75 protein-coding genes are annotated in these 83,923 nt (G+C 30.6%); 26 read left to right on the plus strand and 49 right to left on the minus strand.

From position 1 onward, the window contains the following. Positions 1-77: 77 nt before the first annotated feature. From UEQ13_RS01815 to UEQ13_RS01890, 16 genes are all read right to left on the minus strand, one after another. Positions 78-1,082: an IS30 family transposase gene (locus UEQ13_RS01815; RefSeq protein ID WP_329804339.1), complete on the minus strand. Its 1,005-nt coding sequence runs from the start codon at positions 1,080-1,082 to the stop codon at positions 78-80. Positions 1,083-1,293: 211 nt separating this feature from the next. Then, entirely contained in the window at positions 1,294-2,058 is a 765-nt protein-coding gene (locus tag UEQ13_RS01820; protein ID WP_329804646.1) for a hypothetical protein, read from the minus strand. Positions 2,059-2,232: 174 nt separating this feature from the next. Next, the gene (locus UEQ13_RS01825; protein WP_329804647.1) at positions 2,233-2,835 is read right to left on the minus strand and encodes a DUF6705 family protein; all 603 of its coding nucleotides are present in this window, start codon (positions 2,833-2,835) and stop codon (positions 2,233-2,235) included. A 12-nt stretch (positions 2,836-2,847) separates the two neighbouring features. Then, positions 2,848-4,254 carry a hypothetical protein gene (locus tag UEQ13_RS01830; protein WP_329804648.1) on the minus strand — a complete coding sequence of 469 codons (1,407 nt, stop codon included), beginning with the start codon at positions 4,252-4,254 and terminating at the stop codon, positions 2,848-2,850. Positions 4,255-4,550: 296 nt separating this feature from the next. After that, complete coding sequence (locus UEQ13_RS01835) at positions 4,551-5,177, minus strand: hypothetical protein (protein ID WP_329804649.1); 627 nt, start codon at positions 5,175-5,177, stop codon at positions 4,551-4,553. Between the two features lie 62 nt (positions 5,178-5,239). Beyond that, positions 5,240-5,671, minus strand: coding sequence for a hypothetical protein (locus UEQ13_RS01840; protein ID WP_329804650.1), 432 nt, complete (start codon positions 5,669-5,671; stop codon positions 5,240-5,242). A 432-nt stretch (positions 5,672-6,103) separates the two neighbouring features. Beyond that, positions 6,104-7,876, minus strand: coding sequence for a T9SS type A sorting domain-containing protein (locus tag UEQ13_RS01845; protein ID WP_329804651.1), 1,773 nt, complete (start codon positions 7,874-7,876; stop codon positions 6,104-6,106). 53 nt (positions 7,877-7,929) lie between these two features. Beyond that, positions 7,930-8,457, minus strand: a complete 528-nt coding sequence (locus tag UEQ13_RS01850) for a hypothetical protein (protein ID WP_329804652.1) — start codon at positions 8,455-8,457, stop codon at positions 7,930-7,932. Between the two features lie 5 nt (positions 8,458-8,462). Beyond that, positions 8,463-8,831, minus strand: a complete 369-nt coding sequence (locus UEQ13_RS01855; protein ID WP_329804653.1) for a hypothetical protein — start codon at positions 8,829-8,831, stop codon at positions 8,463-8,465. A gap of 222 nt (positions 8,832-9,053) precedes the next feature. Further along, positions 9,054-9,326 carry a hypothetical protein gene (locus UEQ13_RS01860; RefSeq protein ID WP_329804654.1) on the minus strand — a complete coding sequence of 91 codons (273 nt, stop codon included), beginning with the start codon at positions 9,324-9,326 and terminating at the stop codon, positions 9,054-9,056. A 44-nt stretch (positions 9,327-9,370) separates the two neighbouring features. Next, positions 9,371-9,793, minus strand: a complete 423-nt coding sequence (locus UEQ13_RS01865) for a hypothetical protein (RefSeq protein WP_329804655.1) — start codon at positions 9,791-9,793, stop codon at positions 9,371-9,373. 382 nt (positions 9,794-10,175) lie between these two features. Then, positions 10,176-10,682, minus strand: coding sequence for a GNAT family N-acetyltransferase (locus tag UEQ13_RS01870; RefSeq protein ID WP_329804656.1), 507 nt, complete (start codon positions 10,680-10,682; stop codon positions 10,176-10,178). After that, complete coding sequence (locus UEQ13_RS01875) at positions 10,679-11,098, minus strand: SET domain-containing protein (RefSeq protein WP_329804657.1); 420 nt, start codon at positions 11,096-11,098, stop codon at positions 10,679-10,681. The genes UEQ13_RS01870 and UEQ13_RS01875 overlap by 4 nt, the downstream gene beginning before the upstream one ends. Before the next feature lie 206 nt (positions 11,099-11,304). Continuing rightward, the gene (locus UEQ13_RS01880) at positions 11,305-11,622 is read right to left on the minus strand and encodes a YbaB/EbfC family nucleoid-associated protein (RefSeq protein ID WP_329804658.1); all 318 of its coding nucleotides are present in this window, start codon (positions 11,620-11,622) and stop codon (positions 11,305-11,307) included. Between the two features lie 81 nt (positions 11,623-11,703). After that, a complete protein-coding gene (locus UEQ13_RS01885; RefSeq protein WP_329804659.1) occupies positions 11,704-12,825 on the minus strand; it encodes a GTP cyclohydrolase in 1,122 nt (373 codons plus the stop codon). Continuing rightward, a complete protein-coding gene (locus tag UEQ13_RS01890) occupies positions 12,825-13,790 on the minus strand; it encodes a transporter (protein ID WP_329804660.1) in 966 nt (321 codons plus the stop codon). Before UEQ13_RS01890 ends, UEQ13_RS01885 begins: the two co-directional genes overlap by 1 nt. 93 nt (positions 13,791-13,883) lie before the next feature. On the opposite strand from UEQ13_RS01890, the gene UEQ13_RS01895 reads away from it, so the two are divergent. The 5 genes from UEQ13_RS01895 to UEQ13_RS01915 are packed head-to-tail and all read left to right on the plus strand — an operon-like array spanning position 13,884 to position 20,173. Further along, a complete protein-coding gene (locus UEQ13_RS01895) occupies positions 13,884-14,141 on the plus strand; it encodes a DUF4834 domain-containing protein (RefSeq protein WP_329804661.1) in 258 nt (85 codons plus the stop codon). 58 nt (positions 14,142-14,199) lie between these two features. Then, positions 14,200-16,638, plus strand: a complete 2,439-nt coding sequence (locus UEQ13_RS01900) for a YfhO family protein (RefSeq protein WP_329804662.1) — start codon at positions 14,200-14,202, stop codon at positions 16,636-16,638. Between the two features lie 60 nt (positions 16,639-16,698). Further along, complete coding sequence (locus UEQ13_RS01905) at positions 16,699-17,991, plus strand: glycosyltransferase family 4 protein (protein ID WP_329804663.1); 1,293 nt, start codon at positions 16,699-16,701, stop codon at positions 17,989-17,991. Between the two features lie 13 nt (positions 17,992-18,004). After that, positions 18,005-19,474: an oligosaccharide flippase family protein gene (locus UEQ13_RS01910; protein WP_329804664.1), complete on the plus strand. Its 1,470-nt coding sequence runs from the start codon at positions 18,005-18,007 to the stop codon at positions 19,472-19,474. A gap of 6 nt (positions 19,475-19,480) precedes the next feature. After that, positions 19,481-20,173: a hypothetical protein gene (locus UEQ13_RS01915; RefSeq protein WP_329804665.1), complete on the plus strand. Its 693-nt coding sequence runs from the start codon at positions 19,481-19,483 to the stop codon at positions 20,171-20,173. Positions 20,174-20,319: 146 nt separating this feature from the next. Here the strand turns inward: UEQ13_RS01915 and UEQ13_RS01920 are convergent, their stop codons facing one another. Further along, positions 20,320-21,015, minus strand: a complete 696-nt coding sequence (locus UEQ13_RS01920) for a hypothetical protein (protein WP_329804666.1) — start codon at positions 21,013-21,015, stop codon at positions 20,320-20,322. Between the two features lie 307 nt (positions 21,016-21,322). Between UEQ13_RS01920 and UEQ13_RS01925 the strand changes: the two genes are divergently transcribed. The 3 genes from UEQ13_RS01925 (at position 21,323) to UEQ13_RS01935 (ending at position 26,292) form a co-directional block, all read left to right on the plus strand. Beyond that, positions 21,323-22,999: a M23 family metallopeptidase gene (locus tag UEQ13_RS01925; RefSeq protein ID WP_329804667.1), complete on the plus strand. Its 1,677-nt coding sequence runs from the start codon at positions 21,323-21,325 to the stop codon at positions 22,997-22,999. Positions 23,000-23,002: 3 nt separating this feature from the next. Further along, positions 23,003-25,471 carry a TonB-dependent receptor gene (locus tag UEQ13_RS01930; protein WP_407934644.1) on the plus strand — a complete coding sequence of 823 codons (2,469 nt, stop codon included), beginning with the start codon at positions 23,003-23,005 and terminating at the stop codon, positions 25,469-25,471. Positions 25,472-25,599: 128 nt separating this feature from the next. Beyond that, positions 25,600-26,292, plus strand: a complete 693-nt coding sequence (locus UEQ13_RS01935; protein WP_329804669.1) for a hypothetical protein — start codon at positions 25,600-25,602, stop codon at positions 26,290-26,292. A 101-nt stretch (positions 26,293-26,393) separates the two neighbouring features. Here the strand turns inward: UEQ13_RS01935 and UEQ13_RS01940 are convergent, their stop codons facing one another. From UEQ13_RS01940 to UEQ13_RS01970, 7 genes are all read right to left on the minus strand, one after another. Continuing rightward, positions 26,394-27,095 (minus strand): hypothetical protein, encoded by a 702-nt coding sequence (locus UEQ13_RS01940; protein WP_329804670.1) that lies wholly within the window; start codon positions 27,093-27,095, stop codon positions 26,394-26,396. 102 nt (positions 27,096-27,197) lie between these two features. Further along, positions 27,198-29,027 carry an ABC transporter ATP-binding protein gene (locus UEQ13_RS01945; RefSeq protein WP_329804671.1) on the minus strand — a complete coding sequence of 610 codons (1,830 nt, stop codon included), beginning with the start codon at positions 29,025-29,027 and terminating at the stop codon, positions 27,198-27,200. Beyond that, positions 29,027-30,754 (minus strand): phospho-sugar mutase, encoded by a 1,728-nt coding sequence (locus UEQ13_RS01950; RefSeq protein WP_329804672.1) that lies wholly within the window; start codon positions 30,752-30,754, stop codon positions 29,027-29,029. The genes UEQ13_RS01945 and UEQ13_RS01950 overlap by 1 nt, the downstream gene beginning before the upstream one ends. Before the next feature lie 4 nt (positions 30,755-30,758). Continuing rightward, complete coding sequence (locus tag UEQ13_RS01955; RefSeq protein WP_329804673.1) at positions 30,759-31,262, minus strand: ORF6N domain-containing protein; 504 nt, start codon at positions 31,260-31,262, stop codon at positions 30,759-30,761. 103 nt (positions 31,263-31,365) lie between these two features. Next, the gene (locus tag UEQ13_RS01960) at positions 31,366-32,307 is read right to left on the minus strand and encodes a glycosyltransferase family 2 protein (protein WP_329804674.1); all 942 of its coding nucleotides are present in this window, start codon (positions 32,305-32,307) and stop codon (positions 31,366-31,368) included. 4 nt (positions 32,308-32,311) lie between these two features. Continuing rightward, the gene (locus UEQ13_RS01965) at positions 32,312-32,857 is read right to left on the minus strand and encodes a DUF4199 domain-containing protein (protein ID WP_329804675.1); all 546 of its coding nucleotides are present in this window, start codon (positions 32,855-32,857) and stop codon (positions 32,312-32,314) included. 53 nt (positions 32,858-32,910) lie between these two features. Continuing rightward, a complete protein-coding gene (locus UEQ13_RS01970; RefSeq protein ID WP_329804676.1) occupies positions 32,911-33,594 on the minus strand; it encodes a cell division ATP-binding protein FtsE in 684 nt (227 codons plus the stop codon). 301 nt (positions 33,595-33,895) lie between these two features. On the opposite strand from UEQ13_RS01970, the gene UEQ13_RS01975 reads away from it, so the two are divergent. From UEQ13_RS01975 to UEQ13_RS02005, 7 genes are all read left to right on the plus strand, one after another. Then, entirely contained in the window at positions 33,896-36,907 is a 3,012-nt protein-coding gene (locus UEQ13_RS01975; protein ID WP_329804678.1) for a tetratricopeptide repeat protein, read from the plus strand. A gap of 134 nt (positions 36,908-37,041) precedes the next feature. Further along, positions 37,042-38,787: a TonB-dependent receptor gene (locus UEQ13_RS01980; protein WP_329804680.1), complete on the plus strand. Its 1,746-nt coding sequence runs from the start codon at positions 37,042-37,044 to the stop codon at positions 38,785-38,787. 25 nt (positions 38,788-38,812) lie between these two features. Further along, complete coding sequence (locus UEQ13_RS01985; protein ID WP_329804681.1) at positions 38,813-39,865, plus strand: carboxypeptidase-like regulatory domain-containing protein; 1,053 nt, start codon at positions 38,813-38,815, stop codon at positions 39,863-39,865. A 26-nt stretch (positions 39,866-39,891) separates the two neighbouring features. After that, the gene (locus UEQ13_RS01990) at positions 39,892-40,344 is read left to right on the plus strand and encodes a hypothetical protein (RefSeq protein WP_329804682.1); all 453 of its coding nucleotides are present in this window, start codon (positions 39,892-39,894) and stop codon (positions 40,342-40,344) included. A 155-nt stretch (positions 40,345-40,499) separates the two neighbouring features. Then, entirely contained in the window at positions 40,500-42,116 is a 1,617-nt protein-coding gene (asnB, locus tag UEQ13_RS01995) for an asparagine synthase B (protein WP_329804684.1), read from the plus strand. A gap of 371 nt (positions 42,117-42,487) precedes the next feature. Beyond that, entirely contained in the window at positions 42,488-44,428 is a 1,941-nt protein-coding gene (gyrB, locus tag UEQ13_RS02000; RefSeq protein WP_329804686.1) for a DNA topoisomerase (ATP-hydrolyzing) subunit B, read from the plus strand. A 3-nt stretch (positions 44,429-44,431) separates the two neighbouring features. Further along, positions 44,432-45,439 carry a DUF6588 family protein gene (locus tag UEQ13_RS02005; RefSeq protein WP_329804687.1) on the plus strand — a complete coding sequence of 336 codons (1,008 nt, stop codon included), beginning with the start codon at positions 44,432-44,434 and terminating at the stop codon, positions 45,437-45,439. A gap of 51 nt (positions 45,440-45,490) precedes the next feature. Here the strand turns inward: UEQ13_RS02005 and UEQ13_RS02010 are convergent, their stop codons facing one another. The 10 genes from UEQ13_RS02010 to UEQ13_RS02055 all read right to left on the minus strand — a co-directional run bounded on the left by UEQ13_RS02010 (position 45,491) and on the right by UEQ13_RS02055 (position 54,878). Further along, entirely contained in the window at positions 45,491-46,216 is a 726-nt protein-coding gene (locus UEQ13_RS02010) for an LOG family protein (protein ID WP_329804689.1), read from the minus strand. A 75-nt stretch (positions 46,217-46,291) separates the two neighbouring features. After that, on the minus strand, positions 46,292-47,143 hold the full coding sequence (locus UEQ13_RS02015; RefSeq protein WP_329804691.1) for an alpha/beta hydrolase: 852 nt from the start codon (positions 47,141-47,143) through the stop codon (positions 46,292-46,294). Positions 47,144-47,162: 19 nt separating this feature from the next. Further along, a complete protein-coding gene (uvrA, locus tag UEQ13_RS02020) occupies positions 47,163-49,994 on the minus strand; it encodes an excinuclease ABC subunit UvrA (protein WP_329804692.1) in 2,832 nt (943 codons plus the stop codon). A gap of 84 nt (positions 49,995-50,078) precedes the next feature. After that, positions 50,079-50,393, minus strand: coding sequence for a DUF6787 family protein (locus tag UEQ13_RS02025; protein ID WP_329804693.1), 315 nt, complete (start codon positions 50,391-50,393; stop codon positions 50,079-50,081). 3 nt (positions 50,394-50,396) lie between these two features. Further along, positions 50,397-50,822 (minus strand): DUF6146 family protein, encoded by a 426-nt coding sequence (locus tag UEQ13_RS02030; RefSeq protein WP_329804694.1) that lies wholly within the window; start codon positions 50,820-50,822, stop codon positions 50,397-50,399. Positions 50,823-50,911: 89 nt separating this feature from the next. Continuing rightward, positions 50,912-51,469: a hypothetical protein gene (locus UEQ13_RS02035; RefSeq protein ID WP_329804696.1), complete on the minus strand. Its 558-nt coding sequence runs from the start codon at positions 51,467-51,469 to the stop codon at positions 50,912-50,914. A gap of 38 nt (positions 51,470-51,507) precedes the next feature. Further along, on the minus strand, positions 51,508-52,464 hold the full coding sequence (locus tag UEQ13_RS02040) for a D-2-hydroxyacid dehydrogenase (RefSeq protein ID WP_329804698.1): 957 nt from the start codon (positions 52,462-52,464) through the stop codon (positions 51,508-51,510). A 29-nt stretch (positions 52,465-52,493) separates the two neighbouring features. Then, positions 52,494-53,579, minus strand: coding sequence for a 3-phosphoserine/phosphohydroxythreonine transaminase (serC, locus tag UEQ13_RS02045; RefSeq protein WP_329804700.1), 1,086 nt, complete (start codon positions 53,577-53,579; stop codon positions 52,494-52,496). A 110-nt stretch (positions 53,580-53,689) separates the two neighbouring features. Further along, positions 53,690-53,818, minus strand: coding sequence for a hypothetical protein (locus tag UEQ13_RS02050; protein ID WP_329804702.1), 129 nt, complete (start codon positions 53,816-53,818; stop codon positions 53,690-53,692). Position 53,819: 1 nt separating this feature from the next. Further along, positions 53,820-54,878 carry an acyl-CoA reductase gene (locus tag UEQ13_RS02055; RefSeq protein ID WP_329804704.1) on the minus strand — a complete coding sequence of 353 codons (1,059 nt, stop codon included), beginning with the start codon at positions 54,876-54,878 and terminating at the stop codon, positions 53,820-53,822. A gap of 123 nt (positions 54,879-55,001) precedes the next feature. Here UEQ13_RS02055 and UEQ13_RS02060 point away from each other — a divergent pair, with 123 nt between their 5' ends. Continuing rightward, positions 55,002-55,352, plus strand: coding sequence for a 4Fe-4S binding protein (locus tag UEQ13_RS02060; protein ID WP_329804706.1), 351 nt, complete (start codon positions 55,002-55,004; stop codon positions 55,350-55,352). Between the two features lie 70 nt (positions 55,353-55,422). On the opposite strand, the gene UEQ13_RS02065 is transcribed toward UEQ13_RS02060, so the two are convergent. Next, positions 55,423-58,101 carry a fibronectin type III domain-containing protein gene (locus UEQ13_RS02065; protein ID WP_329804707.1) on the minus strand — a complete coding sequence of 893 codons (2,679 nt, stop codon included), beginning with the start codon at positions 58,099-58,101 and terminating at the stop codon, positions 55,423-55,425. A gap of 308 nt (positions 58,102-58,409) precedes the next feature. Between UEQ13_RS02065 and ychF the strand changes: the two genes are divergently transcribed. From ychF to UEQ13_RS02100, 7 genes are all read left to right on the plus strand, one after another. Further along, complete coding sequence (gene ychF, locus UEQ13_RS02070; protein ID WP_329804708.1) at positions 58,410-59,504, plus strand: redox-regulated ATPase YchF; 1,095 nt, start codon at positions 58,410-58,412, stop codon at positions 59,502-59,504. A gap of 14 nt (positions 59,505-59,518) precedes the next feature. Continuing rightward, positions 59,519-60,169, plus strand: coding sequence for a porin family protein (locus tag UEQ13_RS02075; protein WP_329804710.1), 651 nt, complete (start codon positions 59,519-59,521; stop codon positions 60,167-60,169). 92 nt (positions 60,170-60,261) lie between these two features. Next, entirely contained in the window at positions 60,262-60,939 is a 678-nt protein-coding gene (locus UEQ13_RS02080; RefSeq protein WP_329804712.1) for a TIGR02117 family protein, read from the plus strand. A gap of 157 nt (positions 60,940-61,096) precedes the next feature. Beyond that, positions 61,097-62,959, plus strand: coding sequence for a DNA topoisomerase IV subunit B (locus UEQ13_RS02085; protein ID WP_329804744.1), 1,863 nt, complete (start codon positions 61,097-61,099; stop codon positions 62,957-62,959). A 118-nt stretch (positions 62,960-63,077) separates the two neighbouring features. Continuing rightward, positions 63,078-64,415 (plus strand): AAA family ATPase, encoded by a 1,338-nt coding sequence (locus UEQ13_RS02090; protein ID WP_329804714.1) that lies wholly within the window; start codon positions 63,078-63,080, stop codon positions 64,413-64,415. Beyond that, positions 64,412-65,320 (plus strand): DUF4435 domain-containing protein, encoded by a 909-nt coding sequence (locus UEQ13_RS02095; RefSeq protein WP_329804716.1) that lies wholly within the window; start codon positions 64,412-64,414, stop codon positions 65,318-65,320. Before UEQ13_RS02090 ends, UEQ13_RS02095 begins: the two co-directional genes overlap by 4 nt. A gap of 48 nt (positions 65,321-65,368) precedes the next feature. Next, complete coding sequence (locus UEQ13_RS02100; RefSeq protein ID WP_329804718.1) at positions 65,369-68,107, plus strand: DNA gyrase/topoisomerase IV subunit A; 2,739 nt, start codon at positions 65,369-65,371, stop codon at positions 68,105-68,107. Positions 68,108-68,154: 47 nt separating this feature from the next. On the opposite strand, the gene UEQ13_RS02105 is transcribed toward UEQ13_RS02100, so the two are convergent. From UEQ13_RS02105 to murQ, 6 genes are all read right to left on the minus strand, one after another. After that, positions 68,155-69,027 carry a T9SS type A sorting domain-containing protein gene (locus UEQ13_RS02105; RefSeq protein WP_329804720.1) on the minus strand — a complete coding sequence of 291 codons (873 nt, stop codon included), beginning with the start codon at positions 69,025-69,027 and terminating at the stop codon, positions 68,155-68,157. A gap of 323 nt (positions 69,028-69,350) precedes the next feature. Further along, complete coding sequence (locus tag UEQ13_RS02110; RefSeq protein WP_329804721.1) at positions 69,351-70,208, minus strand: TerC family protein; 858 nt, start codon at positions 70,206-70,208, stop codon at positions 69,351-69,353. A 48-nt stretch (positions 70,209-70,256) separates the two neighbouring features. Continuing rightward, positions 70,257-70,622, minus strand: a complete 366-nt coding sequence (locus tag UEQ13_RS02115) for a DNA topoisomerase IV (protein ID WP_329804722.1) — start codon at positions 70,620-70,622, stop codon at positions 70,257-70,259. Positions 70,623-70,655: 33 nt separating this feature from the next. Then, positions 70,656-70,877 (minus strand): DUF6095 family protein, encoded by a 222-nt coding sequence (locus tag UEQ13_RS02120; protein ID WP_329804723.1) that lies wholly within the window; start codon positions 70,875-70,877, stop codon positions 70,656-70,658. A 1-nt stretch (position 70,878) separates the two neighbouring features. Continuing rightward, positions 70,879-71,436: a hypothetical protein gene (locus UEQ13_RS02125; protein WP_329804724.1), complete on the minus strand. Its 558-nt coding sequence runs from the start codon at positions 71,434-71,436 to the stop codon at positions 70,879-70,881. A 95-nt stretch (positions 71,437-71,531) separates the two neighbouring features. Then, a complete protein-coding gene (murQ, locus tag UEQ13_RS02130; protein ID WP_329804725.1) occupies positions 71,532-72,353 on the minus strand; it encodes an N-acetylmuramic acid 6-phosphate etherase in 822 nt (273 codons plus the stop codon). A 105-nt stretch (positions 72,354-72,458) separates the two neighbouring features. Between murQ and UEQ13_RS02135 the strand changes: the two genes are divergently transcribed. Both UEQ13_RS02135 and UEQ13_RS02140 read left to right on the plus strand, forming a co-directional pair. After that, positions 72,459-73,562 carry a glycosyltransferase gene (locus tag UEQ13_RS02135; protein ID WP_329804727.1) on the plus strand — a complete coding sequence of 368 codons (1,104 nt, stop codon included), beginning with the start codon at positions 72,459-72,461 and terminating at the stop codon, positions 73,560-73,562. 1 nt (position 73,563) lies between these two features. Continuing rightward, positions 73,564-73,956 (plus strand): sugar 3,4-ketoisomerase, encoded by a 393-nt coding sequence (locus UEQ13_RS02140; protein ID WP_329804729.1) that lies wholly within the window; start codon positions 73,564-73,566, stop codon positions 73,954-73,956. 72 nt (positions 73,957-74,028) lie between these two features. Here UEQ13_RS02140 and UEQ13_RS02145 read toward each other — a convergent pair whose 3' ends face one another. The 5 genes from UEQ13_RS02145 to UEQ13_RS02165 all read right to left on the minus strand — a co-directional run bounded on the left by UEQ13_RS02145 (position 74,029) and on the right by UEQ13_RS02165 (position 78,371). Beyond that, positions 74,029-74,961 (minus strand): glycosyltransferase family 2 protein, encoded by a 933-nt coding sequence (locus UEQ13_RS02145; protein ID WP_329804730.1) that lies wholly within the window; start codon positions 74,959-74,961, stop codon positions 74,029-74,031. 1 nt (position 74,962) lies between these two features. Further along, positions 74,963-76,063, minus strand: coding sequence for a glycosyltransferase (locus UEQ13_RS02150; RefSeq protein WP_329804732.1), 1,101 nt, complete (start codon positions 76,061-76,063; stop codon positions 74,963-74,965). Positions 76,064-76,429: 366 nt separating this feature from the next. Next, on the minus strand, positions 76,430-76,798 hold the full coding sequence (locus UEQ13_RS02155; RefSeq protein ID WP_329804733.1) for a sulfite exporter TauE/SafE family protein: 369 nt from the start codon (positions 76,796-76,798) through the stop codon (positions 76,430-76,432). A 13-nt stretch (positions 76,799-76,811) separates the two neighbouring features. Next, positions 76,812-77,699 carry a lytic transglycosylase domain-containing protein gene (locus tag UEQ13_RS02160; RefSeq protein WP_329804735.1) on the minus strand — a complete coding sequence of 296 codons (888 nt, stop codon included), beginning with the start codon at positions 77,697-77,699 and terminating at the stop codon, positions 76,812-76,814. A gap of 12 nt (positions 77,700-77,711) precedes the next feature. Beyond that, complete coding sequence (locus tag UEQ13_RS02165) at positions 77,712-78,371, minus strand: alpha/beta hydrolase family protein (protein WP_329804737.1); 660 nt, start codon at positions 78,369-78,371, stop codon at positions 77,712-77,714. 203 nt (positions 78,372-78,574) lie between these two features. On the opposite strand from UEQ13_RS02165, the gene UEQ13_RS02170 reads away from it, so the two are divergent. Beyond that, complete coding sequence (locus UEQ13_RS02170) at positions 78,575-78,865, plus strand: N-acetyltransferase (RefSeq protein ID WP_329804738.1); 291 nt, start codon at positions 78,575-78,577, stop codon at positions 78,863-78,865. A 79-nt stretch (positions 78,866-78,944) separates the two neighbouring features. On the opposite strand, the gene UEQ13_RS02175 is transcribed toward UEQ13_RS02170, so the two are convergent. The 3 genes from UEQ13_RS02175 to UEQ13_RS02185 all read right to left on the minus strand — a co-directional run. Then, positions 78,945-80,855 (minus strand): OmpA family protein, encoded by a 1,911-nt coding sequence (locus UEQ13_RS02175; protein WP_329804740.1) that lies wholly within the window; start codon positions 80,853-80,855, stop codon positions 78,945-78,947. A gap of 11 nt (positions 80,856-80,866) precedes the next feature. Further along, positions 80,867-81,772 (minus strand): PorP/SprF family type IX secretion system membrane protein, encoded by a 906-nt coding sequence (locus UEQ13_RS02180; RefSeq protein WP_329804741.1) that lies wholly within the window; start codon positions 81,770-81,772, stop codon positions 80,867-80,869. A gap of 3 nt (positions 81,773-81,775) precedes the next feature. After that, a partial coding sequence (locus UEQ13_RS02185; protein WP_329804743.1) for a gliding motility-associated C-terminal domain-containing protein occupies positions 81,776-83,923 on the minus strand: 2,148 nt, incomplete at its 5' end.

Consider the following 83,923-nt stretch of genomic DNA (forward strand, 5'->3'; position numbering starts at 1 on the left):
TTTCATTTTGTCTAATTTCAGAATAACTTTTTTGGTCTTTTTAATTGACCAAAAGTTATTTCCGAAATAGGCTTGATTTATGCTATATAGTTAGTGATTTCTTGATTCATTTTTTCTTGAGGTGTTTTGTACCCTAAAACCTTTCTAGGTCTATTGTTTAGAGTTAATTCAGCATGTTTTAGTTGTTTGTTTGTTATGGTGTTAAAATCAGTTCCTTTAGGGAAAAAACGCCTAATTAAACCGTTCGTGTTTTCGTTAGTTCCACGTTCCCAGGAAGAATAAGGATTAGCAAAATATATATCCATTCCAGTGTTATTTGATAGCCATTTGTGATTTGCCATTTCCATTCCGTTGTCGTAAGTCATTGATTTTACAGTGTATTTGGGTAGTGTTTTCAAGTGTTTTGCAAATTGTTGTGTCACGGTTTCGGATTTTCTATTTTCTAATTTAATAATGAAAACATATCTTGTTTTTCTTTCTACAATTGTTCCGATGGCACTTTTTTGTCCTACACCAATCATTAGATCTCCTTCCCAATGTCCAACTTCGTTTCGTAACTCAACACTGTTGGGTCTTTGGCTAATATTTACTTGGTCTTTGATTCGTATTTTGTTTTTTCCACCTTTTCTATTGTATCTTCTTTTGGAATGATGATAGGGTAGAAGTTGTATGAGTTTTTTGCCTAATCTTGACTGTCTATGTTTATAAATATGCTGATAAATTGCTTCATGAGAGATTGTCATAATACTATTGTTAGGATAATCAATTTTAATTCTTCCAGCAATTTGTTCTGGCGAAAAACCACATAATAAGCCTCTGTAAACAAATAGTTTAAGTTTTTTATGAGTATTTATTTTATCAAGATTTCTTTTGTTTAAATACTCTTCTTTTGCAAAGAAATCTGCTAAAGTTGCATTGTATTTATCGGTTGGTTTGTGCATCCAACTATTTATTTCTCGAGTAATAGTAGAACGATTTCTATTTAGATGCTTTGCAATATAACTTTTAGACTTATTTTCATAGAGTAAAGTCTCAATAATAATGCGTTCATTTAGTGTAAGTCGTTTGTGCTTTTTTTCCATAATTCAACAAAGATAAAAATTATCATTTGTTGCATTAAGTTATTGAATTCTCCTTTTTTTCATAAAATGGCAGTTAACGTTCCGGCGCTTGGCGAGGTTGCGAGCTTCGGAACCGATTATTTTCTATCAAAGATAAAATTTCTTGCGAGAAATAAACGTGAATTTACTACAAAATTCGCAATCTTGCCAAACGCCTGTTATAGGCTGTGCTTTAGAAATCCTTATCGCATGGACAATCCTCAACATAGTTTGCTTCATAAAAATTCATAAATTTTGCAACAGCAGAAAAGGTCTCGTCGTATTTGAAATTTAAAATTTGTTTAAATAATTCAATTTGTAATTCTCCTGAATTGTCAGATTTTGTATGTACAATTTTATCTCTTAATTCTTTTAGTTTTGATATATGCTCATTTGTTGGAGTTGATTTTTGGAAGAAATTTTTACCATGTAATTGAGGTAATACTTTTTTTAATTTGTCCCAAAATTGAATTTGTTCTTGAATTTGAGTTTTATTGTATATCTCGGTTCTGTTGTTTTTTACTTCAACATAATTTTTATTTTCAGGTAATAAATGATTTATAAAACATTCAATTGAAGTAAATAAATTAATAATGCATGAACTTGAGTAACCATAAAATTTATAAAGAGTCTCACCATTTAATTCACTGAAGTTATTTATGTCTCTCAAATTTGTAAGCATTTCTTTTTTACTTTCTTTTCTGTCAATATTTAATTTATACGAAAAATCAAAATAAACCAATGTGAAGTCAGGTAATGGTATTGTAACATGTTTTCCATTATCATTGTAAATAAAAGCAAATAAAAGATCATTGTTTGTAGTCTCAATGATTACATTATGTGTTTTGCTCAATTTTTTTAATTCCAGACTATCAAAATCTTCCTTTGAACCTAATTTCTGTTTGTCATAAGTTTTAAGTCTTTCTTCAAACAAATATTTTTTTTTAATATGTTTCATTTCAAGGTTTTAAGATAAAGTTTGGTTGCATAGCCTATAACGTTCCGGCGCTTTAAGAAGTTGCGAGCTTCGTGACCACTATTTTTTCTATAAAAGTAAAACATAATTGCGAAAAATGTACGTGAATTTTGCACATTTCTCGCAATTTATTAAAACGCCTGTTGTAAGAGGTTTTTATTGTTTAATTAGTGTAAATTCTCCTTGCGGAAGAGAAAAAGCTAGAGGCGCAGGTTGCCCTTCAACTAAAGTTACACCCATTACTTGTGAAATTTTAATTTTCATTACTTCTTGTCCAGTTTCAATAGTTCTACGCATTGTAATACTAGCATATCTATTTGTTGATATATCCATAATACTACACTTTAGTCTTTTTTCATTTGGAGGACAAGTAGGGCATTTCCAAATCCTGAAATTATTATCAATAATCAAATTTCCATCAATAGTATGACTTCTTTGGTCATTATAAACTGTATTTATTTGGTTCAAAGTATTTACTTTTTCTATACCATTTTCAATATATTGGTATTCTCCAATAATTAAGTCTTCATAATATCTACCATTAAATTGTTGTACTTTTTTTATTAATATCATTTTAAATGAAGTTGTTCCATTGGAGTAAATATAAGTGCCTTCAAAAGGATTTAATAAATTATTTATATCTTTCATATAATATCCATCTGGCTGACCAAATCTAGATTGCGAAATATCAATTATTGGGGTTTGTGCTTTACATTGTATTGACAATAAGGCAATAATAATTATTTTTACTATTTTCATAATTTCTATATTTTAATTACAATTTGTTGAGTTTACTGTTGCTGTTGCGGAATTGTTACTTAATGAAAGTTTACTCCAGTTGGTTAACGTACTATTGGCTTTATACAAAGATACGTTTGAACTTGACATAAATTTTAAAAAAGCTCTTTCGTAATTACTATCTTTTACATATTCTTCATCTAATAAATCATTCATTTTGGTTTCAATTTCTTGACTTGAACATCCATTATTCTCAGGATTACCAATAAATTGATCAATTGTTTCATTAAAACTATTTGGGTCAAAAACAGCTGCATAAGTTTGAAATACACCATTGTCATCTTGGCATACCAGTAAAAAAGAGGCTAAATCAGCATTATGAGGTAATGAATAATTATTTAGAGCATTTAAAGTAACAATATCACTCCAAGAAAACATTGGCTGAGCTGTAAGTGGATGTGTATGAATTGCAGAGTATCTATTACCACCAGCAGTAATATATATTAAAGCATCGGTAGATTGATTTAGTGAAGAATTAGCATATCCACCATTTGAGTAATGAAATAATTCCTCTCCATTTTCACCGCTAGTTGCTGAAATTGTGGATTGAAGATTTTGTATAATAGGTTTTATGTTTGCTTTTGATGTGTTAAAAAGTTCTTTAAGTTTAGTACAAGGGGTGGGTGGAGTTAAGACGCTACCACTACCTCCACCATGCGGTCCAGTTGAAAAACCAATTGATGAAATTCCAGAACCACCACCTCCAGGGCAAGATACAGGCATCATTGTATATACATAGCCACCTGTTGTTGCCATATTAGTTGTACCCCAATAATCACAATTTGCACCATCAGCAAATGTATGTTGCCCTGATGCACATTTCTGTCCAGAAGAGTAAACATAGCCAGGTTCAAAACATTCTTCATTATATGAAAATTTACTATTTATTTCAGAAAGTGATTTTTTTCCTAAATATGTAAAAGTAATATTTTGATTTATAGAATTTTGTATTTCTCCTTGTATTGTTGAACTTAAATTGAGAGCATTTTGATTGTATTGTGCTAAAATTGCATCAAAACCACCTGTTTTGCTCGTTTTTAGTATAAGATTTTCAAATAAATAATTATTTGGAATCCTGTTGATTTTAAATGTATAAGTTTGATGATTCAAAGAATCTAAAGTAAACATTACATTGTCTAAATCAATATAAAAATTATTTATTGAATCATAATGTTGTTTTTGTAAAGTGTAAGTACTTTTTGAAGTGAATTTTTCAATAGACTTCATTAATTTTTTGTTCTTTTTTAAATCTTCAAAGTTTTTTCTTTGAACGAGTATTGAATGTTTATCAGAATTTATATATTCATCATATAAATCTTTTTCGCAGGAAAGGAATATAAAGATTACTCCTAAAGTTAAAGCCTTTTTGATGATTTTCATTTTTTGCCTCATATTTGAACGTTGTTTTTTAGTTAAAATTTAGTTTTCTGAAAAATACTTTGGAATATCTTTCAGCGTTATTTTCGTTAAAATCTCTTACAACTCATTAATATCCGCAACTACATTTTGCATTTAAAACTTAAGTCATTCACAATCCCACAAAAATATACCAAATACTTGATACCATTTTACGGTTTTTGGCGCTAATGTTTACGGTTTTGGTTTTTTTTGGTTTTTTTGGATTAAAGTTGATGAGTTTGTGGTGGTTGAGCTGTAGCGATTTATAACCTTAATTTTTATTTATTAAGTTTGAATTGTAATCTTTTAAATAATTCAATATTATTTGCATTTTGAGGACTATCTACTCTCATAATAAGTTTATGTTTGTCCCATTTTGTATTCTTTTTATTTTCTGAAATACTTACGAAAATATTAATAAAAGCAAGTTTGTCTGAACGGTTAGATATTTTTTGAAATTTATATACATTTGAAAAATCATATAATAAGCCTTCGTTAGTAGGTTTTCCATTTTGTTTTAAAACTATTAGACGTAAATAATCTCCTTCAAATGATGCGCTATATTTTCTATTGAATGTATCTTCTTCAAATCCATGTTCGTTTACAGATTTTACAATTAATTCTTGTAGTTCAGATTTATTTAGTTTTTTTGAAATTGTAGATTGCTTATAATTTTCTACTGTTCCATTCTCAAATTTTATGCTTGCCACATCACTTTTTTTGATAATATAAAAAGGACCATTTAGATTTTTATACACTTTATACTTAATTGTCTCTTGATCAATAATATCAATTTTTGCTTCAATAGATTCGCCGTCTATTTTATAGATTGTATCTTGACAAAGTGCTGAATGACTAGTCAATAATAAAAGGTATAAAAAAATGAATTTGTTAATTGTTTTCATATAAATGTTTTGTTTTCGATGGTCCTTGCTAATGGCTTTTTAGTGGCTGTAGTAATTCGTAATTAGTTTACAAGTATTGAACTTGTTATCGTTTGCCCTTTTGCGATATTAAATGTTGGATGCGAAATGCTTTTCCAAATATATCCACCAGAGCCATTTGAAATAAAAGCTTCAAAATAATATGTAGTTGGAGTGGTGCTTGTTATCATTGTATTTAAGTCAAAATAAGCTAAACCATTTGCATCAGTTGTAATTTGTTTTCTTATTGGTGGTAAAGTTGAGGAAGAAGTTACTGGTTGGTCAAACATCATAATGATGTAGTTTGGTTTTACATCTCCTGTTGTTGTTATTGCTGTTAATTTTACCCAAGTGTTTGTTGTTGAAGATGAACTATTACTTGTTTCTGTTGTACTTGAATTGTCGTCTTTTGAGCAAGAAATTGTAAAAAAGGTTACTACTGCTAAAATTGTTGCTTTGAAAAAAAATGTTTTCATTAAAATAGTTTTTGTTTTTTGCTTACTTTATTTTATGCTTTTTTGGTGTAAAAAGTCATTTTGGCGTTTGGTTGTTCAGCTTATTTCCCGCCTTTAAATTATGTTTTAGTTTTGTTTGTTGGTTTTTAGTTTTTGTTCGGATGCTATTTAAGCTAAGTCTTAAACACACGTTACTTCTTAGCATATATAACTTAAGCCATTAGTTGCCAACAAATCTAAAATATTTACTTACCCTAATTTTACGGTTTTCCGTAATTATGATTACTATTTTTGTTTTTATTGAAGAAGCGTGTGTTTTGCGGGTTTTATTTTATAGTATGCCCATAAAAAAAATCCAAATTTCAGGGATGAAGTTTGGATTTTTTGGGTTTGAAATTATGTGTGGTTTGTTACGTTTCTAAACGAAAGGATTCGAATAGGAGCGTGGGAGCTTTAATTTTTTATTATTTTTTTAATTAGTTTATCTCCGTTTTCTGTTTCAATTTGAAGGGCATATACTCCGTTGCTACAACTATCAATGTAAATGTTTTCGTTAAATTTTGAACTGCCATTTTTTACAATTCTACCTGTTACATCAATTATTCTGTAATTAAAATTTTCTGAAGTTGTTCCGTTATTTTTTATTGTAATGAAGTTGTTTGCTGGATTTGGATATATGATTATAGAATTATCCGAAAAACTTTCATTTGAAAGTGGATTAGGTTCAAAATGAGCAATAAAAATATTGTATGCATTTTGTTGATCATAATTTACTGTATCAAAGATTAGTTTTGTTTGTTGCAAACCATTTGTTGTTGCCATTTGTGTTAAACTTTGTGTTGAACCAACAATATAAAAATTGTTTCCATTGTTTTTATATGGATGAAAGTCAATGTCTTTTTCATCTAATTCTCCACCATAATAGGTGCCCCAAGATTTTGTGTTTTGGTCTGTGAATTTACAAATATAGGCATCATTACCGTAAGAACTATTTGTAGTTGTTAAATAACCATCATTTGTTGCAATGTTTGATTGCATACCTGTTGCACCATAATTGTAAAAACTATTTGAATCTCTATCTATTTTGATATATGACCTTGAAAAAGTATTTGATGAAGAAGTGGAATTACCATTATATGTACCCCAATTGCGTGTTCCATTTTGATTAAATTGAACTATAAAATTTGAAAAACCATTATTATTTGGTTGATAGGTGCCATTTGTTGCAATTTCTTCATTTGAGTAGTTTCGTGCACCTCCCGAAAAATAAATTTTATCATCTTTTACATCAATACTGTTTTTATCACTCATTGATTCACTTAAATTGCCACCATAGTATGTGCCCCACTCTCGCTGACCGTTAGTGTTAAATTTCGTTAAATGTATTTCTCTACAATTTTCGGGCAAAGGTTTATATGCACCTAATGTTCCAAAATAAGTATTGTAAGACCAATTTGGTGGACAATCAAGAGTATGACTGCCAACATAAACACCTGAAATGTTTGCTTTTAAATTCCAAAGCGGAATGTTTAAACCATAATAAGTAGTCCAAATTCTATTTCCGTTTAAATCAAATTTTGATATTTGAGATGCTGAATTATTAGGTGTTTCTTGGAACACACCTGTTGTAGCCATGTTTGGGCTTGAAGCGGCAGAAGAAATATATAAATTATTTTGACCATCAAATGATATTCTACTTATAGAATTAAATTCGTTGCCATTCCCACCAAAGTATGTACTCCAAACAACAGAACCAGTAGAAGTAAATTTTGAAATAAATATATCTCCACTACCATTCAAATTTTCTTGAAAAGCACCAGTTGTTGCAATATTTGAGTTGCTACTTGTAGAACCAATAATATAAATATTGTTATTATTATCAATATCAATATCTGAAATTTTATCAAAACCACTACCGCCCAAATAAGTACCCCAAATAATTTGACCCAAGTTATTAAACTTAATAAGAAAACCATCATAATCGCCACCACCATAATTTTGTTGATAGGAAGTAGAATTTGTAAAAGCTGTAAGGTTTGTTAAATCAGTACCATAAATAAAACCAACAATATATAAATTACCATTGCTGTCAATTTCACTATCTGTTAAAACAAAACGTTCGTCGCCAAAATAGGTTCCCCAACTGCGCTGGAAATTAAATTGAGCGTTTAAGTTTTTTGAATAAAAACAAATACCCAGTAGTAATATTAATTTTAATATTTTCATAACCTTATGTTTTAATAATTTAGGGACAATACCATGCATTGTCCCTAAAAAAGTTAATAAATTACTATTGTGTAATACCAAAGATTTGGTTGTGCTGGGTCTGGTTGATAACAATCATAATCCAATTGCCAACCACTTCCTGTAACAGCACTTGGAATAGTTTGAGTTCCAATCGGCACTGTTAAATTATTCCAACTTGTTCCAACTTCAAAGATAATACTTTTAAACACTTGTGCATTACTTGAACCTAAAGACCATGATACTGTACTTGCTAAAGGTGTTACAGATGAAGCTGAATTTAATCTTTCCCAGTTATTAATGTAAGGAATACTTGTAGGAGATTGAAAAGGGAACTTAAAAACATTTGCTGTATTTACCAAAGTATAACTTCCGCCAGGAGGAATTGTAACTGCACCATAAGGTTTACTATGAAACTCGGGATAAGTTGCAGAACTATTAGGTTTTGTAATAATGTCCCATAATTTTACGGTTTGTCCTGTGTAATTATATACTTCAAAAGTTTTTTGTGCAAAATTTTGCAAACTAAACAATAGTGTTGCAACGATAATTAGTTTTTTCATCTTGTTTAGTTGTTTTTTTGTTGGTTATACATTTCCGTTAACTTTTTAGAGTATTCTTTCATGGCAGTTCTAATAAGTAAATCAGGGTTTTGTTCTGTTTGTTTTGCTAAATCGGATTTCCCTAAAGAAGTCAATAGTTCATTTGCAACTTTCACAGTTTCTTCTGATGCTTGTGATTTTTGTTTGGTTTCAGCTGAAGATTCTTGCTTAGTTTGAAAATACGTTTTTAGAGAACTTTCAAAATTCAACATTTCGGTAGTTTTAGCAAATACCACGGATTCGGGTGCTTCTACAGCACTTTCATTGCTACTGCAAGAAGTTAGCGATAATGCAGTGATAATCATTCCTGCAAAAAGTAATTTAGTTTTTTTCATTTTTAGTTGGTTGTTCTCCTTTTAGTATTTCTACTATTATTGACGAATTAGAACATTTTTTAAGTTAATTTCTCCGCCATGTTAAAGTTTAGTATAAAAACATATACTTAATTTTCTTTTTTCTATGATTTTAATTTTTTTTTTGGCAGACTCATAAAAATCTGTACCTATTAGCGTGTAATAAATATAAATTACAAAAGACAACGTTTTTTATTGGGTTTTTTACAAATTTCCAAAGGTTTGTAATATTTGTTCTAAGCTAGAAGTTTGGTTAAAAGTGGCAATTAAGTCAGGAGTAGGGTATTGGGCTTTTACTTGTATTTCGTAGTTAGCTGGATTATAAATTAGGGCATACTTTTTATTGGCAATTTTGAAAACAATTGGTTTGTTTTTAAATACCTCGTTTATTTCCGCTAGGTTTCTTATAGGTTTGTATTCTTGCTTTTTTTTGGTCATGTTTACTAACGAGAGTATAATATTTATGTTTTTTTGCATTTGAAATATACTTCAGAGGTTAGTGAGTTGATAATTTCCAAAAATTACATAGCCATTCGAATGGATTTAATAGGCAACTGATTTTTCATGTACTCCGTTTTAGTACGAATTTTTTTCAAAATGCTAATTTTATAGTTTATTTTGTCTTTTAAGCTTTTTAAACTATCTAACGGTATGTTTCGTAAACCAAGTGATCCGAAAAAGAAAGCATCTGCATCATCATAACTTTTTTTGTATTCGTTATGTTCTATATTGAATGCATTTTTTAAATACTCGGAGTTGTTCTTGCTCCAAGTAAAATAATCTTCTTTATTGTTTTTTAAATCGGCTTGAGTGTAGACTTGTCTGTTATATAATTCTTCCCCTAATTTTATTCTTTCGTCTAAGACTTTGTTAAATTTTGTTTTAAAATATAATAATTCTGTTGGGATAGAATCTGAACTGTTATTGGATAGTTTTTTTGCCATATTTTAATATTTTAATTTGTAAACTAACAATTTGATTGTTAGTTTACAAAAGGTTAGTTTTCCTATTGCTAAAGAATATTTATCTTTTTGCAATACTAAATATCTGATTTTAATGTAACTGTTAAACTTTTAAAAATTTACTAGTAAGCAAAGCAATTTTAGAATTAGAAAAATCATTAGTTATAAATTTGGATTTTGGTTTAACAAATTTAAGCAACAACTTTGTTTCGATTTTACGGTTTTTGAAGCTAATGTTTACGGTCGGAAAAAAAACGCAAAATAAATTGAGTAGGGAAGTGGGAACCTTAATAAAACAAGGGTTTATTTAATGAAAAATCTGGATGTGATATCAAATTAAATAATTAGAAAGGGTAGAAATGGCTTATAAAGCTTTTTCTAAAATCATAAAAGTAAGAGGTTCAGCATGTAAAACAACATCGTCAAAATTGGAAGGAAAAGGTTCTCGATTTCCAGTGTCTTTGTAGCCATTGCGTTGGTACCAAGCAATAAGTTCTTCGCGAATGGTAATTACAGTCATTGTAATTTTGGGTAAGTTTAAAGCAAGAGCAAAATCTTCAGCAGCTTGTAAAAGTTTTTTTCCCAAACCAGTATTTTGTAATTCTGGTGAAATGGTTAGCATGCCTAAATATAATTCGGTGTTTTTATTGGTTAGTAAAACCGTTCCAATAATTTTATTGTTTTCTTGGTATACTAAAATGGTGTTTTTTGTATCTGAAAGAATTTCGATTAGTTCGGTTTCTGTGATTCTTGTACCTTCTAAAATATTGGCTTCGGTGGTCCATCCTTTTTTAGAAGTTTCTCCACGGTAGGCTGAATTTACTAGGTTAGTAATTTCGGTTACATTTTCTAAAGTTGCTATTGTAATCATTGTTTTCCGTGTTTTTTCCAGTACGATTTCCCGTAACTGCAGAATATTTCTTCTGAGGCTTTGATATTTTTTAGGGCAATTAAACATACATTTTCCTCGTCATCTAATGCTATTTTGGCATTGTTTTTAAATTGGGAAACGCTGAATCCAGAAGCATCATTGGCATATTTGGCAAAACATTCTACAGGATTGGAATCTAGAATGGTTCCGTCTAACAAATTAATAAAATATTGGTCGTTTCCTGATTTGGCGATAGTTTCTGCTTCTGTGTCGGATAGTATTTTTCCTTTGAATAACGTGATTACTTCGTCTTTGTAGATTTTTATAGCCGTGAACAAGCCTTTTCCTGAATTGGGAATTTGAGATTGTTGAATGTATAAATAATCTTTTTCTGAAGCGTTGATGTTGTTATCCATTTAAGGTACGAAGTTTTTTTGCCACGAAGACGCTAAGGCGCAAAGTTTTTATGTTGGGTTGAATAATTTAATAGTTTGCCACGAATTATCGAATTTTTTTAACTTGTTGAAATTGTAAAATTCGAATTTTCATCTTCGATGAACCAATTTTATAAGTTGTAAATTTTATAATTCGTGAATTCGTGGCAAATGAAATTAGTGTTTTTTTATTTAAACATATCCATTCCCGGAATACTTGGCATTCCTGATTGCGCTACGGCAGCCATTTCTGCTTCGTTTACGTTTGTAGCTTTTGTGATGGCTTTGTTTAAAACTGTTACTAAATAGTCTTCTAACATTTCTTTGTCTTGTAACAATTCATCTGCAATTTTGAAGTTTTTAATTTCTCGGTTGGCTGTTAAAGTTACTTGTAATAAGCCGTCGTTACTTTGTTCGTCTACTAAAACATTGTTTAATCTGTTTTTAGTTTCTTCCATTTTTTGTTGGGTTTCTTTTAATTTACCCATCATTCCCATTAAGTCCATTTTTTTTGTGTTTTAATTTGTTAGTTTACCATTAAGAAATTAAGTTTCATTAAGTCTTAATTGTTTAATGGAGTAAATGTTTTAGTTTAATTCTTTAATAAAAGTACAACGCTTCTTGTGATATTCTGGATCAAAGTGTTTCCATAAATTATGAATGGCGTGATTGTCTTCTAATTCTGGGGTTCGCATACAATTTTCTACACCTATTTTTTTAAAACTGATGTGATTTTCATTAAATATGATAGAAGTCACACCTTTACTTTGGTATTCAGGTAACACGCCAATTAAATAAAACACAGCGGTTTTGCATTTGTTTTTGGCTTTTAATAAATGTAAAAATCCTGTTGGAAATAATTTTCCTTTGGCTTTTTGTAAGGCTTCTGCAAAATCAGGCATTACGATACTAAAAGCAACCATTTTGCCTTCTTTATCCATCACAAATTTTATAAATTCAGGATTGATAAATGAAATGTATTTCTTTTTAAAATATTCTATTTGAATGTCGTTAATCGGCACAAACGATTGCAAAGAAGCATAACTTCCGTTGAATAAGGTAAACATTTTGTCTACATACGGCATGATGTCTTTGGTTTTCGTAAAGTTCAAATGGGTTAGTTCGTATCTTTTTTCAATCATATCAGCAATACGTTGAAAATTAGTCGCATCAATGTTTGAAAAAGGAAATTTACTTTCTAAATAAACTTTCTCTTTAGCGAAACCCAATTGTTCAAAATGCGTGGCATAATATGGAAAGTTGTACCAAGTAATCATTAATCCTCTTTGGTCGAAACCCTCAATTAAACAACCTACTTTGTCCAGATTTGAAAAGCCCATTGGACCTTCAATATTTTCTAAATTATGTTCTTTTCCGAAAGCGATTACTTTATCTAAAAGTGCTTTGGTGACTTCAATATCATCAATGACATCAAACCAACCAAAACGCACTTTCTTTTTGCCTAAAATATTGACTTCATCCCAATTGATAATCGCTACAACACGACCTACAATTTTATTGTTTTTATAAGCCAAATAAAAATGTGTATCGGCAGTTTGAAATACGGGATTTTTGGTTTTATCAAAAGTTTCTAATTCTTCTTGAATTAGTGGCGGTACCCAATTTTTATTGTCTTTATATAATTCGAAAGGAAATTTTACAAATTCCTTCATTTCTTTTTTCGTGAAAACTTCTTTTATTTCAATCATTATTCTACTCCGTCTTTTCTTTTCTGTTTATCAGCTTTTTTGTCCATTTTTTTGTCCATTTTACTTCTTGTGTTTGGCTTGTCCATTTTCACTTCTTTGTAGTTTTTAGTAAAACGCCACGTGAACCCAATTCCACCATAGAAAATCCCTGGAGTACTTTTTATATTCGTACCAACTGAGGCATCAAACTGCATGTTTTTTTCATAAAGAAAAGCAGCTCCTAAACGTACAATTCCGTCACTATAATATTTCCCATTATAGCCTTGATTTTCAACAAATACCGACCAGTTTTGATTAATTCCACGCGTTAAGGTTAAGATATAATCGATACTCGCAAAATCAGTTCCGATTTTATTATAAGCGATGTTTGTGACCAAAACCGTTCTACTTCCAAAATGATTTTGTGCAATTATCATTGCTTTCGGACTAAAACTTGGTTCTACAACACCGGCTGGACCGTAATTGAATAAATTATCTTTTACAAGATTAAAATTTGCACCAGCGTAACCTGCTAAAGCTGGTATGAATTGTCTCCATTTGAAACGGTGATTGGCTTTCCAACTGTACAAGTTTGGTTTTTCTTCGTAATTTTTAAATGGATCATAAAATAAATATTTTGCGCCTAAAATAGTTTGTTTTAGTGCGCTTCTATCCGAAGTTTTGCCTAATTGGTTATAGGTGTCTTTTTGGTATTGAAGTTCACCAATAATTTCTAATTCTTCTTTAAAAAATCCCCAACGAATAGCTAAATCTGCATTAAATCCTTTGGCATCATATTTTAAATTTTCGTGATCTTCTTTGATGTAGTTGACTCCCGTTTCTGCTTGAATTACATTTTTACCAACTGAAAACGCCATCATTGATTTTCCTGGGCGGTTGGAGTTTACCTCGTCTGTATATTGCGCGTTACAAATTGACGAAGCAATAAGTGTTGCAAACCAAAATATATTAGTAGTTGCCTTCATAAGTTTATTTTAAAACCCAAATGTAAATATTTTATCATAATTTTAAGTATTAGATTTGATATATTCCTTATTTTTGACAAAAAAAATACAATTATGGATACAGCAAGTGTGCCGGGATTTATTAGAACCATATTCTACATCATTTTGTTTTATTATTTATTTAAGTTCGCAATGAGATTGTTAGCACCCTATTTGATGCAAAAAGTCGCGAAAAAAGCAGAAGAACATATTAAAAAACAATTTGAACAACAGCAACAACAATATCAATCGCCAACAGAAAACCAACAAGAAGTTCCTAAAAAGGAGAAGAAAGTTGTAGGTGATTATATCGATTACGAAGAAGTTGAATAAAAATTTCCCCCTTTCGGGGAATTTTTTATTTTTGTAGGATATTAATTTAAGAAGTACAATGAAGAAATTAGAAAAATTTGCGCCACATTTATATGCCATTTTTGGTTTTATAGTAATTGCTGTTATTTATTTTTATCCAGTTTTATCTGGAAAGCAGATTTCACAATCTGATATTGCGCAATACACTGGTATGGCTAAAGAACAAAACGACTTTAGAAACGAATACCACGATGAACCTTATTGGACAAATAGCGCGTTTGGTGGAATGCCAACGTACCAATTAGGGGCAAAATATCCTCATAATTACATTAAAAGTTTAGATAGTGCGTTACGATTTTTACCTCGTCCGGCCGATTATTTATTTTTATATTTCTTAGGTTTTTACCTTTTATTAATGAGTTTAAGAATCAAACCGCTGCAAGCCTTTTTTGGTGCGTTAGCCTTTGGTTTTTCTACCTATTTGATTATTATTTTAGGAGTAGGTCATAACGCAAAAGCACACGCAATTGCTTATATTCCTATGATTTTAGCTGGAATTGTATTCATCTTTAACAAGCGTTATTTAGTTGGTGGAATTGTTACGATGCTTGCTGCAGGATTAGAAATTCAGGCGAATCACTTCCAAATGACGTATTATTTCTTGTTTTTATTCGCTTTCGTAATTGGATTTTATATTTACGAAATCGTCAAAGAAAAAGACTTCAAACATTTATACAAATCTTTTGCTATTTTAGGTTTAGGAGCGGTTTTAGCTGTTGGTGCGAATGCTACTAACTTATTAGCAACTGCCGAATATGCCAAATATTCAACTAGAAGTAATAGTGATTTAACTTTCGACGAAAACGGTAAAAAGAAAACCGATAATAATGCGATGAGTTATGAATACATTACGCAATATAGTTACGGAGTTTCTGAAAGTTTAAATTTGATTGCACCTAAATTATTCGGTGGATCAAGTTATGACGATTTAGGAGCTGACTCAGCTATGTATCAATTTATTATAGGACAAAATGTTCCTGAAAACGAAGCAAGAGAATTAGTCAAACAAATGCCAACCTATTGGGGTGATCAAACAAGTGTTGCTGCACCAGCTTATATTGGAATTGTGGTGTTTTTCTTAGCGGTTTTAGCTTTATTTTTAGAAAAAAGAAGAATCAAATACGCTTTAGTTGCTGGAGCGATTTTCTCTATTTTATTATCGTATGGTAAGAATTTCGAACCTTTAACAAGTTTCTTTATTGATTATGTACCGATGTATAATAAGTTTAGAGCGGTTTCATCCATTCAAGTTATTTTAGAATTATGTTTACCTGTTTTAGCCGCTTTAGGTTTAAATGCGTTTATCAATTCAGATGAAGAAGAAAGAAAAAAACCTTTGTTATATTCAGGCGCAATAGTTGGAGGACTTTTAATCATTATTTTAATGGCGAATGGAGTCTTCACATATTCTGGTGCAAACGATAAATTTTACGCACAACAATACGGTCCAGAAGTAATGAAAGTCTTAAAAGAAGATAGAGAAAGTATGTATTTTGCTACTATTTTCCGTTCTTTAGGATTTTTAGCTGTGGCTTTTGGAATTCTGTTTTTCTATACTAAAAAGACGTTCTCACAATTTACAACTGTCGTTTTAGTTGGTTTAGTAATGGTAATCGATTTATTTGTAGTAGCGAAAAACTATGTAAAAGCTGATGATTTCGTTTCTAAAAGTCAAATTGAAAGACCTTTTGGTGAACCAACAGAAGCAGATGCTCGTATTTTAGAAGATACAACACATTTCAGAGTTTTCGATGTGGATGGACATATGAATAGTGCTAGAGCTTCTTTTTATCACCAATCAATTGGAGGATATCACGCGGCAAAACCTAAGAAAATGCAAGAATTATTCGATTATCAAATTGCGAAAAACAATATTGAAATCTTGAATATGTTAAATGCGAAATACATTTTACAATCCAATAAAGAAGGCATTCAACAAGCTTTAGAAAACCCGAATGCTAATGGTAACGCTTGGTTTGTTTCGAAAGTAAAAGTTGTAAAATCTGGTGATGAAGAAATGAAAGCTTTAGATAATTTGAAAACTAAAGAAGAAGCAACTTATCAAGAAAATAAAATTGTAAAAGGAAAAAATGTTCCTTTTCAAACAGGTAAAGATTCAACTTCAACAATTGAGTTGATTTCATATAAACCAAATCATTTAAAATACGTTTCTAATAATTCTAAAAATGGTTTTGGAGTATTTTCTGAAATGTATTATGAAAAAGGTTGGATAGCTACAATTGATGGAAAAGATACTAAAATTCACAACGTAGATTACGTTTTACGTGGCTTACAAATTCCAGCAGGAAAACATACTATCGAATTCAAATTTGAACCACAAGTGGTAAAAACTGGAAGTACAATAGCTTTGATTTCTACACTATTAATGCTTTTAACTATTGGTTTAGGGATTTTTTACTGGAGAAAGCAGAATAAGAAACTGGCTGAGATAAAATAAATTTATATCAAACCTGACAGTCTTCAAAAATTTGTCAGGTTTTATTTTCAACATACTATTTTGAGTTCAAACAAAGTTTTAATTATCACTTATTATTGGCCGCCAGCTGGTGGACCAGGCGTGCAACGTTGGTTGAAGTTTGTAAAATATCTTCCCGATTTTGGTGTAGAACCTATTGTGTATATTCCAGAAAATCCGAGTTATCCTTTAATTGATGAAAAATTACTTTCTGAAGTTTCTGATAAAACAGTTATCCTGAAAAATAAAATCTTTGAACCGTATGCTTTAGCTTCTTTTTTATCGAAAAATAAAACAAAAAAGTTAGGTGCTGGAATCATAACTCAAAAGAAAAAACAATCGTTTATCGAAAAAACCATGCTTTGGATTCGTGGCAACGTGTTCATTCCTGATGCGAGAGTTTTTTGGGTGAATCCTTCAGTCAAATATCTTAAAAAATACATTCAAGAAAACAATATTGAAACCATTATAACGACTGGTCCGCCACATAGTTTACATTTAATTGGTTTAGATTTAAAAAAACAACTCAACGTAAATTGGATTGCCGATTTTCGTGATCCATGGACAACAATTGGTTATCATAAAGAACTAAAATTATCAAAGTGGGCGAGTGCCAAGCACAAAGCTTTGGAAAAAGAAGTCATGAACACTTGTGATACGATTTTAGTCACTTCACCAACCACAAAAACAGAATTTGAAAGTATAACGAATAAGCCAATTGAAGTCATTACCAATGGTTATGATGTAGAGAAAATCGAAAAGAAACCTTTAGACGAAAACTTTACGTTGGCACATATTGGTTCGTTTTTATCGGAAAGAAATCCGCAAATTTTATGGGAATCTTTGTCGGATTTAATTCAAGAAAATGAAGATTTTGCAAAGTTTTTTAAGTTGAAATTAATTGGAGCAGTCAGTAAAGAAGTGTTGCAATCGATTTCAGATTTCAAGTTAGATAATTTTGTACAGAATTTAGGTTATGTTTCACACGAAGAAGCCTTAATACACCAAAGAAGTTCTCAAGTTTTATTACTGATAGAAATTGATTCAGAAGATACGAAATGCATCATTCCAGGAAAACTATTTGAATACATGGTTTCCGAAAGACCCATTTTAGCCATCGGACCAAAAAACTCCGATTTTGAAAACATCATCAAACAGACAAATACAGGAGTTTTTTATCAATATAACGAGAAAAACGAGCTAAAAAATCAAATTTCGACCTATTTTAATCAATATTTAGACAAAAGTCTAAAAGTAAATGCAGTCGGTTTACAACAATTTAGCAGAAAAAGTTTAACTGAAAAGTTGGCGAAACTTTTAACTTCTAACTTCTAACTTCAGACTTAAAATGGGCATCGTAATCAAACAATCTATTAAAAACACCATTGTAACTTTTATTGGTTTTGCAATTGGTGCGATTAATGTTTTGTATATGTATCCAGTTTTTTTGGGTAAAGATTACTTGGGTTTAACCAATTATGTTTTATCTGCAGCTAATATTTTATATCCGATTTTATCTTTCGGAATTCAGAATACTTTAATTAAATTTTTTAACGAGAACAATAAAACGGAAGAAGATTTAAGTAGTTATTTTAGTTATATGCTTTTGTTACCGTTGCTTATAATTATACCGTTTTTCGCTTTGTTTTATGCTTTTTATGAAAATATAGCTTTGTATGAATCGGTAAAAAATAGTATTGTTTACGATTTTGTTTGGGAAATTCCACTAATCGCATTGTTTATTGGGTATTTTGAAATTTTTTATGCTTGGTTGCGTGCACACATGAAATCCGTTTTTGGTTCGTTTGTCAAAGAAGTTTTTGTTCGAATTTTAGTCACCATTTCCCTGTTTGCCGTTTATTTTAAATTCATAACGTTACCACAATTTATTCATTCGTTGGTTATAGTTTACGGGATTAGTTTGTTGGTTATTATTTATTATGCGAATAAAGTCAAACCTATTCAGCTGAATAAGAAATTCCCTAAGAACACAAAATCTATTTTCGTATTTACCATTTTCATTATTTTATCAGCAAGTGTAGCAAATATGTTGTTAGATATTGATAAATACATGATTAATCAATTCTTAAAAATTGAAAACATTGCATTTTATTCTTTAGCGGTTTATTTGGCAATGGTTATTTCCGTTCCACAACGTGCGATGCATCAAATTACGTATCCAATTACAGCTAAATTGATGAGTGAAAATAAATGGAAAGAATTAAATGAATTGTATAAAAAATCTTCTGTAACACTTCAAGTCATTGGTGGTTTAATTTACATTGGAATTTTAGTAAACATTAAGCAATTATATGCACTTTTGCCAGATGAAGGTTATGATCAAGGCTTATTTGTGGTTTTTACTATCGGATTATCTAAATATTTTGATGTGATTTTAGGGAATAATAATTCCATCATTTTTAATTCTAAATATTATAAAGCGGTATTAGTTTTAGGTGTTTTATTAGTATTTGTCATCGTTGGATTAAATTTGATTTTCATACCAAAATATGGCATTGATGGCGCGGCTTTAGCTACTTTAATCGCAATTGGAATGTACAGTTTAGCTAAATTATTATTTGTAGTTTTTAAAATGAAATTATTTCCGTTTACGAAAAACACTATCGTTTCATTTATAATTGCATTAGTTTTATTTTTAGGGTTTTATTTTTGGGAATTTCCTTTTCATCCGATTGTAAATATGGGATTAAAGTCAGTTATCATTTCAGTTTTATACTTGTCTTTACATTATTATTTTAAAGTATCTAGCGATATTAATTTTGTAATTAGAAACGTAATAGAAAAGTTTTTTAAATAGAATGTTATGAATAAATTCTTCTGTTTTGTTTTTTTGAGTTTTATTTTTTCGTGTAAACATATTCAACAATCAAATGAAGATAATATCATTAAGACTGAAACTATAGAAAGTAAATCAGTTAAAATTATCGAACCAAAAAAGGATACTGTTATTTTTAGATCAGATATTGATTGGCAAGAAAACTTTGAATTAACTCATGATATAGATAAAGATTCTATTTGGAATAAACCCGTAAGATTTTATGTTGATAATCCTAATTGTGATAAAACGGCAATTGCATTTTATTTCGGAAAATTCAGACCAAAAGATAATGAAGAAACTGCAAAATTATTACAATTAGTTGTTTCAGATGATATTAATTTAAGGCCTTTTTACAGATGGATTTTAAATAAAACAATTCAAATTCAAGATGGTGCATTAGGAGAATATACAGGTTATCCAGCTAGAAGATACGCCGAAAAATTTCCAAATGAGTTTTTTGAATATATGGATATTGATCCTTTTGGAGAAAAATATTCAGAATGGTATAATTCCATTTTATATAGTGGGATTTATGAAGATGATGTTATTAAAAACCCAGCAATCATTAGAAAAAATCTGATAAAAACAATGCAATCAAATTGTAAAAATTGCAATGAAAATATGTATTCAAGAATTCAGAAGTTTGCTTTAGATTGTTTTCCAAATTCAGAAAAATAAAATCCTTTTGATCCTTTCAATCTGCGTGCAAATCTTTTCACAAAAAAAAGCAAACAAAAAATCCGCCTTTTTTGCGTACCCAACAAAAAAAAATCCCGCTTCGCTTTCACGTTACGGGATTCTTCAATCAATCAACCAACTATAAACTATCCTTTTCTCTCCACAGCATCTTTTTTAACACCATCGATGTCTTCTTTTCTCATTTTTTCTTTGCTACCATCTTTTTTGTAGTAGTAAAAATCACCATCTTCATCATCTCCATAATCATCATCGTCATAATTACCTCCGCTATAACCAGCTGGGCAAGGGTTGTATTGGTAACCGTAATTCATTCCGTTTACAAAACCTGTAACGCCAACTATTTCTCCATGGTAGTTGTAAAATAATCTCATTCCACCAATTCTTGTTAAGGCAAAACTATTGTAAGTCATATAAACACTACCAATTCTTCTTACTCTTCCGTAGTAGTCGTAGTTGACAAAAACATTACCAATACGTCTAACTCTTCCATAGTTGTCGTGCTCAATTTTAATTCCTCTAACACCTCTTTCTTCTATGTTTGTAGTTGGAACACCACCACGTCTTGCAATATAGCTACTGTTTCCAGTGTTGAAATCGAAATCTCCATTCGGAAAAACGTAAAATGAAATGCCTCTTTCTCTAAATTCTATTGGTTCAGCATCTCTATAATCGATAGCATAATAATTGTTATGTCCGTTATGGTGACCGTTTTCGTTTGAATGTCCATTTCCGTTTCCACGTCGGTCAGTTTTTATTTCTTGTGCAAAAGTTGCGTTTAACATTAATATGAAACTGGCAACTAAAAATGTAATTTTTCTCATGATTTCTAAGTTTTAATTGTTAAACATTTTACGAATTGTTTTCGTTAATTAGGTGTTTTCAATTGCTGTGCCAAAGCCGAAAGTAGTGATGATAACGATATGATAACGACTTGTTAATGATTTCTAACACTATGATAATTAGTTGTTTGTTATGTTTGTTTTCCTTTCAGAATTCAAAATTTGTTTTTCAAAATTCGTTGTTCCATTTTTTTTATTAATGTTGAAATTGATTTTTGTACCTGATTTTTGAATTTTGTTTTTGTCATTGTATTTGAATTTAGTATTTTAGCACAAATCTAAAACCACAATGAAAAAGTCGATAGCCATTTTATTAGTATTAGCCAGTCAAGTAATTTTTGCTCAATATCCAAAAGATTATTTCCGATCACCCTTAGATATTCCAATAAATTTATCAGGAACCTTTGGCGAACTCCGCCCGAATCATTTCCATTCCGGATTAGACATTCGAACAAATAACGTGGAAGGTTTACCTGTTTATGCAGCCGCAGATGGAATCATTATCAGAATAAAAGTTTCTGCATTTGGATATGGAAAAGCGTTATACATTGCACATCCAAATGGGTATACTACAGTTTACGGACATCTTCAAAAATTTAGTGATAAAATTGAAGCTTACGTAAAAGAACAACAATACAAACAAAAAAGTTTTGAAGTTGAATTATATCCAAGTACTTTAAAAGTTACACAATCAGAAATTATTGCTTTGTCAGGAAATTCAGGAGGAAGTGGTGGACCCCATTTGCATTTTGAATTTAGAGATACGGCTACTGAAAAAATCATCAATCCGATGGCGTTTGGACTGAGTAAATTAATTAAAGACGAAATGAATCCTGTGATTTCAAGTCTTATGGTATATCCTGTAAACGATTCTACTTCGGTAAATAAAAGTAGAATTCCAGTTAGTTTATCCTTACAAAAACAAGTGGATGGTTCTTTTTTAGCTTCAAAAGTTTATGCCAGTGGGAAAATAGGTTTTGCCCTTAATTCGTATGATTTATCAACCAATAATTACAATAAAAACGGAATTTATAAAGTCGCAACTTATATAAATGGTTCTCCAAATTTTAAATATGAATTTGATTCTTTTGCTTTTGACGAATCGAAGAACATCAATTATTTTATAGATTTTAATCGATATAAAAAACTAAAACAACGTTTCCAGAAATTATTTATTAAGGAAAGTTATCCTTTATCTTTAGTCAGCGGTAATACAAAAAATGGATTTTTAGATATTAAGCCGAATGTAGCTTATACTTATAAAATTGAAGTTTTCGATTTTCACGGAAATAAAACCATTGTAAATGTGCCTATTTCTTATGAAAAAGAAGTAAATCCTACTTCAGTAACTTCAAAAGGAAATTATTCTATAAAAACAAAATCCGATTATAATTTCGAATTCGAAAAAACAGCGGTTTATATTCCTGTAAATGCCTTATATGAAAATGCTTCTTTAAATATTAGTGAAAAAGATGGCGTTTTAGATATTGAAAACAATTACGAAGCCATTCAAAACGGATTAACCGTAACTTTAGATATGTCGCATTTATCTGAAGAAGAACAGAAAAAGGCTTTTGTTGGAACCATTTTAGGTTTGAAATTAGACTATAATTCGTCTTTCAGAAAAGGTAGTAAAGTTTCTTCAAAAGTAAAAGCTTTCGGGAAGTATAAAGTCGGATTTGATAATGTGGCACCACGAATTTACAATCCAAACTTCATTGAAGGCAGCAATATTTCTAAATTAACTACGTTAAGTATATCTATCAGTGATGCAGTTTCCGGAATTGATACGTATAATGCGTATTTAAATGGGGAATGGATTTTAATGGAATACGATTATAAAACGAAAAAATTGGTTCATAATTTAAAAGATGGAAAAGTGATTTCAGGAAAAAACGATATTAAAATTGTGGTTACAGATAAATTAGACAATACAGCCACATTTTCATCCAATTTTATATATTAATTTATGATTTTGAACATAAAGTCAATTCGATTTATTTTATTTTTTGTTTTAATTACTTCTTTCTCGTTCGCACAAAAAGCAAGAATTAAAGGAGTTGTTTTAGATGAAAATAACCAACCTATTGAAAATGTTTCGGTAAGTTCTCCCACTTCAAACACGGTTACGAATATAAATGGTTTTTATATTTTAGAAATTGATGCCAATTCTGAAGTTACTATTACATATTCTCAAAATAACTTCAAAAAATCGACATATAAAGTCAATTTAAAATCGAATGAAGATTTCGAATGGAACCCGATTTTAAGCACAATTAATGAAGTAATTGAAACTGTTGTAATCACAGGTAAAAACAGAAAAATTAACGGCGCAACGGCTGTTTCACCAGTTTTGTTGAGAAGAATTCCTGGAGGAAATGCAGGTGTCGAAAATTTAATTAAAACCTTACCAGGTGTTTATTCTAATAACGAATTGAGTACTTCGTATGCCGTTCGTGGTGGAAATTACGATGAAAACTTAGTGTATGTGAATGAAATTGAAGTGTATCGACCGTTTTTAATTCGCTCTGGACAACAAGAAGGTTTGAGTTTTACGAATACCGATTTAGTACAAAATATCGACTTTTATGCCGGTGGATTTCAAGCAAAATATGGTGATAAATTATCTTCTGTTTTAGATATTGCTTACAGAAATCCGAAATCATTTCATGCTGGTTTAGAAGCGAGTTTGTTAGGTGGAAGTATTTTTGCAGAAGGTGTTTCTAAAAATCAAAAATGGAGTAATATTACAGGTGTAAGATATAGAAACAACTCACTTTTAGTAAAAAGTCAGGAAACGGAAACCAATTTCAGACCTTCATTTTTAGACATACAATCGTTGTTTAATTTTAATTTAAACATCAAATGGAATTTTAGTTTCTTAGGAAATATTGCTCAAAACAATTACAATTATACACCAATTTCTCGTCAAACCAATTTCGGTACAATTAGCGAACCAATTGCTTTGTTAATTCAATATGAAGGACAAGAAAAAGATAAATACACTACCGTTTTCGGTGCGATTAAATCTGTTTACGAACCCAATAAAAACAATAAATACAAATATATTTCTTCTGCTTATCATACCGTAGAACAAGAATATTACGACATATTAGCCCAATATCGTTTGGGTGAAGTAGATGCGAATATTGGTTCGGAAACGTTCGGAGATGTTGTTTTTTCTCGCGGAATTGGTTCGCAATTAAATCATGCTCGAAATAATTTAGATGCCTTAATCGTAACAAATGAAATTAAAGGAAATCATAAATTAAATGATGATAATGCAATTGAGTGGAGTTTCAAGCACAATTTCGAAAACATTAGAGATAGATTAGTAGAATGGGAAGTTGTTGATTCTGCTGGGTTTTCATTGCCAAATCCTTTATTGGATTATGTAAACGATCAACCTTATAATCCGTATTACGGACCGTTAGCGCCTTACCAAAATGTTCGAGCGAAAAACAATACTACAATTAATCGTTTCAATGCTTATTTAAATTGGAATCACGAAGGAAAAATGGGCGAGCATACGTATTATGTAAATGCTGGTGTTCGTGGACAAAGTTGGATGGTTTCTAATAATGGCATTACTGGCGACAATCAGTTTACTTTTTCTCCAAGAGCACAATTTATTTTAAAACCATTGTGGCAAAAAGAAATGATTTTTCGTTTTTCAGTCGGAGTATACAATCAACCACCATTTTATAGAGAATTACGTGGAAATGATGGAAGTGTAAATCCAAACGTAAAAGATCAAAAATCAATTCACTTTGTGTTGGGTCACGATTACAGTTTTAAAATGTGGCAAAGACCTTTTAAGTTAGTGAGTGAAGCCTATTACAAAACAATAAACGATGTAAACACATATACGATTGATAATGTTAGAATTAGATACCGTGCAAACAATGATGCAACGGCTTATGTATACGGAATTGATGGTCGTTTAAATGGAGAATTTGTACCTGGAGTAGAATCTTGGTTTACTTTTGGATACTTAAAAACAGAAGAAAATCAGAATGGAAGAGGAAATATCGCGCGTCCAACAGACCAAAGATTAAAGTTTGCGATTTTGTTTCAAGATTACATGCCAAACATTCCAAGTTTAAAAATGTATTTGAATTTGGTTTACAACACAGGTTTACCAGGTGGCTCACCAGCTTATGCAGATGCTTATGCTTACCAAATGCGTTTGAACGATTACCGTAGAGCGGATGCTGGTTTTTCGTATGTTTTTAAAGATGCAAAATTAGGTGCTCACAGAAAATGGTTGAATAATTTTTCAGAATTTAGTTTAGGTTTTGAAATCTATAATATGTTTAACAATCAGAATTCAATTACGAATACTTGGGTGCGTGATGTATATACGAAAACACAATACGGAGTGCCAAACTATTTAACGACAAGAACGTTTAATTTGAAATTGAGCATGAGGATTTAATATTAGGAACACTGATTTGACAGATTCAACGGATTTATTAATCTTATAAATCTGTGGCGAAAAAATAAAATCTTCTTTAAAAATAAATGATTTAGAATTTAGTATATTTGATACTCAAACCCGAACTTATGAAAAATTATATATATATCATTATTGCTTCAAGTGTGTTGCTTTTTTCTTGTCAAGAAGAAAAAGCCAAACCGAAGGTGAAGTACACGGAAAAAGAAGCAAAATCGCCGCAAAAAGATACCACAAAGTTAGAAGTTGCTGATTTGCCTATTCAATTTGAAGGTTCTAGTGCGTTAGTTTATACTATTGGGAATTTAACACTTGGTGATATCAACAAAAAAGGAAGTTATGAATCCACTTCGTATGAAGGTGTAGCCGGATTTAATGTTTCTAATTCTATGGAAAATGAAATTACTGGATATTTACAGAATTTAAAATTTCAAGCAGTTGGTTCAGATTCCTTACATGTTTTAACTGATAAAGTGATGCTTATTGAACGTGTTTCGTTTATAAAGAGCAATAAAATGTTGGTTTATATTTTGGCTGATGCCGATACGAATCAAGATGGAGTTATTGATTCCAATGATATTAAATCGTTATATACAAGTACGGAATTAGGAAAAAATTTCACAAAAATCTCTACAGATTTACAAGAGTTAGTAGATTGGAAACATATTGAATCTACCAATAAAATTTTCTTCAGAACTATTGAAGATGCCAACAAAAATGGTGAATTTGATAACAAAGACAAAATTCATTATCATTTCTTAAACTTAAAAGATAGTAAGGTTTCGGAGTATTTCCCTTTGTAATTTTCTAAACACATAGTCACATAGGTTTTTTGTTTATGTGAGATTGTATTTATAATAAACATAGCGAGTTTTGCGAAAAACTTCGCGTCTTTGCGGTAAAGCTAAATTAAAATATCACTTTCCAAATCCGATTTTTCAATTTCAATTGTATAATCTAATTTCGAAACCAGTTCAATTACCAGCTTTTTATACCAGTTTTCCGACTTTGGATGGATGTATATTTTCTCAATTAATTGATTCACATCGATATCAATTTTTAATCCATCATTGATTTTAATGTTGTTTTCTGATAAATCGGAGATTATTCTGACTTCTCTTTCATATTGAAAACTTTTTCGTTTAAACATAAATGGGAAAAACATATCGTCAAACGGAATGTATTCTTTTTTGTAGTCGATATAATTCACTTCTCCAATAAATTGGCTGTAATTGATTTCTGGCTTTAACGCTTTTTGCAATCTTCCAATTGTAGATTGAATAGCTAAACCTTCATTGTTTTGTGTAAATATTTGCCACATCGCAAAGGATTCGTATTCGTTAATGTGCCAACTACTGACTACTACTTTTTCACGATGCGATTTGTAATATTGTAAAAATTCGGGATTGTTTTCAGAAAGTTTTTTGATTTCTTCATAAGTAGGTTCTGAAAAGGTGCCTTCGTATTGGTCTTCAAACTTATCAGAACGCGACATAAATAGTTTTCGTGACATCAATAAATCTAAAAATTTCGACAAGTCTAAGTATTTCCAAACAATGGTGTCTGGATCTTCAGGTAACTTAATATTGTCGTTTTTTTTATACATTATCAGATTTCATAGATTTTAGACTTCTTGGATTGTTAGAACTTTAAATCACTTAAAAATTCTAAAGATCTAACTCTCTAACAATCTAACTTGTCTAAATTATTACTCCAAAGATTGTAGCGCAACTAATCTCGCATACGTTCCATTTTTAGCAATCAATTCGGCATGTTTACCTTGTTCTACAATTTCACCTTTTTGCATTACAATAATATTATCTGCTTTTTGAATCGTAGATAAACGGTGCGCAATTACTATAGAAGTTCGGTTTTGCATCATTTTTTCTAAAGCATCTTGAACCAATTTTTCACTTTCGGTATCTAATGCAGAAGTCGCTTCATCTAAAATCATAATTGGTGGATTTTTCAATACTGCTCTGGCAATAGATAAACGTTGTTTTTGTCCACCAGATAATTTTCCACCTGCATCACCAATATTTGTATTAATTCCGTTTGGAAGTGTTGACACAAACTCATAAGCATTGGCAATTTTTAAAGCTTCGATAATTTCTTCATCGCTAGCATCTGGTTTACCAATCAGTAAATTGTTTTTTATCGATTCGTTAAATAAGATAGAATCTTGTGTTACCAAACCAATTAAGCCACGTAATGCATGCATGTCCCAATCTCTAACTTCTACACCATCTACTTCAATTGAACCGTTATTGATGTCGTAAAAACGCGTTAATAAATTGGCAATCGTACTTTTTCCAGAACCCGATTGACCAACTAAAGCAATCGTTTTACCTTTTTCAACTTCAAAAGAAAAGTTTTTTAATACATTTTCATCTTGATACGCAAAATTGATGTTTTTTACAGAAATTCCTTTATCGAAAGTATGTTTTACAAAAGCATTTGGTTTATTAACGACTACATTTTCTTGCTCTAATAAAGTAAAGACTCTTTCAGCTGCAGCCAAACCACTTTTCACTTGATAAGATGCTTTAGATATAGCTTTTGCCGGAGTTAAGATGGTATAAGCTAAACCAATATATGCTATAAACTGAGTTCCTTTGAGTGATTCTTCTTCTAAAACCATAATTCCACCAAACCAAAGTAAAACTGCAATTGTTACAATTCCTAAAAACTCACTCATTGGAGAAGCTAAGTTGTTTTTATTCGCAATACTAGTTGTTAATTTTAATAGTCTTTCTAAAGATTCATTGAATTTATTAATAAATGAACTTTCAGCATTATAACTCTTCACTACTTTTAATCCTGTTAAGGTTTCGTCTAAGGTTGAGATAAATATTCCTTGTTCGTTTTGTGCTCTAACAGATTTAGACTTTAAGTTTTTCCCAATTCTAGATATAATAAATCCAGAAACTGGAATAAACGCAAAAACAAATAATGTCAATTTTACACTTATAGCTAACATTGCGAATATTGAAAAAAGAATTGTTAAAGGTTCTCTCACGACTAATTCTAAAATTTGAAAAAAGGAATTTTGAACTTCTCCCACATCACCCAACATTTTTGTCATTACATCACCTTTTCTTTGATCAGAATAATAGGAGATAGGTAAATGGATAATTTTTGAATATAATTTTTCACGCAAATCTCTTAAAACGCCATTTCTAAGTATTGTAATTTGAAAAGAAGCCAAGTAATTGAATATGTTTTTTAAAAGTGCTGTTACAATTACAATTCCAACTACTAACATTAAAGCATATTGTGCTCCAAAGTCATCGTTTAATTTTGTAATGTAAAAGGCTAAATATTCTTGTCCAAATTTGCTAATATCTGCTATTCCTGTATATTCAGGTTTTTTAATTATGTCTTCAGTTTGTTTAAATAAAACATCTAAAGTCGGTATCATTGATACCATTAAAACAGTTGAGAAAAAAGCATAAAAAACATTAAAAACAACGTTTAATATGGCGTTTTTCTTGTATTTTAATGCAAAAGGAATTATTTTTTTTAAATTCTGGTCCATTAGTTTAATTTCATTTCAGTGATTATGTTCTGAATTTTTGTATCTAAATACTGATTTGCTTCTTCAAAATCATTAGCATCTTCTAAAATAGCGTTGACACTAAAGTAGAATTTAATTTTTGGTTCCGTTCCACTTGGTCTGGCGCAAATTTTTGTGCCATCTTCTAAATAATAAATCAACACATTCGATTTTGGAATGTCTAAATCAAACGTTTCATTGTTTATTAAATCGCGAGCCGTTGTACTTTGATAATCTTCAATACAAACTACACGTTGTCCGTTAATACTTTCCATAGGATTGTCGCGTAAATCTACCATCATTTGATTGATTTCTGCCAAGCCTTCTTTTCCTTTTTTAGTTAAAGATATTAAATGTTCTTTATAAAAAGAGAAATCTAAATATAAGTTAATCAGTTCTTTATATAAGCTACTTCCAGAGGCTTTTGCTTGAGCAGCAATTTCGCAAACTAATAAACAGGCTGCAACTGCATCTTTATCTCTTACGGCATCACCAACCATAAATCCGAAACTTTCTTCTCCACCGCCAATAAATTTCTGATTTGGGAAGTCTTTAATAAATTTTGCAATCCATTTAAAACCTGTTAATCCTACTTTACATTCAATTCCGTAAGCACTTGCTAGATCTAGCATCATTGGAGTAGAAACAATTGTAGAACCAATAAATTCTGTACCTGTGATTTTGTCGGCACGTTTCCATTGTTCTAATAAAAAGGCTGTCATGACTACCATAGTTTGGTTACCATTTAACAACATCATTTTTCCGTTATTATCTCTAACTGCTACACCTAATCGGTCTGAATCTGGGTCTGTTCCTATAACAATATCTGCATTTACTTTATCTGCTAAAGCTAATGCCATTGTTAACGCTTCTGGTTCTTCGGGATTTGGTGATTTTACAGTTGGGAAATTTCCATCAGGAATTTCTTGTTCTTTTACGATATTCACATTCGTATAACCTGCTTTTGCTAAAACAGCAGGAATTGATTTTACAGAAGTTCCGTGTAAAGGTGTAAAAACAATATTTAAGTTTTCTTTGGCTGCTTTTGGTGTATTGAAACTTGCATTTTCTATAGTTGAATTTACAAATGCTTCGTCAATTTCAGTATCAATGTATTCAATTAAGTCTTCGTTGGCTGAGAATTTAATATCGCTATATTTTAATACTTCTATTTCTGCAATAATTTCACCATCTTGAGGTGGCACAATTTGTCCGCCATCTTGCCAATATACTTTGTAACCGTTGTATTCTGGTGGATTGTGCGAAGCTGTTAATACAATTCCTGAATGACAATTTAAATGTTTTAAAGCGAAAGATAACTCTGGAGTTGGTCGCATTTCTGAAAACAAATACACTTTTATTCCATTTGCTGAAAAAATATCTGCCACCACTTTAGCTAAAGTATCGCTGTTTTTTCTACAATCGTAAGCAATAGCGACTTTTAAATCTTCATTTGGAAAACATTTTTTCAAATAATTAGATAAACCTTGTGTATTTTTTCCCAATGTGTATTTGTTGATACGATTGGTTCCAACACCCATAACACCACGCATTCCACCTGTTCCAAACTCCAAGTTTTTATAAAAAGCATCTTCTAAACCTTTTGGGTCGGAAGTCATTAAGTTTTTTATTTCTTCTTGTGTATTTTGGTCGAAAGTAGGCGTAAGCCATTCGTTAACTTGATCTAATATATTTTTTTCTATGTGCATAATCTTATTTTTTATAACCAATTTTAGTTCGGTCTTCTTGTTCTGTTTTTATATCTTCTTTGTTCATTAAATAGTTCAAAATCTTGTAAATCTCAGGAAATTGGTTTTCAATTTCTTTTACTTTTGAAGTTATTTCTTCTAAATTCAGAAGCGAATTTCTTAAAATCACAAAAGTTCGCATAATGGCAATATTTATTTTTATTGCTTTTTCTGATTTTAAAACTCCTGAAAGCATAGCTACTCCTTGTTCTGTGAAAGCGAAAGGCAAATATTTTGTATGTTTTCCTCTTCCATTGTCTAAGGACGCAAATTGCGACCTTAAAGATTTTAATTCATTTTCAGTTAATTCAAACATAAAATCTTCGGGAAATCTTTCGATGTTTCTTTTAACTGCTTCTTTTAATCTTTTTGTTTCCACTTCATAAAGTGTAGCTAAATCATAATCTAACATTACTTTTTGATTACGAATAATGTGAATCTTATTCGTAATAATCTCTAAATTGTTCATTTTGGCGTGTAATTAAGTTATTCTTTAATCTCAATATTTTATTCTTATGGTATCAAATTTTGTGATATCACAATTTCTAAGGTCACAAATTGTGACCTTAAAACTATAATGTCTCCGCTATTTTGTAGCGTTCTTCGTTGCTTTTGGTACGTAAAATAATTTCGCCTAAGAATCCAGCTAAGAACAATTGCGTTCCAATAATCATCGTGGTTAACGCGATATAAAATTCTGGTCTGTTGGTAATTAAACGGGCAGTTGTATGAAAAAATAATTTATCAATTCCCATATATAAGGCTAAAACCAATCCAATGAAAAACATTAAACTTCCTAATAATCCGAAGAAATGCATAGGACGTTTTCCGAATTTTGAAATGAACCAAATCGTAATTAAATCTAAAAATCCGTTAACAAATCTGTCGATACCAAATTTTGAAGTTCCGTATTTTCTAGCTTGGTGAATAACAACTTTTTCGCCAATTTTTGCAAACCCTGCATTTTTGGCTAAAACAGGAATGTAACGGTGCATTTCACCTGAAACTTCTATGTTTTTAATTACTACATTTTTGTAGGCTTTTAATCCGCAATTGAAATCATTTAGTTTTACACCAGAAATTCTTCTTGCTGCCCAATTGAATAATTTAGATGGAATATTTTTGAAAACGACAGAATCGTAACGTTTTTTCTTCCATCCAGAAATCAAATCAAAACCTTGATTTTGAACTAAATCGTACAAGTCTGGAATCTCATCTGGACTATCCTGTAAATCGGCATCCATAGTAATTACTACATCTCCCAAGGCTTTTGCAAAACCAGCGTGTAAGGCTTGACTTTTACCATAATTACGTAAAAACTTAATTCCTTTGATGTTGGAATTGTCTTTTTGTAAGTCTAAAATAGTTTGCCAAGATGCATCTGTACTACCGTCATCTATAAACAATACTTCATAAGAAAAGTTATGACTAGTCATAACTTTCTCAATCCATTTAGATAATTCGGGTAACGATTCTTGTTCGTTTAATAAGGGAATTACTAGTGATATATTCATAATTTTATTCGAAAATTGGCCTTGGTTTTTTAATTATTGCTGCAACTATTAGGGAATGTATAATAGAAATAAAGGAATACATTAATATTGTAACTGGAATAGTAAAGATTGGTTTCAAAGCCATTTTCATCATGTCTACAGACATTTTAACTTGTTCAGAATTCATGTTTTTAAATTTATCTTTACTTATCTCCAAAGTCTTTTCAAAAAGTTCTTCTTTAAATTCAGGAAAAATTAAATCAAAAATAAAATAAAAAATTCCATAAGTCAATGATGCTATAACACCTACAATTACTCCTGTTTTTAATGTCTCACTAATACTAATAAAGCCATCATTAATTTTGTTTTTGAAATAATTAGCTGAAATATAAATGAATATAAATGGTAATAAGAAAAAATTTAAAACATTTATTATTACTCCATAAAAACCATTACTACCGTCAATATTGAATACATAACCTATAATTAATTCGATAATTAATATTAGTCCAAAAATAATTCCATAATTTATAGAAGTTTGATTACTTTTTTTCTTAATAGCTTCGTTCATAATTTTTAGTTTTTAGTTAGTTTGTATTATTAGTATAACATTTGTTAAAAACGTTACACTGATTTTTGTACAACTTCAAAAACTTTACCATCTTCAAATTTTAAGGTTTTTGATGGGTATTTTAATAACAAAGCATAATCATGAGTTGCCATAATTACAGTTTTGCCGTTGGCATTAATTTTTCTTAAAACTTCCATAATTTCAATACTCGTTTGAGGATCTAAATTTCCTGAAGGTTCATCTGCCAAAATTAATTCTGGATCATTCAATAAAGCTCTTGCAATAGCAACACGTTGTTGTTCACCACCAGAAAGTTGATGTGGCATTTTGCTGGCGAAATTCCCCATTCCAACTCGGTCTAAAACTTCTTGAATTTGATTGTTCATTTCAACAGCATCAACCCAACCTGTAGCTTTTAAAACAAAAAGTAGATTTTCTTTAATATTTCTGTCAGATAATAATTTAAAATCTTGAAAAACGATTCCAATTTTTCTTCTTAAATACGGAATATCTTTTTCTTTAAGTGTGTTTAAATCGTAATCAACTATAGTTCCTTCGCCTTCTTTTAAAGGTAAATCGGCGTAAAGTACTTTCATAATACTACTTTTACCAGAACCTGTTTTTCCAATAAAATATAAAAATTCTCCTTTTTGAACTTCTAAATTAATATCAGATAATATTAAATTGTTTTCTTGATATATAGAAACGTTTTTTAGTGATAAAATCGTTTGGCTCATAATTACTTAATTAATGTGTAAAAATATAAACATTTCACGGCTAAACAAAATTATTGAACTAAATAATAAGTGCAATGATAAAAAAATAAATTTCAGCTACGAATTATCGAATTTATTATAGTTGCGATTCGATTTAATTCTAATTATCATCGTAAAGGAACAAATTTTATTTCTGATTGAAAAGTATAATTTGCGAATTCGTGGCAAATGTATTTTTAGTTTCAATTACAATATTTAAGATAATTTTTACGTTTATAGTCATATCGATTTGATATATTTGAACTTTAAAAAGTATTCAACTATGAAAATTTTATCAAAAATATTCTTACTTCTAATTTTTGTTGCACAAATAGCTGTTGCTCAGCAATCTGCAGTTTATACAGACTCAAATCAAGATTATAATAAAGCTGTTCAATTATACAAAGAGAATCAATTTCAAGCTTCTCAAATTTTATTTGATAAGGTAAAAAGCACTTCAATTTCAGAAGAAATTTTATCTGATTGTGATTATTACATTGCAAATTGTGCGATAAAAACCAATCAATCTGGAGCAGATGCTTTGATGGAAGCTTTTATAGAAAATCATCCGACAAGTACGAAAAGAAATTCGGCTTATTTGGAAGTGGCACAATTTTATTTTGCGGAAGGTAATTACACACAATCGTTAAAATGGTACGAAAACATTCACGAACCAGATTTATCCGCTTCAGATTTTGAAAAAGCGAATTTTCAACGTGGTTATGCGAGTTTTTCCACTAAAAATAATAAAGACGCTTCAAAATATTTGAATAAAGTTGCGAATTCTAAGGAATACGGAAACCAAGCTAAATATTATTTAGGGTATTTGGCTTACGAAGGTGATAAATACGAAGAAGCGAATGAACTTTTCGGACAAGTTTCTGACCAAGATAAGTACAAAGAAAAAATGGGTTACTTTCAGGCAGATATGAATTTCAAATTAGGAAATTTTCAAAAAGCTATAGATTTAGGAGAACCACAGTTAAAAAAATCTTCAGCTTTAGAAAAAAGTGAATTGTCTAAAATTATCGGAGAAAGTTATTTCAATTTAAAAAAATACGACAAAGCTTTACCTTATTTACAAGCTTACAGAGGTAAAAACGGAAAATGGACGAATACAGATTATTATCAGTTAGGTTACGCTTTTTATCAACAAAAAGAGTATGAAAAAGCCATTACGCAATTCAATAAAATTATTGAAGGAAACGATTTTGTAGCGCAAAATGCTTATTATCATTTAGCAGAAAGTTATTTGAATACAGATAAAAAACAACAAGCTTTAAACGCTTTCAAAACGGCTTCTGAAATGACTTTTGATACTAAAATTCAAGAAGATGCGGCATTAAATTATACGAAATTGAGCTACGAAATTGGAAATCCATATGTTTCAACTCCAGAAATTCTGAAAACGTTTATGGATAAATATCCTGCGAATTTGAATAATTCAGAATTGAAAAGTTTATTGATTAATTCGTACATCACCTCAAAAAATTATACCGAAGCATTGGTTTTATTGGAAAAAAATAAAACTCCAGAAAACAAAGCCGCATATCAAAAAGTGGCTTTTTATAGAGGTTTGGAAGTCTATACGGATGGAAAATATCAAGACGCTTATGTGTTATTTAAAAAATCATTAACAGAGAATAAAGATTCTAAAATTACAGCAAGAGCTACTTTTTGGAAAGGGGAATGTGAATACAGTTTAGATCAATTTTCAGAAGCGGTTTTAACCTACAAACAATTTTTAAATAACGCTTCGGCAAGTGAAACTCCGGAAAACAAAACGGTGAATTATAACTTGGCTTATTCGTATTTTAAAATTAAAGAATACGAAAATGCCATTCCGTATTTCAATACTTACATTACGAATTCAAAAGAGGATAAAAACCGATTGACAGATGCGTATTTGCGTTTGGCAGATTGTAATTACATTTCGTCAAAGTATTGGCCAGCAATGGATGCCTACAATAAAGCGATTGAACTAAAATGTGTAGATGCCGATTATGCGGCTTTCCAAAAAGGGATGAGCTACGGATTTGTGAATAAAAATGATAAGAAAATTGAAGATTTAAACAAGTTTGTTACAACTTATAAAACGTCACAATATTTAGATGATGCTTTATATGAATTGGCAAATACATATACTGCTGAAGAAATGAATGATAAAGCGATTTCGACATTCGATAACTTAATCAACAATAATAAAAACAGTGCGTATGTTGCCAAATCAATCTTAAAACAAGGATTGATTTATTACAACACAGACAAAGATGATGCGGCGATTGTAAAATTTAAAAAAGTAGTGGCTGAATTTCCAAATTCTCCAGAATCTTTAGAAGCTGTTGAAACTGCTAAAAGTATTTACAAAGCCAATGGAAATGTTGCAGAATATGCTGCTTGGGTAAAAACGCTTTCTTTCGTTGAAGTAACCGATGCTGAATTAGATAACGACATGTACGAATCGGCAGAAAAGCAATATTTAGCTAATAGTCCGAAAAAAGCGGTTGATGGTTTTAACAGTTATTTGGGGCAATTTCCAAATGGATTACACGCTTTAAAAGTGCATTTCTATCTAGCGCAATTATATTTTGCTGATAAATTAGAGAAAAACGCGATTCCACATTACGATTATGTAATTGGTCAAGCCCGAAGCGAATTTACAGAACAAGCTTTAGTTCGATTATCAGAAATTCATTTGAAAGACAAAAACTGTGATTTAGCAATTTCTGTATTAAAACAATTAGAAGCGATTGCAGAATTTCCTCAAAATACCACTTTCGCACAAGCTAATTTAATGAAGTGTTATTACGAAAAACAAGATTTTGCTAATTCTGAGATTTATGCTGATAAAGTGTTGAAAAATCCAAAAATGGATGATAAAATTAAAAGTGATGCACAAATTATTATCGCACGTTCAGCTATAAAAACTAATAACGATGCTAAAGCAAAAGAAGCATACGCCAAATTACAAAAAATCGCAAAAGGAGAATTAGCGGCTGAAGCCTTGTATTACGATGCGTATTTTAAAAATAAAGAAGGAAAATTTGATGCGTCAAACAAAGCCGTTGAAAAATATTCAAGTACTTATTCTGGTTATAAATATTTCGGTGCGAAAAGTTTAGTCTTAATGGCAAAAAACTATTATGGATTAAAAGATAGTTTCCAAGCCACAGAAATTTTACAAAGCATCATCGACAATTTTACAGAATTTCCAGATGTAGTTACAGAATGTCAAACGGAATTGGATAAAATCAAAGCGGAAGAAGCGAAAACGAATTCGTCAGTAACGAAGTAAGTTTAAAAGTTTATTGAGGTTTAAAAGTTTAAAAGGTTTTGCGGAAACGTGTTTCGTGAAATTTCAATTAAAATATAAAATAATTTTGCGAAGCTTCGTGTTTACTCTGTGAAGCTCTGTGTAATAAATAAGACATGAAAAAGATAATTTTTAGTATCATCGCCATTTCAGCTATTCAAGTTGGTTTTTCTCAAAAGAAAGACGAAAACATTGGTAGTGAAGTTGTAAATATTGTAAAGCCTTATACGCCAACTATTTCTGATGCTTTTAAAGTAAAGGAAACGCCAGCTGTAGAAGAAGAAGTGGTGGAGCCAAAAATTCAAATCAAATATCAAATATTTTCTTTTCCTGTGGCGTCAACTTTCGTACCATCTAAAGGAAAAGCAGCTGATGTTGATAAAGAAGCACAAGAAAAAGGATTTTCTAATTATGTATCACTTGGTGCAGGAAATTACGGAACTGTGAATGCCGAATTATTCTTAGCACATCAATTAAGTAAAACCGATTATGTGGGTGGTTTGTTGCGTCATTTGTCGTCTCAAGGTGGCATAAAAGGTTTGGTTTTAGACGATAAATATTACACCACTGGTTTAGATTTTACTTACGGAAGTAGAACCAAAGACATGAATTGGAATGTCGATTTGGGTGCGAAAAATCAAGTCGTAAATTGGTACGGATTACCAACAGAAAACATTGTTTTTGATGATGCGACCATTGGTTTAATCTCACCTTTGCAAAGTTATAATACGATTTCGCTTGGCGGAAGAATGGAATTTAACGACGGTTTGTTTAATGATGCTTCGATGCAATTCAAACGTTTTTCGGATAAATTTGGTTCTGGAGAAAACAGATTTTTTGTAAAACCAGCGTTTGATTTTGAAATTATGGATAGCAAAATTAGAGCATCTTTTGTAGTGGATTATGTTGGCGGAAATTTCAAGAAGGATTATTATAATGTTGCCGAAATGAAATACAGTAATGTGATTTTCGGTGCAAAACCTAGCTTTTTATACCAACAAGATGATTTTTCAGTGCATTTAGGAGCGGGATTATTTTACACCACTAATAAATTCAACGGCGCTTCTGATGGAAAATTCTTCGTATATCCAAATGTAAAAGCTTCGTATCGTTTAGTCGGTGACTTAATGATTGCTTACGCTGGAGCAGAAGGGAATTTAAAGCAAAACTCATATGCTGATTTTGTAGATGTAAATCCGTTTGTATCACCAACTTTATTTGTATCACCAACTGATAATTCTTATGATTTATATATTGGTATGAAAGGAAAATTAGCGAATGCAGTTTCTTTTAATGTGCGTGGAGGAATCAATAATGAAAAAAATAAACCGTTTTTTGTTTCGAATGTTTATGATGCAACAATTGTAGAAAAACAAGGGTATCATTACGGAAATTCGTTTAACGTAGTGTATGATAATTTGAATACATTTAGTCTTTTCGGAGAAATTAAAGCTGATTTTTCTAAGAAAACTTCATTGGCTTTAAGCGGAACATATAATACTTTCAAAGTTTCCAACTTGCAAGAAGCATGGAATTTACCACAATTAAAAGTAGAATCAACTCTAAATATTGATTTCACAGAAAAATGGTATGGTGGCATGCAGTTGTTCTTCGTTGGAGAAAGAATGGATTTAGTAACTGTTCAAGATAAAACAATCGTAATTCCAACTTTCAATCAACAAAAAGTAACGTTAGATAGTTATTTCGATTTGAATGCTAATGTGGGTTACAAATACAATAAAAGACTGACTTTCTTCTTAAAAGGAAACAACTTGGCGAACCAACAATACAACCGTTGGGCGAATTTCCCAGTGCAAGGTATTCAGGTTTTAGGTGGTGCGAGCTATAAGTTTGATTTCTAAAACTTCAATATTCAAAATTAATTAAGTGAATAAAATTTTAATCTTATTACTCTTTCCTCTATTCGTTATTTCTCAAAACATTAAAGGGAAAGTTACGAATTCAAACAGCGAACCAATAGCTGGAGCATCAGTTTATTTAGATGGAACTACAATTGGAACTTCATCTGATTCAGAAGGTTTGTTTGAAATTACGGCAAAAAACAAATACAATACATTGTTAATTGTACGTTTTTTAGGTTACGAAGATATTATTGTTTCCAATCCGTATGAGAAAGATTTTTATACGTTTATTTTAGTTCCAAAAACAAATGAAATTGAAACCGTTGTAATCGTAAAAGATGGTTTTACCAGAAAGCAAAAACTACAATTGTTTAGAGAACAATTTTTAGGAACTACAAAGTATGGAAAAGCATGTAAAATACTAAACGAAGATGAAATTGATTTTAATTATGATTTAAATACTTTTCTATTCACTACTACAAGTTCAGTACCTATAAAAATTGAAAATCCTTTATTAGGTTATATAATTGAGTTTGATTTACAAGATTTTTATGTGAAATTTAATTTTAAAACGATAAAATCGGTTCATGCTATACAAAGTATGTATTTAGGAACGGTAAAATATTCAGATGTAAGCACAGATGTAAAAATTATTAAAAACAGGAATGACGTTTATTTTGGATCATCACCACATTTTTTTAAGACTATAATTGATAATTCGTGGTCACCTAAAGCTTTTGTTTTATACGAAGGAAAATTTAGTGTAGCTGCCAATCATTTTTTTAAAGTTATAAAATCAAATGATTTGTATGAAGTATCTGTTTCACCAACAATTAAACCTGAATTTAATATAGGAAGTATTAAGAACGATGGTTTTTATGCCGATTTTAATCTTTTATATAACAAAAAACGACAATCGAGAGTGATTTTTAAGACAAAAACCTTCTTTATTGACAATTTTGGAAATAATACTCATCGTGATCAAATTATTTTTGGAGGCGATATCGGACAGCAAAAAGTTGGAAATACGTTACCTTTGAATTTCGAACCGGAAATCATCGAAATAAAATCTGAGTAAATCTGTAAAACCTGTGTACCAATAAAATGCAAAATTTCAAAAAAAAAATACTTTCTCAATACCAAATATTACTTCAAGATAAAATAGATATTTATCAGGATTTAATCAATTCTTTAACTGAAGATGCGCAAAACGATGCCAAATCTTCTGCAGGTGATAAACACGAAACGACTTTATCTAAACTACATATCGAACAAGAAAAAATTGCTAATAAACTAAAAGAAGCCTTAGAACAACAAGCTATTTTATCTAAGTTAGATATAGAACAAATTTCGAACAATGTTATTTTAGGAAGTTTAGTTAAAACTAATCATTTAACGGTTTTTGTTTGCACAGCTTTACCAAAAATCACCGTTGATAATCAGTCGGTTTTTGCTATTTCACCACAATCTCCATTAGGAATGCAATTGATGCATAAAACCATAAATTCCGAATTCCCAGTAAATAATGTGACATATAGAATCCTTGAAATTTTATAACTGTAAGTAAATCTTCATAATTATTCCTTTTTAGTTTTATATTTAATTAAAAATTCACTTTTTAGTTTATATTTTTAATCAAATTGATATATTTAGTTTTATTGGTAAACTTAATAGTTCAATTTTGCTTTAAGAAATAAATTAAATATAAAGTTATGTGCGGGATATTAGCCATTATCGGAAAAGCAAAAGACGAAAAATTAGTACAACAATTATCAAAACGCATGAGCCATCGTGGACCAGATGAAAGTGATATTCATATTACTGAAAATGGTCATTTTTTAGCTCACGAACGTTTATCAATCGTCGATTTACATACAGGAAAACAACCTATTCAAGGAACGTCATCAGCTTGGATGATTCATAATGGTGAAATATACAACCATCAAGAATTAAGAGATACGATTTTAAGAAATCATACTTTCAGAACCACTTCAGATTCAGAAGTCATTGTACATTTATATGAAGAATTTGGTTACGATTTTTGCAACTTTTTAGATGGAATGTTCGCTTTTGTAGTAATTGATGGTGACGATTATATTGCTGCTAGAGATCCACTTGGAATCAAACCTTTATATTACGGGATTGATGAGCGTGGTAGAAAATATTTTGCTTCAGAAATGAAAGCTATTGCCGATCAATGTGTAACGTTTTCAACATTTCCACCTGGACATATTTATACAGAAAAAACGGGGTTTGTAAAATACTATCAACCAGAATGGGAAGATGCTTCTAAAGCAATTGAACCTGTAGATTATAAAGCTATCAGAAAATCGTTAACCCAAGCAGTTGAAAAACGTTTAATGGCTGATGTTCCTTTTGGAGTATTGCTTTCTGGTGGATTAGATTCGTCTTTAACATCTTCAATCGCGTGTCGATTATTAGAAGGAACGGGACAAAAAATTCATTCCTTTTCAATTGGTTTAGATGCAAATTCACCGGATACGAAAGCGGCCAGAAAAGTAGCAGAATTTATTGGAACAGAACACCACGAAATCCATTTTACTATCGAACAAGGTATCGAAATTTTAGAAAAACTTATTTGGCATTTAGAAACGTATGATGTGACCTCGATTCGTGCAAGTACACCCATGTATTTCTTATCGAAAGCAATCACTGAAAAAGGCATAAAAATGGTTTTATCTGGTGAAGGTGCCGATGAGGTTTTTGGTGGCTATTTATATTTTAGAAACGCGCCAAGTGCAGCAGAATTTCAACAAGAAACGATTGATAGAGTTCAAAAACTTTTTACAGCCGATTTATTACGCGCCGATAAATCAACAATGGCTCACGGATTAGAAGCTCGAGTTCCCTTTTTAGATAAAGAGTTTTTAGAATTAGCGATAAAAATTCAACCAGAAGAAAAACAGCCAAAAACATATAATGGCATCGAAAAATACATTTTAAGAAAAGCATTTGATACACCAGAAAAACCGTATTTACCAGAAGAAGTATTATGGCGTCAGAAAGAACAATTCTCAGATGGAGTAGGATACAACTGGATTGATACTTTAATTGAATATTGTACGTCTCAAGTTACCGATACAGATTTTGAAACTGCCGGAAAATTATTTCCATATAACACGCCAACCACAAAAGAAGCGTTTTTTTATAGAAGAATTTTTCATAAATTTTATCCACAAGTTAGTGCGGCTGAAACCGTTAGAAAATGGATTCCAAAATGGCAAGAAAACCAAGATCCAAGTGGAAGAGCAAATGCTGCTCACGTGAAAGCAGATGTATTAATTGCTTCCGAAACAGAAAAGGTTTAAAAATAAAGTTGTGTTTGTTTGTGTAAAGAGTGTCAAGTTTTTTTCTTGATGCTCTTTTTTAATTAAATAACGTAAAAATGAAGAAAAAGTAACATGCAACATAGTTGGGAACTATTAATTAGATTTTTGTAATTTTTAAAGGGCTCTAAATTTTAGTTTTAAGCCACTTTTTTATTTTTATTCCATTTTGAAATGAATTAAAATAAGACTAAAATCTACTTTTTGATGTTTTTTAGCTTATTTAAGCGAAGATTGTCAGAAATTAACAAATGTTGATAACTTAAAAGTATTTTAAGACGCTTTTAATTTCAATTTTTTAATCAATTGGTTATATTTGTTACTATAGAAATAGTTTATTAGAACAATTTATTATGAGTGAAGAAAATAAAAAAGGTAGTTATTCAGCGGATAGTATTCAGGCACTAGAAGGAATGGAGCATGTAAGAATGCGTCCTTCTATGTATATTGGAGATACTGGAGTTCGTGGATTACACCATTTAGTTTATGAAGTTGTTGATAACTCCATTGATGAGGCTTTAGCTGGACATTGTGATACGATTCATGTTGCTATCAACGAAGACAATTCTGTTACTGTTGAAGATAACGGTCGTGGTATTCCAGTTGACATTCACAAAAAAGAAGGAATTTCTGCTTTAGAGGTGGTTATGACTAAAATTGGAGCTGGAGGAAAGTTCGATAAAGATTCATATAAAGTTTCTGGAGGACTTCACGGAGTTGGGGTTTCGTGTGTAAACGCACTTTCTGACCACTTACGTGCTACAGTTCACAGAGATGGAAAAGTATACGAACAAGAATACGAAAAAGGAAAAAGTTTATATCCTGTAAAACAAATTGGAACAACAGACAAAAGAGGAACAATTGTTACTTTCAAACCTGATGCTACGATTTTTACGCAGACTTTAGAATATTCTTACGATACGTTAGCGGCTCGTTTACGTGAATTATCTTTCTTGAATAAAGGAATTACAATCACATTAACGGATAAAAGACATTTAGCTGATGATGGAAGTCAACCAGTTGAAACGTTTCATTCAAAAGAAGGTTTAAAAGAGTTTATTAAGTTTTTAGACGGAAACAGAGAGCCAATTATTTCTCATGTAATTAGCATGGAAAATGAAAAAGGGGAAATTCCTGTTGAAGTAGCTTTAATTTATAATACTTCGTACACAGAAAATATTTTTTCTTACGTAAATAATATCAATACTCACGAAGGAGGAACGCATTTACAAGGTTTCCGTATGGGATTAACTCGTACATTGAAAAAGTATGCTGACGCTTCTGGTTTATTAGAAAAATTAAAATTCGAAATTGCGGGTGATGATTTCCGTGAAGGATTAACAGCGATTATTTCTGTAAAAATTCAAGAACCACAATTCGAAGGACAAACTAAAACTAAATTAGGAAATAGAGAAGTAGTTTCACCAGTTTCGCAAGCCGTTGCAGAAATGTTGGAAAACTATTTAGAAGAAAATCCTAATGATGCTAAAATAATTGTTCAAAAAGTAATTTTAGCCGCACAAGCGCGTCACGCAGCGAAAAAAGCTCGTGAAATGGTACAACGTAAAACCGTAATGGGTGGTGGCGGATTACCAGGAAAATTATCAGATTGTTCTGAACAAGATCCTGAAAAATGTGAGATTTACTTAGTAGAGGGAGATTCTGCAGGTGGAACTGCAAAACAAGGTCGTGATAGATTTTTCCAAGCTATTTTGCCATTAAGAGGTAAGATTTTGAATGTGGAAAAAGCGATGCAACACAAAGTTTTTGAAAACGAAGAGATTAGAAATATTTTTACTGCTTTAGGTGTAACTGTTGGTACAGAAGAAGATAGTAAAGCATTAAATATTTCAAAATTACGTTACCATAAAGTAGTTATTATGTGTGATGCCGATGTCGATGGTTCTCACATTTCTACATTAATTCTAACATTCTTCTTTAGATACATGAAAGAATTAATTGAAGGCGGTCACGTTTATATTGCAGCACCACCTTTATACCAAGTTAAAAAAGGAAATAAAAAACAATACGCTTGGAACGATGACCAACGTGATAGAATTTCATTAGAAATGGGAGGAAGCACAAGTATTCAACGTTATAAAGGTCTTGGAGAGATGAACGCAGAACAATTGTGGGAAACTACAATGAATCCTGAATTTAGAACTTTCCGTCAAGTAACTATTGATAATTTAGGTGAAGCAGATAGAGTTTTCTCTATGTTAATGGGTGATGAAGTACCACCACGTAGAGAATTTATCGAGAAAAATGCCGCTTATGCTAAAATTGACGTATAACATATGAAGTATAGTTTTGTAATTTGCGCACTATTTTTTGGATTTTCTAATTCAATGCAAGCGCAAACACCATTACAACTTGAACAAATAGGGTATCTTTTAGAAGATGCCCTTTTGTATTCAAAACAGTATCTCATTCCAGCTACTGATGGTGCGGTGTATCAAGCTTCTTCCGCTTGGATGAATTCTGCTAAAAGAAAAAAAGATTGGCAAATTAGTGTCGGTTTACATGGAAATACGTTTAAAGTTCCCAATTCGGATAGAAGTTTTATAATAAATAATTCTGATTTTAAGTTTTTGAAACTACAAGGAACAGCAACTTCTGCTGAGGTGCCAACGGCTTTAGGAAATGATGACACTTTTGTTTTAGTTGGCGATTTAGGAGGGCAAGAAGTCAGACTAAAAACACCAAAAGGTGTTAACCAAGAATTTATAACTTATCCGTATTTAGATTTTTCATTTGCTTTGCCAAGTGGTTCAGAAATCATTGGTCGTTTTTCAAATAAAACGGATTTAAAAAGAGGAGATTATCAAGTGTATGGTTTCGGATTAAAGCATAATCTGAGTCAATATTTTCCTAAATTAGAAAGTAAAAAAATCTATATTTCTGCGATGTCATTTTATTCAAACGAAGATATTAGTTTTGATTTTTTAGATGTAAATACAGCTTATGGTAATTTAGGAATTAATAACTTAAATGGAATTGTAGATACATATCATTACCAATTATCGGTTTCGAAAGAGATAAAGAAATTTGAAATACTAGGAAGTTTCATAGTAAACACTAGTGATTTTAATTATGTTGTAACTGGTGAAAAAGGAGGAATTGAAAATTTGATTCCTGCTCAGTATATTATCAATCAGTTGTTAGATACGATTCAAAAAAGAAAAACCAATTATATTGGAGAACTAGCTGTTAATTATAGTTTTCGAGATTTTAATTTTCTGAGCGCCTTCGCTTTTGGGAAGTTTATAAATTTTAATGCTGGTGTTTCTTATAAAGTAAATTAAAAAAGTCCCATCAAAACTAGATGGGACTTTTTATATATGCTAAATTTAGAATTAGAAGTTTGGAGACAATTCGTACTTTTTGTAAAAAGTATCTAAAACCTCAACTACCTCATCTTCGTTATCTACAATTTTGAATAAATTTAAATCTTCTGGTGAAGCATTTTTAAATTTATCAATCATAACTGCTTTTACCCAATCCATTAAGCCAGACCAGAATTCTGTTCCAACTAATATAATAGGGAATTTAGCAATTTTTTTAGTTTGAATTAAAGTAATCGCTTCAAACATTTCGTCTAAAGTTCCGAAACCACCTGGCATCACTACAAACCCTTGAGAATACTTTACAAACATTACTTTTCTCACGAAAAAGTAATCGAAATTTAAGTTTTTATCTCTGTCGATATATGGATTGTAATGTTGTTCGAATGGTAATTCAATATTTAAACCTACAGAAGTTCCGCCACCGTGGTGTGCACCTTTATTACCAGCTTCCATAATTCCAGGTCCACCACCAGTAATGACACCGTAACCTGCTTTAGAAATTTTAAAGGCAATTTTTTCTGCTAATAAATAATATTTATCGTCTGGTTTTGTTCTTGCTGAACCAAAAATAGATACACAAGGACCAATTCGTCCCATACTTTCGTATCCATTAACGAATTCTGACATAATTTTAAAAATAGCCCAAGAATCGTTTGCTCTAACCTCGTTCCAAGTTTTTTGTTTTAATTTATCTTGGATTCTTTCATCGTCATTTTGAAATTGATCTGCTGACATAATTGTTTTTTCTAATTTAATTAAAATATAAAATTAGCAGTGTTGTTGTGTGAAGTAATTAGATGGCTAAGATAGTTATTTATTATTTACGGAAAATAATTTTGTCAATAATTTAATTAATTCTTGATTCCATATTTTGTAATCATGTCCACCTTCAAACGAACGGATTTCTGCAAATGAATTAGAATCTAAATACACTTTTTTCATAATTTTACTTTCTTCTTTAAGAAAATCGGGTTCTTTGCTTCCGTAAATCATATAAAGATTTGGATATTTTATGTCTTTTTTCCAAGTATTGGTTTTAATTCCACCACCAAATGTTGAAAAACATAAATAAGTTCCAATTAACTCTGTATTTCTATTTAATAATTCCATCCCAAATCCAGCACCATTTGAAACTCCATAAAAATATCTATCCTTTTTAGATTTTTTTAGATGGTATTGTTTTTCTATGCTTATTATAAATTCATCTTTAAAATATAACATGTGATTTTTAAATCTATTTGATAAATGCTTTAGGTCTTGTGTGCCAGAATCATTATCTACATATTCAAAGTTCCTATATTGCAAATATGCTTTTCTTCCATCACCAAAAGTTGTACTAGTGCTGTCTGCAATTTTTGTATTACAAAAGCTTTCTACTAAAATTATTGGATGTATTATTTTATTGTTTATTAATGAATCGAGAGTTTCTTTATAAAATCTTCTTTCATCAATAGTAATACCATCTGTTTTGTAAATAATTGGATAGTTTTTTTTCGAATCAAAACCTTTCGGTAAGTAAATATTATGTTTTCTAAATTCTGATAATGACTTGCTATAAATAGAATCTGTGAAATATTGAGATTCCGTTTCTACTATAGCTTTATTCGATTTACAAGAAATAAATAATGATACGAACAGTAAAATAAATATGTTTTTTATCATTTAAAGTGTTTAGAATGTATTATGCCAATTCTTTTTTCAAAAATTGAGCCGTATAACTTTTTTTATTTTTGATGATTTCTTCAGGAGTACCTTTACATAGAACTTCTCCGCCACCTTTTCCGCCTTCTAAACCTATGTCAATAATATAATCGGCCAATTTAATTACATCTAAATTGTGTTCAATAATCAAAACCGTATTTCCTTTATCGACTAATTTATTAATCACATCCATTAAAATACGAATGTCTTCGAAATGCAGACCAGTTGTAGGTTCATCTAAAATATAAAAGGTATTTCCAGTATCTTTTTTAGATAATTCACCCGCTAATTTAATACGTTGTGCTTCACCACCAGAAAGAGTTGTACTTTGTTGTCCTAACGTAATATAACCTAAACCAACATCTTGAATAGTTTTTACTTTTCGATAAATTTTCGGAATCATTTCAAAGAATTCAACAGCTTCATCAACCGTCATATTCAAAATATCTGAAATCGATTTTCCTTTGAAACGAATTTCTAAAGTTTCTCTATTGAAACGTTTACCTTGACAACTTTCACATTCTACATAAACATCTGGTAAGAAACTCATTTCAATTGTTCTTACACCAGAACCTTCACAGGTTTCACATCTTCCGCCTTTTACATTAAAACTAAAACGACCTGGTTTATAACCGCGAATTTGTGCTTCAGATGTCATCGTAAATAAACTTCTTATTTCAGAAAAAACATCGGTATATGTTGCTGGATTGCTTCGTGGTGTTCTTCCAATCGGACTTTGGTCAATATCAATAACTTTATCTAAATGTTCTAATCCTTCAATTTTTTTATAAGGTGCCGGTTTTTTAACTGCATTATAAAAATGTGCATTTAAAATAGGGTAGAGGGTTTCATTAATTAACGTCGATTTTCCACTTCCAGAAACTCCAGAAACACAAATCAGTTGTCCTAAAGGAATTTCAATAGTAACATTTTTCAGGTTATTTCCTGTCGCACCAGATAGTTTTAAAAACTTTCCGTTTCCTGCTCTACGGGTTTTTGGTACTTCAATTTCCATTTTACCGTTCAAATATTGAGCAGTAATGGTATTTTCTTTTAATAATTCGGCTGGTGTGCCTTGACTAATAATTTGTCCGCCATATTTTCCTGCTTTCGGACCAATATCAATCACATGATCGGCACGAACAATCATATCTTTGTCGTGTTCTACAACAATAACCGAATTTCCAATATCGCGTAAGCTTTCTAACGATTTTATTAATCTTTCGTTATCACGTTGGTGCAATCCGATACTTGGTTCATCTAAAATATATAAAACTCCAACTAATTGAGAACCAATTTGTGTCGCCAAACGAATACGCTGTGCTTCACCACCAGAAAGGGTTTTCGAACTTCTATTCAAACACAAATAATCTAAACCAACATCCAATAAGAAATTAATTCTTGCTATAATTTCTTTTAGAATTTCGTGTGAAATGGCAGTTTGTTTATCAGATAAATGTTCCGGTAAATCAGCAAACCATTTTTTTAATTCCACAATATCCATGTGAACTAAATCGCCAATGCTTTTTTCGTTGATTTTAAAATACAGAACTTCTTTACGTAAACGTGTTCCATGACATTCAGAACATTCGTTTTCGTCCATAAATTCTTTTGCCCAACGTTTGATACTAGTCGATTCTGATTCTTCAAACTGATTTTTAATGAAATTTGAAATCCCTTCAAAATCAATTTTATAATCTTTCGTAATTCCCATCACTTTTGAAACCACTGAAAATTTTTCATTTCCACCGTATAAAATCATATCCATCGCTTCCGCTGGAAGGGTTTCAATAGCATCCGTAATTTTAAATCCGAATTTTTCGCCAATTAATTCCAATTGTTTAAAAATCCATGTGCTTTTATATTCGCCTAATGGAGCAAAACCACCAGCTTTGATAGTTGCTTTTGGATTAGGAATAATTTTTTGAAGATTGATTTCATTCACAACACCTAAACCGTTACAGTTCGGGCAAGCGCCTTTTGGTGAATTGAAAGAGAAATTATTAGGTTCTGGATTTGGGTAAGATATTCCAGAAGTTGGACACATTAAACTTCGACTATAAAAACGAACTTCCTGACTATCTTGTTCGATAACCATCATAATATCATCACCATGATGCATGGCTACTTTGATGCTTTCGGTTAATCTTTTGTCGGTGTCTTCGTCTTGTTTTACAGCCACTCTATCGATAACAATTTCAATATCGTGGGTTTTATAACGATCTACTTTCATGCCATATTCTAAATCTTTTATCGTTCCGTTTACACGAACTTTTAAAAAACCTTGTTTGGCAATTTGTTCGAACAATTCTCTGTAATGTCCTTTACGTGAACGAATTACTGGTGCTAAAATGTTGATTTTTTTTCCGTCGAATTCTTCGTGAATTAAATTTTTAATTTGTTCATCAGAATACGAAACCATTTTTTCGCCCGTATTGTAACTGTATGCATCAGCGGCACGCGCAAATAGTAATCTAAGAAAATCGTAAATTTCAGTAATGGTTCCAACAGTAGAACGTGGACTTTTATTGGTAGTTTTTTGTTCGATGGCAATAACTGGAGACAATCCGTCAATTTTATCTACATCTGGTCGTTCTAATCCACCTAAAAACTGACGCGCATAAGCAGAAAAGGTTTCGATGTATCGACGTTGCCCTTCAGCATAAATCGTATCAAACGCTAATGACGACTTCCCAGAGCCCGATAAACCAGTAATTACGACTAATTTTTCACGAGGAATGGTAACGTCAATATTTTTTAAATTATGAGTACGAGCCCCAATAATTTCAATAGAATTTTCTGTGTGTTGCATACAACTAAGTAGATTTTTGCAAAAGTACGATTTTTTGAGAAGAAATTAGTTGTATAATTGTGTAATTAAAAAGTTAAAACTAGTTTACTTATCAAAAATTCTATGGATAAATCCTAAACCCATTCTATCCAACATTTTTTTGATAAAATTCCAAAAGAAATTTCTTTGTCCGGCGAGTGTACCTATTAATAAAAGTAAAACTTTGTAAATCGGTAAAATGATAATTATATATAGAGGGTAGTACAACCAAATACTTACACTTTCCTTTGTGATTCCTATGAAAGTTAAAATAGGTTTTGCAATTAATGCCGAAGTTGAACCCGTAATAGCAAAAACTAATAGTATAATAAAAAACTGAAAATTACTTGTAATGTTCCAGCGTTGTTTCAATTTGTTCATAAATTAGATTCGAGCAGGAAAACCTCCTAATTGTTGTTTGTTTGTTAATTGAAAATAGACTAAATAATTGTAAATCATATAATTTACGTTGTAACCATAATTGATGTTGCTTTCATAATTAATTGGCATATCGTAAATGCTTCCAAATTGTCTTGGGTTTCTAGCGCGGTTGTTCCATTCTATAACCCAAGTTCTGTTTCTAGTTTCTAAATAAGATTGTGAATAAAATCCTTTTGGTTTTGCATTGGTATTGAACCAAGAGGTAAAACCTCCATCAATAATAATCACATCATATTCTAAATCGGGATTTGAAACATGAATGGTATCACTTGTTAGTTTTTCTGTGTTTTCAGCACTGAAATTTTTATTTGAGTTGCATGAAAAGAGAAAAAAAGAAGCAATGAAAACAAGATTTAGCCACTTATTCATTAGATATTTATTCTAAAGTATAAAGATAAAAAAAAGTCCCGATAAATCGGGACTCATTATATTGAAAATAAATAATATTTTATACTTATTTATTTTCCAAAAAGCTTTCCTAATAATCCGCCAATGCTACCAGATTTTTTAGTAACAGCAGCAACGGCATCGCTCATTCCAACTTGTCCGTCACCATCTTGGTCTAAACCAAATTGACCGCCATATTTAGTAACCATATCCATTAATCCGCCACCTTGACCGTTAGAAATAGAAGCAATAATATCTTGAATATTAAATCCAGGCTGATTTGGATCTTTAGCTTTGTTTACTAATCCGCTTAAAACTTGAGGAATTAATCCGCCAGCTACACTTCCTGCTGCATCTGGAGATAATCCGAATTTTTCACCTAAATTTCCAGTTACTTTTCCAGCTAATTCTGCAACTACAGGATTATTCATGTCTATAGGAGTTTTACCTGAAAGCATTCCTGCTAAATCACCAATATTTCCACTAGCTACCATATCTTTTAAGCCGGAAAGAATAGAGCCATTGGCTTCTTCCAATACGGCTTCATTTTGTTCATTTGGTACAGCTGGATTGTTTACAACCGCTTCGCCACCATATTGCTTTACTAATTCTGTTAATTGATCAAACATAGTTTTGGTTTTTTTAGTTTTAATAAAGGTAATAAAAATTATTTATTTTTTAATAAACTAATAATTTGTTCCGCTAATTCTGTTCCAATTCTGTCTTGTGCTTCTAATGTCGCTGCACCAATATGCGGCGTTAACGAAATTTTTGGATGCATTAAGATTTGAATTTCTGGTGTAGGCTCGTTTTCAAAAACATCTAAACCTGCAAATAGTACTTTTTCAGCATCTAAAGCTTCAACCAAAGCCACTTCATTAATTACACCACCACGAGCACAATTGACAATTCCAACATCATTTTTCATAATATCAAATTCCGCTTTATCTAATACATAACCTTCTTGAGCAGGAACGTGAATAGTAATAAAATCTGAATGTTTTAGTAAATCTTCTAACGATTCTGTAATCAGTTCAACATTAATAAATTGTCCGTTGTAAAAATCTACACGAATTACGGCTTCATTGACATATTTATCGGCAGCAATCACTTTCATACCTAAACCTAAAGCCATTTTCGCAACAGCCTGACCAATTCGTCCAAAACCAATAATTCCTAATGTTTTTCCACGAAGTTCTAATCCGTTTGCGTAGGCTTTTTTCAAACCATCGAAATTCGTATCACCTTCTAAAGGCATATTTCTATTGGCATCATGTAAAAAACGGATACCAGTAAATAAATGTGCGAAAACCAATTCGGCCACACTTTCAGAAGAAGAGGCTGGTGTGTTAATTACGTGAATTCCTTTTGAACGGGCATAATCCACATCAATATTGTCCATTCCAACGCCACCACGACCAATGATTTTCAATCCTGGACAAGCATCAATAATGTCTTGTTTTACTTTAGTTGCACTTCTTACCAAAACTACTTTAATGTCGTGCGTATTGATATAATTGGCTACTTGTTCTTGTGCTACTTTTGTAGTTATGACTTCAAAACCTGCTTTTTCTAATGTTTTGATTCCTGTTTTTGATATTCCGTCGTTTGCTAATACTTTCATGCTAATTGTATATTGTAAAATTGTATATATTATTGAGTTAGGATTTGTGTACTAACTTCTAATTCTTTCATTACGTTCACTAATGCTTCAACACTTTCTAATGGAAGCGCATTGTACATAGAAGCACGATATCCACCAACAGAACGATGTCCAGTTAATCCAGAAATCCCTGCTGCTTTCCACATCGCATCAAATTTTTCAGTTAAGTTTTCATCTGTTAAAACGAAAGTCGCGTTCATATTACTTCTGTCTTCTGTTGCAGCAGTTCCTTTAAATAATGGATTTCTGTCAATTTCAGAATATAATAGTTGTGCTTTTTGCTCGTTAATTTTTTCAATTGCTGCAATTCCACCTAATTTTTTCAACCATTGTAAAGTCAATAACGAAGCATAAATTGGAAATACTGGCGGCGTATTGTACATACTTTCTGCTTTGATATGTTTTTCATAATCTAGCATCCTTGGAATATAACGACCTGTTTTTCCTAAGATTTCTTCTTTCACAACCACTAAAGTGGCACCAGCTGGCCCCATGTTTTTCTGAGCTCCTGCGTAAATTAAATCGAATTGAGAAAAATCTAAAGTTCTTGAAAAAATATCTGAACTCATGTCACACACTAAAGGCACATTCGTTTTAGGAAACGATTTCATTTGTGTTCCGAAAATAGTATTGTTACTCGTGCAATGAAAATAATTCGCATCAGTTGGAATTTCAATGTTTTTCGGGATAAAATTATAATTTGCTTCTTTTGAAGAACCCACAATTAGCGTTTCTCCAAAGTGTTTGGCTTCTTTAATAGCGTTGTTTGCCCAAGTTCCCGTATCTAAATAAGCTGCTTTTCCTTCAGTTTTCATTAAATTATAAGGAACCATTAAGAATTCTAAACTCGCACCACCATGTAAAAAAAGTGCTTGATAGCCTTTGTTTTCTAAACCTAAAAGTTCTAATACTAAAGCTCGTGCTTCGTCCATTACGGCTACGAAATCTTTACTTCTGTGCGAGATTTCTAATAAAGATAAATCGGAATTATTAAAATTTAAAATGGCTTGAGCCGATTTTTCGAAAACTTCTTGCGGTAAAATACAAGGTCCTGCGCTGTAGTTGTGTTTTTTCATTGTGTTTATTTGTTGTAGTTAGGCGCAAATTTCCAACATTTGAAAAAACCTCGAAAAAATAATTTTACAGTTTCAAAACGATTTATTAACGAAATCGTTTGCGTAACTTTTTATTTTTTCTTTTTCTCGTCTTTTCGGTTCGAATTTACTTTCGCTTCCAAATTGAAATTTGGTTCATGTTTGTGAACTTCCTTTTCTTTTTGAAGTTTGATTATTTCTTTAATTTTTGAAAGTGCCATTTTACAAATTATTTAAAAACGCTAAAGTATCCACATTATCCGCATAATCCCATAATTTTGGTTTTTGAGTTTCACCAAAATAAACTGAATTGTCAATAATTCCGTTCGAAACCACACATTGAATGATTTCTGCATCTTGTTGCAAACGTGATTTGATTTCGTTTACGTCTTCGTAATATTCATAAAACACTGAAGAAATAGGAGAGGCGTGACTCGTATCTTCCTTAATAGTTAAAAATTCATTGTCTAACAATTGAAAGTTACTCATTAAGAAAACTGCTTTGTTATAATCGTAATTGTTAGCATATTTTTCATAATAAATCACATCTTTTTGAGCGAACATTCCATTGAAAAACGCATCGAAATTGTAATTTTTTGGAACAAATATTTTAGAAACATTTCGGCAACCTAATCCGAAATATCTAAAAACATCTTCGCTTAATAAAGTCATTTCTTCTGGAGTTTCCTTTCCAGTTAAAACCGCAATCGAATTTCTGCTTTTTCTGATAATTGATGGTTTGTCTTTAAAATAATATTCAAAATAACGTGCTGTATTATTACTTCCTGTGGCAATTACGGCATCAAAACCTTCTAATTTTCCTTCAACAAAAGTTATTTTATATTTAAAACGAGCATCTAAAGCAATTAGGTATTTCGCTAAAAACTTAATTAAATAATCGTCTTTACTTGAGGTTTTTACTAAAACATTATGACCAGAAACTAAAACCGATATAAAATCATGAAAACCTACTAAAGGAATATTTCCAGCTAAAATCAAACCTACATTTTTCGTATTTGTATTTGCAAAAGAGTAAGGTGAAAGCCACTGATTTAGGTTGTTTTCAGTTAATGCTTCGGCCCAGCTTGAAATACTAAAATGAACATTGTCGGGCGTAAACCAATTGTTATGCGATTGCGATAAAGCAATTAAATCGATAAAAGAATCATAAAATAAATCGTTGTTTTTTACTTCGTTATTTTGTTGGTTGTGATCTAATGCAAATTGAGATAAAAATTTACCTAATTCAACAAAACAATTTTTTATTTCAGATTGTAACATTTCTTTTTTGGTTATATTTAGTTTACGTTGTATTTTTGCACAAAATTAAACATTTAGTTAGACTTTTTAGTAGAAATTTTTAAAACTTCTAACTTGTAGTTTCCGACTTAAAACTTTTAAATTATGGCAATAATTATAACAGACGAATGTATAAATTGTGGGGCTTGTGAACCAGAATGTCCAAATACAGCAATATATGAAGGAGCAGATGATTGGCGTTGGAAAGATGGTACGAAACTTTCTGGTAAAATAGTTTTACCTGATGGTACTGAGATTGATTCAGATGCGGCACAAACACCAGTTTCTGACGATTTATATTATATTGTTCCAGGAAAATGTACAGAATGTAAAGGTTTTCATGAAGAGCCACAATGTGCTGCGGTTTGTCCGGTTGATTGTTGTGTACCTGATGATAATCATGTGGAAAGTGAAGAAACACTTTTAAACAGACAAGCATTTTTACATAACGTATAAAAAAATATAGTACTTGTAAATAAAAAAAGCTCTTCATTTGAAGAGCTTTTTTATTGTCTATTTTTAAAATTTATTCAATAATCAGTTTGGCTGTAAATAATTTTCTAGAATGTATCTTTATAATATACATCCCTTTTGCTAAATCTTGTGTTAGTAGGGAATACTTATTATTATTCACATTTTTTGTAGCATATAATAGTTTGCCTTCCATGTCAAATAATTCAATTTCATCAATGGGATAATCACATTGAATAAATGTTTGTTTGTTGTTATTTGATGGATTTGGAAATAATTTTATACCATTATCGATTTTAAATCCTTCACTTTGCAAAGGATCCATCATTTGAAATTGAACTCTGTTTGATACTTCATTATAAGAATCGTTAGTAAACATAACGATGAAATAGTTTCCTGCAACTGTTGGCATATTTACATTTGTAATTTGTGCAGTACCTTGAGCAACGCCATTAAAATATTGATAACTAATTAATGGATCAGAATTTGGATTGTCATTTTCATTATAAATTCCTAACCAATCTTTTACAATTCCAGGTGCATCTGTCCAAGAAGCTGTGATTTGTTCACCTAAATCATACACTGGGCTATCTATCCAAAGTTCTGTAACAATATCACCCACTTTAAAGAATACTTTATTTCCAATGGCATTATTACTGTTTTGGATGAAGTATTGTGCATAATAATATCCTTTTGGTAAATTACTAAAAGTTTTTGTACCATTTACAGTAGTTACATATTGCCATGAAGTAGAAGGCGCGTCACCAGCATTAATTCCCATTTTATAAATTCCAATCCAATCGTTTGTAATATTTGGACCATTTGTATAAGAAACAAGTACATTTTGACCTAGAGGATATTCTGATAAATCAGTACTTAATATTGGTATTGCTCCAACATAAAAATAAACTCTTGTTGCCACTTCAGTATAGCCATTATTAATAAAAAGTGCTGCGTAATAACGACCAGCTTGTGTTATTCCAGAGCTAAAATTGGCCGTACCACTAGTAGTTCCATTTGTATAGTTCCAAAGTGTAGATGTGTTAACTCCAGGAACTTGCCCATCTTTGTAAATCCCTATCCATGTGTTGCTTGTAGTTGGAGCGTTTACATAATTTACAGAAATAGATTGATTGATTGCGTATAGATTATTACTGTTATTTAATGAAATTTCAGTAATTCCAGCATTGCTACTAATTACTTCGAAGGAAACCACATCACTCCAGTTTGACCATTCTAAGTTTCTGTCTCTATGACGAAGTTTTGCATAGTGAATTCCATTATCTAAAGAATTGGCTAGAAGTTCCATTTTGGTAATATCAACACCTAAATTAATATTTACAGTTGAATCTTTTTGAGTACCATATTTCCCAAATAAATTTTCAAAATCACGATAGGATTCTTTTTCAATAGTGTTAAAATCTGCAAATTTAGAAACTACAAATTGAGTTGTATTTAAAAGTTCCGTTTCATTTGTTGAAAATGCAGATCCAGTAAGTGTTAAAGGAAGTTGGACAGGTGCGCTAAATGTGTTTGTAATGCTTGGTTTATTTGGTTTTTGTTTGTTTTTATATCGATGAAACGAATCCATTAATTGGTTGTTTTTCCTTTTTAATACACTTCCAATTGAATAACTTTCTACATCCATTTTACCGTTTGTAACATCAATATCTACAATTTGATACATCCAGTTACTAATCGTTTTTTGAACATCTTCAAAATCTTGTTCGGTTGACATCGACCAATATTGATCCCAAGCCGTTCCACCTGAAATAATTTGATAAGCCGTTTGATTTTTTAACTGACCTCTATGGTATAAGTGATGATGTGCGCCAATATGCATAATGTATTTATCCGATGTTGTTAATAAGGGAACGGCAGTATCTCTAACCCAATTTGAAATATCACCAACATATTGTTCTGCTTGATACGGACGATGACTTAAAGAAAAAATCCATTCTACAGTAGTATCATTTTGTGCTGCTGCTATAACTTGTTGTAACCATGTCAATTGTGCAGAACCAGTATGTTCAGAACTCATACTGATAAATAGTACATTTCCAGCTTGTTGCGCATAATAGTTTTCTGTGTTTGATGAAATTCCTTGATATGTTAATTCACTCATGTAAAAATGACTGTAATAAGAATTCATACCTAAAGTTCCATAGGTTTCATGGTTTCCAACAGTTGTTTGAATTGGAATATTTCCTGAAAGTTCTCTATTTTTCTTAAAGTGAACATTTTCATAATGATCTAAAGTTCCAACATCTACTTGATCACCAACCATAAATGTCATGGAAATATTATCATCTGGAGATAGAGAAGAACCCCATTTTTCTTTAATTTTTCTTTTAGCTGCTGATACTAACGAATCATAACGAGGTTCATTTTTTAATTGGTTATCTCCCATAATTAAAAATCGAATATGTCCATCTGCAGTTGCTGCTTGTCCTGGATTTGGTAATGTTTTAAACGATTTAATAACCGATAATTCACTACCTGTTTTAATTCTGTAATAATATTTGGTGTTAGCTGTTAAATTTATAAGCTTTGCAGAATGATAATAATAGTTACCAGGATATCCCGTGTCGGTAAAAATATTTGTATTTCCTGTAACTGTTACGTTTAAATTTCCTGAGGAAGTTCCGTATTCAACAATAGTTTCACTATTACTGCTAGTTTTCCAATTGACATAAATTGAAGTTGGTGTTACATTTTGTAAATAAGGATGCAATGTCTGTGAAAAACAGGAGTATCCTATTAGAAGAGTTAAGAAGAAGAGTTTTCTCATGATAAATTTATGTTTGTTTATTCGGCAAACTTAGATTCGTATTGTTAACTTAAGTTGTTTTGTTTTTTACTAAATCATATAGATTTTGTTAAATTTCATAATCGAAGTAAAATAATTGTAAAGTGTATTTTTTATTTTTGTTGTTAAACTAAATTTCAACTTTGCTACTCCGTAACTTTTAAACTATATTTGCAAACTTTAAAATTTAAATCTAACTGTTAACTTTAATCGGTTAACTGAATACAAATAATATGAAAGCAGGAATTGTAGGCTTACCAAACGTAGGAAAATCGACATTATTTAATTGTTTATCTAACGCAAAAGCGCAAAGTGCAAACTTTCCGTTTTGTACTATCGAACCAAATATTGGTGTAGTAAACGTTCCAGATCCAAGAATTAATCGTTTAGAAGAATTGGTAAAACCAGAACGTGTACAAATGGCAACTGTTGATATTGTTGATATTGCAGGTTTAGTTAAAGGTGCAAGTAAAGGTGAGGGTTTAGGAAATCAGTTTTTAGGAAATATTAGAGAATGTAACGCTATTATTCACGTGTTACGTTGTTTTGATAACGATAATATTGTACACGTTGATGGAAATGTAAACCCAATTCGTGATAAAGAAACAATTGACATCGAATTACAATTAAAAGACTTAGAAACAGTTGAAAAACGTTTAGAAAAAGCAAATAAAGGTGCAAAAACTGGAAATGCTGAAGCGAAAATCGAAAAAAGTATCTTAGATAAAATTAAAGAAGCTTTATTACAAGGAAAATCGGCTAGAACGGTTGAACCAAATGGTATTGAAGAAGAAGCTTTGTACGATGCGTTTCAATTAATTACAGCTAAACCAGTTTTATATGTGTGTAACGTAGACGAAGCATCAGCTGTAAACGGAAACAAATATGTAGATCAAGTTAGAGAATTAGTAAAAGACGAACAAGCAGAAGTTATTATTCTTTCTGTAGGTGCAGAAGCGGATATTACAGAATTAGAAAGCTACGAAGAACGTCAAGTTTTCTTAGAAGACATGGGATTATCTGAACCAGGTTCGGCAGTATTAATTCGTGCAGCTTACAAATTATTAAACTTACAAACGTATTTTACAGCAGGTGTAAAAGAAGTTAGAGCTTGGACTATTCAAGTTGGAGATACTGCACCACAAGCGGCTGGAGTTATTCATACCGATTTTGAAAAAGGATTTATCCGTGCAGAAGTTATCGCTTTTGAAGATTATTCAAATTTAGGAACAGAAGCAAAATGTAAAGAAGCTGGAAAACTTAGAGTAGAAGGTAAAGAATACATAGTAAAAGATGGTGATGTAATGCATTTCCGTTTTAACGTGTAGTTTTAGAGAATAGTATGAAGAAAATTATATTTATACTTGCATTTTCATTGATTGCATTAACATCGTACGGGCAAAATAAAGTCAAGTTTGGAGTTAATAGTGGATTGAATTATGCCAGTTTAAGAGGAAACGCTTATTCAGAAAATTTAGGTGCTAATTTTTCATATTTAGGAGGATTGTCTTTTGAGTATTTTTTAAAAGACAATTTATCTATAGGTGCTAATTTAAATTATGAAAATAAGACTGCTAAAGATAATGGTTATCTTTATTTAATGAATCAAGATGGTTTTGGTGAAAGAGTGAAAAGTGATGCTAAAATCAATTACAGTTATCTTGTTTTACCAGTTTATGTAAGTTATTATTTTACTCCAAAAAAAGATTTTTATGTTAATGGAGGTTTATTCGTTGGCTATCTTTTAAATTCTAAATTTACGTCTAAAAGGTTTAATGATACTACAGATACTACAGATAAGAATAAAAGTGGGGATGGAGGATTAGTTCTTGGTTTTGGAAAGGTATTTAAGTTGAATGAAAAGAATGACTTGAAATTGGAATTGAGAGAAAACTTAGGATTAGTAAATACAAGTGATGTTGAGGTTTATAACGATGGTACAATAAAAACGAATTCAATTAATCTAATTTTAAATTGGAGTTTTAATCTTTAAAAATTAGATTTTTTAATATATAAACCGCAAAATTTACTTTGCGGTTTTTTTGTGGCATAACATTTGTTAAGTTCTTCATAAAATTGATATTTATGAAAACCATCAAAAAAACTTTCAAATATATTGGAGTATTCTTATTGACTTTAATAGCATACGGATTACTTGTTACTTTAATGTCTTACGTCACTGTAAATGACAAAGAAGCTGCTATTGATGAACCAAAAGTGGAGATTTTCATATTGTCAAATGGAGTTCATACTGATATCGTAGTTCCTGTTAAAAACGACAGCTATGATTGGTCGAAACAAATTAAATTTGAACACACCAAAGCAAAAGATTCCACTGCGAAATACTTAGCTATGGGTTGGGGTGACAGAGGATTTTATTTAGAAACACCAACTTGGGCAGATTTAAAAGTAAGCACCGCATTAAAAGCAGCAACCGGATTAATTTCTAGTGCTTTGCATACCACTTTTTATAAAACAATGAAAGAAGACGCGTTTTGTAAAAAGATTCAAATTTCGACATTAGAATATCAAAAATTAGTATTGTTTATCCATGAATCTTTCAAAACAAATTCTGGTGAAAACATCAAAATAGAAACCGATGCCGTTTACGGTGAAACCGATGTTTTCTATGAAGCAAAAGGAAGTTATTCTTTGTTTTACACGTGTAATTCATGGGCAAATCAAGCCTTAAAAGCAGCCAATCAAAAAGCAGCTTTACATACTTTAACCGATACTGGAATTTTCAGACATTATTCGAAATAGTAATGAGTTATTAGTAAAAAGTAAGGAGTATTTTCATGCTTTAATAAAAGCTCCCAACTAATTTCTCTCTACTCATAACTTTTATGATAACTTCTTCAAAAACCATTTTTATTTTTTAATCAAATCGTTTATCTTGCAACAAATCCAAAATCCGATTATGCTAGAGCAACAAGATCAATACAACGAAGATAATATACGTTCACTCGATTGGAAAGAGCATATCCGTATGCGTCCCGGAATGTATATTGGAAAATTGGGAGATGGTTCATCACCAGATGATGGTATTTATATTTTATTAAAAGAAGTTCTCGACAACTGTATCGACGAATTTGTAATGGGCGCTGGAAAAACCATTGAAGTTACGTTAAAAGACAAAATGATGACCGTGCGCGATTATGGTCGTGGTATTCCATTAGGAAAAGTAGTCGACGTAGTTTCTAAAATGAATACAGGTGGAAAGTACGATTCTAAAGCCTTTAAAAAATCTGTAGGTTTAAATGGAGTTGGTACGAAAGCTGTAAATGCTTTGTCAAATTATTTCCGTGTAGAATCTGTTCGTGATAACCAACAAAAAGCAGCCGAATTTTCTGCGGGTAATTTAACACTTGAAGAAGATGTTATTGAAACCACAAAACGTAAAGGAACAAAAGTTTCTTTCGTAGCGGATGAAGCTATTTTTAAAAACTATAAGTATCGTAACGAGTACATTATAAAAATGCTTAAAAATTATTGTTACCTGAATACGGGTTTAACAATATATTATAATGGCGAAAAATATTTTTCAGATAATGGTTTAAAAGATTTATTAGAAGAAAATATTGCGGAAGAAGATATGGTGTATCCAATCATTCATCTTTTAGGAGATGATATTGAAGTAGCCATCACACACAGTAAATCCCAATATTCAGAAGAATACTATTCCTTTGTAAACGGACAAAATACTACACAAGGAGGAACCCATTTAGGTGCTTTCCGTGAAGCTTTGGTAAAAACCATAAAAGAGTTCTATAACAAACCTTTTGAAGCATCAGACATTCGTAAATCAATTGTTTCGGCTATTGTGGTTCGTGTAGAAGAGCCAGTTTTCGAAAGTCAGACTAAAACTAAGTTGGGTTCTACAGATATGGGACCAAATGCGCCATCGGTTCGTACATTTGTAAATGATTTTATTAAAACTAAGTTAGACAACTTCTTACATAAAAATCCAGAAGTTGCCGATGCTTTACTTCGTAAGATTCTACAAGCGGAACGCGAGCGTAAAGAATTATCTGGAATTAGAAAATTAGCAAAAGACAGAGCTAAGAAAGCTAACTTACACAATAAGAAATTACGCGATTGCCGAGTACATTTAACAGATGCCAAAAACCCAAGAAGTTTAGAAAGTACGCTTTTTATAACGGAGGGAGATTCGGCTTCTGGTTCGATTACTAAAAGTCGTGATGTAAATACACAAGCTGTTTTCAGTTTACGTGGTAAGCCACTAAATTCATACGGTATGACCAAGAAAATCGTATACGAAAATGAAGAATTCAATTTATTGCAAGCGGCATTGAATATTGAAGAAAGTATGGAAGATTTACGATACAACAATATCGTAATTGCTACCGATGCCGATGTCGATGGAATGCACATTCGTTTGTTGTTAATTACATTCTTCTTACAGTTTTTTCCTGAAATGATTAAAGAAGGACATTTGTATATTTTACAGACGCCACTTTTCAGAATTCGAAATAAAAGAGAAACCATTTATTGCTATTCGGAAGAAGAACGAAAAGCAGCGATGGAAAAATTAAAACCAAAACCAGAAATTACCCGATTTAAAGGATTAGGAGAAATTTCACCAGATGAGTTTAAAAATTTCATTGGAGAAACCATTCGTTTAGATCCTGTGATGTTAGATAAAACGACATCTATCGAAAAGTTATTAGAATTCTACATGGGTAAAAACACACCCGACCGTCAAGAGTTTATCATCAACAACTTGAAGGTGGAATTGGATGTAGTAGAAGAGGAAGTTTAGAAGCAAATACTTATGGTAAGCTAAATTAGTTTTTTTAGTTTTAAACCGTAAATTTGTAATTATATAAATTATAACAGAATAAGTAATTTTATATTTTTTTGTTTTAAAAAAATTAACAATGATTAAAGATAGCTATATAAAAAGTTTTAGAGTTGAAGGATTATTTGGTACAAATAATGTGAATATCTCTTTTGATGAAAATAAAAAAATTCTTATTGGTGAGAATGGGTTAGGAAAAACGCAGGTTCTAAACTTATTATATTATACATTAACAAGAAATTTTTTAAGATTAAATGATTTTAATTTCGAAAAATTAGTTATTGTATTTGAGAAAGATGAAATTGAAATAAGAAAAGATGAAATAAAAAAATCAATTGATAGGCTTTATAGAGAAAAGGAAGTAAAAGAATTTATAGAGGAATTTGGGTATGCTCAATTTGAGTCTTTAAGTCGAAAGTTTAGCCAAAAAAAGAGAAATACCTATGAATTAGAAAGAATGCTTGAAACTAATTCAAAATATCGAAAATATCCAATTCATAGATTATTTAGATATTTTGAAGATTTTGATAAAGAATTTAAGTTTAATTCTGTATTTAAAGAGTTTGATTTAAAAATCAAAAAAGCATTAGGTGCTTCTGAAATTATGTATTTTCCGACATATAGAAGAGTTGAAGAGGATTTGCATAATTTAGGATATAATGAAGATGAATTTTTAGAAGAAGAAGCAAATTTAATTCAGTTTGGAATGGATGATGTCCAACGAAAATTTAAACAAATTGAAAACAAAATTGATTTATTATTAAAAGAAGGATTGACTCAATTTACAAAGGATGTTTTAAATATTGTTATTGATGATAATGATTTTCAAAATAATGTGCTTGAAAAAACAAGTGAAGAAGATATTAATTTGATATTATCTAGAGTTGGTTCTTTATTATCAGAAGTTCAAAAAGAATCAATTAAGACAATTGTAATTGATAAAAAGGTAAATAATCCACTATCAATTCATTTACTTAATAAATTAGTTGAAAGTTATGAAAAGCAAAAACCTTTAGATAAGTTGATAAAAATATTTAGGGATGTTTGTAATAAATATCTTGTAAATAAAGAAATTTTTTATGATGAGAGTAATATTTCAATTTATATAAAATCTAAAATTACTGAAGAAAAAATTGATTTAAAAAATCTTTCATCTGGAGAAAAACAAATAATTTCAATTTTTTCAAGGATTTACCTTTCTTCTGAAGAAAAACGCTTTTTGGTTCTTTTTGATGAACCGGAATTATCATTAAGTATGCTTTGGCAAAAAGAATTATTGCCAGATATTGTAAATTCAAATAAATGTAATTTTTTATTGGCAGTTACACATTCTCCATTTATATTTGATAATGAATTGGATAGATATGCTGTTGGTTTAAATGAATATTTCTCACTTTCAAAAAACATCACTAAATGAGTTTAGGAGTTGAGCAAATGAGAAATAGCACTATGGAACCAGTAGTTGCTTACACTGAATTTATGAATTCGACAGCAAAATTGACAAATCATTTATTTTGTTTTTTTGAAGGAAAAGACAATCCGTATTATGTTCCTAGAATTAAAAAGCATACAACTGATTTTCATCCAATAAAATGTGGGGGAAGGTCAAAAGTATTAGAAGTTCACAATCTTATAAAAAACCAAGCTGTTTACAACAAATATAAAAAAGCCTTTTTTATTGATAAAGATTTTAATGAGACTTTATCATTGCAAAATCCACCGGTATTTGAAACTGCTTGTTATTCAATAGAAAATTTATATGTTTCTCAATCCGTTTTTAAAGAAATTTTGAGTAATGAATTTCATTTGTCAGAAACAACTAATACTTTGTTTGAAAAATATTCTAAACTGTATAAAGAAAGACAAGATGAGTTTCATTCAGCAGTTTTATTATTTAACGCTTGGTATGCTTGTTTGATAGATATTAGAAATAGTGATGGCATAAAAACAGGAGTTCAGCTTGCTGATAAAATGGACAGAGGTTTAATTCAAATTTCCATTGATGAAGTAGCCCAAAATTATAGTATTCAAGATTTGAAAGATAAGTATCCGAATGCTAGTGAAATTGATGGAGAAGTTTTAAATCAGAAAATTGAGGAATTTAAAAATTGTGATGTTTCAAAAATGTTTAGAGGCAAATACGAAATGGAATTTTTGATTAAGTTTATTGATTGCATGTTAGCTGAATCAAGATTAAATAGAGAATCGATAACATTTCCTTTTGCAAGTCCATTGACTAATCAACAAGCAATTTCAATTTTTAGTAATTATGCTGAAACTCCTGAAACTCTAGATGATTATCTTAAAGAAGTAGTTGCTTAATTAATTTATATAATTATAGTTTAAATAATATTTAAACAGTCAGCATAAATGAAAGACGAAGAAGAAAACATAAATCCAGAAGAAGAAAATACTGAAAATAACAATTCGGAAGATAATTCTATTGATGACCATCAAGAAGAAGATAATTCCGAAGAAATTATTGAAGTAGAAGCCAAAAACTTCGAAGGACAACATTTTTACGAAAACGACGAAAATCCAGAAGATACCATTACCAAAGTTACAGGAATGTACAAAGATTGGTTTTTGGACTACGCTTCGTATGTAATTTTAGAGCGTGCCGTTCCTGCGATTGAAGATGGTTTCAAACCCGTTCAACGTCGTATTATGCACTCGTTAAAAGAGTTGGATGACGGTCGTTATAACAAAGTTGCCAATGTAGTTGGTCACACGATGCAGTATCATCCTCACGGAGATGCGAGTATTGGTGATGCGATGGTGCAAATCGGGCAACGTGAATTACTAATCGATTGTCAAGGTAACTGGGGAAATATTCTAACAGGTGATAGCGCTGCAGCTTCTCGTTACATTGAAGCGCGTTTGTCAAAATTTGCTTTGGAAGTTTTATATTCTCCAAAAATTACAGATTGGGGAGTTTCTTATGATGGTCGTAGAGCAGAACCAAACAATTTACCAGTAAAATTCCCATTATTATTAGCTTCAGGAGCAGAAGGAATTGCGGTTGGATTGTCAACTAAAGTCTTGCCTCACAATTTCAATGAATTAATTGACGCCTCTATAAAAATATTAAAAGGCAAACCATTTACCATTTATCCCGATTTTCAAACGGCTGGTATTGCAGATGTTTCGAATTATAATGACGGAATGCGTGGTGGTAGAGTGCGAGTGCGAGCTAAAATTTCGCAATTAGACAAACAAACGTTAGTCATTACTCAAATTCCTTTTTCAACCAATACATCAACTTTGATTGATAGTATTCTGAAAGCCAACGAAAAAGGTAAAATAAAAATTAAAAAGATTGAAGACAATACGGCTGCTGAGGTAGAAATATTAATTCATCTTTTCCCAGGTGTTTCGCCAGATAAATCTATTGATGCGTTGTATGCTTTTACAGCTTGTGAAACTTCTGTAGCGCCTTTAGGTTGTGTAATTGAAGACAATAAACCGCTTTTTGTGGGTGTTTCTCATATGTTGAAAATTTCGACAGAAAGAACCGTTGTATTACTTCGTAAAGAATTAGAGATTGAATTAGAGGAACTAAAAACAAAATGGCATTTTTCTACTTTAGAGAAAATCTTCATTCGTGAAGAAATGTATATCGATTTCAAATTGTATTCGGATAGAGAAACGCTTTATGAATATTTATACAAGCAATTCGAACCATTCAAAAAGTCATTTGTTAGAGATATTGTAGATGAAGATTTACAGAAATTAACGCAAATTCCAATGATTCGTATTACGCGTTTCGACTCGGATAAAGCGGACGATTTTATTTCGAAATTAGAAGATCAAATGAAAGAAGTGCAACATCATTTAGACAACCTAATTGATTTTGCCATTGACTATTTCGCCAAACTAAAAGAAAAATACGGAAAAGGAAGAGAACGTCAAACGGAATTAAGAAGTTTCGATACGATTGAAGCTACGAAAGTGGTTTTACGTAATACCAAATTATATGTCAACAAAGAAGAAGGTTTCTTTGGAACAGGCTTAAAGAAAGACGAATACGTAGCCGATTGTTCAGATATCGATGATGTAATTGTTTTCCTTAGAGATGGAAGAATGATGATTGCGAAAGTGGACGATAAAAAATTCGTAGGTAAAGACATCATTCATATTGCAGTTTTCGATAAAAATGATAAGCGTACGATTTACAACATGATGTATCGCGATGGTAAAAATGGTTCTACGTTTATCAAACGTTTCAATGTTTCTGGTGTAACTCGAGATAAATTTTACGATTTAACGCAAGAAAAACCAGGTTCACAAGTACTTTATTTCTCTGCCAATCCAAATGGAGAAGCTGAGGTAGTGACGATTTTATTACGTCAAGTTGGAAGTATCAAGAAACTGAAATGGGATCAAGATTTTTCTGATATTGCTATTAAAGGTCGTGCTAGTAAAGGAAATACGGTTTCTAAATATCCAATTAAGAAAATTGAATTGAAAGAAAAAGGTATTTCTACACTTCGTCCAAGAAAAATTTGGTTCGATGAAACGGTGCATCGTTTAAATGTAGATGGAAGAGGCGAGTTGTTAGGGGAATTTAAACCTAATGATAGATTGCTTATCGCGAATCAATCCGGAAAAATAAAAACCATTATTCCAGAATTGACGACACATTTCGATGAAGACATGATTGTAATGGAAAAATGGAATCCTAAAAAACCGATTTCAGCAATTTATTACGATGGTGAAAAAGACCGTTATTTTATAAAACGTTTCTTAATCGAAAACGAAAACAAAGAAGAAATTTTCATCACGGAACACGATAAATCACAATTAGAAATCATTTCAACAGATTGGTTACCAATGGCTGAGGTGATTTATGCTAAAGTAAAAGGTGTACAAAAAGAGAATCAGATTGTGAACTTAGATGAGTTTATTGCCGTTAAAGGAATTAAAGCTTTAGGTAATCAATTAACAGTAGATAAGATTAAGCAAATCAATATGTTAGATTCGTTACCTTATGAAGAAGTTTTAGATGAACCAGAGGTTATACCTTCTGATGAAACTGATTCAAAAGACATACAAGATTTTAACATTGAACTTGATGATGACGGACAAATCACGTTGAGTTTGGAGTAAGAAAGTTTTACTATAAAAAAAGCCTCATATTTCATGAGGCTTTTTTTTTATAACTTAACTATTTTAAAATTGAGAGATGCATCTAACCAATTTATTTTTACGAAATAGATTCCTGATTCAAAACCTGAGAAATCTATATTGGATGTGTTTTCATTTGTAATTCTCAATACTTTTCCAGTCAAATCTAAAATTTCAACACTTTGATAATCTGAGTATAAAGTAGAAATAGTTAAGTTGTTTTGTACTGGATTAGGATATAGTTTAATATTCTTTTTAGAAAGAAAATTCTCTGAAGTTAAAATTAGAGTATTGTCTAAATAATCAGGAATTCCATTGGTGTTTGTGTCATCATCTAATGGTGATCCGTTAAGGTTGTAGTCTTCATTGATAGTTAAAACACCATCGCCATCATCATCATTATCTAGGAAATTAAAAATTCCGTCTGAATCGGTGTCTTCATTATTTAGTATGGAATTATTATTTAAATCTTCAAATTCATTTAATACAGAATCATTGTCATCATCAAGATCAGGATTAACGGTTTTTAAAATTATATTAGAAAAATTATTATCTAAAGTTTCTTGGTCATAACTGACACCTGTTCCACTATAAACTAATTTTAAATTACAATACTGAGAAGAATTTACTTGATTTATATAAGTATTTCCAATAACATTCGTATTATTAATGTAATCTGTATAACTTGGAAATAAGGAAAGATTGTATCCAGAAAGATTAAAACCCATCGTTAAAGCTTTATTGTACATATAGTTATTGATATAATAATTAATGTCGAATGTAGTAAAACCATCATTATCATTGTCAATTACAAAATAATAGTTAACGCCAGGAGGAGTTGGTTGCCCCATTACATTATTAAGCGAAAATAGCAATACCAGTATTGTAGTTATTTTTTTCATTTTTTAGGTTTTAAAATGTAATAAATAATAAGTTAAAATTAGAAAAGAAGGCTTTTAGAAATGGTTTTAATCTATATTTCTCATAGTTGCGATAATTTATGATTAAATAAAAAAATATAAATTCTGTTAGAAATGGGTTAATGAATTATTTAATGTGAATTTACTCAAGTTTTATTTGTTATTATTACGGTACTTCCGTAAATTTTGTTAATATTTAGTGTTGTTTATTGGCAAAAAAAGTCCCGAAATAATTTTCGGGACTGCATAATTGTAAAAAAAAAAGCCTCATAAAGTATGAGGCTTTTTTTATGATAAAATGTTTTTTAATTTGTTACATCAGAATCTTCTAATTTCTTATCCATAATTTTACTATTGTGTAAAACCACTGGTTTTTTGCTGTTTTTCTTCATTTTCAGATTTAAAAACTCTACAAATAGTGAGAAGAAAATAGAGAAATATAAATACCCTTTCGGAATACTGTGTACTTCTTCACCACCAAAGAATTTAAAGTTAGCTAAGTGTGAACCTTCTGCTAATAACATTACTCCAATCAAAATTAAAAACGATAATCCTAAAATTTGAATAGTTGGGTGATTGTTTACAAATTTACTAACTGGGCCAGCAAAAATCATCATAATGATAATTGAAATGATAATTGCCATAATCATTATTTCAATCGCACCTGCAGGTCCAAAACCTACTGGTGGTTCTGCTGCACTCACTAAACCGATAGCGGTTAAAATACTATCAAATGAGAATACGATATTTAATAAGGCAATTTGTAAAATCGCCGCACCTAATGAATTACTTGCTTTTCCACTAGTTCCTTCATCTTCACCTTCTAATTTATGATGTATTTCTGAAACCGATTTATATAATAAGAATAAACCTCCACCAAAAATGATTAAACTTTGACCAGAAATGCCTCCTGATAAAAATCCCCAATCAAAATCGAAGAATGATTTTTTTAAACTCATCACCCAAGTAATTCCGAAAAGTAATATAATCCTAAAAGCCATAGCTAATAGTAATCCGATTCTTCTGGCTTTAGGTTGATCTTTTTCTTCTAGTTTTCCTGATACAATGGATAAAAATACAATGTTATCAATTCCAAGAATGATTTCTAAAAAAGTTAAGGTTAATAATGCTATCCAAGCATCTGGATTGGTTAAAATTTCCATTTAGTTTAGTTTGTTAATTTATTTTTTACTGTGATTTTACGTAGATTCTTATAGTTTTGTTACAGAACCAAATTGTTTTTTTGCATCGCCCACAAAAGAATATTCGAAATTGTATTTTAAATCTTTGGTGTTGAGTATTTTAACATGAACGGCTTTTTTTTCCGCTCTATTTTTAGGATTCACATTTTCTAAGATGTATTCGCAATCATTTATCCAACGAATAGAAAACGTATCAATAACCGAATTGTAATTTTCGACTTGAATAGAATCATTTCTTTCAAAAGAACTGGTGAATTTTTTTCCTTCCACTGTAGTTTCTGAAGTGAATTTTCCAGTTTTGAAATCCTTACAAGTTCTTTCTTGGTTGTAACAAGAAACAAGAGTTAAAGTGAGTAGTACTATTATTTTTTTCAATTATTTATTTTTTTAATATTTCGTAAATCAAAACTATTTATCAAACATACTTTTCATTATCGTGTTAATGCCTTTAAACATAAGATAAACAGCATACGCACAAATTAAAACAGCCAAAATTAGTATATAAATATACAAAGGATGTTTCTGGTTTTTAAAACTACTATTTAAGATAAAAACACCTATAAATAGAGTAGGTAAAGAACCCATTAAAAAACGAAGTCCTCTGTTTAAAACGTCTCTGTTAACTGACATATTAGAAACTTAATCGTAAACCTACACCATTTTGATTGGCTACTATATTTACATTAGCTTCAAAATTATTTTCTAATTCACTTGTCGTTTTTAATCCGTTATTATAAGATTCAATGGCTTCTTGCATTTTTTTATTTTTACCTTTTAAAACAAAAATTGAAGTTCCTGCCATACCTGCACCAATATAGGTCATTGCTGTAGGATAGTTGCTACCTTCTGTAACTATTGCTTTTACAGCATCACTCACAATTAGTACGGATCCTAGACCTAATAATAAACCACCAAAAACACTTTTGTTTTTAGCTTTGTTATATAAAGAATAGGCTTTAAAATCGTTGTCTTTTAAGTATTTCTTAATTTCATAAGACGGGATTTGCTCATTGTTAATAAACATTTTTTTGTCTTTTAATTCAATTGATTGTCCTGCTGGAATTTCTCTTGTCACAAATCGAGTTTGAGAAAAACTTACAAACGAAACTAATAATAAACTAACATAGATTAACTTTTTACTCACGCTAATTGCATTGTTTTTTTGGTGTTCATGAATCTTTGATTTCATATTTTACTTTTTTTTAATCTGAACTAGTTTCAGATTCTATTAATTAACTCTTTTTTTTACTTTTATATTTTGCCTTTTTACTTGGCTCTTATAATTTAAAACCTTTTACTATTGAAAAAATCAACTGCTTTTCTTACGCTTCCGTATTCTTCTAATAATTTAGCGCCAACTTCATAAGTAATGGGAATTTCTTCCATAATCATTCGAATTCCTCTATCGATTAATTTATCATTACTCAATTGCATATCTACCATTTTGTTTCCTTTTACTTTTCCTAAAGCAATCATAGTTGAAGTAGAAATCATATTTAAAACCAATTTCTGAGCAGTTCCGGCTTTCATTCGACTACTTCCGGTAACGAATTCTGGACCAACAATTACATCAATCGGATAATTAGCTGTTTTTGAAAGTGGACTTTCTGCATTACAACTAATACTTCCAGTAAGAATTTTATTTTCATTACATTTTTGTAATCCACCAATTACATATGGAGTTGTTCCTGAAGCGGCAATACCAATTACCACATCATTTTGAGTAATATTCCATTTTTGTAAATCTTCCCAAGCCTGTTCTTTGTTATCTTCTGCAAATTCAACAGCTTTTCTAATCGCAGTGTCACCACCAGCAATAATTCCTATAACGGTATCGAAATCAACACCAAACGTTGGCGGACATTCACTGGCATCAACAACTCCTAATCTACCAGAAGTTCCAGCGCCAATATAAAACAAACGCCCATCATTTTTCATTTTAGCAATAATTTGTTCCACTAAAGCTTCAATTTGTGGTAATGCATTTTCAACCGCAAACGGAACCGTTTTGTCTTCGGTATTGATGTTGGTTAGCAACTCTTTTACAGACATTTTTTCTAAATGTTCGTATTTTGAAGCTTGCTCGGTTGTTTTAATAAATGCCATTGTAAATTCTATTATAGTTGTCCAAATATACAAAGTATTTATAAATTTAAAGAATGACAACCATAGTTTATTGAATATTTTTATATTTGTTAAAAACTATATCTTTTGGATAAGAAAGCTGAAGTATTAAAAATTTGTTTAGTTACCGTAACACTTTCAGATGGTGGTGCCGAGCGTTGTGCTGCGTTATTATCTAACTATTTTGAGAATCAGGAAATTGAAGTCTATCATGTAGTTTTTTCAGGAAAAGTAGAATATGATTTTTCAGGAAAACTTTTCCATTTAGAACATTTAAAAGATAAAAGGAACAGTTGGTGGAGTAGAAGCAAGCGGTTTTTTGCTTTGAAAAAATTCTTCGTAAACAATCATTTCGACTATGTAATTGATTTTCGTACGAAACCACTTTTTTTACAAGAATTAATTATTCATAACTTCGTTTATCCAAAATTTATACAAACGATTCATAGTTTTAAATTGCAATCTTATATTCCAAAAAGTACTTTTTTAGCGAAAGTATTATATAGAAATTGTCAACAATTTATTACGGTTTCAAAAGGAATTAACGATAGAGTACGTTCGGAATACAATTTTATAACTTCTAAATTAATTTATAATCCAATTGATTTTAAAAATATTTCCGAAAAGGCAACTCAACCCATTTCAGACGATTTTCACTATGTTTTATCAGCTGGAAGTATGCATAAAAACGTAAAACAATTTGATAAATTAATTGCATGTTACGCGAAGTCGGTTTTGCCTTCGAAAAATATTAAATTACTTATTCTAGGTGAAGGAAAACTGAAAAACAAATGGATAAAATTAGCCGAAAGTCTGAATTTACAAGATTTAGTTATTTTTAAAGGCAATGTTAAAAATCCATTTAGATATTATAGAAACGCTTTGTTTACCATTTCTACCAGTAAATATGAAGGAATGCCAATGGTTTTATTAGAATCTTTAGCTTGTGGAACACCTATAATTTCTTGGGATTATGCTTCTGGGCCAAATGAAATAATTGACCATAAAAACAATGGATTGTTAATCGAAAATCAGAATACAGAAAAACTTATTGAAGCGATTGATCTATTTGTTTCAGATAATAATTTATATTTACACTGTAAAGAAAACGCTTTAGCTAGTGTAAAACCGTTTAGTTTAGAAACTATTGGTGCAGAATGGTTAAAGGTTTTCGAAAAACAAAGAACATAAAATGAACTACAAAATAATAGACATTCCCAAAATAAACAATACGAAAGGTAATATTGGTGTTATTGAAAATAATACAATTCCTTATGAAATTAAAAGAGTATTTTATTTGTTTGATGTTCCAAGTGGTGCCAAACGTGGTGGACATGCAAACAAAAAAACAAATCAAGTATTAATAGCGATTTCAGGAAGTTTTGACGTGGTTTTGAAAGATGGAAATTCAAAAGAAATTATTACTTTAAATCGTCCAGATAAAGGTTTACTGATTGAAAATAACATTTGGCGTGAATTAGAAAATTTTTCTTCAGGTTCAGTATGTTTGGTTTTAGCTTCAGAGGAATTTTCGGAAGAGGATTATATTAGAAGCTACAAGGAATATTTGAGTTTTGTGAAATAATAAGACTCCAAGTTTTTTTGCCACGAAGACAAAAAGGCACGAAGTTTTTTTGCATCAGTTCGTTATTGAAAACTAATACGTACTAGGTTTTATTCCTAATTTCAATAAAAACAACTTTACTTTATCTAAAAAATTTAAAACAAAACTTGGTACTTTTAAAAGTAAATTTTGTTTCCAATTAAGATTATTCGAATCTATATTTGCAATCATTTTTTTCCAACGCAAATCGTTGTTTTTCTTTAAGCGTTTGCCTAAAACATAACGTTCAAAATCGAGATATTTCTTTAAATCGGAATTGGTTTTTGCCCAATCTTCATAGTTGTCATAATCCGGAATTGTTTTGTTTACAATTGAACTTCTTGTCAATTGATTATCAGTTTGCATGAAATAACTCATTTGCACTGAATTATCATAAGCTAATTTGAAGTGATAATTCGCTCTAATATTGAAATCTAAATCTTGTGATAATTGGATGTTTTCATTGTAAAACCCAACCTTTTCATACACTTCTTTATGCAAACAAACAGAACCATGATTGTAAAGTCCTTGTTTCAAATTAATCTTGAAAAAGTTTACATAACCTGAAAAATTTGTTGGTAAAATTTCTGATCCATTGTGTGGATTTTTTATTGTTTTATCCCAAATTTCTTCATAATTGGTTCCAAATATTCGCGCTTCAGGGAAATTTTGAATCAAATTATATGTTTTTTCTAAAAAATGAGGTTTCCATAAATCGTCAGCATCTAAAAAAGTTATGTAATTAGAATTGGCATTTTTAATTCCAGTATTTCGAGTTGCGGCTAAACCACTATTTTTTTCGTGATGAATAAGTTGCACTTTTTCGGATAAAAATTTTGAAGCAATTTCTACACTTTTATCTGTAGAGCAATCGTTTACAATCAATACTTCAAAATCAGTAAAAGTTTGATCGAGAATACTATTAATAGCATTTTCAATATATTTTTCTTTATTGTAAAGCGGAATTATTACGGTAAAAAAAGGCATCTTAATCGTTTAAAATATAATGGAACAATTCTTTCCAATTGTGTAAATCTTCACGGGTTTCAAAAGTTATTTTATTTCCTTGAAAGTTATGCTTTTCTTCCACAAAACCAGTAATTATTTTTGCTAATTCAAACGCGTTACTTTGATCAAAGAAAGATACATTTTCATAATTACCACAAGCTTCTTTCGCGTAAGCTAAATTGGCTAAAAACATAGGTTTTTTATAGGCTTTAGCTTCAGAAATGGGTAAGCCCCAAGTTTCCACTTTAGAAGGAAAGATTAAACAATCCATTGCATTATACATAGAAAGTAATTGTTTTCGTTTTACTTTTCCATAGAAATTAACATTATCTAAAAAACTATATTCTTTTACTAAAAATCGTGCATATTTTTCTTGACTATCTTTAATTGTAGTGAAGTGAAATTGTGTTTTTTCAGTAATGTTTTTTGATAGTAATTTTATGGCTTCCAAAATGATTTCATGGTTTTTGAAACTTCTCGCAAAACTTGGGTAAAAAAAGTGAACTTTATTAGGTTCAAAATGAAACTTTTCAGTGGTTATTTCCTCTACATATTGCGGAATGGCTACTTTTACATTGGAAATTTTAAAACGATTTTCAAAAACTTCTTTAATCCAATGTTGTTGCACAAAAACCGTATGATTTTTTGAGATATTTAATTTAAACAAATTGTCATATAAAAGTGAAAACACACCAATTTTATAATCAAATTTCCAATCTTTCCAAGTTGGTTTAAAAAAAGTGGTAGGATGATGACAATATACAAATTGCTTTTTAGCGATAACTCTCGGAGTCGTATCGTGCAATGAAAACCAAACGTCTGGTTTCAATTTTTTGGATAGTTTTTTGAAATAAAAATATTCGTAATAGAATCGGTACAACCAAGATTTTTTCGAATTTGGAATTTCAATTAATTGAATGTTTGAAAAATTAAATTTTGTAGCATCGTGAACCAAGGCAATTACCTCAATATTTTTGTTTTTATTGTATTCAGATAGTTCTTGCAAAACATTGTGAAGTATAGTAAAAATACCACCTTCAACCATATTTATTCCAGAGATTACAATTTTTTTCTTCTTCAATTTATTATTATTTGATACAAAAATACGAGTTATTTTTTTAATTCTCTAAAGTAGTTTTTTCGGAATGAAATGACTCTGTTTTATTGATAATTGTGCAATTTATCGAGAATTTTAAATAAATTATCGAGTTTATTTTAGTTAGTAAATTTGAATGTGTAATTTTATAATGTTATAATAATCAGCCTGATATGTCTGCTGGAAGATAAGGTTGATAAATATTTTAGATTTTTATTATCATAAGTTCATTTCACATAACCAGAATATAATAATTACATTAATGGTTTTTGACAGCACTAGTATAGCTGGAAAATGATAATTGAAAATCTAAATTAAACTCGAAACAAATTAACATTGTTTCGAGTTTTTTTATTTCTCTAAAAGCATTTTACCTGCAATAACTAATAACACTACAGCAAAAATTTTCTTAAGTACTTTCTGATCTAAAGTCAGTGCAAATTTACTACCGACAATACTTCCTAAAACAAAAAATACGGCAATTATTGCGGCATATTTTAAATTAATTTGTCCTTCTTTATAATAATTAAAAACGGCTACCGCTGTAACAGGAACAGCTAAAACCGCCAAACTTGTTCCTTGTGCTTCATGCTGGTTAAAACTAAAAAACATGACTAATAAAGGCACCATAATTATACCGCCGCCTACACCAACTAAACCGCTCAGTACGCCAGCTAAAATTCCAATTAGAATTAAAGACAATATTATTTGTATGGTCATTTTGCTTTTCATTTTAATTATTATATCCTTCTAGTGGAATTTCAATTTCATATGTTTTTTTTGTCGGGTTATCTAATTTTTTATCGCGCAACCATTGATTGTGTGTTTTTAAAATTTTATAGTTAATTCCCTGACTTATAGCAAATGTAGACAAATTTGTGATAGTAGAATCAACTTGTATGCGTTTGGTATTAATTTTTGGGTATAAAGCTTCTTTTGGAATTAAATAACCATATTTCTCCGGGTTTTTCATGATTTCTTTTAAAGCTAAGATTCTGAAAACATAACGTGCTGTTTCATCGGTTAACCATAAATTATAATAATCGGAACTTTGTTGAAAAGTAATATGATTTTGCAAACCGGTCATTCCACCATTATAAGAAGCAGCAGCAACAGTCCAATTTCCGAATTTATTTTTCGCTTTCAATAAATATTCACAAGCCGCTTGAGTTGATTTTTCAATATGATATCTTTCGTCCACTTGTTCCGTAACTTCCAATTTACTTTCTTTTGCCGTTTCAGGCATAAATTGCCAAACTCCTTTTGCACCAGAAGGCGAAATCGCATTAATTAAACCACTTTCTATTACCGCTAAATATTTGAAATCATCTGGAATACCATTTTTTGCTAAAATAGGTTCGATAATTGGAAATACTTTATTCGCTCTTTTTAATAAGATTGTTGTAGATCCATGCATATTCATATTTATTAGCATTTCTCTATCTAATCGTTCTTTTACATCTGCTAATTCTGTTGGAACTTTTTCACCACAGAAATTCATATCTAAAGGATATTCCACGTGATTTTTCTTTGGAATACTGTTATATGATGTGGAGAATATAAATAAACCACAAATTGCAAATAATCCGACTATTATTAAGGTTTTGTCTATCGTTTTCATGTTTTCTTTTTTTTATTCTAAAATAATTTTTGGTAAATTTTCATTTAGCCATTTGTATTTGGTAACAATCATAATATGTGTTCCGCCTTTTACAACGATGCAATTTTTGATATTACTTATTGGGAAAACCATATCTTCATCTCCGTGAATGTGAATTACTTTTTCATCTGGAATACTTCTTTGCCAAAGTAAAACGTTTTCAATTGCCCAATCTAAATATTTAGTTTGTTTCATAAATAAATATTTATTGTACAACTGAACTCTTTTTGCAATTAACCCTCGACCTTTTACGTATCTTGACAAGTAATTTACTTTGCTTAATAAACTTGTTGGTAATACTTTATAGAATTTTGTGGCTTTCGCTAATTTCATGTGAAGTGGTAATTCTTGATTACTTTTTACACTTGAAATAATTATCGTTTTTTTTGTTTTTACGATTTTAGACATTTCCTGAACCATAATTCCACCAAAAGAAACTCCAATTAAAACTATGTCTTCATGTTTTATTTTTTCGCACATTCTTTTGGCATAATTTTCTATAGTTTCGTTATGTTTAGGCAAAATCCATTCTAAAAAATGGGTTTCAAAAGTGGCTTCAGGTAATTTTATGTTTTCGAATATTTCAATGCTTGCGGCTAAACCTGGAACAAAATACACTTGAATTTTTGACATACTCATTTGTTTAATGCCTTAAAATTATGACTTAATTTCAATTTTACTCACTTTTTTATCTATAAAAATTCATTTTTAGTTAATATTTTTCTATGATGATGATTTTCATTCAATTAGTACTTGACTAGTCTTTGTTTTTTTCGTAAATTTGCAATACATTTTAACAAACAATTAAGATTTGTTAGTATTTAAAACAAGATTTTATGCTAGTTGAGGAAATTAAAGACAATGAATTGTTAAGACAGTTTGAAACAAAAACTGACAAAGGACTTTTGATTATTGAGTACGCTATACAAGAGCGAAAGATATTTTTGACTAAACTTTGTGCAAATGAAAATGAAGAAGAAGACAGAGTAAACGAATTTATCATTTCCGTTTTAGATATTGCCCAAGAGCGTAAATTTAAAGTGGTTCCTACAAACACAAAAATTGTTTCATTTTTTAGAAAGAATAAAAGATTTCAAGAGTTACTTCCTCCAGGAATTAAAATTTAACTTTTTTAAAATCATAAAAAATCCCAAAACTTATAAAGCTTTGGGATTTTTTTTTAAAACAAATTTAACTAACTACTATTTATTTTATTTTTACGATTATAAATTCGCTTCGTCTGTTCATCTGATGTTCGTCTTCTGTACAATTCACATCATCTGCACATTTGTTTACTAATTGAGTTTCACCATAACCTTTAGCGGTTAACCTGTTTCTAGCAATTTTGTTTTTTACAATATATTCTAGAGTTGATTTTGCTCTTCTGTCTGATAAGGCTTCGTTGTATTTATGGGTTTGACGACTATCTGTATGAGATCGAATATCAATTACCATATTAGGATATTGTTTTAAAACTTCAACAATTTTTTGTAAATGAACTTCCGCATCCGGACGAATGTTTGATTTATCTAAATCGAAGTAAATTTTACTAATATTGAAAATTTTTGCTAAATCAGTTCCTTCATCAATAGGAATTTGTTTTTTAGAAAGATAAATATTGTTTGTATTTACTTTTTCGTTTACAGCATTTGTAGTTAGTTTAATTTCTGCTGGTTCATATTCATCTTTTAAAGCACGGATATAGTATTTTTTGCCACAATCAACTGTAAATGTATAATATCCTTTATCATCAGCAGCTATTTTTTCCACTTCATTCATTTCATCATTAAATAAAATTACTGTGGCTGCTGGAATAGGTTGTTTGGTTTGTGCATCGTACACAATTCCGTCTGCTTTTTGTTTACATTGTTTTTCGTTAAAGTAATAAATGTCGTCAAAACCTTTTCCATCATCTCTATTCGAAGTAAAAAAACCAGATGTTTTATCGTAAAAAGTAGCAGCAAAATCGTCTTTCGGACTATTAATTCGTTCTCCTAAATTTTTTGGTTTTTCGAAGCTACCATCATCGTTAATTTTCGCTTTGAATAAATCTAAACCGCCTAATCCTAAATGTCCATCGGAAGCAAAATATAAATTTCCATCTTTATCAACAGAAGGAAAAGATTCTCTTCCAGTTGTATTTATCTCTGAACCTAAATTTTCTGGACTTCCAAAACTTCCATCGCTGTTTCTTTTGACTTTATAAATATCTGAATAACCTGTTGTTCCGGCCATATCTGAAGCAAAATACATTGTTTTTTCATCTAAAGATAAAGCAGGATGTGCAAAACTAGATTCGTTATTATTGAATGACAATTCGGTAATATTGTCCCATTCACCATTCATTAATGTCGCTTTGTAAATTTTTACGAAAGTACTTTTATCATCACTTTTTCCTTTTTTTCCATTAAGAAAATTGTTTCGAGTGAAATACATGGTTTGTCCATCTTTTGTGAATATAGGAGACGACTCGTTAAACTTAGTATTTACTTTTTTAGAGAAATTTCCGGAGTAGGTAAGTGTAGTGTCTTTGTTTACGGTTGCCACATAAATATCCGTAAAATTCTGACCCGTCCATTCGTGTATTTTTTTTCTTACTGCGGCTGTATCAATCGCAGATGTAAAATAGACTTTATTTCCGTAATAATAAGGACCATAATCTGAGAATTCAGAATTAATATCGGTTGGTTTAATTAGATAATCTTTAGAATTGTTTTTAATGTCCAATAAGTAAGAATCTAAATCTTTTTTACCTGACGAGTTTGAAGTTTTGTCATAGTAAATACGCATCATTTTATTGGCTTCATCATATTGACCTAAAGCTTTTAAACAATGTGAATATTTGAAATAAATTTCTGGATCAATTTCAGTATTATAAGCGATTAAGGCTTTGTAGCAATTTGCTGCTTTTTCATTTTCACCATTCAAGTAATATGAATTCCCTAATTTTTCGTAAAGTTCAGCTGATTGATATCCGTTTTGAAGTATTTTTTCATAGACTTCAATAGCATCAACATAGGCAAATGAATTAAATTCCTTATCAGCTTTATTTAGTTTAACTTGTTGTGCATGCGTTAGACATGAAACAAATAATAAGAGTACGATAATTTTTTTCATAATTCAAATATTTAGAAGAATCTAGGTGTTGAAATTTTAGTATTTTTAAAGATTTCATATCTTAAAAATATCTCATGTGAACCCGAATTATAATTTGATAATTTAGTAGTTTCTAAATCATATCCATATCCCAAAAACCAGTTGTTTGAGAATTGAAAACCAGCTAATAAACTAACGGCAGATTCTAATCGATAAGAGCCTCCAATTACAAATTTATCATTAAACATAAAATTGGCGTTTACATCTAATTGAAATGGCGCACCTTCATCAACTTTCGCTAAAAATGATGGTTTAAATTTTACAGATTGACTCAAATCGAATACATAACCAGATAATAAATAATAACTTACAGATTTTGTATTTATCGATACATCATTGGCGTTATAATATTTCGTTTTGTTAAAATTGGGTACTGAAGCACCAACATAAAACTTATCGGAATAGAAGTAAACACCTGTTCCAAAATTTGGTGAAAGTTTTCCATTTAAATTTTGAAATTCTGGGTCGTTTGCTTGAAATATAGTTAGCTTGTTCACATCTAAACTATATAAATTAGCCGTTCCTTTTATACCAAATGATAGTTTGTATTCACCATTTAAAGGTATAATGTAAGCAATATCAGCAGAAATTGCATTTTCTTGTGTTGGTCCGATATTATCATTTATAAATGAAAGTCCAACTCCAAATTTACTATCTCCAACATTTGTGTTTACTGAAGCTGTATTTGTTACAGGAGCACCATCTAAACCAACCCACTGATTTCTGTGTAATACAAACGCATTAAATGTTTCTCTAGTTCCAGCATAGGCTGGATTTATATTAATGGTATTGTACATGTATTGTGTAAATTGTGAGTCTTGTTGGCTATAACTCAAAATACCAAATAATAATAAAAGATTGTATATATAATTTTTCATAGACTAGTATTTTATGTATAAATATCCTGTTTTTTCAAAAGAGTTGTTTTGGGCATCTCTATATTTTAAAATATAAAAGTAAGTATCTCCAGGTAATTTGTCATTACCAATTGTTAATTTATTTTGAGATAGTCCATCAAAGTAAACATTGTTGTTGTCATAACCATTTGCTTTGTAAATATTTACACCCCAACGGTTATAAATTTCTACAGTGTTATTTGGATAACAAGTTATTCCATCTATCAAAAATATTTCGTTTTTACCGTCACCGTTTGGAGAAACAGCATTATAAACAGTTATATCACAAGCGGCTAAAACATCACAATCTGCAACATTTATGTAAATCTCATAAATAAATGGACAAGGATTATTTTCTACGTTTACTATATATCTAATGGTATAATAACCAAAAGCTAAGTTAGACGGGTTAAAAATACTTCCGGTAATTGCTCCATTTGTATTTACTTCAACCCAAGTTCCATTTGTTGGTAGATTATCAGGTAATAAAGTAAACAAATTAATAGTTTCATTTAAACAGATTCTGTACGGAATTGCGTCAAAAGGTTCATTAACTGAAACATTTATTGTTTGAGAAAAATTAGCTTCATTTCCGCAATTATCACTTACAGTCCAATCTCTAACAATTACATATTGATAAATAGATATAGTTGTTGTAGTTTCTGTGTAAACTATATTCGGATCAACCCCAGAACAATTATCAGCAAATTCTAAATTTGGTTTTGGAGGAATTTCAGAACAAATTGCATCTACTTCGGTACTATACGGAGTTACTAAAGTTGGAGCAGTATTGTCATATACCGAAATGGTTTGAGTATAGGTTTGATTATTTCCACAGCTATCAGTTATTGTCCAAGTTCTTAATATGGTGAATTCACCTATACAGTTACTTTCATTTTCTAAGATATTGTCATTAGAAGTAATTGTAATTTCACTACTACAAGAATCAACTCCGGTCAATTCTTGAGGAATTGGAATAGCATCACATGAAACGCTTATGTTTCCTGGTAATTCTGAAGTAAATACGGGAGCAGTTGTATCTTGAATAGTAAATGTTCCAGTTGAACTAGAGAAGTTTCCACATGCATCAGTCGCAGTGAAAGTTACTGTAACAGAACCGCTCAATCCACATAGGTCGGACAATGAACCTGAATAATTGTTAGTCCAAGTTACTCCAGAACATACATCCGAAGCAGAAGCACCGCCGTTAGAAGCTAACCAAGCGTTAAGTTGAGTTAAGTTTCCAGCTCCGTCACATTCTACAGTTTGAGAAGCAGCTTCTGTAGTTAAATTTGGATTAGTTGTATCTTGAATAGTAAATGTTCCAGTTGAACTAGAGTAGTTTCCACAAGCATCAGTTGCGGTGAAAGTTACTGTAGCAGTTCCAGTCAATCCACATAAATCGGATAAACTTCCTGAATAGTTGTTAGTCCAAGTTACTCCAGAACAAACATCCGAAGCCGAAGCGCCACCATTAGAAGCCAACCAAGCGTTAAGCTGAGTTAAATTTCCAGCGCCGTCACATTCTACAGTTTGAGAAGCAGCTTCTGTAGTTAAATTTGGATTAGTTGTATCTTGAATAGTAAATGTTCCAGTTGAACTAGAGAAGTTTCCACATGCATCAGTCGCAGTGAAAGTTACTGTAACAGAACCGCTCAATCCACATAGGTCGGACAATGAACCTGAATAATTGTTAGTCCAAGTTACTCCAGAACATACATCCGAAGCAGAAGCACCGCCGTTAGAAGCTAACCAAGCGTTAAGTTGAGTTAAGTTTCCAGCTCCGTCACATTCTACAGTTTGAGAAGCAGCTTCTGTAGTTAAATTTGGATTAGTTGTATCTTGAATAGTAAATGTTCCAGTTGAACTAGAGTAGTTTCCACAAGCATCAGTTGCGGTGAAAGTTACTGTAGCAGTTCCAGTCAATCCACATAAATCGGATAAACTTCCTGAATAGTTGTTAGTCCAAGTTACTCCAGAACAAACATCCGAAGCCGAAGCGCCACCATTAGAAGCCAACCAAGCGTTAAGCTGAGTTAAATTTCCAGCGCCGTCACATTCTACAGTTTGAGAAGCAGCTTCTGTAGTTAAATTTGGATTAGTTGTATCTTGAATAGTAAATGTTCCAGTTGA

The sequence above is a fragment of the Flavobacterium facile genome (assembly GCF_036321945.1).
GTDB lineage: Bacteria > Bacteroidota > Bacteroidia > Flavobacteriales > Flavobacteriaceae > Flavobacterium > Flavobacterium facile.

Coding starts and splice junctions, on each gene's coding strand:
- UEQ13_RS01815 (WP_329804339.1), bottom strand. CDS start 1,082: ATGGAAAAAAAGCACAAACGACTTACACTAAATGAACGCATTATTATT.
- UEQ13_RS01820 (WP_329804646.1), bottom strand. CDS start 2,058: ATGAAACATATTAAAAAAAAATATTTGTTTGAAGAAAGACTTAAAACT.
- UEQ13_RS01825 (WP_329804647.1), bottom strand. CDS start 2,835: ATGAAAATAGTAAAAATAATTATTATTGCCTTATTGTCAATACAATGT.
- UEQ13_RS01830 (WP_329804648.1), bottom strand. CDS start 4,254: ATGAAAATCATCAAAAAGGCTTTAACTTTAGGAGTAATCTTTATATTC.
- UEQ13_RS01835 (WP_329804649.1), bottom strand. CDS start 5,177: ATGAAAACAATTAACAAATTCATTTTTTTATACCTTTTATTATTGACT.
- UEQ13_RS01840 (WP_329804650.1), bottom strand. CDS start 5,671: ATGAAAACATTTTTTTTCAAAGCAACAATTTTAGCAGTAGTAACCTTT.
- UEQ13_RS01845 (WP_329804651.1), bottom strand. CDS start 7,876: ATGAAAATATTAAAATTAATATTACTACTGGGTATTTGTTTTTATTCA.
- UEQ13_RS01850 (WP_329804652.1), bottom strand. CDS start 8,457: ATGAAAAAACTAATTATCGTTGCAACACTATTGTTTAGTTTGCAAAAT.
- UEQ13_RS01855 (WP_329804653.1), bottom strand. CDS start 8,831: ATGAAAAAAACTAAATTACTTTTTGCAGGAATGATTATCACTGCATTA.
- UEQ13_RS01860 (WP_329804654.1), bottom strand. CDS start 9,326: ATGCAAAAAAACATAAATATTATACTCTCGTTAGTAAACATGACCAAA.
- UEQ13_RS01865 (WP_329804655.1), bottom strand. CDS start 9,793: ATGGCAAAAAAACTATCCAATAACAGTTCAGATTCTATCCCAACAGAA.
- UEQ13_RS01870 (WP_329804656.1), bottom strand. CDS start 10,682: ATGATTACAATAGCAACTTTAGAAAATGTAACCGAAATTACTAACCTA.
- UEQ13_RS01875 (WP_329804657.1), bottom strand. CDS start 11,098: ATGGATAACAACATCAACGCTTCAGAAAAAGATTATTTATACATTCAA.
- UEQ13_RS01880 (WP_329804658.1), bottom strand. CDS start 11,622: ATGGACTTAATGGGAATGATGGGTAAATTAAAAGAAACCCAACAAAAA.
- UEQ13_RS01885 (WP_329804659.1), bottom strand. CDS start 12,825: ATGATTGAAATAAAAGAAGTTTTCACGAAAAAAGAAATGAAGGAATTT.
- UEQ13_RS01890 (WP_329804660.1), bottom strand. CDS start 13,790: ATGAAGGCAACTACTAATATATTTTGGTTTGCAACACTTATTGCTTCG.
- UEQ13_RS01895 (WP_329804661.1), top strand. CDS start 13,884: ATGGATACAGCAAGTGTGCCGGGATTTATTAGAACCATATTCTACATC.
- UEQ13_RS01900 (WP_329804662.1), top strand. CDS start 14,200: ATGAAGAAATTAGAAAAATTTGCGCCACATTTATATGCCATTTTTGGT.
- UEQ13_RS01910 (WP_329804664.1), top strand. CDS start 18,005: ATGGGCATCGTAATCAAACAATCTATTAAAAACACCATTGTAACTTTT.
- UEQ13_RS01915 (WP_329804665.1), top strand. CDS start 19,481: ATGAATAAATTCTTCTGTTTTGTTTTTTTGAGTTTTATTTTTTCGTGT.
- UEQ13_RS01920 (WP_329804666.1), bottom strand. CDS start 21,015: ATGAGAAAAATTACATTTTTAGTTGCCAGTTTCATATTAATGTTAAAC.
- UEQ13_RS01925 (WP_329804667.1), top strand. CDS start 21,323: ATGAAAAAGTCGATAGCCATTTTATTAGTATTAGCCAGTCAAGTAATT.
- UEQ13_RS01930 (WP_407934644.1), top strand. CDS start 23,003: ATGATTTTGAACATAAAGTCAATTCGATTTATTTTATTTTTTGTTTTA.
- UEQ13_RS01935 (WP_329804669.1), top strand. CDS start 25,600: ATGAAAAATTATATATATATCATTATTGCTTCAAGTGTGTTGCTTTTT.
- UEQ13_RS01940 (WP_329804670.1), bottom strand. CDS start 27,095: ATGTATAAAAAAAACGACAATATTAAGTTACCTGAAGATCCAGACACC.
- UEQ13_RS01945 (WP_329804671.1), bottom strand. CDS start 29,027: ATGGACCAGAATTTAAAAAAAATAATTCCTTTTGCATTAAAATACAAG.
- UEQ13_RS01950 (WP_329804672.1), bottom strand. CDS start 30,754: ATGCACATAGAAAAAAATATATTAGATCAAGTTAACGAATGGCTTACG.
- UEQ13_RS01955 (WP_329804673.1), bottom strand. CDS start 31,262: ATGAACAATTTAGAGATTATTACGAATAAGATTCACATTATTCGTAAT.
- UEQ13_RS01960 (WP_329804674.1), bottom strand. CDS start 32,307: ATGAATATATCACTAGTAATTCCCTTATTAAACGAACAAGAATCGTTA.
- UEQ13_RS01965 (WP_329804675.1), bottom strand. CDS start 32,857: ATGAACGAAGCTATTAAGAAAAAAAGTAATCAAACTTCTATAAATTAT.
- UEQ13_RS01970 (WP_329804676.1), bottom strand. CDS start 33,594: ATGAGCCAAACGATTTTATCACTAAAAAACGTTTCTATATATCAAGAA.
- UEQ13_RS01975 (WP_329804678.1), top strand. CDS start 33,896: ATGAAAATTTTATCAAAAATATTCTTACTTCTAATTTTTGTTGCACAA.
- UEQ13_RS01980 (WP_329804680.1), top strand. CDS start 37,042: ATGAAAAAGATAATTTTTAGTATCATCGCCATTTCAGCTATTCAAGTT.
- UEQ13_RS01990 (WP_329804682.1), top strand. CDS start 39,892: ATGCAAAATTTCAAAAAAAAAATACTTTCTCAATACCAAATATTACTT.
- asnB (WP_329804684.1), top strand. CDS start 40,500: ATGTGCGGGATATTAGCCATTATCGGAAAAGCAAAAGACGAAAAATTA.
- gyrB (WP_329804686.1), top strand. CDS start 42,488: ATGAGTGAAGAAAATAAAAAAGGTAGTTATTCAGCGGATAGTATTCAG.
- UEQ13_RS02005 (WP_329804687.1), top strand. CDS start 44,432: ATGAAGTATAGTTTTGTAATTTGCGCACTATTTTTTGGATTTTCTAAT.
- UEQ13_RS02010 (WP_329804689.1), bottom strand. CDS start 46,216: ATGTCAGCAGATCAATTTCAAAATGACGATGAAAGAATCCAAGATAAA.
- UEQ13_RS02015 (WP_329804691.1), bottom strand. CDS start 47,143: ATGATAAAAAACATATTTATTTTACTGTTCGTATCATTATTTATTTCT.
- uvrA (WP_329804692.1), bottom strand. CDS start 49,994: ATGCAACACACAGAAAATTCTATTGAAATTATTGGGGCTCGTACTCAT.
- UEQ13_RS02025 (WP_329804693.1), bottom strand. CDS start 50,393: ATGAACAAATTGAAACAACGCTGGAACATTACAAGTAATTTTCAGTTT.
- UEQ13_RS02030 (WP_329804694.1), bottom strand. CDS start 50,822: ATGAATAAGTGGCTAAATCTTGTTTTCATTGCTTCTTTTTTTCTCTTT.
- UEQ13_RS02035 (WP_329804696.1), bottom strand. CDS start 51,469: ATGTTTGATCAATTAACAGAATTAGTAAAGCAATATGGTGGCGAAGCG.
- UEQ13_RS02040 (WP_329804698.1), bottom strand. CDS start 52,464: ATGAAAGTATTAGCAAACGACGGAATATCAAAAACAGGAATCAAAACA.
- serC (WP_329804700.1), bottom strand. CDS start 53,579: ATGAAAAAACACAACTACAGCGCAGGACCTTGTATTTTACCGCAAGAA.
- UEQ13_RS02050 (WP_329804702.1), bottom strand. CDS start 53,818: ATGGCACTTTCAAAAATTAAAGAAATAATCAAACTTCAAAAAGAAAAG.
- UEQ13_RS02055 (WP_329804704.1), bottom strand. CDS start 54,878: ATGTTACAATCTGAAATAAAAAATTGTTTTGTTGAATTAGGTAAATTT.
- UEQ13_RS02060 (WP_329804706.1), top strand. CDS start 55,002: ATGGCAATAATTATAACAGACGAATGTATAAATTGTGGGGCTTGTGAA.
- ychF (WP_329804708.1), top strand. CDS start 58,410: ATGAAAGCAGGAATTGTAGGCTTACCAAACGTAGGAAAATCGACATTA.
- UEQ13_RS02075 (WP_329804710.1), top strand. CDS start 59,519: ATGAAGAAAATTATATTTATACTTGCATTTTCATTGATTGCATTAACA.
- UEQ13_RS02080 (WP_329804712.1), top strand. CDS start 60,262: ATGAAAACCATCAAAAAAACTTTCAAATATATTGGAGTATTCTTATTG.
- UEQ13_RS02085 (WP_329804744.1), top strand. CDS start 61,097: ATGCTAGAGCAACAAGATCAATACAACGAAGATAATATACGTTCACTC.
- UEQ13_RS02090 (WP_329804714.1), top strand. CDS start 63,078: ATGATTAAAGATAGCTATATAAAAAGTTTTAGAGTTGAAGGATTATTT.
- UEQ13_RS02095 (WP_329804716.1), top strand. CDS start 64,412: ATGAGTTTAGGAGTTGAGCAAATGAGAAATAGCACTATGGAACCAGTA.
- UEQ13_RS02100 (WP_329804718.1), top strand. CDS start 65,369: ATGAAAGACGAAGAAGAAAACATAAATCCAGAAGAAGAAAATACTGAA.
- UEQ13_RS02105 (WP_329804720.1), bottom strand. CDS start 69,027: ATGAAAAAAATAACTACAATACTGGTATTGCTATTTTCGCTTAATAAT.
- UEQ13_RS02110 (WP_329804721.1), bottom strand. CDS start 70,208: ATGGAAATTTTAACCAATCCAGATGCTTGGATAGCATTATTAACCTTA.
- UEQ13_RS02120 (WP_329804723.1), bottom strand. CDS start 70,877: ATGTCAGTTAACAGAGACGTTTTAAACAGAGGACTTCGTTTTTTAATG.
- UEQ13_RS02125 (WP_329804724.1), bottom strand. CDS start 71,436: ATGAAATCAAAGATTCATGAACACCAAAAAAACAATGCAATTAGCGTG.
- murQ (WP_329804725.1), bottom strand. CDS start 72,353: ATGGCATTTATTAAAACAACCGAGCAAGCTTCAAAATACGAACATTTA.
- UEQ13_RS02140 (WP_329804729.1), top strand. CDS start 73,564: ATGAACTACAAAATAATAGACATTCCCAAAATAAACAATACGAAAGGT.
- UEQ13_RS02145 (WP_329804730.1), bottom strand. CDS start 74,961: ATGCCTTTTTTTACCGTAATAATTCCGCTTTACAATAAAGAAAAATAT.
- UEQ13_RS02155 (WP_329804733.1), bottom strand. CDS start 76,798: ATGACCATACAAATAATATTGTCTTTAATTCTAATTGGAATTTTAGCT.
- UEQ13_RS02160 (WP_329804735.1), bottom strand. CDS start 77,699: ATGAAAACGATAGACAAAACCTTAATAATAGTCGGATTATTTGCAATT.
- UEQ13_RS02165 (WP_329804737.1), bottom strand. CDS start 78,371: ATGTCAAAAATTCAAGTGTATTTTGTTCCAGGTTTAGCCGCAAGCATT.
- UEQ13_RS02170 (WP_329804738.1), top strand. CDS start 78,575: ATGCTAGTTGAGGAAATTAAAGACAATGAATTGTTAAGACAGTTTGAA.
- UEQ13_RS02175 (WP_329804740.1), bottom strand. CDS start 80,855: ATGAAAAAAATTATCGTACTCTTATTATTTGTTTCATGTCTAACGCAT.
- UEQ13_RS02180 (WP_329804741.1), bottom strand. CDS start 81,772: ATGAAAAATTATATATACAATCTTTTATTATTATTTGGTATTTTGAGT.